At 40.3% G+C, this 115,343-nt stretch carries 109 protein-coding genes, 3 tRNA genes, 1 pseudogene and 1 other annotated feature (1 of these 114 running past the window's edge); of the genes and pseudogenes, 36 read left to right on the forward strand and 77 right to left on the reverse strand.

Annotated elements, in window-relative coordinates; genetic code table 11:
• From L641_RS22475 to L641_RS0118685, 8 genes and pseudogenes are all read right to left on the reverse strand, one after another.
• Positions 1-374 (reverse strand): annotated as a pseudogene (locus L641_RS22475) (replication endonuclease); the annotation flags it as partial.
• Positions 374-922 (reverse strand): 3'-5' exoribonuclease, encoded by a 549-nt coding sequence (locus L641_RS0118655; RefSeq protein WP_024602004.1) that lies wholly within the window; start codon positions 920-922, stop codon positions 374-376. The gene L641_RS0118655 and the pseudogene L641_RS22475, both read right to left, overlap by 1 nt.
• Positions 919-1,218 carry a hypothetical protein gene (locus L641_RS0118660; RefSeq protein WP_024602762.1) on the reverse strand — a complete coding sequence of 100 codons (300 nt, stop codon included), beginning with the start codon at positions 1,216-1,218 and terminating at the stop codon, positions 919-921. Before L641_RS0118660 ends, L641_RS0118655 begins: the two co-directional genes overlap by 4 nt.
• A 19-nt stretch (positions 1,219-1,237) precedes the next feature.
• Positions 1,238-1,546: a hypothetical protein gene (locus L641_RS0118665; RefSeq protein ID WP_024602763.1), complete on the reverse strand. Its 309-nt coding sequence runs from the start codon at positions 1,544-1,546 to the stop codon at positions 1,238-1,240.
• Positions 1,546-2,145 (reverse strand): DNA N-6-adenine-methyltransferase, encoded by a 600-nt coding sequence (locus L641_RS0118670; RefSeq protein WP_024602764.1) that lies wholly within the window; start codon positions 2,143-2,145, stop codon positions 1,546-1,548. Before L641_RS0118670 ends, L641_RS0118665 begins: the two co-directional genes overlap by 1 nt.
• A gap of 9 nt (positions 2,146-2,154) precedes the next feature.
• Positions 2,155-2,559, reverse strand: coding sequence for a hypothetical protein (locus tag L641_RS0118675; protein ID WP_024602765.1), 405 nt, complete (start codon positions 2,557-2,559; stop codon positions 2,155-2,157).
• 10 nt (positions 2,560-2,569) lie between these two features.
• On the reverse strand, positions 2,570-2,842 hold the full coding sequence (locus tag L641_RS0118680) for an AlpA family phage regulatory protein (RefSeq protein ID WP_024602766.1): 273 nt from the start codon (positions 2,840-2,842) through the stop codon (positions 2,570-2,572).
• Positions 2,839-3,057: a YdaS family helix-turn-helix protein gene (locus L641_RS0118685; protein ID WP_008111714.1), complete on the reverse strand. Its 219-nt coding sequence runs from the start codon at positions 3,055-3,057 to the stop codon at positions 2,839-2,841. The genes L641_RS0118680 and L641_RS0118685 overlap by 4 nt, the downstream gene beginning before the upstream one ends.
• Positions 3,058-3,210: 153 nt before the next feature.
• Here L641_RS0118685 and L641_RS0118690 point away from each other — a divergent pair, with 153 nt between their 5' ends.
• On the forward strand, positions 3,211-3,831 hold the full coding sequence (locus tag L641_RS0118690) for a LexA family transcriptional regulator (RefSeq protein WP_029750466.1): 621 nt from the start codon (positions 3,211-3,213) through the stop codon (positions 3,829-3,831).
• 47 nt (positions 3,832-3,878) lie between these two features.
• On the opposite strand, the gene L641_RS0118695 is transcribed toward L641_RS0118690, so the two are convergent.
• The 7 genes from L641_RS0118695 to L641_RS0118725 form a co-directional block, all read right to left on the reverse strand.
• Positions 3,879-4,379, reverse strand: coding sequence for a DUF4760 domain-containing protein (locus tag L641_RS0118695; protein ID WP_024602767.1), 501 nt, complete (start codon positions 4,377-4,379; stop codon positions 3,879-3,881).
• 251 nt (positions 4,380-4,630) lie between these two features.
• Positions 4,631-5,149, reverse strand: coding sequence for a PH domain-containing protein (locus tag L641_RS0118700; protein ID WP_024602768.1), 519 nt, complete (start codon positions 5,147-5,149; stop codon positions 4,631-4,633).
• An 89-nt stretch (positions 5,150-5,238) separates the two neighbouring features.
• On the reverse strand, positions 5,239-5,691 hold the full coding sequence (locus L641_RS0118705) for a hypothetical protein (RefSeq protein ID WP_024602769.1): 453 nt from the start codon (positions 5,689-5,691) through the stop codon (positions 5,239-5,241).
• Between the two features lie 214 nt (positions 5,692-5,905).
• Complete coding sequence (locus tag L641_RS0118710; RefSeq protein ID WP_024602770.1) at positions 5,906-6,328, reverse strand: hypothetical protein; 423 nt, start codon at positions 6,326-6,328, stop codon at positions 5,906-5,908.
• 2 nt (positions 6,329-6,330) lie between these two features.
• On the reverse strand, positions 6,331-6,804 hold the full coding sequence (locus tag L641_RS0118715; protein WP_024602771.1) for a type II toxin-antitoxin system HicB family antitoxin: 474 nt from the start codon (positions 6,802-6,804) through the stop codon (positions 6,331-6,333).
• Positions 6,797-7,054, reverse strand: a complete 258-nt coding sequence (locus L641_RS0118720; RefSeq protein ID WP_024602772.1) for a type II toxin-antitoxin system HicA family toxin — start codon at positions 7,052-7,054, stop codon at positions 6,797-6,799. The genes L641_RS0118715 and L641_RS0118720 overlap by 8 nt, the downstream gene beginning before the upstream one ends.
• Before the next feature lie 191 nt (positions 7,055-7,245).
• Positions 7,246-8,478 carry a site-specific integrase gene (locus L641_RS0118725; protein WP_024602773.1) on the reverse strand — a complete coding sequence of 411 codons (1,233 nt, stop codon included), beginning with the start codon at positions 8,476-8,478 and terminating at the stop codon, positions 7,246-7,248.
• A gap of 496 nt (positions 8,479-8,974) precedes the next feature.
• Here L641_RS0118725 and fadE point away from each other — a divergent pair, with 496 nt between their 5' ends.
• A complete protein-coding gene (gene fadE, locus L641_RS0118730) occupies positions 8,975-11,437 on the forward strand; it encodes an acyl-CoA dehydrogenase FadE (RefSeq protein ID WP_024602774.1) in 2,463 nt (820 codons plus the stop codon).
• Here fadE and L641_RS0118735 read toward each other — a convergent pair whose 3' ends face one another.
• Together L641_RS0118735 and L641_RS0118740 are read right to left on the reverse strand one after the other, a co-directional pair.
• Positions 11,438-12,550 (reverse strand): DUF6136 family protein, encoded by a 1,113-nt coding sequence (locus L641_RS0118735; RefSeq protein WP_024602775.1) that lies wholly within the window; start codon positions 12,548-12,550, stop codon positions 11,438-11,440.
• On the reverse strand, positions 12,547-13,137 hold the full coding sequence (locus L641_RS0118740) for an ATP-binding cassette domain-containing protein (RefSeq protein ID WP_013464562.1): 591 nt from the start codon (positions 13,135-13,137) through the stop codon (positions 12,547-12,549). The genes L641_RS0118735 and L641_RS0118740 overlap by 4 nt, the downstream gene beginning before the upstream one ends.
• 162 nt (positions 13,138-13,299) lie before the next feature.
• Between L641_RS0118740 and L641_RS0118745 the strand changes: the two genes are divergently transcribed.
• Positions 13,300-15,243 (forward strand): S9 family peptidase, encoded by a 1,944-nt coding sequence (locus L641_RS0118745; RefSeq protein WP_024602776.1) that lies wholly within the window; start codon positions 13,300-13,302, stop codon positions 15,241-15,243.
• A gap of 63 nt (positions 15,244-15,306) precedes the next feature.
• Here L641_RS0118745 and L641_RS0118750 read toward each other — a convergent pair whose 3' ends face one another.
• The 6 genes from L641_RS0118750 to dnaQ all read right to left on the reverse strand — a co-directional run bounded on the left by L641_RS0118750 (position 15,307) and on the right by dnaQ (position 18,630).
• Positions 15,307-15,870, reverse strand: a complete 564-nt coding sequence (locus tag L641_RS0118750) for a transcriptional regulator (protein WP_249362451.1) — start codon at positions 15,868-15,870, stop codon at positions 15,307-15,309.
• A 43-nt stretch (positions 15,871-15,913) separates the two neighbouring features.
• On the reverse strand, positions 15,914-16,012 hold the full coding sequence (locus L641_RS23425; protein ID WP_016899469.1) for a helix-turn-helix domain-containing protein: 99 nt from the start codon (positions 16,010-16,012) through the stop codon (positions 15,914-15,916).
• A 234-nt stretch (positions 16,013-16,246) separates the two neighbouring features.
• Positions 16,247-16,323: transfer RNA gene (locus L641_RS0118760), tRNA-Asp, on the reverse strand.
• A 38-nt stretch (positions 16,324-16,361) separates the two neighbouring features.
• Positions 16,362-16,438: transfer RNA gene (locus L641_RS0118765), tRNA-Asp, on the reverse strand.
• 98 nt (positions 16,439-16,536) lie between these two features.
• Complete coding sequence (locus L641_RS0118770) at positions 16,537-17,907, reverse strand: TIGR03503 family protein (protein WP_024602777.1); 1,371 nt, start codon at positions 17,905-17,907, stop codon at positions 16,537-16,539.
• A 9-nt stretch (positions 17,908-17,916) separates the two neighbouring features.
• A complete protein-coding gene (dnaQ, locus tag L641_RS0118775) occupies positions 17,917-18,630 on the reverse strand; it encodes a DNA polymerase III subunit epsilon (protein ID WP_024602778.1) in 714 nt (237 codons plus the stop codon).
• A gap of 68 nt (positions 18,631-18,698) precedes the next feature.
• Between dnaQ and rnhA the strand changes: the two genes are divergently transcribed.
• Positions 18,699-19,163 (forward strand): ribonuclease HI, encoded by a 465-nt coding sequence (gene rnhA, locus L641_RS0118780; protein WP_013464557.1) that lies wholly within the window; start codon positions 18,699-18,701, stop codon positions 19,161-19,163.
• A 14-nt stretch (positions 19,164-19,177) separates the two neighbouring features.
• Here rnhA and L641_RS0118785 read toward each other — a convergent pair whose 3' ends face one another.
• A complete protein-coding gene (locus L641_RS0118785) occupies positions 19,178-19,939 on the reverse strand; it encodes a class I SAM-dependent methyltransferase (RefSeq protein WP_008465729.1) in 762 nt (253 codons plus the stop codon).
• Between the two features lie 53 nt (positions 19,940-19,992).
• On the opposite strand from L641_RS0118785, the gene gloB reads away from it, so the two are divergent.
• Both gloB and L641_RS0118795 read left to right on the forward strand, forming a co-directional pair.
• A complete protein-coding gene (gloB, locus tag L641_RS0118790; protein ID WP_024602779.1) occupies positions 19,993-20,766 on the forward strand; it encodes a hydroxyacylglutathione hydrolase in 774 nt (257 codons plus the stop codon).
• A gap of 186 nt (positions 20,767-20,952) precedes the next feature.
• Complete coding sequence (locus L641_RS0118795; protein ID WP_024602780.1) at positions 20,953-22,530, forward strand: LysM peptidoglycan-binding domain-containing protein; 1,578 nt, start codon at positions 20,953-20,955, stop codon at positions 22,528-22,530.
• 68 nt (positions 22,531-22,598) lie between these two features.
• Here L641_RS0118795 and L641_RS0118800 read toward each other — a convergent pair whose 3' ends face one another.
• On the reverse strand, positions 22,599-23,969 hold the full coding sequence (locus L641_RS0118800; protein ID WP_024602781.1) for a Gfo/Idh/MocA family oxidoreductase: 1,371 nt from the start codon (positions 23,967-23,969) through the stop codon (positions 22,599-22,601).
• Positions 23,970-24,131: 162 nt separating this feature from the next.
• Between L641_RS0118800 and L641_RS0118805 the strand changes: the two genes are divergently transcribed.
• Positions 24,132-25,745 (forward strand): M28 family metallopeptidase, encoded by a 1,614-nt coding sequence (locus tag L641_RS0118805; RefSeq protein ID WP_024602782.1) that lies wholly within the window; start codon positions 24,132-24,134, stop codon positions 25,743-25,745.
• Positions 25,746-25,776: 31 nt separating this feature from the next.
• Here L641_RS0118805 and L641_RS0118810 read toward each other — a convergent pair whose 3' ends face one another.
• From L641_RS0118810 to L641_RS0118930, 25 genes are all read right to left on the reverse strand, one after another.
• Positions 25,777-26,724, reverse strand: a complete 948-nt coding sequence (locus tag L641_RS0118810; RefSeq protein ID WP_016899465.1) for an EAL-associated domain-containing protein — start codon at positions 26,722-26,724, stop codon at positions 25,777-25,779.
• 231 nt (positions 26,725-26,955) lie between these two features.
• Entirely contained in the window at positions 26,956-27,171 is a 216-nt protein-coding gene (locus tag L641_RS0118815; RefSeq protein WP_013464551.1) for a calmodulin, read from the reverse strand.
• A gap of 69 nt (positions 27,172-27,240) precedes the next feature.
• Positions 27,241-27,453, reverse strand: a complete 213-nt coding sequence (locus tag L641_RS0118820; protein WP_008467121.1) for a calmodulin — start codon at positions 27,451-27,453, stop codon at positions 27,241-27,243.
• A gap of 160 nt (positions 27,454-27,613) precedes the next feature.
• A complete protein-coding gene (locus L641_RS0118825; protein WP_008467122.1) occupies positions 27,614-27,826 on the reverse strand; it encodes a calmodulin in 213 nt (70 codons plus the stop codon).
• A gap of 577 nt (positions 27,827-28,403) precedes the next feature.
• Positions 28,404-28,619 carry a TIGR02450 family Trp-rich protein gene (locus tag L641_RS0118830; RefSeq protein WP_008467123.1) on the reverse strand — a complete coding sequence of 72 codons (216 nt, stop codon included), beginning with the start codon at positions 28,617-28,619 and terminating at the stop codon, positions 28,404-28,406.
• Between the two features lie 69 nt (positions 28,620-28,688).
• The gene (locus L641_RS0118835; RefSeq protein ID WP_024602783.1) at positions 28,689-29,042 is read right to left on the reverse strand and encodes a cupredoxin domain-containing protein; all 354 of its coding nucleotides are present in this window, start codon (positions 29,040-29,042) and stop codon (positions 28,689-28,691) included.
• A gap of 22 nt (positions 29,043-29,064) precedes the next feature.
• Positions 29,065-31,308, reverse strand: coding sequence for a heavy metal translocating P-type ATPase (locus tag L641_RS0118840; protein ID WP_024602784.1), 2,244 nt, complete (start codon positions 31,306-31,308; stop codon positions 29,065-29,067).
• A complete protein-coding gene (locus tag L641_RS0118845) occupies positions 31,305-31,742 on the reverse strand; it encodes a MerR family transcriptional regulator (protein WP_024602785.1) in 438 nt (145 codons plus the stop codon). Before L641_RS0118845 ends, L641_RS0118840 begins: the two co-directional genes overlap by 4 nt.
• Before the next feature lie 209 nt (positions 31,743-31,951).
• Positions 31,952-32,449 carry a DUF2059 domain-containing protein gene (locus L641_RS0118850; protein WP_013464547.1) on the reverse strand — a complete coding sequence of 166 codons (498 nt, stop codon included), beginning with the start codon at positions 32,447-32,449 and terminating at the stop codon, positions 31,952-31,954.
• A 128-nt stretch (positions 32,450-32,577) separates the two neighbouring features.
• Entirely contained in the window at positions 32,578-32,910 is a 333-nt protein-coding gene (locus L641_RS0118855) for a Na+/H+ antiporter subunit G (protein ID WP_013464546.1), read from the reverse strand.
• Between the two features lie 9 nt (positions 32,911-32,919).
• Positions 32,920-33,189 (reverse strand): K+/H+ antiporter subunit F, encoded by a 270-nt coding sequence (locus L641_RS0118860; RefSeq protein ID WP_008114565.1) that lies wholly within the window; start codon positions 33,187-33,189, stop codon positions 32,920-32,922.
• Positions 33,183-33,719, reverse strand: coding sequence for a Na+/H+ antiporter subunit E (locus tag L641_RS0118865; protein WP_016899457.1), 537 nt, complete (start codon positions 33,717-33,719; stop codon positions 33,183-33,185). The genes L641_RS0118860 and L641_RS0118865 overlap by 7 nt, the downstream gene beginning before the upstream one ends.
• On the reverse strand, positions 33,719-35,236 hold the full coding sequence (locus tag L641_RS0118870) for a monovalent cation/H+ antiporter subunit D (RefSeq protein WP_024602786.1): 1,518 nt from the start codon (positions 35,234-35,236) through the stop codon (positions 33,719-33,721). Before L641_RS0118870 ends, L641_RS0118865 begins: the two co-directional genes overlap by 1 nt.
• Entirely contained in the window at positions 35,233-35,580 is a 348-nt protein-coding gene (locus L641_RS0118875) for a Na+/H+ antiporter subunit C (RefSeq protein ID WP_013464542.1), read from the reverse strand. The genes L641_RS0118870 and L641_RS0118875 overlap by 4 nt, the downstream gene beginning before the upstream one ends.
• Positions 35,580-38,375 (reverse strand): monovalent cation/H+ antiporter subunit A, encoded by a 2,796-nt coding sequence (locus tag L641_RS0118880; RefSeq protein ID WP_024602787.1) that lies wholly within the window; start codon positions 38,373-38,375, stop codon positions 35,580-35,582. Before L641_RS0118880 ends, L641_RS0118875 begins: the two co-directional genes overlap by 1 nt.
• Positions 38,376-38,663: 288 nt before the next feature.
• Positions 38,664-39,803, reverse strand: a complete 1,140-nt coding sequence (locus tag L641_RS0118885) for a hypothetical protein (protein WP_024602788.1) — start codon at positions 39,801-39,803, stop codon at positions 38,664-38,666.
• A complete protein-coding gene (gene nlpI / locus L641_RS0118890; RefSeq protein ID WP_013464539.1) occupies positions 39,787-40,659 on the reverse strand; it encodes a lipoprotein NlpI in 873 nt (290 codons plus the stop codon). The genes L641_RS0118885 and nlpI overlap by 17 nt, the downstream gene beginning before the upstream one ends.
• Positions 40,660-40,844: 185 nt before the next feature.
• The gene (gene pnp / locus L641_RS0118895; protein ID WP_013464538.1) at positions 40,845-42,971 is read right to left on the reverse strand and encodes a polyribonucleotide nucleotidyltransferase; all 2,127 of its coding nucleotides are present in this window, start codon (positions 42,969-42,971) and stop codon (positions 40,845-40,847) included.
• 362 nt (positions 42,972-43,333) lie between these two features.
• Positions 43,334-43,603: a 30S ribosomal protein S15 gene (rpsO, locus tag L641_RS0118900; RefSeq protein WP_006793376.1), complete on the reverse strand. Its 270-nt coding sequence runs from the start codon at positions 43,601-43,603 to the stop codon at positions 43,334-43,336.
• 109 nt (positions 43,604-43,712) lie between these two features.
• The gene (gene truB, locus L641_RS0118905) at positions 43,713-44,657 is read right to left on the reverse strand and encodes a tRNA pseudouridine(55) synthase TruB (RefSeq protein ID WP_013464537.1); all 945 of its coding nucleotides are present in this window, start codon (positions 44,655-44,657) and stop codon (positions 43,713-43,715) included.
• Complete coding sequence (gene rbfA / locus L641_RS0118910) at positions 44,657-45,064, reverse strand: 30S ribosome-binding factor RbfA (protein ID WP_008467148.1); 408 nt, start codon at positions 45,062-45,064, stop codon at positions 44,657-44,659. Before rbfA ends, truB begins: the two co-directional genes overlap by 1 nt.
• 157 nt (positions 45,065-45,221) lie before the next feature.
• A complete protein-coding gene (gene infB, locus L641_RS0118915; protein ID WP_013464536.1) occupies positions 45,222-47,879 on the reverse strand; it encodes a translation initiation factor IF-2 in 2,658 nt (885 codons plus the stop codon).
• Positions 47,880-47,904: 25 nt separating this feature from the next.
• Complete coding sequence (gene nusA / locus L641_RS0118920; protein ID WP_013464535.1) at positions 47,905-49,404, reverse strand: transcription termination factor NusA; 1,500 nt, start codon at positions 49,402-49,404, stop codon at positions 47,905-47,907.
• A gap of 38 nt (positions 49,405-49,442) precedes the next feature.
• Positions 49,443-49,898: a ribosome maturation factor RimP gene (gene rimP, locus L641_RS0118925; protein WP_008114543.1), complete on the reverse strand. Its 456-nt coding sequence runs from the start codon at positions 49,896-49,898 to the stop codon at positions 49,443-49,445.
• Between the two features lie 279 nt (positions 49,899-50,177).
• A tRNA-Met gene (locus L641_RS0118930) sits at positions 50,178-50,254 on the reverse strand.
• A 224-nt stretch (positions 50,255-50,478) separates the two neighbouring features.
• Between L641_RS0118930 and L641_RS0118935 the strand changes: the two genes are divergently transcribed.
• The 4 genes from L641_RS0118935 (at position 50,479) to L641_RS0118950 (ending at position 54,904) form a co-directional block, all read left to right on the forward strand.
• Complete coding sequence (locus tag L641_RS0118935) at positions 50,479-52,032, forward strand: cryptochrome/photolyase family protein (RefSeq protein WP_024602789.1); 1,554 nt, start codon at positions 50,479-50,481, stop codon at positions 52,030-52,032.
• A gap of 159 nt (positions 52,033-52,191) precedes the next feature.
• Positions 52,192-53,205, forward strand: a complete 1,014-nt coding sequence (locus L641_RS0118940; RefSeq protein WP_024602790.1) for a phospholipase — start codon at positions 52,192-52,194, stop codon at positions 53,203-53,205.
• Positions 53,205-54,395, forward strand: coding sequence for a peptidylprolyl isomerase (locus L641_RS0118945; protein WP_024602791.1), 1,191 nt, complete (start codon positions 53,205-53,207; stop codon positions 54,393-54,395). The genes L641_RS0118940 and L641_RS0118945 overlap by 1 nt, the downstream gene beginning before the upstream one ends.
• Positions 54,392-54,904 carry a hypothetical protein gene (locus L641_RS0118950; protein WP_016899449.1) on the forward strand — a complete coding sequence of 171 codons (513 nt, stop codon included), beginning with the start codon at positions 54,392-54,394 and terminating at the stop codon, positions 54,902-54,904. The genes L641_RS0118945 and L641_RS0118950 overlap by 4 nt, the downstream gene beginning before the upstream one ends.
• 59 nt (positions 54,905-54,963) lie before the next feature.
• Here the strand turns inward: L641_RS0118950 and L641_RS0118955 are convergent, their stop codons facing one another.
• On the reverse strand, positions 54,964-55,410 hold the full coding sequence (locus tag L641_RS0118955) for an Hsp20 family protein (RefSeq protein ID WP_016899448.1): 447 nt from the start codon (positions 55,408-55,410) through the stop codon (positions 54,964-54,966).
• A 289-nt stretch (positions 55,411-55,699) separates the two neighbouring features.
• Between L641_RS0118955 and L641_RS0118960 the strand changes: the two genes are divergently transcribed.
• Both L641_RS0118960 and L641_RS0118965 read left to right on the forward strand, forming a co-directional pair.
• Complete coding sequence (locus L641_RS0118960) at positions 55,700-55,963, forward strand: GrxA family glutaredoxin (RefSeq protein ID WP_008114535.1); 264 nt, start codon at positions 55,700-55,702, stop codon at positions 55,961-55,963.
• Positions 55,964-56,123: 160 nt separating this feature from the next.
• Positions 56,124-57,956, forward strand: coding sequence for a DEAD/DEAH box helicase (locus tag L641_RS0118965; protein WP_016899447.1), 1,833 nt, complete (start codon positions 56,124-56,126; stop codon positions 57,954-57,956).
• A gap of 1,046 nt (positions 57,957-59,002) precedes the next feature.
• Here L641_RS0118965 and L641_RS0118975 read toward each other — a convergent pair.
• From L641_RS0118975 to L641_RS0118995, 5 genes are all read right to left on the reverse strand, one after another.
• Positions 59,003-60,562, reverse strand: coding sequence for an AbgT family transporter (locus L641_RS0118975; protein WP_024602793.1), 1,560 nt, complete (start codon positions 60,560-60,562; stop codon positions 59,003-59,005).
• Positions 60,563-60,705: 143 nt separating this feature from the next.
• The gene (locus L641_RS0118980) at positions 60,706-60,981 is read right to left on the reverse strand and encodes a YfcL family protein (protein WP_024602794.1); all 276 of its coding nucleotides are present in this window, start codon (positions 60,979-60,981) and stop codon (positions 60,706-60,708) included.
• A gap of 3 nt (positions 60,982-60,984) precedes the next feature.
• Positions 60,985-62,127 (reverse strand): ATP-NAD kinase family protein, encoded by a 1,143-nt coding sequence (locus tag L641_RS0118985; RefSeq protein WP_024602795.1) that lies wholly within the window; start codon positions 62,125-62,127, stop codon positions 60,985-60,987.
• Positions 62,117-62,671 carry an elongation factor P hydroxylase gene (locus L641_RS0118990; RefSeq protein ID WP_024602796.1) on the reverse strand — a complete coding sequence of 185 codons (555 nt, stop codon included), beginning with the start codon at positions 62,669-62,671 and terminating at the stop codon, positions 62,117-62,119. Before L641_RS0118990 ends, L641_RS0118985 begins: the two co-directional genes overlap by 11 nt.
• Before the next feature lie 180 nt (positions 62,672-62,851).
• Positions 62,852-66,037, reverse strand: coding sequence for an HD domain-containing phosphohydrolase (locus L641_RS0118995; protein ID WP_024602797.1), 3,186 nt, complete (start codon positions 66,035-66,037; stop codon positions 62,852-62,854).
• A gap of 220 nt (positions 66,038-66,257) precedes the next feature.
• Here L641_RS0118995 and L641_RS0119000 point away from each other — a divergent pair, with 220 nt between their 5' ends.
• A complete protein-coding gene (locus tag L641_RS0119000) occupies positions 66,258-66,956 on the forward strand; it encodes a 2'-5' RNA ligase family protein (protein WP_024602798.1) in 699 nt (232 codons plus the stop codon).
• Positions 66,957-67,001: 45 nt separating this feature from the next.
• Here L641_RS0119000 and L641_RS0119005 read toward each other — a convergent pair whose 3' ends face one another.
• Complete coding sequence (locus L641_RS0119005; RefSeq protein WP_024602799.1) at positions 67,002-67,388, reverse strand: DUF4112 domain-containing protein; 387 nt, start codon at positions 67,386-67,388, stop codon at positions 67,002-67,004.
• Positions 67,389-67,588: 200 nt separating this feature from the next.
• On the opposite strand from L641_RS0119005, the gene L641_RS0119010 reads away from it, so the two are divergent.
• The 4 genes from L641_RS0119010 to L641_RS0119025 all read left to right on the forward strand — a co-directional run bounded on the left by L641_RS0119010 (position 67,589) and on the right by L641_RS0119025 (position 70,293).
• On the forward strand, positions 67,589-68,218 hold the full coding sequence (locus L641_RS0119010) for a DUF6795 domain-containing protein (protein ID WP_024602800.1): 630 nt from the start codon (positions 67,589-67,591) through the stop codon (positions 68,216-68,218).
• A 1-nt stretch (position 68,219) separates the two neighbouring features.
• Positions 68,220-68,438 carry a hypothetical protein gene (locus L641_RS0119015; protein WP_024602801.1) on the forward strand — a complete coding sequence of 73 codons (219 nt, stop codon included), beginning with the start codon at positions 68,220-68,222 and terminating at the stop codon, positions 68,436-68,438.
• A 72-nt stretch (positions 68,439-68,510) separates the two neighbouring features.
• Positions 68,511-69,158 (forward strand): DUF6795 domain-containing protein, encoded by a 648-nt coding sequence (locus L641_RS0119020; protein WP_024602802.1) that lies wholly within the window; start codon positions 68,511-68,513, stop codon positions 69,156-69,158.
• A complete protein-coding gene (locus tag L641_RS0119025) occupies positions 69,148-70,293 on the forward strand; it encodes a lipase family protein (protein WP_024602803.1) in 1,146 nt (381 codons plus the stop codon). Before L641_RS0119020 ends, L641_RS0119025 begins: the two co-directional genes overlap by 11 nt.
• 62 nt (positions 70,294-70,355) lie before the next feature.
• Here the strand turns inward: L641_RS0119025 and aroC are convergent, their stop codons facing one another.
• The gene (gene aroC, locus L641_RS0119030; RefSeq protein ID WP_013464521.1) at positions 70,356-71,453 is read right to left on the reverse strand and encodes a chorismate synthase; all 1,098 of its coding nucleotides are present in this window, start codon (positions 71,451-71,453) and stop codon (positions 70,356-70,358) included.
• A 91-nt stretch (positions 71,454-71,544) separates the two neighbouring features.
• Positions 71,545-72,480 carry a 50S ribosomal protein L3 N(5)-glutamine methyltransferase gene (gene prmB / locus L641_RS0119035; protein ID WP_024602804.1) on the reverse strand — a complete coding sequence of 312 codons (936 nt, stop codon included), beginning with the start codon at positions 72,478-72,480 and terminating at the stop codon, positions 71,545-71,547.
• Positions 72,481-72,776: 296 nt separating this feature from the next.
• Here prmB and smrB point away from each other — a divergent pair, with 296 nt between their 5' ends.
• Both smrB and L641_RS0119045 read left to right on the forward strand, forming a co-directional pair.
• Positions 72,777-73,334 (forward strand): endonuclease SmrB, encoded by a 558-nt coding sequence (gene smrB, locus L641_RS0119040; RefSeq protein WP_016899440.1) that lies wholly within the window; start codon positions 72,777-72,779, stop codon positions 73,332-73,334.
• A 32-nt stretch (positions 73,335-73,366) separates the two neighbouring features.
• Positions 73,367-74,290 carry an AEC family transporter gene (locus tag L641_RS0119045; RefSeq protein ID WP_024602805.1) on the forward strand — a complete coding sequence of 308 codons (924 nt, stop codon included), beginning with the start codon at positions 73,367-73,369 and terminating at the stop codon, positions 74,288-74,290.
• A gap of 66 nt (positions 74,291-74,356) precedes the next feature.
• Here the strand turns inward: L641_RS0119045 and sixA are convergent, their stop codons facing one another.
• Positions 74,357-74,833, reverse strand: a complete 477-nt coding sequence (gene sixA / locus L641_RS0119050) for a phosphohistidine phosphatase SixA (protein WP_024602806.1) — start codon at positions 74,831-74,833, stop codon at positions 74,357-74,359.
• Between the two features lie 184 nt (positions 74,834-75,017).
• On the opposite strand from sixA, the gene L641_RS0119055 reads away from it, so the two are divergent.
• Complete coding sequence (locus L641_RS0119055) at positions 75,018-77,741, forward strand: insulinase family protein (protein WP_024602807.1); 2,724 nt, start codon at positions 75,018-75,020, stop codon at positions 77,739-77,741.
• A gap of 63 nt (positions 77,742-77,804) precedes the next feature.
• The gene (locus L641_RS0119060; RefSeq protein ID WP_024602808.1) at positions 77,805-80,045 is read left to right on the forward strand and encodes an EAL domain-containing protein; all 2,241 of its coding nucleotides are present in this window, start codon (positions 77,805-77,807) and stop codon (positions 80,043-80,045) included.
• Here the strand turns inward: L641_RS0119060 and L641_RS0119065 are convergent.
• On the reverse strand, positions 80,042-80,236 hold the full coding sequence (locus L641_RS0119065; RefSeq protein ID WP_024602809.1) for a hypothetical protein: 195 nt from the start codon (positions 80,234-80,236) through the stop codon (positions 80,042-80,044). The genes L641_RS0119060 and L641_RS0119065 overlap by 4 nt on opposite strands.
• Positions 80,237-80,410: 174 nt before the next feature.
• A complete protein-coding gene (gene yeiP / locus L641_RS0119070; protein WP_024602810.1) occupies positions 80,411-80,983 on the reverse strand; it encodes an elongation factor P-like protein YeiP in 573 nt (190 codons plus the stop codon).
• A 193-nt stretch (positions 80,984-81,176) separates the two neighbouring features.
• On the opposite strand from yeiP, the gene L641_RS0119075 reads away from it, so the two are divergent.
• Positions 81,177-81,563 (forward strand): MmcQ/YjbR family DNA-binding protein, encoded by a 387-nt coding sequence (locus L641_RS0119075; RefSeq protein ID WP_013464512.1) that lies wholly within the window; start codon positions 81,177-81,179, stop codon positions 81,561-81,563.
• A gap of 110 nt (positions 81,564-81,673) precedes the next feature.
• Here the strand turns inward: L641_RS0119075 and fadJ are convergent, their stop codons facing one another.
• Together fadJ and fadI are read right to left on the reverse strand one after the other, a co-directional pair.
• The gene (gene fadJ / locus L641_RS0119080) at positions 81,674-83,866 is read right to left on the reverse strand and encodes a fatty acid oxidation complex subunit alpha FadJ (RefSeq protein WP_024602811.1); all 2,193 of its coding nucleotides are present in this window, start codon (positions 83,864-83,866) and stop codon (positions 81,674-81,676) included.
• Positions 83,866-85,176, reverse strand: coding sequence for an acetyl-CoA C-acyltransferase FadI (gene fadI, locus L641_RS0119085; RefSeq protein WP_013464510.1), 1,311 nt, complete (start codon positions 85,174-85,176; stop codon positions 83,866-83,868). The genes fadJ and fadI overlap by 1 nt, the downstream gene beginning before the upstream one ends.
• Positions 85,177-85,506: 330 nt before the next feature.
• Here fadI and L641_RS0119090 point away from each other — a divergent pair, with 330 nt between their 5' ends.
• Genes L641_RS0119090 through L641_RS0119125 form a run of 8 tightly spaced genes read left to right on the forward strand, consistent with a single transcriptional unit; the run spans position 85,507 to position 93,724 of the window.
• Positions 85,507-86,463 (forward strand): MoxR family ATPase, encoded by a 957-nt coding sequence (locus tag L641_RS0119090; RefSeq protein WP_013464508.1) that lies wholly within the window; start codon positions 85,507-85,509, stop codon positions 86,461-86,463.
• 3 nt (positions 86,464-86,466) lie between these two features.
• Complete coding sequence (locus L641_RS0119095) at positions 86,467-87,411, forward strand: DUF58 domain-containing protein (RefSeq protein ID WP_024602812.1); 945 nt, start codon at positions 86,467-86,469, stop codon at positions 87,409-87,411.
• A gap of 3 nt (positions 87,412-87,414) precedes the next feature.
• Positions 87,415-87,849: a DUF4381 domain-containing protein gene (locus tag L641_RS0119100; protein ID WP_013464506.1), complete on the forward strand. Its 435-nt coding sequence runs from the start codon at positions 87,415-87,417 to the stop codon at positions 87,847-87,849.
• A complete protein-coding gene (locus tag L641_RS0119105; RefSeq protein ID WP_024602813.1) occupies positions 87,842-88,825 on the forward strand; it encodes a VWA domain-containing protein in 984 nt (327 codons plus the stop codon). The genes L641_RS0119100 and L641_RS0119105 overlap by 8 nt, the downstream gene beginning before the upstream one ends.
• Positions 88,825-90,720: a VWA domain-containing protein gene (locus L641_RS0119110; RefSeq protein ID WP_024602814.1), complete on the forward strand. Its 1,896-nt coding sequence runs from the start codon at positions 88,825-88,827 to the stop codon at positions 90,718-90,720. Before L641_RS0119105 ends, L641_RS0119110 begins: the two co-directional genes overlap by 1 nt.
• The gene (locus tag L641_RS0119115) at positions 90,714-92,360 is read left to right on the forward strand and encodes a BatD family protein (protein ID WP_024602815.1); all 1,647 of its coding nucleotides are present in this window, start codon (positions 90,714-90,716) and stop codon (positions 92,358-92,360) included. The genes L641_RS0119110 and L641_RS0119115 overlap by 7 nt, the downstream gene beginning before the upstream one ends.
• A gap of 54 nt (positions 92,361-92,414) precedes the next feature.
• Complete coding sequence (locus L641_RS0119120) at positions 92,415-92,972, forward strand: sigma-70 family RNA polymerase sigma factor (RefSeq protein ID WP_013464502.1); 558 nt, start codon at positions 92,415-92,417, stop codon at positions 92,970-92,972.
• Positions 92,972-93,724 (forward strand): DUF3379 family protein, encoded by a 753-nt coding sequence (locus L641_RS0119125; protein WP_024602817.1) that lies wholly within the window; start codon positions 92,972-92,974, stop codon positions 93,722-93,724. Before L641_RS0119120 ends, L641_RS0119125 begins: the two co-directional genes overlap by 1 nt.
• A gap of 152 nt (positions 93,725-93,876) precedes the next feature.
• Here the strand turns inward: L641_RS0119125 and L641_RS0119130 are convergent, their stop codons facing one another.
• Together L641_RS0119130 and L641_RS0119135 are read right to left on the reverse strand one after the other, a co-directional pair.
• Positions 93,877-95,067 carry an amino acid aminotransferase gene (locus L641_RS0119130; protein WP_008464755.1) on the reverse strand — a complete coding sequence of 397 codons (1,191 nt, stop codon included), beginning with the start codon at positions 95,065-95,067 and terminating at the stop codon, positions 93,877-93,879.
• A 78-nt stretch (positions 95,068-95,145) separates the two neighbouring features.
• Positions 95,146-95,805, reverse strand: a complete 660-nt coding sequence (locus L641_RS0119135) for a GAF domain-containing protein (protein WP_024602818.1) — start codon at positions 95,803-95,805, stop codon at positions 95,146-95,148.
• A 247-nt stretch (positions 95,806-96,052) separates the two neighbouring features.
• Between L641_RS0119135 and L641_RS0119140 the strand changes: the two genes are divergently transcribed.
• A complete protein-coding gene (locus L641_RS0119140) occupies positions 96,053-96,382 on the forward strand; it encodes a translation initiation factor (protein WP_008464752.1) in 330 nt (109 codons plus the stop codon).
• Between the two features lie 15 nt (positions 96,383-96,397).
• On the opposite strand, the gene L641_RS0119145 is transcribed toward L641_RS0119140, so the two are convergent.
• Positions 96,398-99,400 carry an EAL domain-containing protein gene (locus L641_RS0119145; RefSeq protein WP_024602819.1) on the reverse strand — a complete coding sequence of 1,001 codons (3,003 nt, stop codon included), beginning with the start codon at positions 99,398-99,400 and terminating at the stop codon, positions 96,398-96,400.
• Positions 99,401-99,589: 189 nt separating this feature from the next.
• Positions 99,590-99,712, forward strand: a sequence feature (Phe leader region).
• A gap of 44 nt (positions 99,713-99,756) precedes the next feature.
• Between L641_RS0119145 and L641_RS0119150 the strand changes: the two genes are divergently transcribed.
• Positions 99,757-100,914: a chorismate mutase gene (locus L641_RS0119150; protein ID WP_013464497.1), complete on the forward strand. Its 1,158-nt coding sequence runs from the start codon at positions 99,757-99,759 to the stop codon at positions 100,912-100,914.
• Between the two features lie 62 nt (positions 100,915-100,976).
• On the opposite strand, the gene tyrA is transcribed toward L641_RS0119150, so the two are convergent.
• From tyrA to ffh, 7 genes are all read right to left on the reverse strand, one after another.
• Positions 100,977-102,110 (reverse strand): bifunctional chorismate mutase/prephenate dehydrogenase, encoded by a 1,134-nt coding sequence (tyrA, locus tag L641_RS0119155; RefSeq protein WP_024602820.1) that lies wholly within the window; start codon positions 102,108-102,110, stop codon positions 100,977-100,979.
• 282 nt (positions 102,111-102,392) lie between these two features.
• Complete coding sequence (locus L641_RS0119160; protein WP_024602821.1) at positions 102,393-103,262, reverse strand: MYG1 family protein; 870 nt, start codon at positions 103,260-103,262, stop codon at positions 102,393-102,395.
• A 192-nt stretch (positions 103,263-103,454) separates the two neighbouring features.
• Positions 103,455-103,814: a 50S ribosomal protein L19 gene (gene rplS, locus L641_RS0119165; protein ID WP_011327636.1), complete on the reverse strand. Its 360-nt coding sequence runs from the start codon at positions 103,812-103,814 to the stop codon at positions 103,455-103,457.
• A 33-nt stretch (positions 103,815-103,847) separates the two neighbouring features.
• On the reverse strand, positions 103,848-104,615 hold the full coding sequence (gene trmD / locus L641_RS0119170; protein ID WP_024602822.1) for a tRNA (guanosine(37)-N1)-methyltransferase TrmD: 768 nt from the start codon (positions 104,613-104,615) through the stop codon (positions 103,848-103,850).
• A complete protein-coding gene (gene rimM, locus L641_RS0119175) occupies positions 104,615-105,151 on the reverse strand; it encodes a ribosome maturation factor RimM (protein WP_008114470.1) in 537 nt (178 codons plus the stop codon). The genes trmD and rimM overlap by 1 nt, the downstream gene beginning before the upstream one ends.
• A gap of 17 nt (positions 105,152-105,168) precedes the next feature.
• Positions 105,169-105,417 carry a 30S ribosomal protein S16 gene (rpsP, locus tag L641_RS0119180; protein WP_008114468.1) on the reverse strand — a complete coding sequence of 83 codons (249 nt, stop codon included), beginning with the start codon at positions 105,415-105,417 and terminating at the stop codon, positions 105,169-105,171.
• Positions 105,418-105,678: 261 nt separating this feature from the next.
• On the reverse strand, positions 105,679-107,058 hold the full coding sequence (gene ffh, locus L641_RS0119185; RefSeq protein WP_008464738.1) for a signal recognition particle protein: 1,380 nt from the start codon (positions 107,056-107,058) through the stop codon (positions 105,679-105,681).
• 223 nt (positions 107,059-107,281) lie between these two features.
• Here ffh and ccsA point away from each other — a divergent pair, with 223 nt between their 5' ends.
• Positions 107,282-108,088, forward strand: a complete 807-nt coding sequence (gene ccsA / locus L641_RS0119190) for a cytochrome c biogenesis protein CcsA (protein WP_013464492.1) — start codon at positions 107,282-107,284, stop codon at positions 108,086-108,088.
• 61 nt (positions 108,089-108,149) lie between these two features.
• Positions 108,150-109,418, forward strand: coding sequence for a CNNM domain-containing protein (locus L641_RS0119195; protein WP_013464491.1), 1,269 nt, complete (start codon positions 108,150-108,152; stop codon positions 109,416-109,418).
• Positions 109,419-109,459: 41 nt separating this feature from the next.
• Here L641_RS0119195 and L641_RS0119200 read toward each other — a convergent pair whose 3' ends face one another.
• Positions 109,460-110,068, reverse strand: coding sequence for a transglycosylase SLT domain-containing protein (locus tag L641_RS0119200; protein ID WP_013464490.1), 609 nt, complete (start codon positions 110,066-110,068; stop codon positions 109,460-109,462).
• 437 nt (positions 110,069-110,505) lie between these two features.
• Positions 110,506-112,083: a glutamate--cysteine ligase gene (gshA, locus tag L641_RS0119205; RefSeq protein ID WP_024602823.1), complete on the reverse strand. Its 1,578-nt coding sequence runs from the start codon at positions 112,081-112,083 to the stop codon at positions 110,506-110,508.
• A 427-nt stretch (positions 112,084-112,510) separates the two neighbouring features.
• Here gshA and L641_RS0119210 point away from each other — a divergent pair, with 427 nt between their 5' ends.
• A complete protein-coding gene (locus tag L641_RS0119210; protein ID WP_024602824.1) occupies positions 112,511-114,058 on the forward strand; it encodes a PAS domain-containing methyl-accepting chemotaxis protein in 1,548 nt (515 codons plus the stop codon).
• A 62-nt stretch (positions 114,059-114,120) separates the two neighbouring features.
• Here the strand turns inward: L641_RS0119210 and clpB are convergent, their stop codons facing one another.
• Positions 114,121-115,343, reverse strand: partial view of an ATP-dependent chaperone ClpB gene (gene clpB / locus L641_RS0119215; RefSeq protein WP_024602825.1) — the 3' end only. Its footprint extends 1,354 nt past the window's final position; only the last 1,223 of its 2,577 coding nucleotides appear in the window; its start codon lies off the right edge, out of view — the gene reads right to left on this strand; it ends in the stop codon at positions 114,121-114,123.

The following is a 115,343-nucleotide window of genomic DNA, read 5'->3' on the forward strand; positions in this document are numbered from 1 at the left end:
CTTACATCAAGTGCTTTTTCAAGGCACTCTAATGCAAGAGTGCCTGCATGCTTTTTAGTTTTTTCAACACTACTTAGAATATGCCATGGCAATGGCATATTGTGAGTAATACTGAGCAGAACACCAAAGCGAGGCTTTAAACGCGCAATAGTGCGGCGCATCCATGTATTAGCACGGAACTGGCTCCCCGCTTTTTTCTCGGTGTAACGATCAATGTATTTACGGGCCATGCGACTTTGCAGCGATACAGGCACTTTTTCCAAGTTGCTAGCAAGGTAATTAAAGTCGTCAATATCAGTAATAGACGAAATTAAGCCCTTAGCTATGCTTGATAGGTTAAGGGCGTCAAGGTCGATCGGGATTGGGTTAGCCATTACAGTTTAAGCGCCTGCTTTATATCGCTAACCGCTTTGGCTTTTAACTTCACAATGTCTGTTGCATGTATAGCGGGAAAATTAGGTTCTTGTGTATAGCCGATTAAGTTAAACAAAGTTTGTATATCATTAACCTTGTCAGCTCTCCAAAAGCGGCCTGTTCTATGCTCTGGGTTTTTACCCATGTAATCTAAAATCAGTTGGTGCAGTAGACCGCAATCTGAAAAGTCATCACCTGTTGACCACATAACACGGTCTGCCATTACTTCTATCTGACAAAGCCAATCAACGAATGAATCCAAGGCAAAAACAATATCAGTGCCCAAGTCTTCATCATCAGGGTAATTGGTGCGTAAGTAGTGTCCCCACTGAGAATTAAACGCGGCTGTTGCAGTGCCTAATCGGTCTTGTTTTTCTGGCGATATAACCTCGTGAAAATCAGCGCCAATTACACCTGTTTTAGGGTCAAAAAATACCGCCGCAATTTCAACGATCATTGCGCTTGGGCGATTATCTAAACGAGTTAAATGCACCATTACATTGTTCATGCTGCACCGCCGTCTAATTCAAGTTCAATTAGGTCAAAATCACAGCCGCGTTGTACTGCGTCTAGGGTTTCGCTTAGGCGGTCGTAAATTGGCGCGTATTCAATGTGGTCAACTGCAATTAATTGCACTACTGGCATTAGGTCTGTAAGGCAGTTTTCACACTCCATCAGCATGGAAACCGTTGGGCGCTTGGCTAAATTTTTGATAGTAAAATTAGCTTGGTCGATAGCGTGTTCAACAATGCTTTTAAGTAATTGCTGATTTTTAGATAGATCTTGGTCTTTGATAGTGTTCATTTTTAGTATTCCTTTGGGGTTAAAACGGGATGTCGTTTAATTCGTTGGGTAGGTGTATTTGATGAAAAACTTCTACATGTTTTACATCGTGATGATCTTGAATCATGTATTCTTTATATGAATAGTTAAACCAAGCATCTGCACGCTCAGCCTCTTCTATTGTTTGTGAATTAATGCAATCAAACCGCGCTGATATTTCAGGCGCATATTTTTCAAGCACTTCGATTGCCATCTGATATGCAAGAGAAAACATGTCTCTAACTTCCGGTGACTTTTCACAAGCAACTAAACATCTAAGTGCCGCTTTTGCTTTTGGGTGTAGTTTCATTACTTCACTACTCCAAGCGCTGAGAATATTTTGCGGAACTCGTCGGGTCTATCGCCAAGGTAAGTAATGAAGCAGCCTTTTGGTGCGCCTTTTTTTACATTGCCTTTTGGGTCGTTGAAGTGTGTGCGGCCATCAATAAAGCAGCTTAAGCCTGCGTTTAATAACTTTTGGCACCATGCTTCTGAGCTATTAACAAAGGTGATGTTCATTGCTTCTTTAAAGTTACCTTGTGCATATTGGTCTAAGTAGTAGTCAATCCAATCGCCGTTGCTTGCTATATCTTCGGTAATGCAGTGGCCACGATATTTATGGTAGCTCGGGTCGTTACATATTTTTTTAACGCACTTTGGTTTGCAGGCTTTTTCACCTTTATTGAATGGGTGATTTAACCAAACGGTATTAGCTATCCAATTCCGTGTTAATGCATCGTCTTCTTTCGTTAAGTAGCACGTTGCTTTTACTGACTTGTTAGCCACTGCACAACTTGCAGGATCTAAATCAATAACGGGGAACATTTGGTGCACATACTTCAAAACTTTAGCTGGCGTGTAAAACTCAACATTGCCACTGTCTTGATTGATTAGCTGATCGGGAGTCATGGCCGTCCCTTAATGTGCTTGTGAATCAGTTTTTGACTGTTCAACTAAATGCGGAACAACATCAAACTTAGGCGGGGTTCTTTCGAAGTTTTCGCGCCCAAGTACATTTGCTTCAGTAAAAGCAGCAACAATGTCTTGTAACGCTAAAATGCCTTTGCGTACTGCATCACGCTCTTGAAAATTAAACTGATAAAAGCTCATTTCTACATGACGCTGTTTAAGCCCTGCAGCAATACACACTATTTTGCGTTGCTTAGCGGTTAAAACGGCATTAAACACATAACCTGGTGTGCGGGTTCTATCGCTCATTAATGCTTTTATTTCAGCTAGCCCTTTAGGTATGTGACGCCCCTCTACTGCTTTTAATGGTGCAGGTTGTGCGTTTTCGGTTTGTTTAACTAATGCATTTGCCATGGTTATGCTCCTAGTTTGCTTGATGTTGACCGTAAAACTCGTGAAACTTTTCAGCGCCAAGGCGCATCCATTCTTCTATGTCTTCTTCAACCCATACCACACGGCCGCTTGATGCTTTGTGCGATTTAGGAAACTGGCCGCGCTCTATTAAGCGGTAAATTGTTGAACGGTGAATACCGCACTTTTCTGCCACATCGGCTGGGCGTAAGTAGCGGTCGTTAATGGTGATAACCTCGCCGCGTAAATTGCGGCGGTAGTGATCGGCTACATTTGATTGGTTCATGCTGCATCGTCCTTGTTTGTTTTTTGATGATCGGCCAGTAAATCGTTTACCGATACTTCGCCGTTTGTTAGTTCTGAAATACGCGGTATGTATTTCGCTGGGGCTTGGCCGAATTTATTCATCCAATCCCATACAGAAGCCTGTTTTACACCTAAGGCGTTGCCTAATTTGGTTTGCCCACCATAGATTTTTACAGCTTTAGTGATGTTATTCACAGTTCAACACCTTAAATTACAGTTTGTAGCTGTATTAAAGTACAGTTAAAGGGTGGTTGTCAATACCCTTTTTAACTGTAAAATAGTGAAAAGCTGTAATTTAGCTGTAAATAAATTTTTTAATCTGTTGATTTGGATGATAAAGGACTACCTATGAGCATCGGGAAAAGAATTAAAGAAAGGCGAAAAGAACTTAAACTTACTCAAGTTCAACTATCTGAAATGATTGGTATTGCACAACAGTCACTGCAAAAAATTGAAAATGGCACTACCAAAAACCCTCGGAATATTCAGGCATTAGCCAATGCGCTAGATTGCCCGCCAGAGTTTTTACAGTTTGGAATTGGTGAAGGCAGAAATAGCAACGTTTCACCAGGCCCATCAATTAAATCCACAGCCCCACTAATTAGCTGGGTTCAAGCAGGTAGCTGGTCTGAAATAACTGAAATTAAAGCCTATGATGCAGAGCGCTTTATGTGCCCTGTTAATTGCAGTGATCTTACGTTTGTATTAAAAGTGCAAGGCATTAGCATGGAGCCAAAGTTTGATGAAGGTGATTTAATTTTTGTAGACCCTGAAGCCGAATGCATCCACGGTTCCTATGTTGTAGCCCGCCTAGACGACGACAACCAAGCCACATTTAAACAGCTTATTATTGAAGGTGGCCACAAATTCTTAAAAGCCGCCAACCCCAACTGGCCAGAGCAATTAATACCGATTAATGGCAACTGCACCTTGGTTGGTAAGGTGGTGTTTGCGGGTAAGTCGTTTTAATTAACTAAACACCAGGCACAAAAAAGCCCGCGTTTGCGGGCTGTTTGTTAATTACTTTTGGGTTTTTTAATGGGGTTATTTTCCCACTTAACCGCTAGTTTTTCAAAGTTACAATAAGCTGTTTTTTGCCCTTGTGAACGAATGATATTTATAAAAGGTTTACACCTTTCATGGACATTCACAATAGTTGAGTACATGCTGTTTTTTAGTATTCTTTCAGCGTACACACCTTCATCAACACCTACTGATAAATACTCATAAAAGTTCAATACATAACGAATATGCTGTGCTTCCTCAGCGGCTGCATGTTCATCATAAGCAAACGTTTCTATGGATTTTGTAGGATCTTTATGAACTTTGTAAATTGCGCCAATTGCATTTTTAAGCTTGTCGTCACCTTTAATTACTAAAATTGTATCCAGTGAGTTCTTCTTTTTTGCGAGTTGACGATTTGAAATTATGGCTGATATGGCAATTATCGACGCTATAGTTCCAAAGCTTGCTGTGGCTATGGCTGATAATTGCCCATTTGGTATGTTTTCTAACAAAGGATCCTTCCCTTATACAGGCTCGTAATCGTCCTTAAACGTACGGGTTGGAGTTACATATTGATTGTTCATAATCACTCTCCTAAATTGCTGATTAGTCCGTGGGACGCAATAAACTTAGCACACCCACTGTTGTAATAGTAGCATGTTGCTGCTGATACTAAAAGAAACATATAAAGACAGCAAGAACTATATGCACTGATATGACACTCTATAAGACGCCATTAAGCGCTTATAGTTCCCTTTAAAATTTATATTCTACTCATTAATACTGCTTTTTTCTCTACAAATTCTTGCTCGCTTAAAATGCCCAACTCTTTTAATTCTCCTAGTTTTTTAAGCTGCTCGTATACGTCTTCTTTGGGCTCTGCGCTTTTTTCAGTGGCTATAGGTTTTACTGCTGCGCCTCCTGAGCTTTCTTGTGCTTTTTCAATTTCTGATACTAATTTTTCATTATCTTCTTTATTAAAGCTTTTAAACTCTATTTCATTACCTGAGCTGTAAATAAATATTGTGTGTTTCATCAATGCTGATTGGCGCTCTAATGAATTTATATTTTTTAATGGTATTGATTCTATAACTTCACCCATTATCCCTTTTCGGTAGAAAACCACTCGCTCTGGTGTTACGAGTAAAACACCATTGTGTTGGGTGTCACTTCCTTTGCCCATTGCATTGCCAATATAGCCTTCGCTCCATGCAATAATTCTTTCATTTTGTTTTAGGTGTAGCTCTTTAAATTTAACTATGTGCTTTGGTTCTTTAGCCATGCCTTATCCTTATATTTTCCATAATGTTGCAATTGGCTAGATTAAGTTAGCGTTCAGCTTTTAACAAGCTGGGTATTTATACAGCTTTTTTATAAAAGAACTGTAAATTTGCTACCTGTTATTTTTACCGTAGTTTCATCTATCTTTTTTAAAGCTTTACTATTTAGGTCCATTAATTGCGCTTTAATTTTAAAAGTAGCTATTTGGTTTTTTTTATCAATATCTACAACGATCAATTGTGCGTAGGTTGCATGGTTTGATGAGCGAATAAATGTTTGCTCATTCAACTCAGCAAAGACAGCAAAGTTAGTATTATTTTTTGATTCAGAAAAAAGTTTAGTCCCTGTTTTAATATCTTTTTTTCTGATCGCAAATGAGTAGTGGTTTTGTGGGTTTTCTCCAAATGAAACAACAACTGATTTGTCTATCCCTTGAATGAAATTAAATGCGGTTACTTCTGTATATTTGTGTGTTTCTACGCCTGAGCAACCGAATAAAAGTACTACTAACCCTGTTGCTACAATCCATGTTTTTGTATTCATCCTGATAACCTTGCTTTCCCTGATTAACTTAATATAGTAAAAATAAGCGTTAATTCAATGTTTTTAACTTCATAGATAATCATAAATATCTAAAAACCGCCAATCCCAATAAACGGTAATTGTACGCTAGTTTGTAAAGTGGTTTTTTTGCAGGAAAATCGATTTAGTTTTACTATATTACAGACACAAAAAAGCCCGCGTTGCGCGGGCTTTATTAGCTGCCTAGACTTCTGTGAGCTGGGATGGGAATTCCTCTTAAAGGCGTGTCTTCTAAAATAGATTCAATTATCTTTTTCGAAGATTGTGCAACAAAATTTAAGAAAAACCATTCATTATCTTGGCCGATTGTTTCTTCTAAAATATCATCGCCATAGAGACAAAATACGGCAGTAAATTTTAACTTTAAACTAAATATTTTCACATCCGTATCTTGTTCAAACCCTTCAAGTACTGAGTTTACTTCTATCTGTATATCTCTTTTAAGATTCTCTTTATCCGATTCGTCTTCTATAACAATAACATCGTTATCAATCTCGTTTGAGTAATTGTAATACCCTTTTCCTTCATGATCAGAAAACATATCAAAATCAACAGTTCTTAAATTATGACCCTTATACAATAAATTTTTTAAATCCATTACTAATGCTCTTCATAAGTGTGGTTAATAAAAGCAGAATTGGTGTTCATATTCCAAGCTTTAGTAAAATCGAACGCCGTATCGAAATCTCTTTTTATAGAGCTATTTTTCAAATTTTTATGAATAACATGAACTTGTTGAATCTCTCCAATTCCTCTCTCTAAAAGCTCACAAATATATTCGTTAAGTGATTTGCCATTTTCTCTGGCTTTTAAGAAAACTTTTTTATGAAGTTCATTTCCGATTCTAATATTGAAGGTTCCTGACATAGTTTTATCAGGTTGTTTGCCTAATAATTCACAAGTTTCCAAATAATCATCTACAGATGACTCAAACTCTTTACGAAGCTCCTCAACATTTGTTGCTTCATAAGTAACTAGATCATTTATGCATTCAATTTTGCCATAAACCACACCTTCTTCTAGGCAAACTTCAACAGAACCTAAAAAGCCTTTGTACTTTAGACATTTACTCATTATCTATTAACTCCATTTCAACTAACTTAGTAGTGACTTGTTCAATTATATACCTCTTTAAAATATTACCTGGATGAGGCTCATGTATAATTATTATTGTTTTTGTTTCATTATGAACAAACTTCCTTTTAGAGCCACTCCCCTTAAGTAATTCGAATCCTAAATTGCCAAGCAGGGAATTCATTTCACTCCATGTGAAATCTTTTGGCTTGGATAAAAGCCTATTTCTTAATTTTTCTTGTTTCCCCATTGACTATAGCCTTAAAAATTTGGACTGCAACTATAATTTAGTTGCAGTCGCTTGTACAGTTTAAAATTCACTAATTTTAGTTGTTATTATTTACTAAATATTTTTCAACGATCAGTACGCAAATGAATAATTATCGAAAATTATAGTATCTTACGTAATAACCACTTTGTCTAATTTAAACGTTCTAATCCTTATATACTCTTCAATAAGAATTTCTCCCACACCTCAATGCTTTGGCGTTTTTCTTTCATGTAGTCGTATCTATCATAATGCACACTTGATACATCAAACTTGTTGTGTTGCTGAAGTATGTCGCGGTTTATTTTATCTATACCCGCTTTGCCCATAAGAGTTTTACACGTTCTACGTAGATCGCGAGGATTAAAGTTTGGCACTTTGTTTTTTTCACACCAACGTAATATTGCCATTCTTAATGTTGATACATGTGCGGTTGCTGTTGGGTTGTCGCGATGCGGGAACATTTGCCCTGCTTTACCGCTTTGCTGCATTAACTCTTGGATTACAGGTATTGTGGTTTCGCATAATGGCACTATGTGATCGCCCCGTTGTTGTACTTTGATACGATTTGCGGGGATAGTGAAAGTTTTATTTTCTAAATCAAAGTCACTTACGTAAGAGCCATAAACCTCGTTTACCCGTTGGCCACCAAGTAACAATGCCAATTTTATGTATTGGTGGGTGTAATAAGGTAGGTCGTCTGCATTCCATACTTTTTTTAGTTCGGCTTCATTTAACCAGCGTTCACCTTTATTTTTTGGCGTTTCAAAATTAATATCTCTGATGAAGTTTGTTTTAATATCGTATAGGTTTGGCTTTTTGTATTGCTCTGGTGAGTTATCAAAATCTATAGCAAATTTTAATATGCTCATTAGTACGCTGCGAACCAGTCGCGCTTGTTCTTTAGCGCCACGGTTATAAACACGGTAAATAATGTCGCGGGCCATATCTATGGTGAACTCGTCGGGCATTAATTCGGGTTTTATAAACGGGGTAATGTTTCTTTTAATGAGCTTTTCAGTTCGGTCTATTGTTGACTCTGCCCAGCGTGTGCTTATGAATACATTAAAGTCAGCAAGCATTTGTAACATGGTACGTTTTGCTAATGATCCAAACTCCGCTTTTTGAGTTTCTAACTGGTGTTCTTGCGGGTCGATATTGTCACTTAATAAGACTGCTATTTTAGCATGTTTACTACGCGCTTTTTTAAGATCGACGGTTGGGTAATTACCAAGGCCTATTACTTTACGCTTGCCATTTATGTGATACTGAACCCGAAACGTTTTAGCACCAGATTCGCTAACTCTAATTTGTAAGCGCCCTTCCCCATAGTTACCTGACTCGGTTAATACATAGCGTTTTTCTTTGGCCTTAAGCGCCTTAATTGATTTGTCTGTAAAGTTCATATATTGCCATTTGAAACTGTGACCACCACATGGGTCACAGTTTTGGTCACAGATTAGTATGCGATAACAATAACAGAACGAGACAATATGAAAAGCTTTAGACTATTAAAAGCGAGGTTTTGCAGTAGGTTGCGACAAGCTAATACTGGATGAAATCTAAAAAACCGACATGCCAAGTAATTCACACATAAAATAAATAAACCTTTAAAAAGCTAAACATAGAATATCGTTCTATTTTTAATAAGCGTACACTGAAAATCATAAGTATATTTACTTAATTAAACTTATATTACTACTAGATTAATTGATTTTTTAACGCTTATATTTTTTATGATAAGCCAAAATAAACGATTACAGCCAAACTGTTCGTATAACATACAACGGATTGTAATAATCGTACCGATAACTACACTTTAATCTAAGTAATGTACTTGAAACTTAGCGTTACTAGCGCTACTCTAAACAAGGTGGTCTGACCTCTATTAAGGAATTAGCAATGACACTCATATTTACACTCGGTTTAATCGCACTGCTCAGCATTGCGCTTTACCACAGAGCGAGTTGGAACACAGCACTTGGTGTTTCTGCCGCAACATTATTAATTGGTACCTTTGCTGGTGCTTTTGGTTTAATTAGCTGGGTGATCTTTTTAATCATCGCAGTGCCTCTTTCTGTTACTGGCATTCGTCAGCAATATATTATCAAGCCTATTTTCAAGGTCTTCAAAAAAGTTACACCGAGCATGTCTGACACCGAAAAGTCAGCTATTGATGCCGGTACAACTTGGTGGGAAGCTGATTTATTTTGTGGTAACCCAGATTGGAAAAAGCTTCACCAGTATCCAGTTCCAAAGCTTACTATTGAAGAGCAGGCATTTATCGACGGCCCTGTTGAAGTTGTATGTAGTATGCTGGACGATTGGGAAGCTACGCATGAGCTAACGGATTTACCTCAGGATGTATGGCAATATCTGAAAGATAACAAATTCTTTGCCATGATCATTAAAAAGGAATACGGCGGCTTAGAATTCTCTGCATTTGCACAATCGTGTGTACTGCAAAAACTAACCAGTAAATCAACATTGCTTTCGTCAATTGTTGGTGTACCTAACTCGTTAGGCCCAGGTGAGCTATTACAGCACTATGGTACTGAAGATCAAAAAAATCATTACTTACCGCGTTTAGCAAGCGGTCAAGAAATTCCATGTTTTGCACTTACCTCGCCAGAGGCGGGTTCTGATGCAAGCTCAATTCCAGACTACGGTGTAGTGTGTAAAGGGCAATGGAATGGCAAAGAAGTAGTTGGTGTAAGCCTTACATGGAACAAACGTTACATAACACTTGCGCCTGTAGCTACGGTACTTGGTCTAGCATTTAAGTTACAAGATCCTGATGGATTATTAAGCGACGTTAAAGAGCCAGGTATTACCTGTGCACTTATCCCAACAGATACCCCTGGGGTAGAAATTGGTCGTCGTCACTTCCCGCTTAATGTGCCATTCCAAAACGGCCCTACTCGCGGTAAAGATATTTTCGTTCCACTTGATTACATTATTGGCGGCCCAGAAATGGCTGGTCAAGGCTGGCGTATGCTAGTTGAATGTTTATCGGTTGGTCGTGCTATTACGTTGCCGTCAAATTCAGCCGGTGGCATTAAAATGATTGCAGTAGCAACCGGTGCTTATAGCCGTATTCGTCGTCAATTCCGCTTACCAATTGGTAAAATGGAAGGGGTTGAAGAGTCAATGGCGAAGCTTGCCGGTTATGCTTACAGCTCAGACGCTGCAGTAAGCATGTCTACAGGCGCAGTTGATTTAGGCGAAAAACCATCTGTGATTTCGGCTATTATTAAATACCACCTTACCGAGCAAATGCGCGATTCAACCATTCATGCAATGGACGTGCTAGGCGGTAAAGGGATCATGCTTGGGCCAAGTAACTATTTGGGTCGTGGCTATCAAGGTGCACCTATTGCCATTACCGTTGAAGGTGCAAACATCTTGACCCGTAATATGATTATTTATGGTCAAGGTGCAATTCGTTGTCATCCATTTGTACTTACCGAGCTAGGTGCGTGTGAAATTGAAGACCGCGAAGAAGCGCTTAACGTATTTGATAAAGCGCTAATGGGCCACATTGGCTTTACCATGTCTAACCTAGTGCGCACTAAGTGGCTTGCACTTACTGGCGCTCGCTTTACTAGCGTGCCGTACAAAGACGAAACGGCAGAGTTTTATCGTATAGCTTCACGCTTTAGTGCATCGCTTGCACTTATGTCTGATATTAGTATGGCAGTATTTGGTGGTTCACTTAAACGTAAAGAACGTATTTCAGCACGCTTAGGTGACTTATTAAGCTACCTTTACTTAGTGTCTGCAACGCTTAAACGTTATAACGACGAAGGCCGTAAAAAAGAAGATTTTGCACTGGTTCAGTGGAGCTGTCAGGATCACCTTTACCACTGTCAACGTGCGCTTGCTGATTTAATCAACAATATGCCATCTGCACCACTTCGTGGCGTATTAAAAGTATTGTTATTCCCGTTTGGTCGCCCGGTTCGTAAACCTACCGACAAACTTGAGCATAAACTAGCGCAATTACTACAAGTGCCTAGCGAAACGCGTAATCGTTTAGCAAGTTATGTATACCTTACAAACGAGCCGCTTAACCTTGTAGGTCGTCAAGAGCAAACGCTTAAAGACGTGCTAGAGGTAGAGCCTTTATTTGAACGCGTATGTAAAGAGAAAGGCGTTAAATTGCCATTCTTCCAACTTGATAAAGTGGCGCAAATGGGCTTAGAAGCCGGCATTTTAAGCCAAGCTGAAGCTGATAAGTTAGCAGCTGTTGAACAAGCTCGCTTAGACGTTATTAACGTTGACGACTTTGACCCTGCAGATTTACTTGCCGGCAAAGCAGCGCGTAATAGCAAAGCTAAATCTAAAAAGGCAGATGCCGCTTAACTAATTTAGTAAAGCTAGCAGCAACCCTGTTGAAATTAGCCAAACCAGCGCATAATGCGCTGGTTTTTTTTGTGCAAGGTAAACCTGTAATACACACCACATATTTCCAATGACAAATAATACAATATGAGTGTAACCAAAAATAACGCTATAACTTATTGTGGCTAATAAAAACAGCAATATGCTAGGTAAAAAATGGCTAATATAAAAGGCGCGTTCTTGCTCGCATGTTTTAAAAAATAATCGATACTGCTCATACACCCTACCGCAATCAAATTGCAATGAACTACTAAAGAGTACAATAAAAGCCATGGCTAATATCACAAGTATAGGTACTAAATCAGCACGTTCGTTTATTAGCGCAGCTGTTGCCATGAATACACATAAAAGTAACGACACGCGCCAAACAAGTGTCCAACAATGGTTTAATAAATAACAAAACCAAAAGCCCAATAATGAACTTACTGCAATACGCCCTTTAACATTAACCACGGGGACAAAAAGGCTCAGCGCAAACAATAAAGCAAAGCCCATATGATAAGTGAGCGGCTGCATATGAATAGGAACCAGCACTAATATCGTGCTAAACAAAAAGCCATATACCAGTGCGCTGGTTTTGTATAAACACAAAACGCCCAAGATAAACTGCAGCAACATAAATACAATAAAATGCGGTACTTTAACCCATTGTGTTAGCGTTAAATCTAGCGCAATTAATACACTGGCTATAAGCCATGCATTACTGAGCGTTAATAGTTTAATATCGACTAAATTTAACCAAACTGATCGTGCAATAGTTTGCTGAAATAACCGCTGCTTACTATTTTTAATTGCTGACTTCATTGCGCTGAGCATCACACTTTGTAGTAACAAATAAAATAAAGCCATTTGTGCACCGTATTGGGGTGCTGCGCTGCTGTCTATAATTTTTCCAAGGCCTAAAAAAAGTAGCAATATCAAACCCAACACTGACGAGCCTAACACCACTAAAAATAACAACCCAAAGCTTTTTAGTTGTAACAATAATTGCGTGAGTTCAGTTTTGTAAGCCTGATAACGATAATCCATAAAAGAGCGATATTGCCCGATTGATTGTTTTAAATTTGCAATCATAACGGTATACACTCAAAGCCACGCTCAATAAATGGCGCTGGTTCATGGCAGGTGATGACTATTTGCCCATTTGGCTTATCTATTAGATATTCATCAAGCAGTACTAATAAATACTGAATACTGGCTTGATCAAGTGCTGCGCTGGGTTCGTCTAGAAGTAAATAAGGTGCATCACGCATAAGCGCTAAAATTAACTGGCATTTCTTTTGATTACCTGACGACAGCGCATCAAAACGAGTATTTAAAAATTCATTGAAATTAAACCCATCTATTATTGTCGTTGGCCAATCACAACCCAGCGTATTCACGGACAAGTTAATAATTTGCTTTGCCGTAAGAAAGTCAGGTAAAGCAATACAGTCTGATGCTATAGCAACTTGTTTATGCGGTTCGGTTAATGCTTTTTTAGAAAATAAAATCTGCCCACTTTGGCGCGTTTCGAGCTCTGCCAACATCATCAACAGCGTTGTTTTACCTTGGCCATTAGGCGCTTCAATGCATATTTTAGGTGCACAAAACTGCACACTATAACCACTGTACAATACGTTTTCAGCAAACTGTTTATGTAACCCAATGACTTCTATCATAAATACTCCCTGATTTTGAAAGTGAATTATAACTGGTTTTCTATTTTCGTGGGCTACATGGTTTGTAACACTTTATTGCAGTTCGAATAGGCTAATTACTTGCGTTTAAAAAACCTTCGGTTAACACTAAAAGTCCATAATTATAATCCAAGGAATGTATCTATGAAAAAAGCCCTCAAATTTGCCTGTATTACCTGTGCAGTATCAATTGCATTAACAGGTTGCAGTCAATCTAATAATTCAGCCTCTACCCCTGTGGCAACTGAGCAAACACGACAAGTAAAAACCTATAACGCTAAAACCTTTTTTGATACAACATCTATCATGGGCAGTAGCTTTTCCCCGACTGGCGATAAAGTTCTAGTTAGTAGCGATGAAAGCGGTATTTACAGCTTGTATGAAGTTGACGTAAAAACAGGTAGCAAAACGCGCCTAACCAATTTTGAAGACAGCACCTACCCTATTCGCTATTTCCCAAATGATGAGCGTGTACTATTTACCAAGGACTCAGGCGGTAATGAGCGCTACCATGTTTATGTGCGTGAAGTTGATGGTTCAATCAAAGATTTAACCCCAGGGGAAGAAACCCGCGCGAGTTTTGCAGGCTTTACTAAAGATGGCAGTCAGTTTTTTATTACCAGTAATCAACGCGATGCCAAGTTTATGGACTTGTATCGCGTAGATAGCAAAACCTATAAAGTCACGCCCGTTTATCAAAACACACAAGGACTAGATGTGGGCGCAATTAGCCCCGATGGACGCTACATTGCGCTGTCTAAAAATAATACCAATAAAGACAGCGATACGTTTATTCTTGATACCTATAAGAAAACCCTCAAGCCGCAATTAATTTCAAAACACGATACACCAGCACAATATACGCCTGAGACCTTCTCTATAGACAGCAAATATTTATACTACTCAACAGACGCTAAAGGAGAGTTTTCAGAGGTGTGGCAATATGAGCTCGCCACAGGCAAGCACAGTCCAGCATTAAAAGGTGATTGGGACGTTAGCTTTATTGATTTTTCTAAATCTGGGCGATACCAAGTAAGCGGTGTAAATGCTGATGCCAGCACAAAGGTCACAGTAAAAGACACGCAAACAGGGGATGAAATTGCCATGCCTAAATTACCTGCGGGAAATCTACGTGGTGTGAATTTCTCAAGCGATGAGAAAACCATGGCGTTTTATTTAAATTCAGATACCTCACCAAGCAACTTATTTGTTTGGCAAGTTGGCAGTAATGAAGCCAAGCAACTTACCAACACATTAAGTGAAGATATAGATCAAAACGACTTAGTAGAGAGCACCATTGTGCACTTTAAAAGTTTTGATGGTTTAGAAATACCGGGCGTATTATACAAACCAAAACAAGCCAGCAGCACCAATAAAGTACCTGCACTTATTTGGGTGCATGGCGGCCCAGGTGGGCAAAGCCGAACTGGTTATAGCGCAATGCAGCAACATTTAGTTAATCATGGCTATGCTATTTTTGCCGTCAATAACCGCGGTAGCTCAGGCTATGGTAAAACATTTTTCCATTTAGACGATAAAAAACATGGCACCGATGATCTACAAGATATTATCTACGGTAAAAAACACTTACAAAGCCTAGATTGGGTCGATGCAGATAAAATCGGCATCATGGGTGGTAGCTACGGCGGTTTTATGACCGCAGCCGCGCTTGCCTTTAAACCGGAAGAGTTCAAAGTAGGTATCAATATTTTTGGTGTGACTAACTGGGTACGCACACTGAACTCAATTCCACCATGGTGGGAAAGCTTTAAAAAGGCGCTTTACGATGAAATGGGCGATCCTGCCACCGATGGTGAACGTCACCGTGCTATTTCACCGCTGTTTCATGCCGATAACATCACTAAGCCTTTAATGGTAATACAAGGTGCTAATGATCCACGCGTATTACAAGTTGAAAGCGATGAGTTGGTTGCTGCGGTTAAAGCTAATGGTGTGCCAGTAGAATATGTATTATTTGATGATGAAGGACACGGTTTTAGCAAAAAAGAAAACCGTATCAGCGCCTCAAACGCCTACCTCAACTTTTTAGATACTTACTTAAAAGAGTTATTTGGCCCACAAGGATAATTGCAAGCCAATTTATATTAAAGCCTGCTGCGTTTTCATGTACGCAGGCTTTTTATTACTTTTTTATTGCTTGGTTAATCTGGGTTCCAGTAAAGCGAACGCCAAACCAAATACAGCAGCCAAAATACCTAAAAACTCAAACCAACTATTGCCTGCATGTGGTATTGTTCGCGAGAGTTCATCTACGTTATAAAGTCGTTTACCTCCCTCGACTTCTTCAACAAATGATTCACCGATGTATTCATTCATTAACTTAAAACTGGGTACCCTTCTGGCCAGCATTTCACGAGTTTTTTCCTCTCTTTTCTCTCGGTTTGAATCAATAATATAATTGCTCCAATGAGTATATATATTTAGAGGTTCATCATTTTTGATCACACCCAGTGATTTATATTCGTAAAAGCGTTCATTGAACAGATAATTTTTATGTCCTGCATAAAATAATGCACAGCCAAAAGAAATCAGAAACATAGCGAGGTATATAATTTTACGCTGTGCGACTGAGCTCTTTACTGCTTTACTTTTAAACCACAGCTCTAAATCGGGTATTTGCATGAGTCTTGTTTTGTCATGGCTGTAGGTAAGGGGCTTCATAAACTCATCAATTGAAAGGTCTAATGCTATCAATAAAGCTCTAAATATTTCATTCGAGGGAATTGATTTATCGTTTTCAAGTTTTGATATATATACCTACTTGCTGGGCAAATTCAGGTTGGCTCAATTTTTTATTATTTCTTAGCTGCTTTAATTGCTGACCTAATGTACTCATCTTAATGCTTCCTTTTTTAAAGTGAGATTAGATTCTTGGTAATTCATGCAGAGATAAGAAGCTGAATATTGAAGAATAGACAAGAATATTAGCAGGTTAGTATATAAGAGTCGAGCTGATAGCTGATAGCTGATAGCTGATAGCTGATAGCTGATAGCTGATAGCTGATAAAAATGATGTTTGGATTTATTAATAAGTAAATTATTTATTGCTTGTTATTGAGGAAATAACAAGTGGCGGAGTGGACGGGACTCGAACCCGCGACCCCCGGCGTGACAGGCCGGTATTCTAACCAACTGAACTACCACTCCAGCATACAAATTTTGTAATATAACAGTGTTTAAATAGTTGGCGGAGTGGACGGGACTCGAACCCGCGACCCCCGGCGTGACAGGCCGGTATTCTAACCAACTGAACTACCACTCCGCATTTTCGTTGCTGTCTGAGTCTCCCCTGACAGCGGCGTGAATAATACGAACCAGCCCCTACTTCGTCAAGGGCTTTTTTGTTTTTTTACAGGTTTTTTAGTCATCTGACATCGAAAGGTTTAAAATTTCACCTGTTTTGTCATTTTTTGAGCCATTTTCTGCATCAGTTGTTTTTTGCTGATCTGATTTTTTTGCCTCGGTTGCTTTCTTTTTCTTTAAAAAAGCAAAATTCAATTTAAGTTTTATCGGTTTATTCTGCACAAAAACACGAATACATAACCAACCAATAAATAATATGGCCAAATTCCCACCAATAATTAAACTAACCATTAATCCCGTGGCCATTACTTTTGGTTTTATAACAGGCTCTGGAATATTTTCTTCCTTAATGAGGCTCGCTTTTGGAATTTCAGGAATAACTTCTATCGGTCTTTCTATTTCAAATAAATAGGTTGGCAACGTAGCCATAAACTCTCTGTCATTTACTGTTGAGCCAAACACAGAAATTTCAATGTTGTAACGTCCCCATCCGTAATCTTGTAAAGCCAGTTCTCTTACTGCGGTGTTATTAGTGTCTAAGTAAAATACTTGCTCTTCATTATTGGGATAATAAATTTTCCCTTGCATGATCACGGTTTCAGGCTTTAATAACTTTTCATCAATATTTATAGTAATACGGTGATCGTCCCCCTCATCGGTTGCTTCAACTGAGGTAAAACTAAAAGGCGGCTCATGCACAACTATAGTGTCTTGAACAACTCGTCGCTCAAGGACATCGGTGGTAATATAAAGTTCTGGCCGCCACTCGCCTGGAGTGAAATTTAAGGTAAACTCACCCGTAAACACACCGTCTTTTGCACTTTCATCAAATCCGTAGCCATCGTCTTTAAATTCAGTAACTTGCTGTATGCCCGCTCCAAAATTTTCAAAATTTTCATTATTGGTACTCACAAAACTCACATTGAGCGATACCGCATCTTTGAAAAGATTAGCGCGAATGGGCTCGCCATCATTTAAAATCTCACCGGTTACCTTTACAGTTTCACCCTGAAAAAGAATCTTAGGGAGTGGATCAACCTTAAGTGATAGCTCACCAATTACAACAATACGGCTCTGTGGCATTATTTGGCCAATAACTTGCCATGGCCCAGGCATAGGGTTGCGAATAACCACTAGGTCGTAATTTAATTCGTCGTACCAATCTAGGCTGGTGTTTCTTACCGCATTGGTTGCAAAGTATTTAGTGCCATCGGGTCTAACTAAAATAACGGCAGGCGAGCCAGGACGTCTAAAAAATATTAATTTTATTTCATCAATTTTGTCATCTATACGAAAACGGTTATCCAGTAACGGTATTTCATTTTGTTTTCCGCTGCCTTTTAACTCTTCAACTTGTTTAACGCTGTGTGCATCGGGAATGAAGCACGCAGCGATTAAAAACAGTGAAACTACTAATAGCGTTTTCATAATAGTGCCTTATTCAGCGCGCCATAAACAATGGCCGCCCTCCTTTTGTACAATGTCTAAACGTGATTGATGTGCGCTTTGCTCTGCTTCGTTTGCTGCTACAACAACCAATGGGGCTCTATCGCTGTTTAAGCGCCTAATGCCGCCCTTTTGATCTTCACTTGAGTCATCTTTATTTTGATTAAGATTTAGCTTTACTTGTCCCCCGGTCATTGCCAGGTAAACATCGGCTAAAATCTCAGAATCCAGTAAGGCGCCGTGTAACGTCCGCTTAGTGTTATCAACATCGTAGCGACGGCAAAGCGCATCTAGGTTGTTCTTTTGTCCTGGATGCAAGTCACGCGCCATTTTAAGGGTATCAAGCACGCCACAAAAATCATGGGTGTTTTGATAACCTTGATTTAATAACGCAAATTCATTATCCATATGACCAATATCGAACGGCGCGTTATGAATAACGAGTTCTGCGTCTTTAATATAGTCAAAAAACTCTTGGGCAATGTCTCTAAAAAGCGGTTTGTCACGTAAAAATTCGTTGGTAATACCGTGAACGTCGATTGCTTCTTCTTCAATGCTGCGTTGTGGATTTATGTAAACGTGAAAATTATTGCCGGTTAACCGACGATTCATTAGCTCCACACAGCCTATCTCAATAATACGATGCCCTTGTTTAGGGTCGATGCCGGTGGTTTCTGTATCTAAAACTATTTGTCTGCGTGCCATATCGAATTAAGCCTGACTCTGGTATCTTTCTATAATCACTTTATTGTACATAATATCAAGGTAAAACAGTGCAAAAAACCGTAGAGATTTACACCGATGGTTCGTGTTTAGGTAATCCAGGCCCCGGTGGTTATGGTATTTTTATGATTTATGAAGCCCATGAAAAAAAATTAAGCCAAGGTTACAAACTCACAACAAACAACCGCATGGAAATGCTAGCTGCCATTGTTGCGCTAGAATCACTTAATCGTTCATGCCCTGTTACCCTGACTACCGATAGCCAATACGTAAAACAAGGCATTGAGTCGTGGATCACCAATTGGAAAAAACGCGGTTGGCAAACCTCTGCTAAAAAGCCGGTTAAAAATGTCGACTTATGGAAACGTCTCGATAAAGCCTGCGCCGAGCACGACGTTACCTGGAAATGGGTAAAAGGTCACAGTGGCCATAAATATAATGAAATTGTTGACGACCTTGCACGTGATGCGGCCAGCGGCAACAACTTAATTGATGATGAAGGTTACCAACCGTAACCCTCAATATCGCACTATTTTTTATTTTGCTGATAATGTTGCTTTGAGGTCTGCCTAAGCCCTACCCCTTTTATTGGCGCAAATTGTGGCCGTGCATGCCACTTAGGTTTTATTGGCGTAAGTGGCGCAACACGCTTTCGTGCCACCAGCAAATATACACTGCCCATAGGTTTTAAATATTGCTTGGTAAAGCTGCGCCAAAACGCAAACCGCGACAACCGGTTACCGCGTGCCAACGATGAATAAATAAAGCGCTCATCGGCCACAATTTCAAACCCAAGCAAATTAAGCCAGTCTTTTACCCGTGCAGGGGTAAAAAAGCGCCCTGTCCACGGTAATTTTTGACCACTAAATGGCAGTAATTGCGCTAACCCACAAAAGCTAAAAGGATTAAAACCGGTAATGGCAATATAACCGCCGGGAATAAGCGTACGATGAGCCTCACGTAATATATGATGCGGATCTGAGTGATACTCTAAACAATGGCTCATAATGCACGCATCTATACTGTGCTCATAAAAAGGCAGTTCGTCTATGTCAGCCACCACTCCGGTATAAGGGCCTGGCTCTGCAACGCATACTTGATGCTTAATGGAACTTTTGCTGGTATCTAACTCGCCACTTAAATTACCCAATTTAAGCATATGATAGCCAAACATACGTGGTAACCACGGCGACAATTTGCGTTCTATATCACAACGTAAATAATCACCATGCGGAAACTGTTGCCATGACAACGGTTTGGGGCCTTCTTGAAAACTAAGGGCTGGTTTCATTATATAAGCTCGTTATAATATTAATTAAATACCACTTTATAGAGCAACGATACATGGTGCAAGTCAAAGCAATTAAAGCCTTTTCTGATAACTACATTTGGTGCTTAACCACCGAGCATAATAATCAAGCGTGGGTGGTTGACCCTGGCCAATCTGCGCCGGTCACTGAGCATTTAGCACAGTATAATTTAACCCTAGGCGGTATTTTAATAACGCATCATCATTATGATCACACTGATGGCGTTGCCCAATTAGTAAAACAGTATCCAAACATTGAGGTTTACGGTCCCAGTAACAGTCCATTTAAAGGAATAACAGAGCCTTTAAATGAAGACCAAACGATTACCGTTTTAGGCACCTCATTTAATATTATCACCACGCCTGGCCACACACTCGATCATATTTGTTATGTTAATGATGCACTTGCCTTTACTGGCGACACATTATTTAGCGGTGGTTGTGGGCGCTTATTTGAAGGCACTCCAGAACAAATGTGGCATTCATTTAATAAACTTAGTGCACTACCAAGTGATTGCAAAGTGTATTGCACTCATGAATACACCCAGACGAATTTGGCGTTTGCAAAAGCGGTTGAGCCACGAAACCCCGAGTTACTAGCTTACAGCCAGCAAGTGGATGAATTGCGTAATAAAGATGAAATAACGTTGCCAAGTACCATAGGCCAAGAGCTAAAAATTAACCCTTTTATGCGTAGCAATTTGCCAAACATTATAGAATTAATACCAAAAGAATATTGTTTAGTTACAAAAAACAATGAACCTTGGGAAAACTTTGCTAGTCTGAGAAAGTTCAAAGATCATTTTTAATTTGGGCCTGTTGACCTTTCAAGGTTAAACATGCGCTAGCAACAACAATAAAAAACGATTAGTTAATAAACAACAAGTTAACATTTTCTAATCATATTTGTTTGGAACTTTTAACGGTCATAAGTGGCAATGTTGACTCATTATGGGTAGTATTCGCCGAGTTTTTTACCCTATGTATTGGTATTTATGAATAAATCTCCTCTTTTATTGGTCTTAGCGATGACGCTAAGCGGTTGTCAAACTCTGACAACGTTAAACACAGATTCACAAAATCAGGCACTAGAGCAGCTTGAAGGCGCAAGCCCAAACGATATTAGCACGGCGCTGATGATGAACGCGCAATATCAACAAGTGAACGATATCGAAGAGGAAGCCCCTGTGTTTGACGATGTTTGGGAGCGTATTCGTTACCAATTATCTATCGATATTCCCCAAAATCGCCCAGTAGTCGCTGAACGTAACTATTATGCGCGCCATCAGGCTTACCTAGATCGTATTTCTAAACGTGCTGAGCCGTATTTACACTTTATTGTTGAAGAAATTGAAAAGCGTGAAATGCCAATCGAAATTGCACTTTTACCTATAGTAGAAAGTGCTTTTGACCCTTATGGCTACTCGCATCGCACCGCATCGGGTATTTGGCAATTTATGCCAGCAACCGGCGAGCGTTTTGATTTAAAACAAAACTGGTGGTATGACGGCCGTCGCGACATTGTGCAATCAACTCGCGCAGCGCTTGATTATCTCTCATACTTACACAAAACCCTTGAGGGTGACTGGCTGAACGCAATTGCAGCTTATAACTCAGGTGAAGGCCGCTTACTGCGTGCGATTAAAAAGAATCGTAAAAAGCATTTACCTACCGATTTTTGGTCACTTGATTTACCTCGTGAAACCACTGCCTACGTGCCTAAATTATTAGCATTAGCCGATTTATTAAAGCGCGCTGATGATTTTAATGTGTCATGGAAGCCTATCATTAACGCGCAAGTGGTTGAAGTGGTCAATATTGAGTCACAGATTGATTTAGCGCTGGCAGCCGATATGGCTGACATGACCCTTACCGAGCTATACAGACTAAACCCTGGATTTAACCGCTGGGCAACAGACCCTGATGGCCCACACTTTTTATTAATACCCACGGATAAAGTAGAGCAATTTACAGAAAAATTGGCTGCAACTGACATTAAAAATCGTCTTCGCTGGCAACAATACAAAGTTAAAAAAGGTGATAGCCTGTCGGTAATTGCCAGTAAATTTACCACTAGCACCAATGCAATAAAGTCATTAAATAAGCTTAATTCAAACGTAATTCGTGTTGGCCAACAAATTTTAGTGCCGCTAACAGATGGTAAAATTAACAGTGAACATTTACCTCAGCAAGTACGCGCGGCCGCTAATAAAAGTTTGCGTACTAAGCTCTCACACACGGTAAAAAGTGGCGACACATTGTGGGACATAAGCCGCGAATACGATGTCACTATGGGTGAATTAGCTAAGTGGAATAAGTTGAAGAAAAATGCAGTACTGCGTTTAAATCAAAAATTGGTTGTTTATAAATCAGCAAATCAGCCTAAAGAGTCAGCGAATAACACCAATCGCACTATTACTTATAAAGTGCGTCGGGGTGATTCATTAGCGCGTATAGCCTCTAAGTTTAATTTAACCGTGAGCGATATAATTAAATGGAATGACTTGGCTGGGCAAAAATACTTACAGCCAGGCCAAAAGCTTAAATTAAAAGTAGATGTAAGAAGTAGCTGATCCTTATTGTAATAAACTGTTAAATAAAAAAGAGCGCATGCGCTCTTTTTTTGTGCCTGCTAAAAACCTTAGCTTACAATGCCCAAAGGCTGTGCGGTTTGCCATGCCCCGCGAGTAAAATCGGGAATATCTATTGAGCGGCTACGCTCACTCACAGACTGGGCTGATAACGGCGAAATAACCGACCATGCCGCCCCATCATAAACGTCTTGATCTAGCGGTTCACCATTTCTTAAGCAGTAAATCATCCGCCAAAACATTAAAAAGTCCATGCCACCGTGACCACCATTGCGCTGCGCCTCTTCACCCATTTTTGTCCACAAGGGATGGTCGTACTGCTCATACCATGCGCTCATATCATAATCCCACTCATGAAAACTTTTTGAGCCACCAGTTTCAAGGGCAATACGATTAGGGAAACCTGCAAACACGCCATTCGTGCCTTGTATTAAGTTATGTCGTGAGTACGGCCGAGGGGTTGTCGTATCGTGCTGCACCATAATACTGCGCCCTTTGAGAGTTTTAATCAGCGTCGTGTTCATGTCACCGGCAATATAATTGAGCTGGTTACGGGGGTGTTCGGCAGCAAACTCACGTTGCGCATAGGCGCTTCGGCCAAGTGAAGGTGAGCTCATTGAGGTTAAAAAATCGAACCGATCGCCACGATTTATATTCATGTATTGCGATACCGGCCCTAATCCATGCGTAGGATATAAATTACCGTCACGTCTTGCATGCCACTGCGTTCGCCATGAGCCTGTTTTGTGCTCAAGCTCTTTCATTTGCCAGCGCAGTTCATGAATATACGCCGCTTCGCCATGTAACAGCTCCCCAAATACACCTTGGCGTACCATGTTTAATACCATTAACTCGTCGCGGCCGTAGTTAACATTTTCCATCATCATGCAGTTTTTTTGCGTACGCTCTGCGGTATCGACAATTTGCCACATTTCATCAACAGTCAGTGCCAGAGGCACTTCAACAAAAGCATGTTTTGCGCTGTTCATGGTATCGATAGCCATTGGCGCATGCCATGCCCATGGTGTTGAAATAATCACAATATCAATATCTTGTCGTTCGAGCATTTGTTGATAAGCGCGCTCACTGCCACTATACAATGCAGGCTTTGCCACTCCCGTATCAACTAAATAATTAGCGGCACGTTCTAAAACCTCTGTATGAGTATCGCAAATAGCCACTATTTGAGTGCCTTCAATATGGCTCATACGCTTTACATGGCCAAACCCGCGCTGACCCACACCAATAAACCCTACTCTCACCACATCCATTTTAGGTGCGACCAAACCGATAACGGAGCGCCCTTGTTGCATAGGCGCGCTAGTATGAACACTGCCACTAGATGCACAGCCACTAACCACACCAGCAGCGGCAGCTACACTGGCTGCCTTTAAAAAATCCCGACGATTAAATTGCTTCATTACTTATCCCTTTTGTTATTATTTTTAACTTACCTAATGGCGGTTAATGGGTAAAGGGCCAAAGAGGTAAGCTGCATAAAAATAGGTTTAAAAGGGATAAAAATTCGCATTGTGTTATTGTTTGGGGTTATAGTCGAAAAAAATATTATTTCCTAACTTATTATGTCTTATATAAAAACCATCACATTTTTTTTAGTTATTGTACTAACGGGTTGCTCAGAGTCTGCAACCCACACTTCCTCGCTCGAAAACAGTCCGGGCGTTAGTTTAAATAATATAAAACAGCATATTAAAACCCTTGCCTCTGATGACTTTGAAGGTCGCGGTCCATTAACATTGGGTGAAGTAAAAACCGTTGGCTATTTGAGTGAACAATACAAAGCCATAGGGTTAACTGGTGCCTATAACGGTGATTTTTTACATCCGGTTAAAATGGCTATGATCACCGCAGATCAAAACATGCAATTGACCATGGGTGATTTAAGCTTTAAAGCGGGTAAAGACTTTACTGCTCGTACTAAACAATTACAGCCTGTTATTGATGTTCGCAATTCTGATGTGGTCTTTGTCGGTTATGGTATAAATGCCCCTGAATATAACTGGAACGACTACGCCAATATTGATGTAACTGGTAAAACCGTTATTGTGCTGGTAAACGATCCGGGCTTTGCCACTCAAGACGATACGTTATTTACTGGTAATGCCATGACTTATTATGGTCGTTGGACTTATAAATATGAAGAAGCCGCGCGCCAAGGCGCTAAAGCGGTATTTATTGTTCACGAAACAGCTCCTGCCGCATACCCTTGGGGGGTAGTTGAAAGCTCAAATACAGGCACTAAATACAGTCTAATGGATAACAACCTCAATGCATCTGAATTGCCCGTTATGGGCTGGCTAACACTCGATGCCACCGAGCAAATATTTGCATCAGCACACTTAAATTACCAACAATTAAAACAACAAGCACTTAGTGAGCAATTTCAAGCTAAAGCGTTGAATTTAAAAGCAACCCTTGCATTTAAAAACGAAGTGTCACATGCAAAATCACATAATGTGGTCGCAAAAATCACAGGCAGTGAAAGCCCAGATGAATACATCGTTATTAGTGCCCATTGGGATCACTTTGGCACTAAACAAACCGACAGCGGTCCTAAAATTTATAATGGCGCCGTTGATAACGCATCAGGCACCGCGGCCACCCTTGAGATTGCTCGAATAATGCAAAAAATGCATCAGCAAACACCGTTTAAACGCTCGATTATTTTTGCCAACTTCACCGCCGAAGAAACCGGTTTAATTGGTTCAGCGCAGTTTGCCTCTGGTGACGTGATCCCAACAAAGAATATGGTTGCCCTACTAAATATTGATGGGATGAACGTACTCGATAGCACCGACTATATTTTACAGTACGGTAAAGACCTCTCGACTATGGAACACTATTTAGCTAAAGCCGCAAACGCGCAAGGACGTCAAGTTAAACTGGATCCTCGTGCGCAAAATGGCTTATTTTTTAGATCGGATCATTTTTCACTCGCCAAACAAGGTGTGCCAAGCTTACTGTTTATGAGCCTAGGTGATACCGATCCTGACTACATCACTCATAAATACCATAAAGAAGCTGACGATTACTCAGCAGATTGGTCATTAGGTGGGGTAAAAAAAGATGTAGAACTGATTGTTGATATAGCCTCACAACTGGCGAATAACGGTGATTGGCCAAAATGGACAAGCGAGTCTGACTTTAAAGCCAAACGCACCGCTGACAAACAATAAATACAATTAAACATTACTACTTAAAATCCTCCTACTCGGAGGATTTTAGTTTTACCCGTGCCTGTGTAAGCAATGTTTCAGCTTTTGCCCCTAAATACACATATATCGCTAAAGCAATTAAAAGTCCCACCACTGCAAGCATCATCGCTATAGCTGGCATTAAATACTCTGATTGCCCTAATGCGGCTTTAAACATAGTGAGTAGTGCTTCAATTGATATAGCAATTAACACGGTAGAGATAAACCGGGTAATGGTTCGTCGTGTTGATGAGTGTCTAAAAATATCTTTATGCATGAGGATTTCTTCCTCAAGAATTGTTTTGCCAAGATCAAAAACAGCCAATGCTAACGTGATATAAATAATGATACTAAAGGGTTCTAGGGGATCGGACGAACTATTTACGTGAGTTATTAATTCATAGATGTCGATAAATACGATGTTGAGTAAAAAAAGCACCAAACTAAATAAGCACGCCACAATAATGCCATAACCTGCTTTAAAATAAGGTGACATAGTCGCACGAGCAGTATCACCCATCACAAACTCAATAAGCTGCGTTAAACTTACATCAACAACTAAATAATGTTGATTATTGATAGGTTTGTTTAATTCTTTAATCGCAGATATACATAAATGGTTGGTCGCAATAGAAATATAAGGCGCAGTAAAACAAATAGCATTACAGGCTTTTACATTTAAAAAATAAGGCCGCTCACTTAAATCCTGATTATTGCCTCTCTGTGCTAATTTTTTATTGTAGGCACGTTTAAAACAAACGTTATTGCCCTGTTGTGAGCCCTTCTCGTCCAAACAGTATTGTAATTCTAAAAAAGGATAATGCTTTGTTAAATAGCGCATATCACGATTATTAGCGATGCCGTCATCTATACTCATTAAAATTGATTCTAATAAGCTATGTATTATCTGCTCATATTCGTTATAGCGCTCAACACTACTTATATAACTCATTCTCGCCATAGTTAGGCTCCTTGAATACCCTAATCAACAGCTAAGCAAGTTTAAAACCAAAAATTAAAGAATATAAAAATCAATAGATTAAATTAAATACATTGATGCCATTGCACTATTTTAGTGACAACTGCACACACTATTTCTCGCCACGCACAAAAAAGCAGCTGAGTATTTACTACTTAGCTACTTTTTATGTCTCGTTTATAAATTACATAAACGCTTTCATCCGTAATGTAATTACTGAATTTTTGCGAACTCTTCTTTTGAAAGCTCACCGTTGCTATCAACATCTAAATCATCAAATAATTGAGCTAGTTGTGAGTTAGCTTGTGCTTCAGACTGGCTAATAACGCCGTCGCCATCAGTATCGAAAGAATCAAAGTCAACCGCAGCAAAAGCCGCTGAAGATGAAGCAAGTGCAATTAAAGCGAGTGTTTTAGTAAATGTTTTCATAATTAATCCTTAGGCTAAATGCCTTAATTAAAATGGTAAGAAGTCCTTTTCAAAGATCCTTAAGGGAAACTAGTACGCTGAAAATTCGTCTTTAGAAAGTTCACCATTACCATCTACATCTAGCTCTGCAAATTGCTCCATAAGCTCAGCAGCAACCGATGCCTCTGCTTGGCTGATGGTGCCACTGCCATCTACATCAAGCGTTTCAAAGTCTGTGCTTGCAAATACTGCAGATGAAGAAGCAAGCGCCATTAATACCAGTGTTGATTGTAACTTTTTCATAATATAATCCTTCAAAGTGTGCAATGTTCGTCAAATAAAAAATAATTGGCTCAAAACTATCAACCTCATATCCTTGCGATTCTTTGTCATAGGCTCCCTTGCCTATTTAGGTTGTCTTGGGCAACTCAGAATCAGTGGTAGTATTGAGCACTAAAGCTGGTTACGCCTTAGAAAACTCTGCTTTAGATAACTCACCGTTTTGGTCAGTATCAAGCTCAGTAAACTGGCTCATAAGTGAGGCGTCAACTGATGCTTCAGCTTGGCTAATAGCGCCGTTGCCATCCACATCGAGTGTGTCAAAATCGGTTGCTGCAAAAGCCGCTGATGAAGAAGCTAAAGCCATTAATACCAGTGTTGATTTAAGTGTTTTCATAATGTAATTCCTTCATTAGGTTGTGCGATAAAAGCGATATGCTTTATCACGTTTTTTGCTAAATACAGCTTAGGTATTACAACTTCGATGCCATGTTTTTAAAGTTATTTAAAAACATGAAGTTAGAATGATTTTGAAGCATTTTAATAAAAATAAACCATGATTTTGTTGCTTTTTAGCAACAACCACTGAGGCTGAAATAAATAAACATTTAGAATCAATAAGTTAAATTATAATAAAAAGAGACATGGGAATGAAAAAACCGGAAAAATCATGTTTAGAGCAGTTATGAGAATAAACCGACTCTGAACACATCCGACATACTTACTTTAACGGTATAAAATAATACGCATAACGCATTGAAATATAATAACTAAAATAATATTTCTATTATTTTTATAAAAATTTTTTAAGAGCGAATTAAAAACTATCGTTTTGTTGCCAAATGGCGAATTGGGATGAAAAAAGCTGTATAAGAGAAGAGTCGCTAGCTATGTGTTGCTCTAAAAATCAATAAACTAGTCGCTCATACTCATAAGGGCTATGAGCATGAGCAATGTGTTTTACAAAGTCTGCTTTATTTCCAACCTTGCAGCCATTTTTGTTGATCTTTTAAATCGCGCCACTGGATTGGGTATTGGTTTTTTGACATTACCGCCTCAGTGATACATTCAATGACGTTGCCGTCTTCATCAAACTCAACCTCAACAATAATAAAATGTTTTTCCTTATTAATTGCTGGGATCGCTGTCCATTTACTATTAAGCAGTTTTTTAGGATTTAATTTATTCATACTACGCCTTCTAAGTTTTCTGCTTGAACATACGCATCAGAGCCATTTTTAGTTTTATTAATCTGATATTCAAGACACTAATAACGTGCCTTTATACATTTGCATTTGGCAATGAAAAGCATATTCCCCCACTTTAAGTGCTGGTAGCTCAACAGTGTTATTCTCACCCATAGCGAGCGTTTTACTGATATCGAGTGAAGGAAACACCACCGTTTCGGCGCATGGGGCGCTGTCTTGTCGATTAAACGTCAGCGTTACTTTTTTATCAGCAGCCACTTTAATATGGGCAGGATAATAAACGCCGTTATTAACCACTATCGTTATTTTGTTATTATTACTCTGCACTTGCTTAGGTTTGTATAGCCAAAACCAGTAAATAATAACCGCAATTAACAACGCGCCGAGTATATTGATCATCAACATAATGCTACTCCTATTTATAAAATTACGATTTACTGGGTTTAAAAAAGCGCAGGCGATTGGCGTTTGTGACCACAGTTAGTGATGACAACGCCATAGCAGCACCTGCAACAACCGGGTTGAGTAATATACCAAAAAATGGATATAACAGCCCCGCAGCAATTGGAATACCTGCCACATTGTAAATAAATGCACCAAATAAATTTTGCTTAATATTGACTATAGTGGCGCTACTAATCGCAATGGCATCGCCAAGACTCTGTAATGAACCACGCATTAAGGTGATATCAGCGCTCTCTATCGCCACATCGGTGCCAGTGCCAATAGCAAACCCAACATCAGCCTGTGCCATTGCCGGCGCATCGTTTATACCATCACCAGTCATACCGACTATTTCACCTTTAGCTTGGCGTTTAGTTACTTCACTGGCTTTGTCATCAGGCATTACTTGGGCAATAAAGTCCTTAATACCGACTTTGTTAGCGACGGCTCTGGCGGTAGCTTGGTTATCACCGGTCAGCATAACAACATGGATACCTTTGTTTTGTAGACGTTTAATGGCCTCTGCTGAATCGTCTTTTATCGGATCGGCTACCGCTATAATGGCTTGTAGTTGGGTATCAATAGCAAAATACATTGGCGTTTTAGCGGCGCTGGCTAATTGCTCAGCTTGCTCTTTTGCCTCTGCAATACTGATATTGTGTTGGCTCATAAGCGCTTCATTGCCAAACAATAAAGTTTGTCCATTTAATCTGCCTGTAACACCTTGCCCCGTCACAGCGTTAAAATCGCTGACTTTTTCAATCGTGATATCTTCATTTTCAGCATAATTTACAATAGCTTGCGCTAAAGGATGTTCAGAGCCGCTTTCAAGACTAGCGGCAAGCTTTAGCACGTGTACTTTATCGCTGTCATTAAAATTAATGATATCGGTAACGGTGGGTTTTCCTTCTGTGATCGTGCCAGTCTTATCTAAAATCATGGTGGTTATTTTAGAGGTGGTTTGCAGCGCTTCTCCATTACGAATAAGTATTCCCGATTCAGCGGCTTTACCTATCCCAACCATAATTGACATAGGGGTTGCTAAACCCAGCGCACACGGACAGGCAATGATAAGCACCGTGGTCACGGCTACTACCGCATAAGCAATGCTCGGCTCGGGGCCAAAATTAAGCCATGCAAGGCCCGCGAGCACTGCAATAATCATTACCGTAGGAACAAATACGCCGGATATTACATCGGCTAAACGCCCTATGGAGGGTTTAGAATTTTGTGCTCGTTTAACCATATTAATAATACTGGCAAGTGTGGTTTCACTGCCAATATGGGTGGCTTTAAATAGCAACGTGCCACTTTTATTAATACTGCCTGCAACAACGGTATCGCCCTCACTTTTGTTCACTGGCATAGGCTCACCCGTGAGCATTGACTCATCCACTGAGCTGCTACCTTCAATGACTTCACCATCCACGGGGATTTTTTCACCGGGGCGTACACGCACAGTCTCGTTTTTTAGTACCTCACTAATAGCTATATCTTGCTCTTTGTTATCACGCACTACCCGAGCGGTTTTTGGCTGCAAACCGATTAAGCGTTTTATCGCCTCAGAAGTACGACCGCGGGCTTTTACTTCAAAGGCAAGGCCTAGGCTAATTAAACCGATGATCATCGCTGAGGCTTCAAAATAAACATGCCTAGCCACCTCGGGTAACACGCTTGGCGCAATGACTACCATCATAGAATACAACCACGCGGTACCTGTGCCCAACGCAATCAGTGTATCCATATTGGCGGTGTGGTTTTTAAATGACTGCCATGCGCCGTTGTAAAACTGTTTACCCGCAATGGCCATAACCACTAAAGTGACTATACCAACAATAAACCAGCCAATGCGCTGCGCGTTGGTGGTAACACTCATATCAAAAATAAGCCCATACAACATAAGCGGAGCGCCAACGCCTAGCGCCAATACCATATTTCGCATTAGCTTTTTATAGTGTGCGCTATCGGCTTTGGCTTTTTCATCTAGCGCGTCTTGCTCCGACTCGCTTTTCATTGGCTTAGCCTTGTAACCAATATTTTCGACTGCTTCAATCAGCTCAGCTGATGGCGCATTGCCTTCAACTTGCACACTGCGATCAGCAAAGTTCATTTCAACACGCTGCGCACCTGATACGCTTTTTAGCGCTTTTTCTATTTTTGCGACGCAGCTGCCGCAATTGGCACCTTCAATTATAAAATTTTGCACTGTGTCTTTATTGTTGCTCATTTTGCTTCCTCGGAACTCACTTGTTCGTTAAGGGGATCTACAAAGGTCTCAATTAAACTACATATATCAGCACTTGCGGCACCATCGCTTGAGTTTTCCCACTGTTTTACCGCTGCTTGCATACGCGTTCTTAGTTTGAGTGTTTCTTGAAATAGCCGCTCTGTTTCTTCGAGCCGTTTAGTTATTAATTGTCGTGTCAGTGGACACGGACAATTCCCTTGCTCCGACTGAGCAACTATTTGCTGAATATCTTTAATAGAAAAACCAAGTTGCCGTGCACTAATAATAAACTTTAAACGCTGTTGATCGGCAGCGGTATACACTTGATAGCCATTGCTTTGGCTACGAATGGGGTTAAGTAACTTTATACGCGTGTAGTGCCGCACTGTATCTTGGGTCACTCCCATGATTTCAGCTAGCTGTTTAACATACATAACTCACTCCATCGGGTTTTAGTAGTGATATAATAAACCTATGTGTAACACACAGGTCAACCGCTATTTTAAAACTCAGGGAATGCGTTATCGGCACATTAAATAAGTGATTACGTTTGCTTAAAGAAGAGGAAGAATACAGCAGTCACAAAATAGTGACTGCTAGAAAATGTAGACGTTATTTTGCTACGAGTTAGGTTAACTATAGTTTAATTTGCTTCGCTACGCGATTGTTTAAGTGCTTCACCTAGCTGCCCAGCAATTGCTTGGATCTCAGGCATGGCTTCTTGCACTAGAGATTGTGACATTTGCATAGATGCTTGCATCACCTGTGGCATTTTTTTCAAAATAGCTTGCCCTGACTCTGTTTTATAAAAATCGAGCATATCGCTAATCTCTTGCTCACTAAATTGCTTATCATAAAGGTTAACCATCATAGGCTGCATTTTTTGCCAGCTCATTTTGGTTTTTAGCACCTTAGTCATATCGGCATAATATTTGTCAAATATTGGCTTTTCATCTGGCTTTACCCCCATTTGCACCGACATATTTTGCATCATGCCCTCAACTTGAGAATACATAGAGTCAACCATAGCGTCCATATCCATCACCTCTACCAGCTCATCAATTTTTTGTTGCTTAGTAGTTTGCGCTGCATATAGGCTAGTTGAAAAAATAAGTAGTGATAAAAGTAATACCTTACCCATATTAATATCCTTTTTGTATTTGAATTTACGCCATACTCACATGTTCAATAAGTGTTGTAAATGGGAACAACCAAAAAAACAAAAAGCCGAATAACTACCATTATTCGGCTTTTTGTCGTTTGTTAGGGTTAATCTTTTTCGATATTATCGAGTCCTTTCGTTCCATCTTTGGCTTTTAACTTATGATGAATAGCGGTTTTAATTAGCATATAACCACTAATGGGCGCCGTGATTAATAAAAATATAGTGATTAATATTTCTTTTACGCTTAAGCCACTAGCTGAATTGGCAAAAAATACCATCGCAGCCGTGAGTATACTTGCCATCCCTAAAGTGGTTGCTTTAGTTGGCCCATGTAAACGCATAAAAAAGTCCGGCAGTTTAATTAAGCCAATAGAGCCAATTAAAATAAAGAGCCCACCTAACAACAGCAATATTGATACGATCCATTCACTTATCATTTTAATACCTTACTCAATTATATCGCCACGAAGTAAATACTTACATACTGCCACGGTACTTATAAAGCCTAACATTGCGATAAGCAAAGCGGCTTCAAAATATAAACCTGTTCCCATACTGATGCTATATAAAATAATCAATGCAATAACGTTAATATACATTGTATCGAGCGCCAAAATACGATCTGGTACTGATGGACCAATAATAAGTCGCCATAAATTTAGTAGTAATGACAATCCAACCATTGAAAAAACAATCAGTAATACTGTATCTAACATTGAAATATCTCCTTTAGGGGAGCTTCGTAGCGTGCTTTTATTTGTTTGATAAGTGCTTGCTCATCATCTAAATCCAACACGTGAATTAATAAATATCGCTGCGCTGGTTCATCATCTTCATTAAGTGACTTAATGAGAGGATAAACCTCAGCACTTACTGTACCCGGCGTTAAAGACACACAACTAGCCAAAATAGTAATTGGCATTTCATGCATTAAATCGATAGGCACTTTAACAAAACCTGGACGTAAATTTTTTGAAGGGCCCAGTATTAATAAGGCCACTTGTAAATTAGCCACAATAATATCGTAAAGCACAATAAGTAACTGCTTAAACGCCAAGCCAGGCTTTAATATGAGTGGTTGTGGATCTCTAAATGACATACTGAATAAAGGAATAAGCAGTGCTAACAATGCACCCAATATAATATGCCCTACAGACACACTGTTATTTAATAATAGCCATACTATAAATAAAAATAGACTACGAAACGGTGTGGGTAACCAACGAAAACGAGCTTCTAAGCGCATTACAGACCTCCCTTGAGTACCGCATTAATACCACCACTAATATCGTGAAGTTGTGTTGCTGTTTCAAGTGCATATTGCGTTGCCAAATCACCAAAAACAACCAACAGTATTGAGCTTGTGAGCAGGCCAACAAGTACGATAACTTGCAACGGATGTGCATTAGCAACATCAGCAGCCTCACCGCCTTTGTCTTTATGCTCCCAAAACAAACTCGTGCCTGCACGTGATATAGCAACAATTAACGCTAAGCTCATAATTAAGTAAACAGGCCAAAATACCAGTGCTTGCTCACTGTTTAAGGTGGTTTTTAAAATCCAAATTTTACCTACAAAACCTGAAAGTGGCGGCATACCTATGACGGTTAGTCCAGCGATAATAAAACACGCCCCCAACAAGAATGGTTGTTTAACTGCGCGTCCGCCAACTAATCTGTCGCCGGCTTTACCTCGCTGAGTTGCAATTAAATCAGCCAGTAAAAATAGTGCTGCAGTCACTAACGTTGAGTGCACCAAATAATACAATAGTGCAGCTGTGGCGTTTATATTTTGAAGTGCAACCAGTGCCACTAAAGTACCCACAGAAACCAGTACTAAGTTTGCGGTAAGCTTACGTAAATCTTGTGCTGCCAACACCCCGATTGCCCCAATCACTATAGTAGCAATGGCCAACGCCCATAGCCAAGACTGCGCCATATGCTCAAGTTCACCGGCTTGTTCACCAAATACCACTGTATATACGCGTAAAGTGGCGTAAACACCTACTTTGGTCATAATCGCGAATAATGCAGCAACCACGGGTGTCGCACTTGAATAGGCATTTGGGAGCCATAAATGCAGTGGTAATAGTGCACTTTTAAGGGCAAATACTACAAGCAATAGTAACCCGCCCGCTTTAGCTAAATAAACATCATCACCGGTTAACTGCGGTACTTTATTAGCCATATCAGCAATGTTTAGGGTACCCAATACCCCATATAAAATACCTAAGCCGATTAAAAATACACTTGAGCCAACCAAGTTTAAAATAACGTAATGCAGTGCTGCACGTGTTTTTGGTTTACCGCCGCCGTGCATTAATAGCGCATAAGAAGCAATTAGTAACACTTCAAAAAAGACAAAGACGTTAAATAAATCACCCGTTAAAAACGCACCATTTACCCCTAATATTAAAAAATGAACCAAGGGATGGAAAAAGCTGCCTTGCTCGTCATCGCCGGCACACCCATATAAAACCACACCAAGACCTAAAAAGGCGGTTAAAGTAACCAGTAAAGTTGAGAGCATATCTGCTACCAGTACAATACCAAACGGCGCTGACCAGTTACCGATTGCATAAACAATAATCCCGTTATCTTTAACCTGAACCAGCAGTAATACTGTAATTACAAAGGTTAAAATAGCCATTAGGCTTGAAGTTAATCGCCGTGCAAATAAACTTTTGCCACACGGTGGCAGTAGCAGAATGATTGCCGCTAGCATAGGCATTAAAACAGGCAAAGATGCTAAATGCTGAATCATTTTCTCTCCTTGCGTTTACTTCTGGTTAGGGTGCCATCAACATGATCATTCCCTAAATCTGCTCGCCCTCGTATCGATAAAATAACCACAAACGCAGTCATGGCAAATCCTATCACAATAGCTGTTAATACTAAGGCTTGTGGCAGCGGATCGGCGTAATCAGCGCCAGTTCCAAGTACCACCGCTTTATTGATAGTTAAGCGCCCTGATGAGAATAAAAACAAATTAACCGCGTAAGAAATCATTGTCAGCCCCAATACCACTGGGAATGTGCGCGCTCTCAATAATAAGAACACACCACAGGTGACTAGCACGCCAACGCAAGATGCGTATAACAGTTCCATTAAATATTTACCTCTTCTTTCTCTGCGTTCGCTGTCATATTACCTAAGCTCGCAAGGATCATTAGCGTCGCGCCAACGACGGTTAAGTACACGCCCAAGTCAAATACAATGGCGCTAGCTAGCTCTGTTTTACCAACAAACGGAATATCAAAGTAATCAAACCAGGTAGTTAAGAATGGTTTATCGAAGAACCAACTTCCGACACCCGTAAACATGGCGATAGCGATACCTGATGCAATAATTTTTCGATAGTTAACATCAAAACGTTCATTAATCCACGCAGTACCATGGGCCATATATTGTAAAATAAAGGCAATAGAGGTCACGAGACCGGCAATAAATCCACCGCCCGGTAAGTTATGACCACGTAAGAAAATATAAGCGGATACTAATAGCGCCAATGGTAATAAGCTTTGTGAAATACAAGCCAATAAAATAGGGTGACGGTCTTTAGACCATGGGCGCCCTTCACTGTCGCTTGCTGGCATATAAAGCGGAATTCTTGATAACAGTTTAAATATACCCAGTGCTGCAATCCCTAACACGGTGATTTCACCTAAGGTATCAAAGCCCCTAAAATCAACTAAAATAACGTTAACAACGTTAGTACCCCCACCGCCTGTTTTAGCATTAGCAACAAAGAATTCAGAAATTGAATTAAGAGGACGGGTCAGTAATGCATAACAAATACTAGCAATAATTACCCCCACCGTAGAGGAAATAACCACATCACGTAAAATACGCAACGAGCTTGACTCTCTTGGCGTACTTTGCGGTAAGAAAAACAGTGCCAACATTAATAATATGATGGTCGCAACTTCTACTGTAAGTTGCGTTAAGGCCAAGTCAGGCGCTGAAAAACGTGTAAACGCTACCGACACCATTAATCCCACAATCGACAGCATTAATAACGACACCATCCGAATTCGATGCCAAATAACGGTAGCAATAGCACCAATAATCAGTAGCCCTGCACCTATAGCATTTTGAATATCAACTGGGGTGTTAGGTACACTGCCAGCTAGCTGTTTCATTTCAAATAATGGCCAACCTGAGGCAAGTAATACAACACCTAACATAATAAATACATAGCGTTGTAATGAGCCATTTTCTGTTGATTGGATTTTGTTTTGACACCAATTAACCACAACCGCTAAAAAACGCTCGAAGATTTTTTTAGCGTTAAAAGGAGGTAACGACGCCTGAAACTGAAACAAGTACTTACGATTAACGTAAATAAATAAACCACCAATCACCGCCATACCACTCATAAGTAGAGGTAAATTGAAACCGTGCCAAATAGTTAGCTTGTACTCAGGCATAGCTTGGCCAAGTACGGCCAATGAAGCAGCCGATAAAATACCATCTACTGCAAAGTGCGGAAAAATACCCACTAAAATACATAGCACCACTAAAATTTCGATAGGCACACGCATATAACGTGGCGCCTCATGAGGGGTGCGTGGTAAGTCTATCGGTTCACCATTAAAGAACACGTCATGAATAAAGCGAGATGAGTACGCTACCGACAGCGCACCTGCAACGGTTGCCAGCACAGGAATTAACCACGACATAGAGCCAAGTACTTGCTGATGCAGTGTTTCAGCAAAAAACATTTCTTTAGATAAGAAACCATTTAATAGCGGTACACCCGCCANCATAGCGGCAGCGGCCACCATCGCCAATGTGGCCGTATAAGGTAAGTAGCGCCACATGCCATTGAGTTTGCGCATATCACGCGTGCCGGTTTCATGATCAATAATACCCGTGGCCATAAATAACGACGCTTTAAACGTAGCATGGTTAATAATATGAAAAATAGCGGCTACGGTTGCAAGTTGTGTGTCTAGGCCGAGTAATAGAGTAATTAGGCCTAAATGACTAATTGTTGAATAGGCTAATAAGCCTTTTAAATCATGTTTGAATAGCGCGATGTAAGCGCCAAATAAAAGTGTAGTTAAACCCGTCAAACCGACTAATAAAAACCAAGTGTCGGTACCCGCCAGTGCTGGATAAAAACGCGCAAGTAAAAAGATACCCGCTTTTACCATAGTGGCAGAGTGTAAATAGGCACTAACCGGTGTAGGTGCTGCCATGGCATGGGGTAACCAAAAATGAAACGGAAATTGTGCAGACTTGGTAAAGGCGCCTAGTAATACTAGCACCAGCGCTAATTCGTATAAATCATGTGATTGAATAATCGCTTTGCTAGCTAAAATAGTGTCTAGGTTGTAGCTTCCAACAATATCACCTAGCAGCATTAAGCCGCCCAGTAATGCTAAACCACCCGCACCGGTTACCGCCAGTGCCATACGCGCCCCCTTGCGCGCCTCTGATTTATGCCACCAGTAACTAATCAACAAGAACGAGCTAATACTGGTTAGCTCCCAAAATACCCATAACTGAATCACATTGTTTGACATAACAATGCCCAGCATGGCGGTCATAAATAACATTAAGTAACTAAATAGCTTTGGCAGTGAATCGTTTTGACTTAGGTAATAACGGGCATACAAAATAACCAGCAGCCCTATTCCTAAAATCATAAATAAAAACAGTAAACTCAAACCATCTAAGCGTAAGGAAATATCCAGCCCTAAAGCAGGTATCCACTGCGCGCTAAAACGAATGGTTTCTCCCGCGAGAACCGCAGGCGCATGATAAAGTGTAATTGCAAGCGCGGCTAAAGGCGCAATAGCCGTTAGGCTCGTTGCCTGATTTCGAGAAAGTTTGCCGGTGCATGCAGAAATAACACTGCCTAATAAGGATAACAGGGGTATCCAGAGCAAAGTCATAATGAAGGGCCTTTTTGAATCATAAAGTTTATCAATTCGCTACTTGTTATTATTAAATACCAAAGTGACTTGGGTATACGTTTTATATCTGTTTTTTAACAACATTAATACGTACAGTTATACTGATAAACACGGTTTTTGTCTATAGAAAGCGCTTCTAGCGGGGCAATAATCAAACAAAAAATCTATAAATTAATGAACTGGGATAAAACCGGCTCAGCTTTTAAGCAGTTTTAATAGGCTCATATAATCATTGGTTAAACAACCTAAAAGCACTCTATTTAATGATTAAAAGCGCGGGAATAAATCTGCATGTTGCTCTATATGAGTTTGCCACAAAGCCCGATATTGCTCTGAAAGTCCAACCTGTTGATATTGCATAATAGACCACTGTGCGCTTGGCTTATAAGCAACACCTCCTTGCTGACAGCTTTTGCTTTTGTGCCATCCTTTTGGCGCATCAGTGTTATGAGCAATAAACAAGTTAGGGGCAACCAACCCCTCAAGCTGACAAAGCCAAGCTTGTTTTTTTGCTGGTAAAGCATATTCATCTTCAAAACCATTAAAGTGCATTAATTCATGTAAAAAGACTGCATAATTAGCCTGCGAGTTAATATGCATTAAGCCCTGATGCACATTGGCAGTACCTTGCTTGGGCATCATAATCGCAAAATCGAATCCTTTAGGAAGCCGCTGCTTAAGTGATGACTGTTGCCAATCGCACTGCGCAAGCGTTGCTTTAGTGCTGTTACAAGCAATTGCATTACCAACATATATAGGCTTTGAAAAACAAAATGCATTACTACTAGGCTCTGGGTGTTGTGCGTATTTTTTCACAAAGTGGTTGAGCCTATATAAACCATCACGGTGATCGCTCAGCATTAGCACATTAAATGTGCATTGCTTTTGTATCTCAATTTGCTCGCTCGCTACCAAAAACCCTAATTTATTCATAAAGGAGTGATTTAATGCATCGAAGGGAGCATGCTGTTGTAACTGTAAATGATAAAAGGCATCCCCTTTAGGTAACTTATTGTGAGCTTTTAATAACGCTAAATCTTGCCAACGCTGTTGAGCAAGCAATGAAGCTGCGAGATGTTTTTGTTGTTTAATTGTTATCTCATCGAGGCTTGCTTGCCAAAAGAGCTTGGCGGTTTCAGTTTGATTATTGGCTATTAATGATAACCCATATCCGTATTGTGCATGGGCTATTTTATTGCGTGCTAAGGTGGCTAATGAGGTCGGGGGGAGTTGTAAAATATGCGATGCAAAGTAACTAGGGAATTGCCAATAACTATCAATCACATTGGCTTTGGCGTGCAATACTTGCCAAAAGCCAATGCTATTTTGTTTATTACTGGAGCCACTAATTAAGCTAGTGCACAGTAATAAAATACTTAATTTAAAAAAATTAGCCCGCGCTTTCACTTGCCATCAACTCAAGCTCTAAACGTGCATATTTATATTCTATAAATTCATGAACGTTCGTGGCCAGCGCCAACTTAAAGTAATCTGTTGCAATTGAAAGCTCACCTGCGGCTTGGTGCTGTTTAGCTAAGTAAAAATAAGCTTCACATAAACGTTGAGCATATTCTTGTTGTGAACTTACACCATCGGCTATGCCTGAAAAAAATGCTTTTTCACTCATATCACCTACATACAAGGCAATAAGCTGATATGCCCATTCGTTTTCATCAAGGGCTGCCGCATTGGCTTTTAACGAAGCGAGTGCCTGAGTTTTATCTTGTGCCGCTTGCGCTAAATAAAGCCACAGAACACGATAAGGATCGTTAGGAGAGCGCTCCAAGAACGTTTTAAAGTCATCTTTTGCAAGCGTGGCTCTATCACCATAGTACAAAGCAATACCACGATTTAAATACGCATATTCATGTTCTTGGTCTAACTCTATGGCTGAATCAAAATACTCGTATGCTTTTTCGTATTGCTGCATCAAGGTATGTTGAATCCCCAAAAAGTTATACACTTCAGCCAAATCAGGTTTCAGTTTAACTGCTCGGTTAAAATCAATTCGCGATAAAGTGGTCATGCCTAAGCTATCAAACAGCACACCACGGTCATAATACAGCTTTGCTTGTTGCTCTGTACTTAAGTCTGCCCTATTTAATAGTTCTGAAAAACGAGCAATGGCAATTTCATTTCTAAAGTCTGATGCAAGTGGCGCAGTAAATGGCACATTAATAATAGCAGCGGGTTTAGTAGTAGCCTGACAAGCGCTTAAAGACAAAATAGCAAAAGATGCCAAGGCTAAATGTTTAAGTCTCATTAAAATCCTTAATACCGAGGTAAGTAGCAAATAGATAAGACATAAGCTGTCTTGTAAGGTTCATTCTTGTTATATGTTACTTAACGTCTTGAACATAATAGGTTGCTAACATTAAAGCATAAAAAAAGGGGCTAAACAGCCCCTTTTTATACTATCCAGTAATTATCTGGATGAAAGATTAGCAATTACGCGTCTTTAGACTCGTCAGCTGCAGGTGCTGCTGATTCCATTGCTTCTTTAATACTTAGACGTACACGGCCTTGGCGGTCTACTTCTAGTACTTTAACTTTAACTTCTTGACCTTCACTAAGGTGATCAGCAACGTTGTTAACACGCTCTGTGCTGATTTGTGAGATATGCACTAGGCCATCTTTACCAGGAAGAATATTTACAAACGCACCGAAGTCAACGATACGTACAACTTTACCTTCGTAGATAGTACCAACTTCAAGCTCAGCAGTTAATTGCTCAATACGGCTAATTGCATTTGCTGCACTTTCACCGTCTGTAGCAGCAATCTTAATTGTGCCATCATCACCGATTTCAATCGTAGTACCTGTTTCTTCAGTAAGTTGACGAATAGTTGCGCCACCTTTACCGATTACTTCAGCAATTTTCTTCTGTGGGATTTGCATCGTGTAAATACGCGGAGCAAACATAGATAACTCTTCAGAAGGTGCAGAAATCGCTTCGTCCATCACACCTAGAATGTGTAAACGAGCTGCTTTAGCTTGCTTAAGCGCGATTTGCATGATTTCTTGCGTGATACCTTCAATCTTGATATCCATTTGTAGTGCAGTGATACCGTTAGTTGTACCCGCTACTTTAAAGTCCATGTCACCTAAGTGATCTTCATCACCTAAGATATCTGAAAGTACTACAAAGTTTTCTTCTTCTTTAACTAGGCCCATCGCGATACCCGCAACAGAAGCTTTAATTGGTACACCCGCGTTCATAAGCGCTAGAGACGTACCACAAACCGATGCCATTGAAGATGAACCATTTGATTCAGTGATTTCAGATACAACACGAATTGAGTAAGGGAACTCAGTTAATGTTGGCATTACAGCTTGGATACCACGCTTAGCTAGGTTACCGTGGCCGATTTCACGACGCTTAGGAGAACCTACAAAACCCGTTTCACCTACACAGAATGGAGGGAAGTTGTAGTTAAGCATAAAGTGGTTTTTGTGCGTGCCAGTTAAATCATCGATTAACTGTGAGTCACGTTCTGTACCAAGTGTTGCTGTTACTAATGCTTGCGTTTCACCACGTGTAAAAATTGCAGAACCGTGAGTACGTGGAAGTACGCCCGTCATTACATCTAGTGCACGGATCATATCTGGTTCACGACCATCGATACGTTTTTCGCCAGCAGCGATACGGCCACGAACGATTTTCTTCTCAAGTGAACCGAATACTTTACCTACTTCTTGCTTATCAAGCGTTTCGCCTTCAGCAAGTTCGCTAGTAAGCGCTTCAACTACGGCATCTTTTGCTGCAGTTAATGCTTCTTTACGCGCTACTTTATCAGTAATACGGTAAGCTTCGCCTACTTTATCAGCAGCAAGTGTTGCTACTTTCTCTTCTAATGCAACGTTTTTCTCAGGTGCAGTCCAATCCCAAGTAGGCTTGCCTGCTTCTGCTTTAAATTCGTTGATTGCCTTGATGATAGACTGTGATTGCTCATGGCCGTATACAACTGCGCCTAGCATTACGTCTTCAGCAAGTACGTCTGCTTCTGATTCAACCATAAGTACGGCGTTATCAGTACCAGCAACAACTAAATCAAGTTGGCTTTCTTCAAGCTCTTTTAGTGTTGGGTTAAGTACGTATTCACCGTTGATGTAACCAACACGTGATGCACCAATTGGACCGCTGAACGGAATACCAGAGATAGCAAGTGCTGCTGATGTACCAATCATCGCAACCATATCAGGTTGGATTTCAGGGTTTACAGAAACAACAGTCGCGATAACTTGTACTTCGTTTACGAAACCATTTGGAAAAAGTGGACGAATTGGACGGTCAATAAGACGTGCAATTAGCGTTTCGCCATCGTTAGGACGACCTTCACGCTTAAGGAAACCACCTGGGATACGACCTGCAGCGTACATACGCTCTTGGTAGTTAACTGTTAGTGGGAAAAAGTCTTGGCCTGGTTGAGCTTCACGCTTACCAACAACCGTTACGAGTACTGACGTGTCGCCAATGCTTGCTAGTACTGCGCCGTCTGCTTGACGAGCGATAGCACCTGTTTCTAGCGTCACTGTGTGTTGACCTAGTTGAAATTCTTTTATAATTGCTTGCACTTAAAATATTCCTTAAATGTATTTTTAGTATTAATTAAGTTTTCATCAAAGTACCAATTACAGTACATAATTGTATTCAGTTGGAAATCAATTAAGTACTACAATTGGCAATGATGTAAATAACCGTAGATAAACCTTTTTATCTACGCGCCATAGTATATAACAAAGTCAGGTAAAATTGCGAGCTTAGCACCGAGATAAAATAGTGCTTGCAGCAATGTCAAAAACATTCGCTTTGTGAAAGATAATAGTATGGCTTTTATTCGATATTTCAAGGGGTTTACTAAGAAGTACTGGGGAAGACGAGAAAATTTAAGCACAAAAAAAGGAGCTAAAAAGCTCCCCTTTTGATAATCAAGTTCTTAGCGACGTAGGCCAAGCTCTTTGATTAACGCAGTGTAACGCGAGATATCTTTACCTTTAAGGTAATCAAGCAGTTTACGGCGAGTGCTTACTTTACGAAGCAGACCACGACGTGAGTGGAAGTCATGCTTGTGATCAGCAAAGTGACCTTGAAGCTTGTTGATATCAAAAGTAAGTAATGCTACTTGTACTTCAGGTGAACCAGTGTCGCCTTCAGCGCGTGCGAATTTAGCAATGATATCGATTTTTTCTTGATTACTTAGTGACATAATAACTCCAAAAGTTAAATTTAATAGGTGCTTTAGCCGATCACTAATTCAGCCAAAACGATTAAGCGGGCGTATTCTACCAATTATCAGCATAACTACAAGTTAAACTTTACTCTGGTTGCTGATTAGACAAGCCACGTTTTGATTTTAGATGGCCATCAGGATTACGTTCACCAGTACCAATAAAAATTCCGTCAGCCAGTACTTTTATTGCACCTTCAGGTAATTCTTTACCTAGCACCACAGCTTGACCATGGCTAAATGCTATTCCCTGCTCTTTAGTAATTTCCACAACAGGTAAATCAACTAACGCGGTATCCATTGGCAATAATAGTTCGTCAAGGTAAGTAGAAGGCGCAACGTCTTGTTCTTTCGCTTGATTTAATAACGTTTCTAACTGCTCAAGTGTGACCATTTTATCTGCTGGGTAATGCCCTACAGCACTACGATGCAGCATAATCACATGCGCGCCGCAGCCAAGGTTTTCACCTAAGTCATCAACAATAGTACGAATATACGTGCCTTTAGATACATGGGCAGTCATTTGTATTTCGTTAGCTTGCTCATCAAACTCATCAAGCGTTAAGCTAAATACGTTAATTTTTCGACACTTACGAGGGACTTCTATGCCTTCGCGCGCGTATTTATATAAAGGCTTGCCTTCATATTTAAGCGCTGAGTACATTGATGGGTATTGATCTGACTCACCTAAAAATTTAGCAATTTCCTGTGTAAGCAGTTCAGCAGTAACATTAACATCACGCGTTTCGACCACTTCACCATCAGAGTCTGACGTGGTAGTACGCTCACCCAGCTTTGCTCGCACAACATAGGTTTTATCTGTATCGAGTAAAAACTGGGTAAACTTAGTGGCTTCACCAAAACAAATAGGCAGCATACCGGTCGCAAGCGGATCGAGCGCACCAGTGTGCCCTGCTTTTTGAGCAAAATAAATACCTTTCGCTTGCTGCAGTGCTTTGTTTGATGAAATACCTTCTGGTTTGTTTAACAACAAAATACCATCAACTGGACGGCCTTTACTGCGTCTTGCCATTAGTCTTTAGTGCCTTCTTCGCTATCTGTTTCATCATCAACATGCTTAGCATTATCTTCACGAATGATAGAGTCCACTAAGTTAGAGATTCGCATCCCTTCCATTAATGAATTATCAACCACAAATTTAAGCTCAGGCATGATTCGCGCACGAATACGTTTACCTAGCAACGAGCGGATATAACCGGTTGCTTCGTTAAGTACTTTGGCACTTTGCTTGGCTGCATTTTCATCTTCGGTGTTAAACACAGTAATGAAAACTTTGGCATAAGATAAATCGCGCGATACTTCTACCGCAGACACTGTCACCATGCCCAAGCGTGGATCTTTAATTTCGCGTTGTAAAATCACCGCAATTTCTTTTTGAATTTGCTGAGCAACACGATCAGTGCGAGAAAATTCTCTCATTTCACTTTCCTAAAATTATAACTTATTGAAAAATAATAATAAGCTAACTAAATAATGGATACACAAATGGGGGCTGAGCCCCCATTTAAAATCTTAGCATAGGTTATGTTGGGCTATCGAGGTACAACCTTGAATGTCCAACACCACCTAATAACAATTAAAGAGTACGTTGTACTTCAACTGTTTCAAATACTTCGATTTGGTCACCAACGCGAACATCATTGTAGTTCTTAACGCCGATACCACATTCCATGCCGTTACGAACATCAGCTACGTCATCTTTAAAGCGACGTAATGACTCAAGCTCGCCTTCGTAAATAACCACGTTATCACGAAGTACACGAATTGGTGCGCTACGCTTAATTGTACCTTCAGTAACCATACAACCGGCAATTGCACCAATTTTTGGAGACTTAAATACGTCACGTACTTCAGCAAGACCAATGATCTCTTGTTTAAACTCAGGCGCAAGCATACCAGACATGGCTTGCTTAACTTCTTCGATTAGCGCGTAGATTACGCTGTAGTAACGAAGATCTAGGTTTTCAGAGTCAATCACTTTACGCGCTGATGCATCAGCACGAACGTTAAAGCCAACCACAATCGCGTTAGACGCTGCCGCAAGGGTTGCATCAGTTTCTGTGATACCACCAACACCAGAACCAACAATCTTCACTTTTACTTCATCAGTAGAAAGCTTAGTTAGTGAGTCTGAAATTGCTTCGATTGAACCTTGAACGTCTGCTTTAAGTACCACGTTAACTTCAGATACGTCGCCTTCAGTCATGTTAGTAAACATGTTTTCAAGCTTCGCTTTTTGTTGACGCGCTAGTTTAACATCGCGGAATTTACCTTGACGGTAAAGTGCAACTTCACGCGCTTTACGCTCATCTTTAACTACAGTTGCTTCATCACCGGCAGCTGGAATACCAGACAGACCTAAAATCTCAACTGGAATAGAAGGACCGGCAGACTTAATGTCTTTACCGTTTTCATCGCGCATTGCACGAACACGGCCGTATTCAAGACCACATAATACAATGTCACCTTGATTAAGCGTACCTGACTGAACAAGAATAGACGCAACAGGACCACGGCCTTTATCAAGACGTGATTCAATAACAACACCTGCAGCCATACCTTCGGTCGGCGCATTTAACTCTAAAAGCTCAGATTGCATTAATACAGCTTCTAGCAGATCATCAATACCTAAACCTGTTTTTGCTGAAATGTGCACGTACTGTGTATCGCCGCCCCACTCTTCTGGGATAACGTCTAGCTGAGCTAGTTCGTTTTTAACGCGATCTGGATCTGCGCCTTCTTTATCCATTTTGTTAACAGCAATAATTAAAGGAACGCCAGCTGCGCGAGCATGCTGTACCGCTTCTTTAGTTTGTGGCATTACGCCATCATCAGCTGCAACTACTAGGATTACGATATCAGTCGCTTTTGCACCACGAGCACGCATTGATGTAAATGCGGCGTGACCCGGAGTATCTAAGAAAGTGATCATGTTGCCGTTAGTTTCAACGTGGTATGCACCAATGTGCTGTGTAATACCACCGGCTTCGCCTGATGCAACTTTAGCTGAACGAATGTAATCAAGCGTCGATGTTTTACCGTGGTCAACGTGACCCATAACAGTTACTACTGGCGCACGTGGCTCTGACTTACCATCTTCATGGCGGTCATTAAGTACTGTTTGCTCTAATTCGTTTTCTTTAACGATGATAACTTTATGGCCCATTTCTTCTGCTACAAGTTGCGCAGTTTCTTGGTCAATAACTTGGTTAATAGTAACCATGTCACCCATTTTCATCATAGTTTTTACAACTTCAGCACCTTTAACCGCCATGCGTGATGCAAGCTCAGCAACTGTAATTGTTTCACTAATACGCACTTCGTTTTTAACATCAGCCGTTGGTTTTTGGAAACCGTGCTGTAATGACGCTGGCGCTTTTAGCTTACCTTTTTTACCTTTAGACGCTGCAAATTTATCTTTTGCTGGCGCTTTTTTCTTTTTCTTCGCACGGCGAGAGCCTTGCTCTTCGCGAGCATCAGCTACATCTTCTGCTTCACGTGCGTATGTTGAAGTCGTAAGGTGGTGATCCGCGGTTTCTTCGCGTTTCTTACGTTCTTCTTCTTCTTTCTTCCAGCGTGCTGAGTTCTCTTCAGCTAGCTTTCTTGCCTCTTCTGCTTGACGTTTCGCTTCTTCTTCAGCTTTCTTCAATGCGGCCTCTTCTGCTTCTTTTTGCAGACGCTCAGCTTCGATGCGATCTTTCTCAGACTTAGCACTTTGCTCAGGGGTCATCTGCTGTTGTTTCGCTTTACGCTCAGCATCTGCTTTGCGTTTAGCTTCTTCTTTGGCTTTACGATCAGCGTCTTCTTTTGCTTTACGTTCTGCCTCTTGTTTTGCCTTTAATTCAGCAGCGGCTTGTTCAGCTTTTTGCTGCTCTTCAAGACGTGCTTTTTCTTCAGCGGCTAGACGTTGCTGTTCTTGTTCTTGCTCAACAGCACTTTTTTTCACATAAGTGCGTGTTTTACGAACTTCAACTTGCACAGCTTTTGCTTTACCCGTAGAGCCCGTCACACTTAATGTGCTTTTGCTCTTACGTTGCAATGTCATGCGAGCAGGGCCTTCAGAGCCCGTGCCACCATGTTGCTTGCTTAGGTGATCAAGTAACGTCGCTTTTTCAGCTTCAGTTACATTATCGCCTGCTTGTTTAGTAATACCGGCTTGTGAAAACTGCTGTAGTAATTTATCAACAGTTGTACCTATATCACCGGCTAGTTTTTCAACATTTACTTCTGCCATAGTCTCTAATACCTCCGTTAATAAATTACTCGTCTGCAAACCAACAAATATTACGTGCAGCCATAATTAGCTCGCCCGCTTTCTCTGAAGATAGCTCTGTAATATCTACAAGCTCATCAATGCCTTGCTCAGCTAAGTCTTCAAGTGTTACTACACCCTTACTTGCCATAACAAATGCTAAATGACGCTCTAAGCCTTCAAGCGCAAGTAAGTCTTCTGCAGGCTCAGCGCCTTCTAAGCTTTCTTCCGTTTTAAGCGCTTTCGTTGTTAATGCATCTTTTGCACGTGAACGTAATACGTCCACTGTTTCTTCATCTAAGCCGTCGATTTCTAAAAACTCTGAAGCCGGAACATAAGCAACTTCTTCAAGTGTTGAGAAACCTTCGTTGATAAGTAATGATGCAAATTCGTCATCAATATCTAAGTTTTCAGTAAATAAGTTAATTAACTTATCTGACTCAGCTTCGTTCTTAGCGCGCATTTCATCAACGGTCATTACGTTTAATTCCCAGCCAGTTAATTGGCTAGCTAAACGTACGTTTTGACCATTACGACCAATAGCTTGTGCTAAGTTATCAGCTTCAACAGCAATATCCATTGAGTGTGTATCTTCATCCATTACGATTGAAGCCACTTCTGCTGGTGCCATTGCGTTAATAACAAACTGTGCAGGGTTGTCATCGTAAAGTACGATATCAACACGCTCACCGCCAAGTTCTGACGATACCGCTTGAACACGTGCGCCACGCATACCAACACACGCACCAACAGGGTCAATACGCTTGTCGTTAGATTTAACCGCGATTTTAGCGCGTGAACCTGGATCACGTGCTGCAGCGCGTAATTCAATCATTTCTTCGCCAATTTCTGGCACCTCAATGCGGAATAATTCCATCAGCATTTCTGGTTTAGAACGGGTTACAAATAATTGTGCACCGCGTGCTTCAGGCTTCACTTCATATAAAAGACCGCGGATACGATCACCCGGGCGGAAGTTTTCACGTGGCAGCATGTCGTCACGATAAATAACCGCTTCTGCGTTGTTACCTAAATCAAGTACGATTGCATCACGGGTTGCTTTTTTAACAACACCCGTTACCAGCTCGCCTTCTTGATCTTTATATGCTTCAACGACTAAGGCGCGCTCTGCTTCACGTACTTTTTGTACGATCACTTGCTTAGCCATCTGTGTTGTTATGCGGTCAAATTTAATTGATTCAATCTGCTCTTCTACGTAGTCGCCCATTTTCAAGTCAGGTTCTTCAACTTGAGCAGCTTCTAACGTGATTTCGCTGTATGGATTCTCTAAAGAACCATCTTCTAAAACTTCAGCTATTTGCCAGCGACGGAAGGTATCGTAATCGCCGGTTTTACGGTCAATTGCAACACGTACATCAATTTCACCATCATGCTTTTTCTTTGTCGCTGTCGCTAATGCGAACTCTAGAGCTTCAAAAATCTTTTCTTTTGGAACCGCTTTCTCATTGGAAACGGCTTCAGCAACCAATAATATTTCTTTTGCCATGGGTAATGCCTCGCTTGCCCTATTCCTTCGCACTCGAATTAAAACTTTGCGATTATGTTCGCACGTTCAATGTTACTAAGCATGATTAAATGCTCCGCACCATCGCTAGATAGTGTGATCATATCGCTGCTAACTGCTATTAAGTCGCCTTTAAAATTACGGCGACCATCTTGTGGAAGCTTAGTACGCACGCGTACTTCCTCTCCTTGCGCCTGCTCGTAGTGATCTTGTTTGAATAATGGACGATCAACACCAGGAGACGACACTTCCAAATCGTATTCGTTTGTAATTGGGTCTTCGACGTCTAAAATCGCACTAATTTGACGACTTGCATCGGCGCAGTTGTCAACTGAAATCCCATCCTCATGAGCAATGTATACTCTTAAGGTAGAATGGCGACCCGCTTGTACAAACTCAAGCCCATGTAATTCAAAGCCTAACATTTCTACCGCAGGCGTTAACATGGTTACTAAATCTTGTTCAAGTTTTGTCACGAAAATCCTCCATACAAACAAAAAAAGGGCTTATAGCCCTAAAATACTGAGTTTAAATTTTGATTTAATCGATAAACATTAAATCAAACGGTGCAGATACAACAACGCCCCGAACCAAGCGGGGCGTCACACCAAAAAACGCAAAACTGTGTGGCCTATGGCCAAGCTTGGTTGCGAGTCAGTACCCTGACCAAATTAAACTTCATTAGCTTAAACGCAAAACGCGCATTACTTAGAATGCGCGATATAAAGTAGTAAGCATAAACCTACTATTAAGATTGGTTGCGGGAGCCGGATTTGAACCAACGACCTTCGGGTTATGAGCCCGACGAGCTACCAGACTGCTCCATCCCGCGCCAATAGATAAAAAGTTAATAACTTAATATCGCTGTTAGTAAATTTTATAACCTACTAAACAATGGCCGCTATTATAAAGATGTACACCTAAATTAGCAACCACAATAAGTAATAAGTTGATAAAAAAAGCAATGCTGTTTATTGCTTTGCTCTATGATTAAAACGACATGTAGAAATCGATCGCTTTTTAAAATACAGCGTATAAAGATAATTTTGGCTCATTATGAAAAAATTCAAAACCTTAAAACTAATTTTAGGTGACCAGCTAAACCCCGCTCATTCTTGGTTTAAAGATAAATCCGATGACACCGTGTTTGTTATTGCCGAGCTCATGCAAGAAGCGCTGTACGTAAAGCATCACGTGCAAAAAATATCAGCCTTTTTTAAAGCCATGGAAAACTTCGCTAACGCCTTAAAAGATGCCGGCTTTAACGTGTTGCATTTAACGTTAGATGACACCAAAGACGATGATAACTTACCCGCTCTTTTAACTCGATTAGCTAAGCAGCATGAATGCACCTCAATTGAATATCAATACCCAGATGAGTACCGTTTAAAAACACAACTGCACGACTTTGCCACTAACAGCGAATTAGCTGTGACTGCCTGTGACAGCGAGCATTTTTTATTAGCCTACAGCGACATAGATAAACGCTTTAAAAAAGATAAGCACGTCACTATGGAGCATTTTTATCGGGCAATGCGTAAGCAGTTTGATATTTTAATGGATGATGACAAACCTCAAGGTGGCCAATGGAACTTTGATGCGAATAACCGTAATAAGTTTTCAAAAAGCGATTTAGCCGATATCCCCAAACCCAAATTATTTAAAAATGATGTTAGCACCATCATTGAGCGTTTAGATAAACATAAAATAAAATACTTTGGGCAAATAGAAACCCAATTAAGCTGGCCAACAACCCGTAAACAAGCAATAAACGCACTTGATCACTTTTGTGCACATTTACTTCCCCGCTTTGGTCAATTTCAAGATGCGATGACAGATCAATGCCCTGATAAAGATACCTTTTATCACAGCCGGTTATCATTTGCGTTAAATGCCAAAATTTTACATCCTCGCTATGTTATCGACCGTGTGGTCAAAGAATACCAACAACGCCAAGATGAAATATCTATTTCTCAGGTTGAAGGCTTTATTCGTCAAGTACTGGGTTGGCGCGAATATGTGCGTGGTGTCTATTGGAAAAACATGCCCGATTACGCTAACAAAAACCAGCTTAATGCAACCCGTGCACTGCCACGTTATTTTTGGAATGGTAAAACAAAAATGAACTGCCTAAGCCACTCATTAACACAAAGCTTAGACAGCGCGTATGCCCATCATATTCAACGTTTAATGGTAATAGGTAATTTTTGTTTACTAACCGCTATTAACCCTGATGAAGTGGATGAATGGTATTTGGGTGTTTATATCGATGCTATTGAATGGGTAGAAATGCCTAACGCGCGTGGCATGAGTCAATTTGCTGACGATGGCATCATTGCTACCAAGCCTTATGCGGCTAGCGGCAACTATATAAATAAAATGAGCGACTACTGTAAAAGCTGCCAATATAAGGTGAAAGAAAAAGTAGGAAAAGACGCTTGCCCTCTAAATAGCCTCTATTGGCAATTTATGCAAACACACCGAGAGCGGCTTGAAAAAAATCCACGAATAGGCATGGTTTATCGCAATTGGGATAAACAAGATGAATCATTGCGCCAAGAAACCTTAGAGCAAGCTAACAACTATTTAAATAATATTGAAAAGCTTTAAATATAAATGCCGTCAATTGACGGCAGCATTCTTGATAGTTAATATTAAAGTACCAAAATAGGTAATATTGTTAATTAAATGTTTAATTTATTTGTCATGTCAGTGTAATGAGCTTATTTTTTAATAGCACCTCTTACTCCAGACTATGATGAGAATAAAATGAAAAAACAATTAATGGCAGCGACACTTTTATTGCTCGGTACAAGCCAAGCTCAAGCTTTTAGTCAAGAAACTCACAAACGTATTGTTCTTGATGCCGTAAATTATATGCAGCAACACCCAGCCAGCACCGAATATGCTGCCCTACGTCAGTACGCTGCACAAAACAATCTGACAATCTCTGAATTAGCGGAGCTGCTGGGACAAGCTGCTTATGATGTAGATGACTTTGAAGACACCTTTTTCTGTGGTGCTATTACAGGTTCATGTGTTCAAGCGCCAGTATGGGGAGCAGCGCAAAGTATAGTTAAATATACAAGCTATTGGCATTTTCAAAATCATACCCAAGGTGCAGACCACCATGGAAACGATTTTGGTGGTTATAATTATGAAAAGCTCACCGTTTGGGGCACTATTGATAATCTTGCATCTGCTTGGCTTAAAGGTGACTATCTTGATGATGGTAAAGGGGGAGAAACAGGTTGGTTCAATGCCGATTCTTCAAAATATAACAGTTATGGTGTGACAGAATCTCACTATAGAATCGATAGCAACTCAACCTATTCTATGTACGATGACTTTGAAGAAATGCCATTTCAACCTATCGATAATTTAGGGCAATATTGGTATCAAAGTTACTTACAAAGCGGCAATCCCCAAGTATTAGGGTTTGTGTTCCATACTACTGACTTATTACAGCCTCACCACACGTGGACCACATCAGATCTAAATCATTCTAGCTGGGAAAGTTGGGTAAACGATTACTATGACCAAGAGCAGCTCAACGATTTATCACTCGTTACTCAAGCAATGCAAACGTTCTCGCCTTTAGATAAAAATAGCCAAGATGTTCGCCCATTATTAACTCAAGGCGGTTCATTTTCTTATGCACAAGGTGGGATTGTACTCAACTCAGAAGATCATTTTGATCGCCTTAATATAGCTAAGCAGGTCGTGCCCCATGCAATAGCAATGGTGGTGCACTTATTAAACCACGCCATGGTTGCTCGCTAATGAAAAAAATGGCTATTTTAGTGATTACATTACTAGGTGTGTTTTACCACTCCCTAGTAATGGCATCATTTACACAATACAGCAGTGATGAAATTAACTTTATGCATCGTGCTTATTTAAAGCACAACCCTGATATTACAATCAATGAAGTTAGAACTCGTCTGTATGAGAATCAATTTTTATTACAACAAGCTGCGCTAAAAACACCTGCGATAATAAAACGACAATCTGCCGTTGGTTTTAGTACTCAATACCATGTTGAACGTTACTTAAAAAATCTGTTCGATTCACAATTAGCTATAAGCGCACAGTCAAGCCCGATAAAGCTTGAAACTTATGATAACCAATGGCTTAAACACACATTAGGGCCCTACCCTAAAAATGGCCAGTATGTGCAAAGCGCCATCAAAAAAATGCAGCAGTTTGATTTAACCCCTCTTTTGTATAACGCTATTAATTTATATGAATTTGTCGATGCACTATCAATGCAGGTACGCTTTAAACTCCACGAAGGAGATAGTGAACTATTCAAAAGTGAATTAATAAAAAAACGGCAATTCAATATAGCGTTTTCAAAAGCCAAACCGATTTTGGCAAAACAGAATATTGATATTGAACATCTGTATGAAATAGCTAAAGGAGATATTCTGCGCCCCTCCATTCAAAGCTGGCTAGGCATAAATACAATGATGCATATGCAAAGCCCCGTTCTTGAAAAACTAGAGAAACAAGTAAACAAAAACGAAATTAAAGCGTTTTATCAAGCCAGTAAATCGCAGTTTAAATTTTTAAGCCACGTAAAAGCACATGGAGCTCAATTTGCTCATCGAGCCAATGCTGTAGGTTTTCGCACCTTGGCCGGTAACAAAACGCTAAAACAAGCATTAGTAATATCAGGAAAACAAGATATATATGCTCAATACAACAGTGAATTAAACCGTAAAAACAAAAGTAGCTGGGTTGTACAACTTGCGTTCACAACTAAAGAAAACACTATTTCTCCTGTTATACGTACACCCAGTGGTGAATGGGTGGTGATACACAGTTATGAGCATCAGTTTGAATACTTTTCGCCAAAAGATGAAACCGTTCGATACCAAGCAACAAAGGCCATCGCAAAACAAAAAGCGGTACAACAGTATGAGGATACTTGGCTCAAGTGGCAAAATAAGACAGGAGTAATTTTATGAGCAAAAAAGTTTTCGTTTCTGTTGTTGTAGCTTGTGTTGGTATGTACGCACTTTTTACTCAATATACTAGTAAACCAACGATAAAGAATATTGATTCCCTTAACCAAGCTAAAAGTGTTAAGCAAATAACGTCACTTGAGCTGACTACTGCTGACATGACCCAAGAGCTGAAAAGCACGCAATTAAACACGGTTACAACTAACAATACGAGCCCTCAGCCTTTGCCACCAATAACCTCTCCTGCCTATTTACCCAACATAGTAAAAAATACTCAGCCAGTTGCTCAGTACAGCGGTGATTTAAATAATCACCAGGCATATCAAGATTTCCACCTTGAACAGCAAAGACAGCTAGAGCAACGTTTTGTTATTGCTGCACAAGCCAAAATATTAAAACTTGAAGAATTACTGGCTAAAGGCCGACAAAAAAAGCTTTCACAAGAACAACTGCAAGTTGCGATAGATAAAATTAACGCTTTAAAACAAATGCAAATAAACTTAAAAGACTAACAACGCAAAAAGCCGCCAAATGGCGGCTTTTCACAGGGAAAATACATGTGCTAGCTTAACTATTTGCTTTCTAGCATATTGCCTGAGCCAATCTCGATTTTACGTGGCTTAAGCGCTTCTGGGATCTCACGTTCAAGGTCGATGCTTAGTAAGCCATTGGCTAAGTCTGCACCAAGTACTTTAACGTGGTCGCCTAACTGGAACTTACGCTCAAAGTTACGCTCGGCAATCCCTTGATGAATAAATTTGCGCTCATCATTTTGCTCTTTACCTGCTTTAGTGCCTGATACAACCAAAGTGTTGTTTTCAGATTGTAAGCTTAACTCGTCTTCACTAAATCCAGCGACTGCCATAGTGATACGGTACTTGTCTTTATCAAGCGCTTCGATGTTATAAGGAGGAAAACTTGGCTGCTTATCAGTTCGTGCAGCGGCATCCATTAATGATGCTAAATGATCGAAACCAATGAATGAACGGTATAGGGGTGATAAATCTACTGTACGCATAATAATATCCTCATATTTAAGCGATATATTGCTGCTACTTTTCGTTTGAACAAGTAACGGCAAAAGTTAATTAATAATATAATTTTCAAATAGTTCTGATTTACTGAAGACCCATCAGGCGTCCTCAAATAACTATTTATGGGCGGGCAATTTTATTTCAAGATTTTTTTATAAAATATTTTTATTTTTTTACAGGCCCTAAAAAAAGCGAACGCAATAATCGTTTTTTTGCACTGTAATAAAAAATGAAATTAGTTACACTAGGGTCAACTAATTTGAGGAGAGCGTTATGTTAACAGTAATTTTTGGCCGTGAAGGCTGCCCTTTTTGTGTTCGCGCTAAAGATGTTGCAGAGCAACTTGCTAATGATCGCGATGATTTTAAATACCGCTACATCGACATCATCAAAGAAGGTATCAGTAAAGAAGATTTAGAGAAGTCTGCAGGCAAACCATGCCCAACCGTACCGCAGATTTTTGTAGACCAAACTCATATTGGTGGATTCACTGAATTTGAAGCTTATGCTAAAGAAAACCTAGGCCTTTACCAGTAATTTTGTAGACAGAGTGTTAACCAGCTCAATTAACGTACAATTGAAGCTGGTTAAATTTCGACCAACATCAAACACATATAAATTAGTTGTAATTTATACAAGCATTTGCCTCGCATTTCCTATACAATGCGCGCCTCTTTAAATTCGTTGAGGCGTATTAATGTCAGAACCAGTCACGTTTGAATCTCTAAATCTTTCTCCTGCAATTTTAAAGGCAGTTGAAGAGTTGGGTTACAAGACACCATCTGAAATCCAAGCTCAATGTATACCGTTATTGCTAGAAAGAAAGGACGTACTGGGACTAGCACAAACGGGTACAGGTAAAACAGCAGCATTTGCACTGCCATTACTAAATAATATTGACCCGTCTGTGAAACAGCCACAGATCCTTGTACTCACACCTACCCGTGAGCTTGCGATCCAAGTAGCTGAGGCATTTGAACAATATGCAAAACACACTCGTGGTGTTGAAGTATTGGCACTTTATGGTGGCCAGAGCTACAGCATCCAGCTGAGCGCACTTCGTCGTGGCGCACAGATTATCGTTGCTACACCAGGTCGTTTAATCGATCACATAAACCGTGGCACTATCAAGTTTGATGCTTTACAAGCCCTTGTACTTGATGAAGCCGATGAAATGCTACGTATGGGCTTTATCGATGATGTAGAAAGCATCATGGAAAAAACACCGCGTGAAAAGCAAACATGTCTTTTCTCTGCGACTATGCCTAAGCAAATTCAAAACATCAGCAGCAAATATATGAATAACCCTGAACAGGTTCATATTTCTGCGCGCAACTCAACTGTATCATCAGTTGAACAAGTGTTTTGGAATGCACACGTACATAAAAATAAAGCGATTGTTCGTTTCTTAGAAGCTGAACAATACGAAGGTGCTATTGTTTTCGTACGTACGCGTAACGATACAGTGCAACTTGCTGAGTTATTAGAGCGCGAAGGTTTCTCTGCAGCGCCACTTAACGGTGACATGAACCAGCAAGCGCGTGAGCGCACGGTTGATCGTTTAAAAAGCGGCATGCTAAACGTTGTTATTGCAACAGACGTAGCGGCACGTGGTCTTGATGTAGACCGTTTAAGCTTAGTTATCAACTACGACATTCCACAAGACTCTGAAGCCTACGTTCACCGTATCGGCCGTACAGGTCGTGCTGGTCGTACTGGTAAAGCGATTCTTTTCGTTAAGCATAACGAGCGTTATTTACTTAAAAATATCATTCGTCATACTAAATCTGAAATCGCACAAGTTGAATTACCTACAGCTAAAGTTGTTGAAGAAAAACGTATCAATGCCTTACAAGAAAAGCTTACGCTTGCGCTTGAAAACAAAGATATTACTTTCTTCAATGAAGTGGCTGCCAACATGGCACAAAAACTTGAGCTTGCTCCTGAAGACTTAGCGGGTGCGTTACTGTGTTTAGCACAGCAACAATCACCAATTAAAGTTGAAGAAGTTAAGATTCAACCGCGTGAGCGTAACGAACGTAATGATCGTAATCCTCGTAGCAATGACCGTGGTCGTCGTAACGAACGCCCTGAACGCGGTGGTGAGCGCGCTGAGCGTAAACCACGCGAGCGTAACAGCCGTGATGCAGGCCCTATGGATACATACCGTATCGAAGTAGGTCGTGAGCATGGTGTTCAGGTTAAGAACATTGTTGGCGCAATTGCTAACGAAGCAGACATTTCAAGCAAGTTTATTGGTGACATTCGTCTTCACGACAGTCACAGTACGGTACAATTACCGCAAAACATGCCTAAAGATGTACTTGATCACTTCCAGAAAGTGTTTATTTGTAAACGCCCAATGGGTATGACATTAACACAAGATCAAGGCCCTTCTGAGCCACGCGGCGAGCGTTCTGAACGCCCTGCTGGTGACAAGAAGCGTAGCTTTAATAAAGATGGTCAACGCCCTGATAAGCGTAGCGGCCCTCGTAAAGAACGTCGCCCAGTTAGCTTTACCGCTAAGTAAGCAACGACTCTTTAGAAAAAAAGCCTTGGCATGAAAGTGCCAAGGCTTTTTTGTGTCTAGAATTCAGCTATCTGCTTAATTTCCGTAACTTGAAGCCGCAAGTCAGTATTAGGCACTTAACTAACAGATTGAATTAAAAATATTTTTTTGTTTTCTCTAACCAGAGATTGCAGTGAAAACAAGGCGAAATTACGCGTCAATAGCTAGCCTATTGTAAGTAAATTCAACGTAATTAGCGTTGAAAAAGCTGATTGAGATAGCTTTATTATCCAAAACTCAGATTACTTAATGTGTATAAACATGTTTTCTTTGATTTTTAAAACAATAAAATTTATGTAAACTAAGCAAAGGCTATAATTCATGGACGAATTAAAAATTGAAAAGAAATTACGACAACTTACTCTTTGTAGTAATAATGTTACCTATTTTATTATGCATAATTATTCCTATTTTAATGGACTTTACAGATCCACCATTTATCACAAATGAAATATACGACGTTATTTTCTTTATAGCATTCCCTATTATTTGTGGCGCATCATTCATCTATTTAAATATACTTGTATTCAATAAATATAGACGCTGCAGTAAATACAGAGAGCACCTTAAATATAGTTTTTCAGATACAAAAACGAAATTATCATTAATATTCGCGTACCCATTAATCCCTTTGTTAATCTATGCAAGTCTCTATTTTTTATTCTCTGCCCCCATTAAATTATGGGCTTACTACACGCAAGGCGACTATTGGTATAAGGAATATATCCTAACTGATGTACAAAAGTGTGGTTCTGATTATGAAGATAGTTGTACTCGTTTATATTTTAAAGATCCTAAAACAAACGAAACTCATGATTTTAGATGGTACGAAGATAAGTCTACAATAATCAATAACAAAAACGATTATGTTTATATTCTTGGTGAGGCCAGTTTGTTTGGCTATATAGTGAGAGATTTAGAAAGGTAACTTAGACTTACTTTGAATATTACAGCACTTTTATATAAACCTCACTCGAGTGAGTGAGGTTTATGAATCAAGATTTAAGTTAAGGCGCTACTGCTGGGTACACGTAGCTGGCATCAAGCCCTAATGGGATACCTAGTGCCCAGTAGCCTAGCAAGAAGATACTCCAGCCAATCATAAAGGCGATTGAATACGGTAGCATCATCGCGATAAGCGTACCTATGCCTGTGCCTTTAACGTATTTTTGACAGTACACCACAACTAGTGGGAAGTATGGCATGAGCGGGGTGATAATATTAGAGCTAGAATCTCCCACACGGTACGCCGCTTGCGTTAAGTCTGGCGAAATACCGAGTTGCATTAGCATAGGCACAAATACCGGACCTAATAGTGCCCACTTAGCCGAACTTGAACCAACAAATAAGTTTACAAAACCAGTTAAGAAAATAATCCCTACGACCGTTACAGAGCTCGGTAACTCCATTGCTTTTAATACTTGAGCCCCTTCAATTGCCAGCAATGCACCTAGGTTTGATTTACTAAATGCAGCAATGAATAATGAACAAAAGAATGCCATAACAATGTAATACGCCATACCATTCATGGCTTTGCTCATTGCATCTATCATGTCTTTAGAGGTTTTAAAGGTGCCTACGGTAAAACCATATACTGCTCCAGGGATCCAAAATAACAAAAATATCAGCGGTACTATTGATTGCATTAGTGGTGAGCTAAAGTTTGTTAAAGAGCCATCGCTGCTGCGCATCGCTGAATCAGCTGGTGCAGATACATATGCTAATAACGCAATACCTGCAATCATTACGGAACTAGCAATAAAAAAGGCGCGCTTTTCGTCACTGCGCGCATCTTCAAATGCTGGTAGGTCTTGAGTTTCGCCATCAACGGGGGAATTTTTTAAACGTGGTTCAATAATTTTATCAGTGATATACCAACCTAGCATCACAATAAATAAACTTGATGCTGAAGCAAAGCCCCAGTTATTAAGCGGGTTAATGCTCATTGTTGGATTAATAATTTGTGCTGCACTTTGCGTAAAGCTTTGCAGTAATGGGTCAATTCCAGATGGAATAAAGTTAGCCCCAAAGCCACCACTTACCCCGGCAAATGCCGCTGCAATACCGGCAAGCGGATGACGACCTGCTGCAAAAAATATTACCCCAGCAAGTGGAATAACCAGCACATACCCTGCATCGGTAGCCGTATGGCTCACAATAGCCACTAAAATAATTGAGGGTGTTAGTAATTTTCTAGGCGTTACTTTGAGCATTAATTTAAGGCCGGTATTAATAAAGCCCGAATGCTCTGCAACGCCCACACCTAGCATTGCAACCAGCACTACACCCAGTGGTGCAAAACCGGTGAATGTTTTTACCATAGAAGATAAAAAAGTGGCCAACGAATCGCTGGCAAGCATGTTATTAATGATAATGGCTTCGCCAGTACGAGGGTCTATTGCATCAAATGTGACGCTTGAAAACCACCAAGACAAAAACCAGATTAATAACATGGCAAACAAAAAGATAATTGCTGGATCAGGCAGCTTATTACCTACCCGCTCAACAAAATTTAAAAATCGCGCAACTATGCCCGTTGGCATTGTCGCATCATTATTGTTATTCATTTCACTTGTTCCCTAGAATTTAGACTGTGCTACTTTAGCGTATCTAAGGAATGAGGTAAATTTTAACTGAATAAACAAGTTCTTTTTTAGGCACAAAAAAAACGCGGCTCAGTGGCCGCGCAGTTATAAATGAATAAAAAAGCTTATGCGAGTGCTTTTACTTCATCCCATATTCTTACTACGAGTGCTTTATCGTCTTCATTAAGTTCGCCATTGCGATAGGCTTTTACTAGGCTTTTTTCAACGGTGTCGTTTAGCTCAGTAATTTCTAAATTTAGCTCCTCAACTTGGGCATACCCTACCGCTAAATCAAAGTGACCACGTAAATAACCGCCGGCAAATAGCTCATCATCAGTGGCTTTAATCACTAAGTCATCAAAATATTGCTGCGCAGCATCTATGTAATTTACTAAACTCATGTGTTACTTCTCCTCAAGGTGCAGCCCATCTTGATGACCTACTGCATACATAATATGGTCGTTAAACCCACTGGTTACACGGATATAACCGCTTAATTCATCATCTAACTCGCTATCGCCGGTATCACAAATTAGCGGTCGGCCATTTAAAGCCTGTAATTTTGTTTTAGTAGCCACAACAATAATATTATCGCGGCCTATCGCTTTAATTAACGCAGGACTGAGTTGTTGATTACCTCGACCAAAAATATGCCCTTGACCGCCAATTAGAGTGATCACTAATTTTGTCTCACGCCCTGTCGTAAGTTCAAGTAATTGTTGAGCTGTTAAGTCTTGGCCTACTAAAGCTTGATCTTCAACTAAATCAACACCGAGCAGCGTATTCTCAAGCCCCATTTCTTCCATCACCGCGCCAACGGTAGAGCCACTGCCCATTACATAGAGGGTATCGGCATCCATTTCACTGACCACATAAGCGGCAATATCAGCAAGTACCAATTCATCGGTTTCTTTACCGCCATTTTTAACCGCTTGTACATAGCGCACTTCACTGGGTACTTGCATTTCGCCATAACGTTTTGCTTTTACTGTTCCTTGGCGAAAAGCCACTTCATCAATGTCCATGACATCGGCATCGCTTAATGTTACCAGCTCACCTTTTACCAGCATTTCAACTACACGGCCTGCGGCTTTTGGCGTTATGGCATATACTCCAGAGTGAATTTTACACCCTGCAGGAATGCCCAACACAGGTACAGAGTCTTCTACCGCATGGCAAATATTACGTGCAGTGCCATCACCACCAGCAAATAAGATTAAATCTACACCTTGTTGCTGTAATAAACGAGCTGCCGCTTCGGTATCGTCACTGGTTGTGGGTGAGTTACTTTGATAAACCACTTGCGTATTAAAGCCCAACGCTTTTGCTGTTTGCTCCCCCATTTCATTATTAACAGTATAAATAGTAATATTTGACTGATGAGGTACAAGCACTTCAAGTGCAGCTTTAGTGCGGCTATTTGATTTAGGCTCAGCGCCTAATGCAATGGCTTTAGCGGCGGTGTCTTCGCCGTCACTGCCTTTTAACGCCACGCTACCGCCCAATCCTGCAACCGGGTTTACAATCAGTCCTAACTTAAACTGCATCTTTTAGCTCCTCGGGAGAATGCCATGAAAACTGCGCAGCATTTAAAGGCCACGTTGTGTTATAAAATTTACACAGTGCTTTTAGTAACCTTGTAGTACGTGGGTTAAATTCGTCTTGCAGCAGCTGTAATAACTTTGCATGTACACGCGATTGAAACGCAAATCGACAGGTTTGTTCACCATTTAAATTATCTACCGATACGTTAAAATCAAATCCCGCGGCCACACTGAGCGCCCACTCTATTGCTTGGGGTTTTACCTCTACAGATTCAAACTCTGCTTGCTGTGAAGCATCGCGCCCGTCGGGGCAATACCAATAACCATAATCTTCAACTAAGCGGCGCTGAGAACCTGCCACTAACCAATGGGCTATTTCGTGCAGCGCACTGGCGTAAAAACCATGGGCAAATACAATTTGATGATAAGGCGTTGTATCATTTGCGGGAATGTAGATAGGCTCGTGCTCACCTTTTACCAAACGCGTATTATAGCTTTGGAAAAAAGTGTGTTCGAAAATAGAAATTAAATCCGCTATTTGATGCATAAATATTTCGTATACTCGTTTGAACCCGATGCTTTACAGCCATATAAAACTAATATAAAGCGCACTAAAAACGAGGCGAATTGTACGTACTTTTCTGCACAAAGTAAAAAGCTAGCAATTTAAAGCGATGTTCACATAAATCTCTTTAAGTTTACACACGCTGAGTCATGCTCATTGTTGTTATGACAAGTATTGAGAGATATCTACCTCATCTATTTGTTCAGCACTGAGGTAGCGTTTAGCGTAATCAAGATAAATACCTGAACTTAAAAACAGTTCAAACACGGCTTTATCAACATGATGATCGGCCACCATTTTGGCTAATATACTCATCGACTCGCTGAGTGTTTTTGCCTTTTTATAGGGCCTGTCGGCCGCCGTTAGGGCTTCAAAAATATCAGCTAGCACCAATACTCGTTCTGGTATCGATAAGTCATCCGCATTGAGTTTACGCGGATAGCCTGTGCCGATTAATGTTTCGTGATGGGTAGAGGCATAACGCGGGACACGCTCCAACTCTTTAGGGAACGGCAGTGTATCGAGCATACGTATCGTACTTATCATGTGCTCATTAATTTTAAACCTATCCTCTTTAGTAAGAGTGCCTCTTGAAACTGTTAAATTATAAAGCTCCCCTAGGTTATATTTATATTTACATGGGGCAATTTTAATCCCTAAACGCTCATCATATTCAATCGGCTTATCATGAGGAATTAAGTGCCAAGGTTTATCACTGAGTAATTTTTCTGTGATGGGAAGCGTGTCACCCGTCCCTTCATAGCGATACATTTCTACTGGTGAAAGCCCCAACTTATCGTCAAAATGACGCTGCCAAGTAATATTACTCAACGCAGTTAAACGCTCAAGGGCAGCTTCTGTGATTTTTTCGCCGCCAATATTACATTGTGCAATAAAAGCAAAGTCGTCCAGCAACTGTTGCTGTTTAGCTGCCAACTGCTTGGTTAAGTCGAGCTGATTTTGAGGACTGTGTTGCAATGATTTATAGTAATCAAGTTCGGCATCTCGCCAAAGTACCTCAAAACGCGTTCTAATTTCATGAATACGATTATAAATAGTCTCCAGCTTAGTGCCTTTATCAACTATGTGCTCTGGAGTGGTTATTTTACCGCAATCATGTAGCCAAGCGGCTAAACTAAATTCTTCAACCTCATCATCATTTTTAAACTTAAACCCTTTAAAAGCGGGTAACTCTGACTCTGAAGCGGCCTTAGCAAGCTCAATACCGAGTTCAGGTACGCGCTCGCAATGCCCCGCTGTATAGGGAGATTTATCATCAATGGCTTGTGCTATTAACTCGATAAACGACGCCATGAGTGCTTTTTGACTGTCTTCATGTTGCTGTATCGACTTACTCATATCAACCATAGAGTAAGCTAACGTATTAATTTCTTTAATATGACTTTTTAAAGTCGAGACTTGTTTAAACTGCCGATTTTTAATTTTATTGTTTTCACCCACCAGCGTTTTAATAGGACCGACAATGGGGGATGCAAAAAACCACGACACTGGTAACATCATAATTAAGCAGGCAACCGTAATTATTATTGAAAGCTTTATTTTTTCTCTTGTGGAGCTCAATACATCTTCTTTAGAAACCATAATGGCTAAATAGCCCGTACTAGCTAGCGCTAAATAATCAGATAGTGGCTTAATAAAAACATACTGTTCTTTACCATTAATGTTCACTAACTGTAGCTTAGAGAAGTTACTATCATCATCCAATAAAGTGATTAATTGCTCATCAGGAACAGTGCCTACAATTTTTGATTTTTTCCCTGAGTTAGTATTGAGCCATTTATCACTAAGCTGTTGTTTAAATTGCAGAGGAAGTTGCGTGGCGGCGTAATCAAACAAAGCTTTTAATTGTGCGTCTTGGTTTTGAAACAATAAATGGTAGTCATTTGAAAAAAGCGCGGCACTGTCTTCATCAAGCGGATTGTACTGGATCCCCTCAATAAAAAATTGCTGCTGTATATATTGCAATACGGCTTTGCTGTCTATTCCCGCATAAGTATCACCATTGGCAACATGCATTAACAACGCCTTTGTGTTGGGAACTTCCACGAGGTTAATTTCTGGAAATTGCGCTCGTAATATTTTTACAATTGACCAGCCCTCTCCCACCGCAACTGACTTACCAGCAAGTTGCTGCATATGGGTAATTGGTGGATTGTTTTGTTGATTAACAATACTCAAAGGCAAACTTACCATGGGTGTGCTGAGCATACCCAATGCATTATTCGATGCTGTATTAAGTACCGGATGAATCACATCTATCTGCTTATTTTCAAATAAATTAAGTAATTCTTGCCAACTGAGTCCATTAATATAATTAACCTTAATACCCAACAGTTCAGCAATCGCATTTATATATTCAACACTGTAGCCTTTAGGCTTACCACTGACACTAAAATCCATAGGTGCCCAATTGGTTTCATTTGAAACTGTGATAGTAGGATATTTGGCAACTATTTTTTGCTGTTGCTCATCCAGTACCAACCGATTTAGCCTTGCCTCAACCGTTGAGCTAAAGGGCTGATTTGATGCAATAATTTCTCCTTCTCGGTTATAAATAAGTAACTGTGTTGAGCTGTGCATCTCCAAACGCTGTTGCTGTTCGATTAAATAATTAGACATGTTATCAACGATAATCCCTAAGCCAAGCACATGGTTTTTACCTGCTATCTTAATCGAATACGTTTGCCCAGAGGTTTGTAAATGGGTAAATAGATAAGGCTTGGTTTTGTTTACTTGCTGTGAGTTTGCTTGCTTAAACCATGCTTGCTCGCGGGGATCAAAATACGTCGGTTTTTTGGTTTTTTCTCTTAAGCTAAATGACGCATCAAAATAAAGCGTTTGCTGTATTCTTTGCCCTTCTTCAGATTTTATTTGAATAACGACCCAGCGGTCATTATCAGTTGCACCAAGGCGCTGACGAACCATCGCACTACTTTCAAGATTAATAACCTCAAAAAAGTCACCATTGTTATAGCCCATATAAAAAGCATAAAACAAAGGGTTCAAATCCATCATTTCACTTAATACATTTCGTAGCTCTGTTTTATCTGAAAGGTTTTCACCGACTAACGAGGTGTTTTTTACCATCATATATAAAGTATTTTCAGATTTTTCATTAATGCGTGTTAGGTAATCAGCAACCGATTGAGTGGTCATATTAAAGTGTTGCACATTCGACTCGAGCGCCATTTTTTCACTGAAATAATACTGTAAGCTCGTGGCTATAATAGCGGTAATAGACGTTGCCAACACAAATACTGCCACAACCGTCAAACGAATAGAAAAGCGTACTGTTTTTGTTAACTTTTTAAGCGCTTTAAATATCATTGAACGTTCCTTGCGACACTTTTAAAAGCAGTAAATATACGTCGTTGAAAATTGCAATTTAGCAATATTCAAAGCCTATGAAGTAAGTTAATCATTAATTGTTTGAGCTAAAATAATATTAGTCACAAAATCAGAAATTTAAAAACTTTATGCCTTTATTTACTGAACATCTAATTGCGCTTACCATATGCAAACTAAAAACCTAAATGAATACACTCTTATGGTTAAACAACACACCACTAAAGCATGGCCAATTAGCATTCTTACTTTTTTAGCGCTACTGAGTGCCTCTGCCAATAGTTATGCAAAAAGCGTGAGTATTAACGTGTTTGCTATTCCCTCTTTGCCAATTGTTGAGCTCATGGCTACAACCAGCAATGAACTAGCCAAACAGCAAATAACCACGTTTTATCAGCAAGGCTTACCCGTGCATGCCACATTATATTTGACTGATTATCCGCAAGAGGCACAAAATGAAATTAAGCAGGTGGTGGAGCGTATTGTAAAGAAACATCAACCTTTTGAAATTAAAGCCAATGGGTTTAGTATATCTGCCAGTAATTGGGCCTTTATAGACTTAGAAAAATCTTATCAGTTACAACGCTTAGCCGATGAAGTGACACTTAAACTTGAGCCACTTCGCGATCATCAAGCGCCAGTACCAAGTTGGGTAAAGCATTACCCTAATAAACTCGTGGCCTTTGAGCGTTATGGTAGCCCAAATGTGTTTCAAAACTTTCAGCCACATTTAACCCTACTTGCAAATGAGCAAAACCCTGCATTGGCTGCGTTTAATAAAGTCATGCAAGCTGAGCCACCGCAAGCACAAGGTGAAATAATTGGGATTGGAATTGGAATTTCTGATCAGTTTGGGCAACAAAAACAAGTCATCGCTAAGTACTTCTTTGATACCAAATAAATAGTTAATAACGGGGCTAATTACACATTTAATAACTTAAATGGTTTATGGATTTGTGGTTAGCTTATCGGTTAAATGCTTTTTAAGTATGCGGGTATTGCGCGTATTTGCTTTGAACATGGCATCAAAAATATCTCCAAAAAATGGAATAAGCCCACCTACAAAATCAACTAACATGTTTAAAATAATCCGGCTTTTTACTCGCTTACTAACACCTAATCGCTGCGCTTCAATTAGTACATACCCAGATAAAATAAGCCCGGCTAAATCGCCTACCACTGGCAATAGCCCAATCAATGATTCGACACCGAAACTAAATTTTGTAAACGGAATACCAATGCTGCTGTCGGTAAAGCGGCTAAACTCTTCAAGCCGTTTTATGGTGGCTTTATATTCAGCTTGTGTAACGTGAGATTGATTATTTTTTTGCATAATGACTGCTCTTTATTTTTAGGTGCGCTAAGCACATGGAAATTATTGAGCGGCAATATAGATGTATAGCCTGTACATAATAAACGCGCTAATTCTCACTAAAAGTATCAAAGTTCGAGGTTATATAAAAGCTTACTGTTGATTCATTATAAATACGTGTACTCTCACTTTTAAAGTCCAATAATATGCAAGGATTGCCTATGAATAAATCTAGCTATAGCCCTCGATTCATTACGTTATTCATTTTTGTTTGTATGATTATTTTCCCAGCCATTAGTCAAAGAGAAGATATGTTTAGCTGGTTCAAAAAGAAAAAAGAAGTATTTTTAAGCCCTGAAGTCAATGGTATTGTTACAAAAAATGGCACACCAGTTGCCAACTTAGAAATAATTCGCTCATTAATCTACATAGATGAAAAAGTCCACCGAGATACTGTAAGCACAGATCAAAATGGACGTTTTCACTTTCCTAAAAAAACGATTCTTTCCTCAATACCCAATAAGCTAATAGTTGAAAACCGTGTTTCGCAAGAAATTTTTATTGAAAGCGAAAGCACTTTAATTCCATTATGGGTTGCAAACCAATCAGGAATTAAAGAAATCCCCGAGTATAGTGAAAAATTAGCATTCCTAGAGTGTGAATTAACTAATAAACGCGTTGCTTTTGAATTTAAAAAAAATAATAACGAACACTTAAATTATGTAGCATCGAGTATTTGTCGTTGGGAAACAGACTATATGCCATATTGGTTATATGACGGAGATAGAGAGTATAGAATTAATAATGGTGATTTTAATAACTTAACTGAACGTAACATCAAGGAGGATTAACATGGAAAAAGTCCAAGTATTATTACCCCCAAATATAGCTGCCACTATAGCGACCAGAGTTTACGATATAAGAACCTCTTCGTCATTTAAAGAGGAATTAGGACAAAGTTTTGACAGAGATTTTAAAATCACCAACAACCAAATTAAAGGTGTTAGTAGTGGCTTAATCAATCAACTTCTAAATCTGGCTGCTCAAATTACAGGCTCTCTGAAAGGTTAAAAAAGTGGGCATTTCACTTTACATGTGTTTTATTCTCAATTAGAGTTCCATAAAAATACGCAAGGATTGCCTATGAATAAATCTAGCTATAGCCCTCGATTCATTATCTTATTAATTCTTGTTTGTGTGATTATTTTCCCAGCCATTAGTCAAGGAGGAGATATGTTTAGCTGGTTCAAAAAGAAAAAAGAAGTATTTTTAAGCCCTGAAGTCAATGGTGTTGTTACAAAAAATGGCGCACCAATTGCCAACTTAGAGATAATACGATCATTAATGTATTTAGATGAGATTGACCGTCGTGACACTGCAATTACCGATGAAGATGGCCGCTTTCATTTTCCAAAAAAAACAATTTTTTCCTCAATTCCGAATAAACTTATCGTTGAAAACCGTATTTCCCAAGAAATATTTATTGAAAGCGAAAGCACTTTAATTCCATTATGGGTTGCAAACCAATCAGGAATTAAAGAAATTCCCGAGTATAGTAAAAAATTAGCATTCCTAGAGTGTGAATTAACTAATAAATGGGTCCGATTTGAATTTAAAAAAAATAATAACGAACATTTGAATTATATGGCTTCTAGTATTTGTAGGTGGTCAGAAGACTATATCCCAACTTGGATCATGGAAGATGGCGAGGAAAAGTACCGCATACATGATGGTGACTTTAATAAATTAACAGAACGCTTTACAGGAAAGGAAGTCCAATATGAACCCTAAAATTTCACCGAACACAGCTGCGAGTATCGCAGCTCGTGTATATGACATAAGAAAATCAGCGAAGTTCAAAAGTGCATTTCATGACGACTTCACATTAAACTTTAAAGTCACCAACAACCAAATCAAAGGTGTTAGTGGTGGCTTAATCAATCAACTCCTAAACCGAACTACAGGTTTCGCTTTGACTGCAGAAGGTGCATCACAACAATTTAAAGGCCACCATATTATTGGTATACGTGGCACCGTATTTACCTCCTGCGCCGATTGGCTAACAAACCTAAACGTAGCCATTACCCATGGCCCTAAAAACTTAGAGGTGCACTCTGGTTTTGAGAAAGCCTTTACCAGCATGAAGCCGATGTTTGCAAGTTATGTCAAGCAACATAAACCTAAATGTTTGCACCTTGTTGGTCATAGCTTAGGTGGTGCGATTGCCCAACTATCAGCAATATGGGCAAGTGAGCAAGGTATTCCCACTAATTTATATACCTTTGGTGCGCCGAGGGTTGTGCTAAATCATTCGGTGCATTCAGCTGCACATAATATTGGTCAGTACCGTGTAACTCACGGTGCAGATCCTGTACCTTGCGTACCAGCTTGGCCGTTTAGTCATACCTCAAGCGAATACCAAACGGCGATGAATGAAGGGTCTTTTTTTAATATTGGTGCACACTCAATGGAAGAAGATACACCAGGTTATGTTAATACAGTGACAGCATACAAAGACTATGGAAGTATGGAAAGTTCACTAAAAACACTTCACTATAATCATACAGTTTTAAACTATGCTCTGCGCTATAACGTGACATTCTCACTTAGATGGCAGCGAATTATTACTGATGGCTTAATTACTTTTTTAAAGAAAACTGGCCAATACGCCTTTATTTCTGCACAAGCAGGTCTTAGCGTTGGGTTAACTTTTTATGATATTTTAGCGCGATGCTTACATGAATCTGTGGTTAAGTTTGTAGAGCTCACAGAAGAGTTAAAGGGTTTAATTGGCCATATGCTTGCTTTTGTAGGTAAAGCGTCATACGAGGTAGTAGAGCTCACAACTCAATTTATCCGTTGGGTGTTAGGTTTAATGATTAAAAAGCTCTATATGGTTGCGAAACAAGCCATTGACCGTATTTAAGTATAGTCAGTTATGTAAGTGCGGCATCAAATATCAGCCGCATTTATTTTAATTAAAGGCGCTTAAATAGCGCCTTTAATTGGCCCATGTTCGTGGTTAACATGTGGGTTTTGACCGCGTTGACGTAGTAAATGATCCATTAAAGTAATGGCCATCATTGCCTCAGCAATCGGAATAGCACGAATGCCTACACAAGGATCGTGACGACCTTTGGTGATCATCTCAACCGCTTCATTTTCGGTATTAATACTATTACCGGGAATGGTAATGCTTGATGTTGGCTTAAGCGCAATGGATGCGATTATATCTTGCCCTGTAGAAATACCTGCCAATACGCCGCCGGCATGATTTGAGGTAAAACCATCAGGGGTTAACTCATCACGGTGCTCTGAGCCTTTTTGCTCAACCACATCAAAGCCATCGCCAATTTCAACGCCTTTTACAGCGTTGATACTCATTAATGAATGGGCAAGTTCGGCATCTAGCCTATCAAATACCGGCTCACCTAAACCAACTGGCACATTTTTAGCCACTACTTTTACTTTGGCACCCACTGAATCACCTTGCTTTTTAAGCTCGCGCATATATTCATCGAGTGCTTCAAGCTTGCTAACGTCTGGGAAAAAGAATAAGTTATTTTCCACCTCATCCCAATCGTAATTTTCGGCTTTAATTGGCCCTAATTGGCTCAAACACGCACGTACTTCAATACCATGAAATTGCTTTAAATACTTTTTAGCAATAGCGCCTGCGGCAACCCGAATAGCGGTTTCGCGCGCAGATGAACGGCCACCACCACGGTAATCGCGAAGGCCGTATTTGTGCCAGTAGGTATAGTCACCGTGGCCTGGGCGAAATACGTCTTTAATTTTGCCATAATCTTGTGAACGTTGATCGGTATTTTCAATTAATAAACCAATGCTAGTACCAGTGGTTTTACCTTCAAAAACGCCCGCTAAAATTTTGATTTGGTCGCTCTCACGGCGCTGCGTGGTATAGCGACTTTGCCCAGGTTTGCGTCTGTCTAAATCGTGTTGTATGTCGGCCTCAGTGATTTCAAGGCCTGCGGGCGTGCCATCCACTACGCCGCCTAATGCAACGCCGTGGCTTTCGCCAAAGGTGGACACTTTAAATAACTGCCCTATGCTATTACCTGCCATTAACTTTCCTCATTCCTAATGACTTATAGCCGAGGATTAACTCGGCTATTGTTTTGCCCAGCCATTTCGGATGAATGGCTAGTATTAATTGTTACTGTACAAAGTAGGTATCTAGTTGTTGTTTGCTAATAACAAACACCCCTAATCCGCCTTGTTCAAACTCAATCCATTCAAATGGTGCGCCTGGATACAGTGCATCCATATGTACCATAGAGTTACCTACTTCGACAAATAACAAACCGTTATCTGTTAGATGCTCACTAGCTTGATCTAAAATAGTACGTGTTACATCAAGGCCATCGTGTCCCGATGCTAATCCTAGTTCTGGTTCATGGTGGAATTCACGTGGTAAATCAGCCATATCTTCAGCATCAACGTACGGCGGGTTTGCTACGATTAAGTCGTATTTTTGCCCAGGTACACCACTGAATACGTCAGACTGAATCGGTAGTACGCGATCACTTAGTTGATAGTCAGTGATATTAATATCAGCCACTTCAAGCGCTTCATAGGATATATCAACCGCATCAACTTGCGCATTTTCGAACGCTTGTGCCAAGGCAATAGCAATACAACCTGAGCCTGTACATAAATCTAAAATACGCCCTACTGACTCTGGTTTTTCTAACCAAGGGGTGAAGCGATTATTAATAAGCTCAGCAAAAGGCGAGCGAGGAATTAATACGCGTTCATCCACATAAAATGGCATGTTAGCAAACCATGCAATGTTGGTAAGGTAAGGTACTGGGGTAAAATCGTTAATGCGCTCGGCAATCAAGCCCGCTAAACGATTTTTTTCAGTACTGGTTAAACGCGCATGCATCAGCTCTTTGGGTGCATCGATAGGCAAACTAAGCGCTGGTAATAACAAACTTACCGCTTCATCCCATGCGTTATCGGTGCCATGACCAAAGAAAATACCGCTACTTGCAAATTGACTAGTTGTCCAACGAAGCCAATCGTGTAAGGTTGAAAGTTCTGCAACAGCTTCATCTAGGGTTGCTTCTTCTATTAGTAATTCACTCATCAGTATTATCTGCCTGCTACTTTCAAAAAAAATAAACTCAATCGGGGCGCATCATTGGCCCCATGATTGCCCTATTGTATACCCAAGCCACCTCTAGGTGCGAGCGCAGTTAGTATTAAAAGCGATTTAGGTAAGGCTTTGATTGCAAATAATAGTCACTCTATTGTTCAAATCAATAACGCAGTATAAATCGCTTTTTAACTAACCCTAATGGCGCTGTACTATGCACCTCAAAGCTGCTTGGGTATCACACCTTTTTACTCGATTTTTACCGCTTTTTTGTTTAGACTGCCGCTATGAAAAAAGATCCCCACTCAAACAGCCTAATTAGTCCTGACGACATTGACTTGTTTCGTCAAAGTATCAGTGGTGCGCGTGTATTTAAACAAGACACTCACCGTTTTAGCAATAAACCTAAAGTGTCACAAGCGAAGCAATTTGCCCAGCAAAAAAAGCAACAACAGTCAGAATTTTTCTTTTCTGATGAATATGTACCCGATATAGACACGCATGGTACCGTTAATTATGTACAACAGGGTCAGGATCGTTTTTTAGCCAAACAACTTCGTCGAGGGGATTTTATTCCTGATTTAACCCTCGACCTGCATGGCTTAAATAAAGAGATAGCCAAAGATGAACTCGCAGGGCTTATTCATGAGTGTAAAAAAAAGCATTACTATTGTGCCTGTGTTGTACACGGAATTGGCGGCCATATCCTCAGGCATAAAGTACCGCAATATTTAGTGCAACACCCCGATGTAATTGCTATGCACCAAGCTCCGCTTGAGTATGGCGGTAAAGGGGCGGTACTCATATTAATTAACTTACCGCAAAGTGATGAGTTTAGACGCTGAGCACTAGAGCCAATCAATAAGAGTCTTTTTTAGTGCATATATTTTCGATTATATTTCCGCTTATTTTTATTGTGTTATGCGGCTACATAGCAAGCCGAAGTCAGTTTTTAGAACGCATTCATATAACAGGGCTCAGTAAATTTACTTTTTACATTAGTGTACCCAGTTTTTTATTTTTAAATATGGCCCAGGCAGACTTAAAAACCAGCGTGAGCTTGAATGGCTTTTTAAGCTTTTATATTCCCGTTATTTTAATTTATTTTTTTGCGCTCATTATTGACCGCTACACTCTCTCTAAACATCCTCAATATGAACGTCACAGTGTATTTGCCCTTGGCAGTAGTTATTCAAATACCGTATTGGTGGGCTTGCCCATTATCATAGCCGCCATGGGTGAGCAAATGATGGGCATTATTTTTATGATCATCACCTTTCATAGCGCGCTATTGTTCACCCTTACCTTTTTAATTAGTGCAAACAGTGCCAGTCATGCGTTTTCTTGGTCAACATTTGCCAAAAATATGCTACTCAACCCTGTCGTATTGAGTATTAGCACGGGTTTGTTGGTAAATTTAGCAGGGATTACTTTATTTGCTGATTTAACTAATGGCATAGCGCTTTTAGCTAAACCTGCCATTGCCTGTGCGTTATTTGTTTTAGGCGCAAACTTAGCTTTTTATAAAATTAGCGATAACTGGCAAGCGGCAGCTATTGCCAGCCTGTTAAAGCTAGTTATATTGCCCGCCTTAGTATTAGTGTTAGGCACACACGTATTTGCTATTAATGAGTCACTCTTAAAAGTACTCGTATTATTGAGCGCATCGCCCTTGGGAGTTAATGCGTACTTAATTGCATGCCAAATAAAACAACATCAAGATACGTTAGCCAGTGCGGTTGTTTTATCGACAGTTTTGAGTGTGGTGAGTTTTAGTATGTGGTTAACAATTCTACTGTAGACAAATACCTAAAAGTATTGGCATTTATCTAACAGAAAGTGGCTTAGCTAAATGCTAGTTTACACGCTATGCATCTACATTCGCTGGTGCATTGATGGTGATATAATCACTTTTATGGCGAGTTTCATCATAACTAATTTGTGCAACAGCGCCGGTATTAAAAATAGGCATGTGCCCAGCACACAACTGATCAACCAAATAGCTCACCATAGGCATATGGGCAACCACAAGCCAAGTATCGCATTCCGGATGAAGCGCGATTAACGTTTCTAAATAATCTGCAGCAACCTGCGGGTTACCTTCAGGAATAATATCTTGGCAGGTCTCTTCAAATAAAAAGGTATTATTTTTTTTAACACCCTCAGCTGTTTGCTGCGCTCTTACATAAGGACTCACTAATAACCCCGTTGGAGCATGCTTTTTTTGTAACCACAGCCCCATTTTTTCTACCTGCTGATGGCCCAAAGGAGTCAAATTTCTACTGACATCATCAGAGTGCATCGGTATTGCTTCACCATGACGCATTATCAAGATTGTTTTCATAAAAAATCAACCAATTAAAGAATATAAAACAGTAGCCAGTTTGCTCGAATTTCCGCTATATTAATAACTCAAACCTATTTATTTTCTTAAAATAGTTCTTTCATGATGTTCAGGTAAATAGCATTGCATTCCTGAAGTTATCATCTGTTGTTAACAATTATACGTTTAGTTTCAGGAGCATCATTTGAAAATCAGCACCAATGATAACAGAGCTTACCGCACACTAACACTGGACAATGGTCTAAAAGTACTTTTAGTGCACGATCAAGACTCAGCAAAAGCTGCCGCATCCATGGCTGTTAACGCTGGTCACTTTGATGATCCGCTTGATAGACAAGGCCTAGCGCACTTTTTAGAGCATATGTTGTTTCTAGGCACTGACCTTTATCCTGAATCAGGAAGTTTTAATAATTTTGTCTCGCAGTCTGGTGGCAATACCAACGCGTGGACTGGCACAGAGCATACCTGCTATTTCTTTGATATTAATAACCATCATATTGAAACAGCATTAGCACAATTTAGTCGATTTTTTATAGCGCCCACACTAAACCCCGCTGAAACAGAAAAAGAACGTAATGCTATTGAGGCTGAGTTTAAATTAAAAATTAAAGACGATGGCCGTCGAATTTATCAAGTGCATAAAGAAACGGTTAACCCAGAACATCCTTTTGCCAAGTTCTCAGTGGGAAACTTGCAAACATTAGCAGATAGAAAGCGCTGTATTAGTGATGAATTACGTGACTTTTTTAATAGGCATTACCAAGCTCAGTGGATGACGTTAGTGATTTGTGCCAATGAGTCATTAGATACACTTGAGGCATGGGCAACCCAGTATTTCTCCCAGATAAAGGGAGATAAACACCAATTAAAGCCACCTATAGAAGCGCCGCTTTATCGCAGCCAAGACTTGAGTAAGTTGCTTCATATTGAACCACACAAACATGTACAAAAGCTGATTATTAGCTTTGCCATGCCAAACATTGACGATTTTTATCGTCATAAAACGGTCAGCTTTATTGCGCACTTACTAGGTTATGAGGGGCAAGGCTCGTTGTATTCTGTGCTTAAAGAGCAAGGTTGGATCAATGCCCTCTCTGCAGGTGGCGGAATTAATGGCAGTAATTTTAAAGACTTTAATATTAGTATGGCGCTGACCGATGAAGGCATTGAATACTACGAAGATATTATTGAAATGGTGTTTGAATACATTTGTTTAATTAATAACAACACCAGTAAACTACCTCGCCTATATCAAGATAAGCAAAAGCTATTACAAATCGCATTTGATAACCAAGAAAAGTCTCGCCTAATTGATTGGGTCAGTAATTTAAGTATTAACATGCAACATTACGATGAAGTTAATTACTTACAGGGTGACTATTTAATGGAGGGCTTTAAAGCCAGCACGCATGAAATGGCGATGCAGTGGTTAACTCCGCACAACATGCGTTTAGTGCTTATTCATCCTGATGTAGAGCCTGAACACACAGCTGCTTGGTATAATACCCCCTATAAAATTGAAAAATTGTCGCTTCATTGGCTCGAAGCACTTGCACAGATTAGCCAGCCACAAAGTGAAATGCTATTGCCCACGGCTAATCCTTATTTAGCTAAAGATGTCATTTTATATCCGGTTGAATCACAGCAACGATATCCAACATTACTGGTAAAAGAAGCAGGCTTTGACTTTTGGTTTAAACAAGACGCCACCTTTAGAGTCGCCAAAGGGCATTTTTATTTAGCCATGGACTCTGACTTTGCAGTAAAAGATGTGAAACATATGGCACTGACGCGGTTATTTTCAGATTTATTCATGGACAGTGTTGGCGAACAGTTTTACCCAGCGGAACTTGCGGGCTTAAGTTATCACTTAACCTCTCATCAAGGTGGCTTAACGCTTCACACTGCGGGGCTTTCTTCAAGCCAACTCGAATTAGTCGATCAGCTGATTGATGCACTATTTAACGTAAAAATTTGTGCCAAACGCTTTGCAGAATATAAAAAGCAATTAGTTAGACACTGGCGTAATAGCAATCAAAACAAACCCGTTAGTGAGCTATTTAGTATTTTAGGCGCTAAAATAATGCCGTGGAATCCTCAGCCTGACGAGTTAGCAAATGCACTCAAAGACACCTGTTTCCATCAGTTTAATGAATTTAGACAAGCGTTTTTTAATGCCCTTCATGTTGAGTCTTTTTTACATGGTAATTGGCAGCAGAATGATGCGCTTGAGTTTCAAAAGAAGGTCGCCCAGCACCTTAAAAAATCAGCCGTTATCGACGATTTAAAGCGCCCACTTTATGAAATTACTAAAGTGACCCGCTACGAGCTTGAACTTGCCTGCAGCGATAATGCCATGGTGATTTACTACCAAGCACAAAGCGATGACGTTAATGAAAAAGTGAAAATGATGGCGCTAAATCATTTAATTAATCAAGATTACTTTAATGAACTCAGAACCACGCAACAACTCGGTTATTTAGTAGGGGCGGGATACGCTCCTTTTAATACCCGTGCTGGTATTGCCTTTTATATACAATCACCAAAATTTGAGCCCACCACGTTACTGCACAGGCATAATTTATTTATTAGCCAGTATTTAGCAACAATTAATGAACTAACAGAACAAGACTGGCTGCAACAAAAACATGGATTAACAACCCATATTGCTGAAAAAGACAAAAATTTGCGTTTACGTTCACAACGTTTATGGCTTGCTATAGGTAATGGCGATCATCGGTTTAATATGCAGCAACGCCTGCTGGATTCTTTAAACGCATTAACGCTTGAACATTTAAAAGCCTACGCCGCTGAAATTTTTAATGCAGATCGCCCAAGATATGAGCTTTTAAGTGCCAAATCTGTGAATTTGTCTGAGAAACTACCACTTTATTCGCATTCTCTTTGACTCTTGCTCGCGCTTGATTTAGATTGTCTTTTGTTAATAAGAAGTAAGACAATGAAAAAATAAATGAAAAAAATAAAAATAATAAAATACATTCTATTTTTGGCCTCTTTGGCCACAGCCTACTCAGCGAGTGCATTCGAGTCATCGTTTAACTTGAATTTAAATGCGCTGGTCGTGAGCGTGTGCGCAATAATGTCGTTAGTTGTGGTTTATTTGTTAACGATTGTTCACTCACTCAAGCGTTCACACTCTCAATTACAGCTTTCTGAAAAACGATTAAAAAGTACCGTAGAAGGCAGTGGTGATACTCTATGGGATTGGAATATCAAAACCGGTAAAGTTATTCGTATCAATGACAAATACGTGATGAATAGTAATAACCTAGTAGAATTTCCACCGAATAAAAGCTTGATCCACCCCCGCGATTTAACCCATGTTGATTACCTACTAAAAAAACACTTTGCCGAAGAAAGTACTTTTTTTGAAGCAACTTATCGTATTAAAGACAGCTTTGGTAAATGGCACTGGGTGCTCGACCGCGGAAAAATCATTGAAAAAGACGCTAACCTAAGCCCACTGCGAATGACTGGCACAGTCAGAGATATCTCGCAGTTAAAATCAACGGAAGATCGACTTAATTTATTTGCAAAATGTGTTGAGTCACTCACTGATGCGCTGGCCATTTATGATAAAGACTTTAGGCTTGTGGATATTAATCCCAGCTTTTTAACTTTGTTTGGCGGCGTACGCGAGCAATACCTAAAGAAAGAGTTTCATTTAGCCGGTTACGACAAAAGCTATATAGAATCCATAAAAAATACCGTTAGAAAGCACGAACATATTCAAGAAGAAGTAAAGCTTCGCAATAGCGATCATGCTCTGCTGCCATTTGAAATCTCAATAGACGAAATTAAAAACGCGCAAAATCAAATAACCAATTATGTGGTGGTGTATTCAGATTTAACCGAACGTAAAAAGACCGAATCTGAACTGAATAATTTATCAAACCGAGATCGCACCACCAGCTTACCCAACCGTAATTTGTTTTTTTCTGACTTACAAAAACTTGCAAAGCAGCATTCTCATCATGCATTACTCGTATTTGATTTAGATAACTTTAAAAAGATAAACGACTCATTAGGCCATCAATTAGGTGATAGTTTACTGGCAAAGCTTGCTATGCGTTTAAATAAGCTCACCCGTGAAAATGACGTATTTTATCGCCTTGGCGGCGATGAATTTGCACTAGTTATGTCAAACACCAACGATATTCTCACTATCACTCGCATGGCTAAACAGTTTTTGGCGGCCATAGCTACACCATTTAAAATGGCAGGTCATGAACTTGCTATCACCTCGAGCGTTGGTATAGTGTTGTTCCCCGAAGATGGTAACACCCCCGAAATACTATTAAAGAACGCCGATACTGCGATGTATCATGCTAAAAAGAAAGGCAATAGCTACCTGTTCTTTAATGACACCATGAACCGCCAAGCAGTAAAACGACTGCAAATAGAAAACCTAATGCGCTTTGGCTTAAAAGAAGATCATTTTGAGGTGTATTACCAGCCTAAAATGAATATTCGTACTGGTAAGCTTGCTGGAATGGAAGCGTTGGTGCGTTTTATTACCCCGAAAAAGGGGGTTATTAGCCCAGGGGTATTTATTCCAATTGCCGAAGAAACAGGGCAAATTATTGAAATTGGTGAGGTAGTTTTAAACAAAGCTTGTCGCGATGTAAAACAGTGGTTAGATGCAGGCTTATTTAATGCCCGTGTTGCTGTTAACTTATCAGCAAAACAATTTAGCCTACCCGATCTAACCTCGCGCATAGATGTGATTTTACAAAAAAATGAACTGCCTTCGTACTTTTTAGAGCTTGAGATAACTGAAGGCACCGTAATGGACGATCCACAAGAAGCCATTGCGATTATGCGCTCTTTAAGTGCCCGTGGAATTCACTTAGCAATGGATGACTTTGGTACCGGCTATTCATCACTTGCGTATTTAAAGCAGTTTCCACTCAATACGCTTAAGGTAGATAAAGCCTTTATCGATGATATGAAGACTGAACGTGGCCGCAATATGGTGGACTCTATCGTCACTATTGCGCATAACCTTGATTTGCATGTAGTTGCCGAAGGGGTGGAGCAAGCGTCGCAAATAAGCATACTTGAAGAGCTAAACTGTGAAACACTGCAGGGTTATTACTACTCTAAACCACTCTCAAAAGATGAATTTACTGCGTTTTTAAAACAACAACAAAGCCAATCAAAACTCAGTTTAATTAGAGCGACCAGTTAAGCACGCCATAGACACGCATTTACACCTATATTGCGTATCAATGCACGTCGATAATGCATATTAAACAAGCACCAAGCAACAGGACCAAACACGCCACCTAAAAATAACCAGCGTTTAACAGGCATGCCCTTTTTAATGGTTTCTAAATACATAAGCGCTATAAATACACCGCTAAGCAAAATAAATAACACCACCACCTCAACCAGCTCAAAAATAAGGCGCGTATAATAGCGTTAAATTGGCTAAATTTAAAGCAACGCATGCTGCTAATCAGCAATAATGCTGAATCAATTTGAGGGGCAAATCAGACACAAAAAAGCCGAGCAACTTAAATACTCGGCTAATCATCATAGATTTATAGCGGCTTACTTGTCAGCACGGCCCATAAACTTATGCTCTGCAGTATTAATACGGATGCGATCGCCCGTAGAGATATGCTCTGGCACTTGAATAGTTAAGCCGGTTGATAAACGAGCAGGCTTTGAACGCGCGCTAGCTGAAGCCCCCTTAATTGAAGGGTCGGTTTCCTCAACTACAAGCTCAACACTTGAAGGAAGATCAAGCCCAACTGGCGCACCATCAATCACAATAACATGCACGCCTTGGGTCTCTTCGTTAACAAACTGAATCTCTTCAGCTATGGCGTCTTTAGCCAAGTTGTAAGGCGTGTAGTCTTCATTATCCATAAAGACATACTCATCGCCATCAATGTACGACAGCATGGCTTCACGACGGGTTAAATCTGCAAGGTTAAGCATATCGCTGTCTTTAAATGTTTCGTCAACTTTGCTACCCGTGACCACATCGTATAAACGCATACGGTATAAACTACCACCGGCACGACCTTGTGGTACAGAACGTACGATATCTTTTACTACTAATACACGGCCATTAAAGTCAATAGCCGTCCCTTTTTTAACATCACTTGCCTTTGGCATGGGTGAATTCCTATTGTTTTTTTGATTGCGAGAAACATACCACGAAACTGATTTTGTTCAACAATAAAGTGATATGATTAGCTTCTTACTTCGTACTGACTCATAAATCTGTAATTTAGACTTAAACTCGTGTTATCTAGTGGCAAAAAGCTGCTATGGTTAAGTTATCGATTATGACCTCAAGGAATGGCTCATGAACCAACAAACTGTACATACCTATTTAATGAACAAGCCGTTAGTTAAACTAACCCAGCCTTTTGCTAAAGATGTTGATGTGTATAAAGTAAATCATAAAATGTTTGCCACTCTTGCACTTAGCAATGAGGGTGAAACCGACGAAAATGGCGAACCTATTTGGTGGCTAAACTTAAAGTGCGATCCTGATGAGGCGCAATCATTACGAGATATTTTCCCTGCCGTTATTCCTGGTTATCATATGAATAAACGCCTTTGGAATACCGTGATTTTAGATGGCTCAGTACCACAGGGTGAAATTGAGCGTATGATTGATAACTCGTTTAATTTGGTAGTCGACAACATGCCTGATAAAGATAAAAAGGCCATTGAAGCGTTACTGTAAATAAGCGTCCAGACGCAACTTTTACCAATTCGATTGATTAAGTATTATTGTTGATTATCGAACACAAAAAAGCCGCATAATTTGCGGCTTTTTTACGTTAACTTAAAACATTAATCTTTCTGTTCAGTCGTCTCATTTGGAGTGTCAGTTGATTTATCATCACCTTGCGCTAACTGCACTTCAGCTTTATTAGCGGCTGTTGTGTAAAACTTATCGCCCTTGTCAGCCATTGTAAGTAAAGTATCACAAGGTGTAAAAATAGCGTTGCTGTTAGCCAGAGTAGACATATCGGAGCTTATTTTACCTGCGCCTAATTTATCCATATAGCTAAACGGGCCACCTAAGAACGGTGGGAAACCAATACCAAAAATAGCACCAATATCACCATCACGCGGGCAGGCAATAATACCGTCATCTAAACAGCGAACGGCCTCATTAAGCATTTGTGAGATACAACGCTTAGCAATTTCGTTTTTATTTAAACGTGGAGCTGGGGTTACACCTAGTAGCTCATAGACTGACTCATCAACCTTTTTGCCTTTCTTGTCGTATTCATAAAAACCACGACCCGTTTTACGGCCTAAGCGTTTTGAATCAATCATGCGCGAGAAAGCATCTGGGCCTTTAAAACGCTCACCGAGTTCTTTTTCAAGAATTGGCGCGATTTTAGAACCAATATCAATACCGACTTCATCAAGCAGTGCCAACGGCCCTACTGGAAAACCAAACTCAACTAAGGCTGCGTCAATTTTTTCAATTGGCTCACCGGCAAGCATTAAGTTTGCCGCCTCATTCAGGTATGGCGCTAAAATACGGTTAACATAAAAACCAGCCATATCTTTTACCACAATTGGCGTTTTACCTTGCTTACGCGCAAAGTTAACTACACGAGCAATCGTTTCTTTTGAGGTGCCTTCGTGAGGAATAATTTCTACCAGTGGCATTTTCTCTACTGGTGAGAAATAATGTAAACCAATTACATTTTCAGGACGCGCTGCTTTAGCTGCAATTTGCGAAATAGGTAATGACGAAGTATTACTTGCGAAAATAGTATTCGCTTGGCAATGCTGCTCTACATCAGCAACCATACCTTGCTTAAGCTCTAAATCTTCAAATACGGCTTCTATCACTAAATCTATGTGTTTAAAACCGCTGTAATCGGTAGTGCCGGTAATGCGGTTCATCGTTAACTGCATATCGGCTTTAGACATAATACGGCGTTTAAGACGCTTATCTAAAATTTTGTATGTGTAGTTCATGGCATTACTTATACCCTGCTCTGCCACATCTTTAATACGGACCGGCAATTTAGCTTTGACCGCACTCACATGGGCAATACCTGCGCCCATTAAGCCACCACCTAACACGGCAGTTTTACTAATCGCGGGAGCATCATCATTGCGCCATTCTTTTTTCATTTCAGTGGTTGCAAAGAAAATACCGCGCAGCGCTTTAGACTCATCACTCATTACCAATGTGGCAAAACCTTCTGCTTCGGTTTTATACGCTTTCATTTCATCAAGCTCTACGCTTGCACGTACCGCTTTAATAATTGCAAGCGGCGCAGGGTAATGACCACCGGTTTTTTTAAGAACATTTTCTTTAGCTTTTTTAAAGATAAAGTTACGACCAAACGGGTTTGATTCTAATAACTTACTGATCTTATCAAGTTTAGGCTCTTTAGCTTGTGGCTTTTTCTTCGCCGCAAACTCTTTAGCCACTTTTAACAGTACGCTTTGTGGTACACAATCATCCAATACACCGGCTTTTTTAGCTTGTTTAGGACGAATTTGTTTACCGGTTAGCATCCACTCGAGGGCTTTTTGAATGCCCACGATTTTAGTTAAGCGTTGTGTACCACCACCGCCAGGTAATAAACCTAGTTGTACTTCTGGTAAACCAATTTTAGTTAAATCGCTATCTGTACCTACGCGGTAATCACAGGCTAAAGCAAATTCTAAACCGCCACCAAGCGCTGCGCCATGTATAGCACTAACTGTGGTGTACGGAAGCTTTTTCATATCAAAAAATGCTTGATGGCATAATTCGCTAATAGCTAATGCATCTTCACGCTTTTGCACGCTGTCTAGCATTTTAACATCGGCACCAGCAATAAAGTTATCGCTTTTACCACTAATAAATACCATACCTTTAACTGCGTGCTCTTTAGCTTGTGCTAATAATGCTTTTAAATCATCAGCAAAGCTGTCACGCAGGGTGTTCATTTTTTCACCCGGCACATCAATGGTCACTACGGCTATTTTGTTATCATCAACCGTTAAATTAAATACTGAATCTGTCATTACGCACTCTCCAATACAAAGGCTGCACCTAAACCACCCGCAGCACAGGCAGTCGTTAACGCTAAACCACCGCCACGACGCTTAAGCTCGTATAAACTTTGTGTAATTAAACGCGCGCCGGTTGCCGCAAATGGATGACCATATGCAAGCGAGCCGCCGTTCACGTTAAACTTATCCATGTTAATTTCACCTATGGCTTTATTACGCCCTAAGTGCTCTTGTGCAAATTTATCTGAAGCAAACATTTTCATATTCGCTAAGGTTTGCGATGCAAACGCTTCGTGCATTTCAATTAGATCTAAATCGGCTAATGTAATACCTGCTCTATCAAGTGCGATAGGCGTTGAGTGAGCCGGCCCCATTAGCATGTCTTTTTCTACGCCAATCGCTGAAAACGCAAAACTGCGTACGTAGCCTAAAATTTCGTAACCCAATGCTTTTGCTTTGCTTTCGCTCATCATTAACACTGCGGCTGCGCCATCGGTTAATGGGGTTGCATTGGCAGCAGTGACTGAGCCGTGTTGACGGTCAAATACCGGCTTAAGCTTGGCATAACCTTCAACCGTTGAGTTTTTACGAATATTGTTATCTTCTTCAATAAAGCTTTTATAAGGCGGTAAATGAGCCGTCATTACTTCATCTTTAAGCTTGCCATCAGCCCAGGCTTGAGTTGCCAGTGAGTGAGAACGATGCGCTAAGGCATCTTGATCTTCACGGCTAATGTTATGGGTTTTAGCCATTTGCTCGGCTGTTTGTCCCATTGATAAACCCGTTGAATACTCAGCAACCGCTGGCGGCACTGGCAATAAATCTTTTAAACGTAGTTTTGAGAATATTTTTAAACGCTGACCAAGCGTACGTGCTTTGTTTAAATCAACTAAGCTACCCGCTAATTTTTTACTTACACCAATTGGCAATACAGATGATGAATCGGCACCACCGGCAATACCTACGCTTACAGAGCCTGCCATAATTGATTCGGCAACGTTTGCTATCGCTTGAAAACTCGTCGCACAAGCACGCGATACAGAGTACGCATCAACCGATACTGGCATCCCAGTACCCAATACAATTTCACGCGCAATATTTGGCGCTTCTGGCATTTGTACTACTTGCCCAAAAACCAATTGATCGATTTCTGACTTGTCGAAATTTAATCGCTCAAGCATTTCATTAACTACTAACTTACCCATATCCAACGCTGGTACATGGTGGAACGCAGTCGCTTGCTTAGCAAAAGGAGTACGTAAGCCGCTTACGATGGCAATACGGTCGCCTTTTGGTGTTTTAAGTATGTTTTGCTCAGACATTTATTATTCTCTCCCGCTGACAGGTCAGACCTGTATGTTTTCTCCGATTCTAAACAACCCGTGTGATAAAGCCAATAGATAAAGGTAAATTAATACAAAAGCGCCATTGTAAATCACTACATACATTGTATGAGGGTAATACAATAGGCTTTTTTAGCTGGTTTTACAAAGTTTTATGTTAGGCTAAAAAATCGTTAAAAAATAACGAACTATTTTTAAAAAATCAGTCTAACTCTTGAGTTATCCACTTATAAACCTTATAACTAGCTCAGTATTTGTTACCTAACCAATTTAGGTATTATTTAAGCTGACGAGGACAGTCCACTTATTATGGCAGCTAACGCATTTTCACAATTAAAAACGTATTTAGACACCCAAATTATTGGCCAGCCTGCGCTCACTCAAGCACTATTAATTGCTATTTTAGCCGATGGTCATTTATTAGTTGAAGGCCCACCGGGGCTTGCAAAAACACGCGCTGTTAATGCCTTAGCAAAAGGTATTGAAGGCTCGTTTCAGCGTGTTCAGTTTACCCCAGATTTATTACCAGCCGATGTGACCGGCACCGATATTTATCGCCAACAAACCAGTGAGTTTGTGTTTGAAAAAGGCCCTTTATTTCATAACCTTATTTTAGCGGACGAAATAAACCGAGCACCAGCAAAAGTACAATCGGCATTATTAGAAGCAATGGCCGAGCGCCAAGTCACGGTGGGCAAAAACACCTATCCACTCAGTGACCTGTTTTTAGTGATGGCAACACAAAATCCGCTTGAGCAAGAAGGTACTTACCCGCTACCAGAAGCGCAATTAGACCGTTTTTTAATGCACCTAAGTATTAATTACCCAGGTGCTGAGCATGAGCTTGATATTTTACGTTTGACCCGTGGTGAAGCACTTAATGATGAAGCCCCAGTGCTTGAGCAAATTTCACAACCCGATTTGTTTGCTGCGCGAAAAGCAATTTTAGGTCTGTATTTGGCCGAGCCATTAGAGCAGTACTTAGTTCAATTGATTATTGCTACTCGAGAAGGCGCAAACTTAGATGAGCAACTTGGCCGCTGGATTGAATACGGCGCAAGCCCTCGCGCTACTATCGCTCTTGATAAGTGTGCCCGCGCTCATGCGTGGCTAAGTGGCCGTGATTTTGTATCACCTGATGATATACAAGCTGTTGTACATAATGTATTGCGCCATCGTATTATTTTAAGTTACGAAGCACAGGCCGATGGTATTACAAAAGATCAGGTTATTAGCCGTATTGTTGAACTAGTCGCAGTACCTTAAGTTATGCAAACACACGTTGATTCTCAGGCATGGCTTAAATTAAGCCATAGCCATGGTGTTAATTTATCGCTTAAAGAGCTGATGTATTATAAAGCAAAAGCGCAACTGCTTGAGCTGGCACCTAAAGTTAGAATAAAAAACACCTTGGCGGGGCAATACCTTGCGCCCCACAAAGGCCGGGGTATGGAATTTGCCGAAGTGCGTCATTATCAAAACGGTGACGATATACGCTCTATTGATTGGCGCGTTACCGCACGCACAGGCGAAACCCACACTAAACTTTTTCAAGAGGAAAAAGAGCGCCCGGTATTTGTGTTTACTGACTTTTCAAACTCAATGCTATTTGGCTCGCAATTACTGTTAAAATCGGTGCAAGCGGCACATATTAGCGCCTTAGTTGCGTGGTCAGCGTGTCAGCGTGGCGACAGAATTGGCGGTATTGTGTTTAATCAGCACTCGCATTTAGAGCTAAAACCCAGCGCTCGTGAAAAAGCGGTATTAAAACTATGCCATAATTTATGCGATGCGCATCAGCTGGCTCTTGAAAACATTGATAAGCCGGCCGCGAATAATTTTAGCGATAACCTCAAACGTTTAAATCACTTAGCTAAGCCCGGTAGTTTGGTTTATATCGTGTCTGATTTTAACGCCTTGGATGACGCCAGCTTTAAGCAACTTGAACTTTTAGCGCGTCATTGTGAACTGATTGGGTGTCATATTAGCGACCCCTTTGAACATCAATTACCTGCTTTTAAACAAACGGTAACCGTCAGTGCTAATAATCAGCAATTTGCCCTGCCCTTAATGGACAAGAGCTTTAGACAACGATTTGCCAAAAATGCCGAGCACGCATTTAGCGCACGCATTAATCGCTTAACAAAGTCTGGACTCACCCTATTATCATTTGATGCAGCCACTGCGCTGGAACTGCAATTAGTGAGAAAATAAATCATGCAAACCTCTCCACTTGATGGTCTACACGATATTATTGCTCCCACCCAAGTCGACTGGTGGCCACTCGCTCCTGCTTGGTGGGTTGTTATTGCAATTGCTGTGTGTTTATTGTGTAGCTTAATTGTCATAATTTATAAAAATTATCGCTTTAAAAAGCCAAAACGTGATGCCATTGCATTAGCTAATCAACAACAGTCAGCGCAGCAATTGCATGTCATTTTAAAGCGTTTAGTGATCACCTATTACGATCCGCGTTTGGCCGCGCAATCAACAACGCATTGGTGCAACACATTAAACCAACTTTCAGCTATTGGCTTTACAGAAGAAGAAATTTTAAGCCTATATAACGCTAATCAAACACAGGCAGCACTTAGTGATAAATTTCGCCAAGCCATTAAACAATTTAAACTAAAGGAGCCGCTGCATGTTTGAATTTAGCTGGCCATGGCTGTTTTTATTACTGCCGCTACCTTTAATATTGTTACTATTAAAACCCGCCGCCAATGATGCCAACACGCGTCTGCGCATTCCAAGTTTTGCATCACATAATTTAAGCAATCAAAGCATAGAGCCAAGTGCGCGTAAATTGAATATTATCGAGTGGTTGCTGTGGTTATTATTAGTGACCGCATCAGCAAATCCAACGTGGTTAGATGAGCCCATATCGCTACCCAACGAAGGCCGCGATATAATGCTCGCTGTGGATTTGTCAGGGTCAATGACCGAACAAGACATGGCTTACAATGGCCAATATGTTGACCGTTTAACCATGGTTAAAGCAGTGCTAAGTGACTTTATAGAGCAGCGCCAAGGCGACAGGCTCGGCCTTATATTGTTTGGTGATACCGCTTTTTTACAAACCCCATTGACGCGTGATGTGAAAACCGTCAGTAAAATGCTCTCTGAGGCGCAAATTGGTTTAGTAGGACGCGCCACGGCGATTGGTGACGCTTTAGGTTTATCGGTAAAACGCTTTGCCAGTAAAAAAGAAAGTAACCGTATTGTGGTGTTGCTTACAGATGGACAAAACACCGCGGGAAATTTAAACCCAGAAGATGCACTGTTACTTGCCCGTGAAGAAGGTATAAAAGTGTACACCATCGGAGTCGGTTCAGATAACCCGCGCGGCTTTAGTTTATTTAATATGGGCTCTGGGGGCAGTAACCTAGATGAGGGTTTATTGAAAAAAATTGCTGAGCAAACAGGCGGTCTGTATTTTAGAGCAAAAGATGTCGCTGGCCTGCAACAGATTTACGCTGAGCTTGATAAGCTTGAACCAATTAGTGCCGATGAGCAAACCTTTCGCCCAAAAACAGCCTTGTTCTATTATCCGTTATTACTGGCCATTTTACTCATAAGTGCAATGGCATTGATAAAAACGGTGCGCGCAATGAAGGAGCCAAACTAATGGATTTTGAATTTATTCGTCCTGCTATTTTATGGCTGTTACTCCCTGCCTCAGGGTTATTTTTTATCGCCTTACTAAAACATAAAAAAACCCAGTCAGCGCCACTTATTGCGCCGCATTTGGCACTATTTGTAATGAGTGAATCAAACAATAAAGCTCGCCAGCCGCTGTGGCTGGTTGCGTTATTTTGCAATTTAGCGATTATATTTAGTGCAGGGCCAAGCTTTGAAGAGAAACAAGTACCCGTATTTCAAAGTAAAAGTGCCCGCGTTATTGTCATGGATATGTCCTACTCTATGTATAGCACCGACATTGCTCCCAATCGATTAATGCAATCACGTTTTAAAGCCCTCGATATGGTTGAGCTATTTAAAGAAGGCGATACCGCGTTAGTGGCTTACGCAGGCACTGCCTATACCATTTCACCACTGACCAACGACGCTAAGACTCTTGCCAACCTTATTCCTAGTTTAAGCCCTGAAATTATGCCAGATAAAGGCTCAAACGTACTCGCTGGCTTAGATATGGCACAAGAGCTACTAAGCCAAGCCGGCTACCTCGATGGCGATATTATTTTGATCACCGATGGTATTGAACAACAACAGCAAAGCGATGTAAGCCGTTTTACCAACAGTAGCCAATATCGACTTAATATTTACGGCGTAGGCACAGCGCAAGGAGCTCCTATAAAGTTACCTGAAGGCGGGTTTTTAAAAGATAATTATGGTCAAATTGTGGTGCCAACCCTCAATGCATCATTACTTGAAGGACTTGCAAAAAATAGTGGTGGGCAGTTTGCCGATTATCAGCCAAGCAATAGCGATATTGCCGTTTTTTCACCGCAAGCAAACAGTGAAGTATTAAAAAGTGAAAAACCAAATTTAGCCTTATGGCGAATTGACGCCGGTATTTATGGTTTGCTTATTTTACTGCCTTTAGCTTTGTATTTATTTAGACGTTCTGCATTAGTTAGCGCAGTACTATTACTTAGCTTTTTACCTCAACAAAATGCGCATGCCGCAGAGCTGCCAACCCTGTTTAAAAATACGGATCAACGGGCATTAGAGGCATACAACAACAAAGAGTATCAACAAGCAGCCCAGGCTCGCTCAAGCGCTCTCAAAGGGGCTGCACTTTATCAGCAAGGGCAATTTGATGCTGCCTTAAATGAGTTTAGCCAAGATAAGTCAGCAACCGGTTATTATAACTATGGCAACGCCTTGGCTAAAGCAGGACAATTAGAGGCTGCCATTGACGCGTATAAACAAGCGCAAGTAAAGCAAGATAACTTTAGTGAAGCCGCTGAGAATCAAGCGCTTGTTGAGCAGTTACTGAATCAACAGCAAGACCAAGAAAATCAGCAAGGCAATGATTCGCAAAATCAAGATAAGCAAAGTCAAGATGATGCAGATAAATCAAAACAAGATCAGCAAAAAAATGGCGAGAAAAACAACGCAGATAAAAGCGAAGAGGACAGCCAAAATAGTGAGCAACAGCAATCGGATCAGTCCTCGGAACAATCAAAAGATCAACAAGGCCAATCTGGTGAGCAATCAGACAAACAAAATGAGCCTGACATGCAAGCTCAGTCACAAAACCAACAAAATGAGAATAAAGACGAGAATACACCGCAGCAAGATGAGCCGCAAAATCAACCGAATGAAATGAGTGAGCAACCGCCCTCTGATGAGCAAAAACAGCAGGCACAGCAACAAGCCATGCAGGCACAAGCCGCTGAACTCACTAATGAAGAAAAAGAAAAAGCACAGCAACTAAATCAGTTATTAAGAAAAGTGCCCGACGATCCCGCTATTTTATTAAGAAACAAAATGCAATTAGAAGCCCAAAAAAGACAATATCAACGTCGTCCAACAGGAGTAGAAAAATCATGGTAATGCGATTATTTTGCTGTTTATTGCTATTAACTGCCATGCCATTAATGGCCGCCACCACTTTAGAGGCAAGCGTTGATAAAAACCCAGTATTAGCGGGTGAATTTTTTATGCTTAATATTAGCATTGATGATTCAATAAAAGGGCAACAACCCGACACCTCAGCATTATTAAAAGATTTTGTAGTCGGCCCTATGAGCTTAAGTAGCCGCACTAACATTATTAATGGCAGTATAAAAAAACAAACCTCTTGGTCTGTTAAACTAATGACCCGCAAGGCGGGTGAATACACCATTCCCAGTTTTAGTGTTGCAGGGCTAAACTCGCAACCAATTAGTTTATCGGTTAAAGAGCGCAGCAGCGACGCAGATAAAAATAACGATATATTTTTAAAAACCTCACTCTCAAACAACAGCTTATTTGTACAAGAGGCTGGCGTTTACACCATTAAGCTTTACTTAGCTAAAGAGCTTCTTGATGGCAGCTTAAGTGCGCCAAGTATGGAAGATGCCCAACTTACCCAACTAGGTAAACAAAGCGAAGAGTATGAACTGGTTAACGGTAAACGTTATTTAGTGATCACCCGTAATTATTTAATTCAGCCTCAAAAAAGTGGCGCCTACACTATTGCAGCTCCCGTTTTTCAAGGGCGTATTCAGCAAAACTATCGTCAATTGGAAGTGTCAGCGCTTGGCGATGAGCAGCAAATTGAGATTAAACCTATCCCTGAAAACTATCAAGGAGACTGGTTACCCAGTGAACTGGTGAGCTTAACCGAGCAATGGCAGCCAGAGGATAATACCGTTGAAGCCGGCACGCCAATAACACGCACAATTATGCTCACCGCGCTAGGGGTGACTAAAGAGCAGTTACCCGAAATTGATATGCCTACTATTAATGGTATTCGCAGCTACCCTGATGAAAAAGAAACCAATAATGCGGTACGTGATGGTCGAGTGGTATCACAGCAAAGCGCCTCATTTGCGCTATTGCCACAAACACCTGGCACTTACACATTGCCTGAAATTAGCTTGCCTTGGTATAACACCAAAATGAATCGAATTAGTTACGCGACCTTACCTGAGCGCACTATTACAGTAACACCCAGTACAACAGCGCCAGTGCAAACGCTTAATCCGCCAGCTGAAAACAATCTAAGTAATACTATGGCAGAGTCAACGGAGCAAGCAGTTACAGTGCAACAGCAAACTGCCACACCACTGTGGCTAATTATTGTGGCCGCACTTGGTTATGTTTTATGGATTGCGACGGTGATTTTTTACTTTATTAAACGCCCAACTAAAGAAGTGCAACAAGCGGCTCAAACAACTAATAAAACAAATCAACAACCATCTTTAAAAGCCCTGCTGGTATTAGCTAAAAGCCATGACGAAAAAGCATTTTACGATGCGCTTAATCAGTATGCGCTAACCCTTACAGGTAAAAAGGTAGGGGCGCTATCCCATTTATGCGCTATGATAAACAACTCAGAGTTCACCGCGCAGGTAAACAATTTACAAGCACAGTTGTACAGTAAGCAAACGGCTAGCGCCAACTTAGACGCTATAGTTAGCATGTTAAAGGCACATCAATCGCAAACAGCTAAGCCTTCATCACCTGCGTTAAAAGAGCTGTATTCTTGATCTCAATTGTATTTTGCTTTTTTGACCTATAATAATTTTAACTAAAAAGTGCTTATGTTTGGAAATAAAAAATCGAATGATCGGGTCTTACTAAATATGGCTGAAAAACAACAACGCTACGAAGCCCTGGTTCACGTTTATCATAAGGAACTCTATCGCTTCGCTTACTGGTTATGTAACGATCCGAATATTGCAGATGACTTAGTGCAAGAAACCTTTTTACGTGCTTGGCGATCGCTTGACTCGTTACTCGATCAAAAAGCAGCTAAGCCATGGTTGCTAACAATTTTAAGACGCGAAAATGCGAGGCGCTTTGAGCGCAAGCAATTTGATTACAGTGATGTAGATAACGACACGCTAGTGGATCAAACCAGTCATTCTTTAGATGATGAAATGGAGCAAACCGTTATTCAACGGCAAATTTCGTTGTTGGCCGATGAATACAAAGAGCCGCTACTATTACAAGTGGTTATGGGCTGCTCTGGGGATGAAATTGCAGACATACTCGATTTAAACAAAAATACGGTTATGACACGTTTATTTCGAGCAAAAAATCAACTTAAAGAGGCACTAAGCCGTGATGATGAACAACTTAAAGGGGCATCAAAATAATGGATGAACTTGAGTTTCGTCGCCGCACGATTGCACAGCCAAACGAGCTAGACAAAGAACTACTGGAATTTGCAAACAGCAGTCCCGATAGACAACAATTTTTAAATGAAAACAAAACATTTGATAAGCAACTCAATGATGCGCTTGATATTCCTGTGCCTGACAACCTTGCTGAACGGATTATTTTAAACACCTCGTTAAAAGAAAAAGCCAGAAAAGATGAGCTTGAACAAAAAAACAACGTTATTGATTCACGCTCACGCTTTAAGTTTGACCGCGTATATTTGGCGTTCGCTGCTTCATTTGTGATTGCGGTAAGTGCGTTTATGTTTAGCACAGAGCAAAACTTGAATCATGCGGCTGGCGAGCATGCATTGGCGCATGTTTATCATGAACTTAACGCGTTAAATAAAACTCAACCGATCAGCTTACAAACAGTCAATGAAAAGCTGGCTTTACTTGGCGGTCAACTTAATGATTTACCTGGGAAAGTTACTTATGTTAACTTTTGCGATTTTCAAGGCGAGAAAGGCATCCATTTAGTGTTTGAATCGGACTTTGGCCCTATGACCGTGTTTATTGTCCCCAGTGATAACAAAGTCTTTGAAATTGGCTCGGGTGACTTTAGTGACTCTCGCTACGTAGGCCATATAAGCCGAGGAAAACAAGCTGATACTGTACTAATAGCAAGCCTAGGCTCACCGGTTGATATGTATAATGAACGTATTGCAGGCGCTATTCGCTGGCTGTAATACCAATTTGTATAAATATTTGAACAATTTAACATATTAAACTCCCCTATATCTAAGCAGATTGATATAAGGGAATGGGTATTACAAACAATAAAAAACCGCAACGAGTGTGCGGTTTTTTTTATTGCTAATAAGCTAAAGCTTATTATTGGTTACTTACATACATCAGCAACAGCGTTAGCAAAGTAATCGATGTTTGCTTGACTAATACCCGCTACATTTACACGGCTAGAGCCCACAATATAAATACCATAGTCTTTTTGTAGACGCTCGATTTGCTCTTTATTAATACCTAAGAAAGAGAACATACCGTGTTGGCGGTCTATAAATGAGAAGTCTTGAGCAATATCTTTGGCTGCAAGGCTGTCTTTAATTAAACTACGTAAACCATTAATACGGTTACGCATTTCATCAAGTTCACTGTGCCATAGCTGCGTTAATTCTGTGCTGCTTAAAATGGTGTTTACAATGTCTGCACCGTGCGCTGGCGGCATAGAATAAATGCTACGTACCACACTTAATAACACCGAGTTTGAAATATCAGCGGTTGCACTGTCTTTTGCAATAATTGAACACGCACCAATACGCTCACGGTATAAGCCAAAGTTTTTAGAACATGATGAACAAATGATCAACTCTTCAACCGCATTAGCTAAAATACGTAAACCATTCGCATCTTCTTCTAAAGAAGAACCAAAACCTTGGTATGCAATATCAATCAATGGCGTAAAGCCCACATCTTTTGCAAGTTCAGCAATAGTATTCCATTGTGTTTCGTTTAAATCCATACCACTTGGGTTGTGACAACATGCATGTAATAACACAACATCGCCCTTAGGCACCTGTGTTAATGTTTCAACCATTTCATCAAACAATAAATCTTTGTTTTCGTAGTCGTAGTATGGGTATTCTTTAACAGTTAAGCCTGCAGCTTCAAATAAGCTAATGTGGTTAGCCCACGTTGGGTTAGTAACCCATACAGTAGCGCCTGGGTTACAACGTACAATAAATTCTGCTGCAACACGAAGTGCGCCTGTACCACCAGGTGCTTGTGCTGTGCGTACGCGATTAGCTAATAATGCCGGGTGCTCACCAAGAAGAAGATTTTCCATTTGTTGACAGTAATCTAAGTTACCAGCAAGACCAATGTAAGATTTGCTCATTTCATTTTCTAAACGAAACGCTTCTGCTTTTTTTACTGACTTTAATACCGGGGTATTCCCCTGCTCGTCTTTATATACACCAACCCCTAAGTCAATCTTATTAGGGTTAGTATCTTGCTTATAGGCCGCCATAAGGCCAAGAATAGGGTCTGTTGGTAATGGTTTTAATACTGAGAACATTGACTATCTCTTCGTTATTTAGGGGTTAGCTGTTGCGCTAAGCTTAACATAAAAACTCACTCGATTGACCAGTGTTATTTACACTAAAAAGTGAGGAATTTTAATACAGCATGCAATTAATAACGCGAGTGTCGCATTATCAAAAAAATCCGTGCTAAAGGCTTCGCCATCGACAATGCCAATGCACTGCTTTTGCGCATTAAATAGTGGTAAACAGGCCTCTGCTTTTACTTTCGGATCGCAGGTGTAATACTCACCACCCGCGGCTAAATATTGCTCAACATTATTAATGACACGTCCTTTACCACTGAGTGCCACTTGCACATTATTACTGCCGGTTGCAAATTCAGCGGTGAGCGGAAATAAAGGGCGACTCGGTGCACCAAAATAAGCGAGCTTTAATAACTGCTCGCCTTCAGGGGTGGCCGTATTTTGATAGATGCCATACCAATCTAACTGGGTGTTTTCGATTACATAGTCAACAATCAACTGAAGTTGCGCTAACTTTGCCGTTATTTGCGTATTTTGGCTAACGTAATCGTTTAAATTAAACGGCTCATCTTGCAAGTAGCCGAATAAACTACATGCGCCACCTTCACCGAGTTCTGGAATTTGATACTGCCAACGCACGGCCGGTGCAGCATTGCTATTTAAGTACTGCTCAAGCTTTTCTAGCTCAGCATTAATTAACTGTTGCTCTACATTAAGCTGAGCTTGCTCTAAATAAGAATTTATCATTTGGCCATCTATACATCTACAATGCCGAAATAGTAGCATGGATATTTTTATAGCGCTAGCCAATTTAAAGCGCTTTTTAAAATCCTTAAGCACTTTTATTCATAAGCACTATTGCGGTACTTAAACAGAGGATGTTTATCTTTGCGGGATTAAAAGGTGTTCAGCTTAGGCGCAAAAATTACGCCTTTGCATCACAAATTTGTTATTATTTAGCCCAATATTAGATTCAATCTTAGATAGGTTAATTATGAGTGATAATCACTTAGTGTATTCAACAGCAACAGGGCGAATTGACCAGCCAAAGCCAGAAAAAGAACTGGATGTAAAACTATTTAAAGACGGGTCTATTCGCATAGAGCGTCAAACCAAAGGTCGAAAAGGTAAAGGCGTAATGCTAGTTGTAGGATTAGATCCCCAACAGCACGATTTAAAAAAGTTAGCAAAAACAATAAAAAGTAAGATGGGCCAAGGTGGCGCAGTAAAAGAAGGAGTTATTGAAGTACAAGGTGATGATCGCGATAAGTTAAAGGCGATTTTAGAAGGATTAAAGTTTAAGGTAAAAATTGCGGGTGGTTAACCCGCAATTTTTGTTCTATTCAGGGACTTTTAACGCAGCTAATTGATCAAACAACACAGGGATATCGGCTTCGGCAACGGGCTTACTAAAGTAATAGCCTTGCACAATAAAACAATTATTATTTTGTAAAAATTCAACTTGCTCTATTGTTTCAACCCCTTCAGCAACCACATCAAGCTTGAGCTTTTGTGCCATCGCAATAATCGCAGCGGTGATCTCCATATCATTATCATCTTCAGGGATATCTTTAACAAACGAGCGGTCAATTTTAAGAATATCGACAGGAAAACGTTTAAGGTAACTCAACGAAGAATAGCCCGTACCAAAATCGTCAATAGAAATTGAAATACCCAGCTTTTTCAATTGATGTAGCTGATCAATAGCCGCCTCAACATTACCCATTAGCATGCTCTCAGTCAGTTCAAGGTGCAGGCTTTTAGCATTAATTTGCGTCTCTATGATTATTTTTTTCAGCATAGGTACTAAGCTTGCGTCTTTAAACTGCCTTGCTGACAGGTTTATCGACATGTTGCTCGCTCTACCTTGTTGCTCTAGTCGTTTAGTAAACTCACACGCTTGTTGTAATACCCACTTACCAAGTTCCACAATTAAACCCGTTGCCTCAGCAATAGGAATAAATTTAGTAGGTGGAATGAATCCCTGCGTAGGATGGAACCAGCGAAGCAATGCTTCATATCCCACTACACTATTATCGCGACAATCAACTTGTGGCTGATAATGCAGTGTGAGTTGTTTTTCTTTAATTGCATGGCGCAACTCATTTTCAAGGAATAATCGCTCATTGGCGGCTGCATTTAGATCTTGGCTATAAAAGTGGAACGTATTACGCCCTTTCGCTTTTGCTTCATACATGGCTAAATCAGCATGTTTTAATAACTGATCTTCTTCTAAGCTATCAAATGGCGCCAAGGTAATACCAATACTGGCACTAACAATCACTTCGTTACTACCTAATTTTATTGGCTGATTTAACGTTTTTTGAATGGTGTCAGCGACTTCCGATGCTTCTTTTTGATGCTCAATACCACTGAGTAATACCGCAAACTCATCACCGCCTAAACGGGCTATAGTATCTTCTGCTCGTAAGCGCTGCTTTAAGCGCGTTGCCACTTCAACCAATAGTTGATCGCCTGCATCGTGACCTAAAGTATCGTTAATACGCTTAAATTCATCCAAATCAAAATAAAATAAAGCAAACGAGTAACGCCCTCTTTCAGCAAGCGCCATCGACTTTCTAAGCTGCATTCTAAAGAATGTACGATTAGCAAGCCCAGTTAATGTGTCGAAGTAAGCGAGCTGTTCCATTTTGCGTTGGCTTTCTTTTACAAATGAAATATCTTGCGCTGAAGCAACGTAACTGGTGATTTTTCCACCATCTTCACGAATAGGTGACACACTCAGCGATACCCATATGGGTGGCTTGTTTTGCGCTTCAATAAGGGTATCCCCTCGCCAGTAATTACGGTTGCGCAAATCAATGTCAATGTCCTCTACCAGCATGGTCATTTCATTAGCAATAATAGTCAGAAGTGGCTGGCGCAGGAAATCACTTTCTGCAAAGTCGGTCATTTCCAGCATTTTTGGATTAACATATTCAATCACAAAGTTTTCATCAGTGATCACCACACCCGTGCCCGAGAAGGCAACCGCTTTAGACAAGCGATTTGCAGCCTTTTCTGCAATTTCTTTTTCTATTATGCGCTGGTTTAAGCCATCGATGAGTTTGCGGATTTCAATGGTCATATCTTTGAATGAACCATTAAGCGTGCCAATTTCATCTTTATTTTCTTTTGGAAAATCAATTTCTAACTGGCCTTTACCAAAGTTAGTAACCGCATAAACCAATGAATGCAGGCGTCTTAAAACTAGTTGATAAAGTGCTTGATGTAATAACAAAGCAACTAAAATGGCATACAGAATAAACAAGCCAAAAAACTTCAGTTTTAAGTCTTTCAGTGCCGATAGTGTAGAAGAGCGCTTTTTATATACGCCCACGTACCAATTTACACCTTCAACTTTATGGATATTTATAATGTAGTCTTCACCATTTAATGAAAACGAGTCGGCATATTCCGGCAATTGTATTTGCCCTGCATTATCAATAACTCGCTTTAGCTCAGGAGAAATAAAATCGCCAGGTAGCAACTTTTTTCCCGCCTCTCCGTATTGTGTATAACTATCGGCTCCTAAATTAGGGTGCGCCAATAGCTGCCCTTGCTTATCGAACACCACTAAATGTTTTTCTTTTCCGCCGACGGGCAATTGCGATATGAGAGAGTCGAGAGAAATATTACTACCCGTAACTCCTAAAAACTCATCATTTTTATAAATAGGTACAATTAAACTAACGACCCACTTATTCCAAACGCCATCGTAATACACTCGTGACCACAGCGGCTCGCGTTGTGGGTTTGTTAACGATTTTGCGTAATTAAAACTTTTGCTTTGATTAAATGTGTAATCTCCGGGGACATTAAGTGCCCAATTTGGTGGCGCAACACGGATAAAATTATCTTTGGTGATCAGGTAAAAATTATAAAAATCTTGAATTAACGTGGGGGAAATCACTTTCCAAAGCGATTCAGAATCTGCAATTAACTGTTTATAAAAAGGAGAATAAGCATTTTCGGGAATGAACGCCGCAGATAAGCCATCGGCAGATGCGCTGCGCACTGAACCATCATTGGTGACTTGCATAGTCGGGGCATTGTTATTCTTAAATGATAATTGCCCCTCAAATAACTGCTCGCTAACAACAATATTAGCTTGCTCAGCTATTTTAACTTTGGTCGCTATCAAATTATTAAACTGGTTTATTAATAATTCATTTGATTGCTTTAATACCTCATGCTCTTCAAATACAAGCTGTTTCTCTTCTGATTTGAGCATTAAAGCAGCCGCACAAATACCTGCAACTAAACAAATGCCAGAGATCAACAGTGATAACTTGACACTGAGTGAGTTTATTCCAAATCGAGATGGAGGGCGTCGATACACAAAAGGCCAACCTTATTTATAATTATTATTTTTACGAGTAGTAGAAATATACCAGATCTCAAATCAGAATTATAAATTATTTGTAAAGTTTTTAAAAAACAATATGTTTTGTATATATATCAGGTAAAAAACCTATTTAATATAAGTGCTTGTTGACATTAGAGGTTACTCTTCATACATTAAGGGCATGAATATAAAATACTCACTTACTTTCTTATCTTTTTTTAGCTTCTTTATATAGAAGAGGCTTCCCTGTTTGTGAGATAAAATCAATCGAATAGTAAAGCCTCCCAACTGGGAGGCTTTTTTGTTTACGCTGTTAAATACAGTGACATTTTTGGAATGAGGAAAACCAAATGAGCAATGATGTTTTAGACACGCTTAGGCACGATATAAATGAAATCGATTCTGACCTACTTGTGTTATTAGCGAAGCGACGCCGTATTAGCCATGGTGTTGTTGAATATAAGATAGCGAATAATAAACCAATTCGTGATGAAGCACGTGAATTAGCATTACTCGAAAAATTAATCGGCTATGGTAAATCTCTTGGTTTAGATGCCTACTATGTAAATAATGTTTTTCAAACCATATTAGAAGACTCAGTATTACATCAACAAGCTATGCTGCAAAAAAACCTCAACCCTGATGCGCTAAGTGAAACCCATCGGGTAACCTATTTAGGCGGACAAGGATCTTACAGTCAACTTGCGTGTCATAAGTACTTTAGTCGCCGACCAGGCAAATTAATTGAAATTGGCTGTAGTTCTTTTGATGAGATCACCGGTAAAGTAGAAAATGGCCAAGCCGACTTTGGCTTGTTACCGATTGAAAATACTAGCTCAGGCAGTATTAATGAAGTGTTTGATTTACTCCAGCACGCGCAAGTCTCTATTGTCGGCGAAGTCACTCACAGCGTAGAGCATTGTTTATTAGCCGCCCCAGACACAGAACTTAACCAATTAACCAAAGTGTTTGCTCACCCGCAACCGTTTGCTCAATGTAGCCGTTTTTTACAAGGGCTTGGCGATTTGCAACATGAAACCTGCGATTCAACATCGAGTGCATTAAAATCAGCACTTGAAACACCTAACAGTGCGGCTATTGGCTCTGCACAAGCAGGTAAAAATGTAGGGCTTGAAGTCATTAAGGCCAATCTTGCTAATCAAAAAGAAAACCATAGTCGCTTCATTGTGGTTGCACGTAAACCGCTACATGTATCTAAACAAATCCCCACTAAAACCAGTTTAATTATGGCAACTAAGCAGCAAGCAGGCTCACTCGCCGATGCACTGATGATTTTTAAACAGCATAATATAAATCTAGTAAAATTAGAGTCTCGTCCTGTACCAGGAAATCCATGGGAAGAAGTATTCTATGTGGATTTAGAAGCGAACCTTGCTGATAGCCAAGTGAAACATGCGTTAGAAGAGCTTAAAGAGCATACCCAGTACGTACGCGTATTAGGCTGTTATCAAAGCGAATCACTGCAAGCAGTGAGCGTACAAAGCTAGTCTAAAGCAACATTAAAAAAGGGCCTGCGGGCCCTTTTTTAGTTTTAATTAATCTGTCACGTTTAATCGAGTACTTTGGCGTCGTTCGCTTTATTTAATAAACTGCGACTTTGTGTCAAAAAGTGCGCTGTGGAGTCAGAAAAGTAGGCTTTTGCATCAGCAAAGGCATCGATTAAGGCTGGCTTATCCCCTGCTTTTAACTTTTTAAGCGTCTCTGAGAACAAACACTGATACTGCGCTAATAAGCTTTCTACATTATCAAATTGCGCCAGCATAATATCAGTATACAACTCTGGCGATTGCGCAAAGAGACGACCGACCATCATCAGCTCTAACTGATAAATAGGTGATGAGCAACTACGCAGCTCTGCCAGTGTATGTCCTTGTTTTGCTAAAAACTGACCGTACACAAAGGTGGTTAAATGGCGCATAACCTGAATGATTTGCATCGCTTCATCGTGTTTTTTAGCATCAAGTTCTACTAACTGACAGCCCCAAATTTGTAGCTGCTTTAATAAACCTTGTGCCATTTCAGGATTACGCCCTTCACATACCACCACGGTTTGTTTCACCCAATGAGAAATATCAGGACCAAACATGGGGTGTAAGCCAACAACAGCGCCATTGTGAACTTTTTTGAGCACATTTAACGGCGCTTGTTTAACCGATGTAATATCAACCAGCAAACAATCATCATCGAGTTTAGGTAACGCGTTAACAACCGTTTCGAGGGCATTAATTGGCACACTGATCATCACCAGTTTTGCGCCTTTTAAAATCTCTGCTGCCTGTGATTGCTGGGCTTTATCTAAAACTTTAACTTCGTAACCCGAGCGCTGAAATTGTTTTGCAAATAGCTGCCCCATTGCCCCTTCACCACCAACAATGACAATCGGAGATAGTTGTGAGTCGGCACAAGCTAATTTGGCCTGTTGATTTTGATAAGCTTCACGCATCATGCGCCTGAGAATGTCTTCGACTAAATCAGGGTTTACACCTTGATTAATTGCCTCTTGGCGTCGTGCAGCTAATAAATCAGCTTCTCTATCGGGTGCATGTAGTGGCGCGCCAGTTTGTTGTTTTATTGCGCCAATTTGTTGAGTAATACCATTGCGCTTTGCAAGTAAGGCAACCAGTTGCGCATCGCATTCATCTATACCTTTTCTTAGCTGCGCTAAATCACTTATCTCTGCCACGTTCTCATTCCATCCAAAAAAAGCAAAATCGTAAATAAATACTTACAAAAAAGTAAACTAATCAATACGATAAATACTAACAGGATACGTTAGGGGTTAAAAGGCTAATTAGTGAAAAGATCAGTATGAGTCACTCAACTGCGACCAAGGTAGGATAATTAAATGAATAGAACACAGCTTGCGTAAAGTGAATTAAAAAGCATATAAAAATGTAAGCCTATGCCGAGTTTAAACAATGAAAATTAAAGTGGCTTAATAGCCACTTTAATTAGCATTTTTTATCTAATATTCCAATGCCATAGTCGCAAGCGACATAACACTTTCAAATGATTCTGCACCGGCGATAAATAGGCCATTATGGCAAAACATAGCATCATCTATACCGGTCACTGCTTGAAATTCACTATCAGATAATCCAGCCCACGGTGCAGGTAATGGCTTTCGGTCTTCAAACGAGCCTAGCTCTGCAGGTACCGTTTGCACTATCCACTTACCAGAATGCGATGGATACACTACATATAGCGCCTCTTCTGATAAGCTATGTACGGTTTTTTTCCACGGCGTATAACGCTCTAGTACGATTAATCGTGGATCGTCTGCCTGTTTAATTGCTTGAGCAACAATCTTTTTAGCATTTAAACCACCCTGCGCTGAGGCAACAAAACGAAGCAGCAAAGTGTATGCAAATTCCACCGCTTGATCAAAAGCAGCATCAAAATTACTTTCCTCTTCCCATGTTGGGTTAAACATAGAAATTGTTTGGCTTAAACTAATGCCTGTAGCAACACCTTCAACATGACCACAATCAATGGCATCAATAGTTGATACAAGCCCTGCATCAACTGCATTCGCCACATCTTGATTATCATCACATATTGCTAAGCCATATTTTTTCCACACCAAGCCAAATGACGAAAAAGGAATCCCATTTTCGCGAGCACCGGCACCGCCGCGCTGATGATGATCAAACCGGTCAGTTTCTGGGTCATATTGGCCGCCAACATCAATAACCACATCAGCGTCATTAATAATCGCATTATCGCGTGTGCGGATAAGGGTAAAAGAAGGGAAAATAATTTTAAGCGCAGCGATACTAAAAACATCATCTGCATGAAAATTGCCGTTGTGCGTAACTATCGTTTTATCATTCATTTTTGTACATCATTTTTTGCAAGAAGTGAGAAGATATTGTGCTTTGAAGTGAACCACACTTTAACGCATGCTAGTTAAGGTGTGTATTGGTTTTTAAATGTAGCGATATAAAAATTGCAATAGCATTAAAACCAAAACGGGTTGCAACCCAAAGGTTGCAACCCGTTTTTTTGCGTTGATAAACAGCGCGTATTAGTTAAGTTTTTCTCTAATACGTGCAGATTTACCAGAACGCTCACGTAGATAGTAAAGCTTAGCACGACGAACCGCACCGCGACGCTTAACTGTTACGCTATCAATAAGAGGGCTGTGCGTTTGGAATACACGCTCAACACCTTCACCGTTCGAGATTTTACGAACTGTGAATGCTGAGTGAAGACCACGATTACGCTTAGCGATTACAACACCTTCAAAGGCCTGTAGACGCTCTTTAGCACCTTCTTTTACTTTTACCTGTACAACTACTGTATCACCAGCGCCGAATGCAGGTACGTCTGTTTTAAGCTGCTCATCTTCAAGCGCTTTAATAATATTTTGGTTTACTTTTGCCATTATGTTTCTCACTTTCCTAGGTGTAACTGTCTTCTAGCCACAAGCTTTTTGGTACTCTTGCTGAAATTTCGCGAGTAATACCGCTTGCTCCTCAGTCAGAGCTAGGTTATGCAACAAGTCAGGACGGCGAAGCCAAGTTCTACCTAATGACTGCATAAGCCGCCATTTTGCTATCTCTTGGTGGTTTCCGCTGAGTAATACAGCAGGCACCTGTTTGTCGTCCAATGTTTCTGGCCGTGTATAGTGAGGACAATCTAGCAAGCCATCCGAAAATGAATCTTGCTCTGCTGACTGGTTGTGTCCTAACACCCCTGGCACTAATCGCGCAACTGCGTCAATTAATGCCATGGCAGGTAGTTCACCCCCACTCAAAATAAAATCACCAATTGACCATTCTTCGTCAACGTACGACTCTATTATTCTCTCGTCTATACCTTCATAGCGACCGGCAATTAAAATCAGTTTTTCAGAGTTTGCGAGTTCGCTAGCCCCTTGCTGATCTAATTTGCGCCCTTGTGGCGACATATAAATTACTTTTGCACCATCACCTGCAGCCTGTTTGGCTTCAAGAATGGCTTGTTTTAATGGTTCAACCATCATTAACATGCCTGGCCCGCCCCCGTAAGGACGATCATCTACGGTTCTATGCTTATCAGTTGCATAGTCACGTGGATTCCAGCAGTTAAAATCGATTAAGCCATTTTTAACAGCACGACCGGTTACACCTTGCGTTGTAATTGCATCAAACATATCCGGGAAAAGGCTGATAACCCCTACCCACAACGAACTTGTTTGACTCATTAAAAGCTTGGATCCCAATCTACAGTAATTTCTTTCGCATCATATTTAACTTCTTGAATAACTGAATCAGTTAAAAAAGGAATTAAACGTTCTGCTTGGCCAAATGCATCTTTACTGTTTGCTTTCACAACCAGTACATCATTTGAGCCTGTCTCCATAAGGTCATCAACAATGCCTAAGTTATAACCTTTATCAGTTACAACCGACATGCCGATGAGATCTCGCCAATAGAATTCACCTTGCGGTAATTCTGGTAGCTGCGCTGAATCAACAGAAATTTCTACATTGGTATAAGCCATTGCTTGGTCTCTGTCATTTACTTGCGCAAACTTAGCGATAAAGCCTTTGTTGTGGCGACGCCAGTCGACCACTTCTAAGGATTGCCATTTACCTTGCTGCCCTATCAACCACGGGCTGAAATCGAAGATCCCTTGGGGATCATCAGTAAATGAATGCACCTTAAGCCAGCCCTTTATACCATATGGGGCGCCGAGCTTTCCTACGACAATTATTGATGAGGTGTTCTCTTGACTCATGGTTACACTTACGCCTATTAAGCCGCTTTACGAGCGTCTTTAACTAATTTAGCTACACGATCTGAAAGACCTGCGCCTTGACCTAACCAGTGTTCAACACGTGGTAAATCTAAACGAAGTTTTTCTTCTTGACCTGAAGCAATTGGGTTAAAGAAACCTACTTTCTCGATGAAGCGACCGTCACGCGAGAAACGGCTATCCGCAACCACAATTTGATAGAAAGGGCGTTTTTTAGCGCCACCACGTTGCAAACGAATAGTTACCATACCGTCCTCTAAATAGATTGACTGTTTTCATTAATAAGATTTACTCCCCAGTATGGGGAGCCGGTGAATTGTACGAGTTTTTAGCAACAATGCAAGTAAGAAGTGATGCAAAAAGCCAGTTTAGTAGATTAAACCGTGATCCAAGATGAAAAAGTATATGAATAAGCTATTCTGTGCATAGTTTATTCAACAATAAAGAGGCATTTTGCCTCTTTATTGATTACTTTTTATCTCGTATTGGAGGTATTAAAGGTTAAATTATTAAAATTTTGGACCACCGCCACCCATCATGCCAGGTGGTAACATCCCTTTCATGCCACGCATCATTTTTTGCATGCCACCTTTACCTTTCATCTTCTTCATCATTTTTTGCATTTGCGTAAATTGCTTAAGCAGTTTATTGATCTCTTGTACTTGAGTACCAGAGCCCGCAGCAATACGCTTTTTACGCGAACCTTTGATGATTTCTGGGCGTGCACGCTCTTTTTTGGTCATAGAGCTAATAATCGCTTCCATTTGAATAAAGGTTTTATCACCCATTTGCCCTTTAACCGCATCTGGGATGTTTTGCATGCCAGGCAGTTTATCGAGCATCGACATCATGCCACCCATGTTTTTCATTTGCTTTAGTTGATCAGCAAAGTCATCCAGCGTAAAGCCATCACCTTTAAATACTTTTTGTGCTACTTTTGCCGCTTGTTCTTTGTCTACTTTCATCTCGACTTCTTCGATTAATGAAAGTACATCACCCATGCCTAAAATACGTGAAGCAATTCGGTCTGGGTGGAAAGGCTCAAGGGCATCAGTGCGCTCACCCACACCCATAAACTTAATTGGCTTACCAGTAATATGACGAATAGATAAAGCAGCACCACCTCGGGCATCACCATCTGTTTTAGTCAGTATCACACCGGTCAGCGGTAAAGCTTCGTCAAATGCTTTTGCTGTATTTGCCGCATCTTGACCTGTCATTGCATCAACAACGAATAGCGTTTCGATTGGATTAATTGCATGATGCAAGGCTTTAATTTCATCCATCATGTCGCTATCAACATGCAAACGACCCGCAGTATCGACTAATACAACATCAATAAATTTCTTTTTCGCATGAGAAATGGCGGCAGTTGCAATATCAACTGGTTTTTGCGAAATATCACTTGGGAAAAATTCTACATCAACTTCTGTTGCTAAGGTTTCTAATTGCTTAATTGCTGCTGGACGATACACATCGGCACTTACCACTAGCACAGACTTCTTCTTGCGCTCTTTTAAAAACTTAGCCAGCTTACCCACACTGGTGGTTTTACCCGCACCTTGAAGACCAGCCATCATCACTACCGCCGGTGGCTGTGCGTTAAGGCTTAGCTCTTCGTTGGCTTCACCCATGGCTTTTTCAAGTTCTTCACGAACAATTTTTATAAATACTTGGCCAGGGCTCAAGCTTTTGGTGACTTCAACACCAACCGCACGCTCTTTAACTTGCTTTACAAACTCGCGAACAACAGGCAACGCCACATCGGCTTCTAAAAATGCCATTCGCACTTCACGAAGTGTATCTTTAATGTTGTCTTCAGTTAAGCGACCACGGCCACTAATATTTTTTAGGGTTTTACCTAATCGTTCTTGGAGGTTCTCAAACATGTAACGGTTCCGAAAAGACGTTTATATCAACTCTATTAATAAGGTCGATGCTATTAAAATTCAATTGAAAATAGTATACCGTAAATGGTGGCATACAATACAGTGCTGAAGTGCTGCTTATTGAGTTTCTTTTTACAGGGTCTATGCATTTGCGTTGCTATAAAATACAATGACCAGATAACGAACACGAATTATTTGACTTCAATTAAGTGGCCAAAGCAAAATGCTGATTATTAGTTTAACTATTATTGCCAGTTTATTTTATGTGTTAGCAACGTCTCACGTGCTTTCGCGATTGTTTCATCGTCAGGGACCAAGCCAAAAAATTACTATAATACTGAGCACTGTCGCTATTTTGGCGCATATGCTGCTTTTAGTAAACTCGGTGTTTAGAGCCGATGGCCAAGATTTAAGTATTGTTAATGTTGCATTACTGACTTGTTGGGTAATAGTGCTTTGTGTCACCACCGTCTCTTTGAAGTTCCCTGCGACACTGCTATTACCTGTTGTATACGGCTTTGCTGCCCTGTTAACTATTGCTAGCCTGTTTATTCCTCATCACGTTTTACTTCATAGCATTAATGTAGAGCTTGCGTTAGTTGCGCATATTTCACTGTCGTTATTAGCCTACTGTATCTTAATTATTGCCACCCTTTACGGCGTACAATTTTACTTTATTGATAAACGTCTGAAACGTAAAGATTTAGCAATAGTACATAGCCATTTACCGCCACTAATGGTGGTAGAGCGTCAACTTTATCAACTATTAAATTTAGGCACAGTATTATTAAGCGTGGCGCTGATTACAGGGTTTGTATTTCTTGATGGCATGTTTGCCAAAGAGTTTATTCATAAAACAATCTTATCTTTAGTTGCTTGGGCTATTTTTGCTACGATTGCCGTTGGCCATGTAAAACGAGGTTGGCGAGGGAAAATGGTGGTAGTGAGTATTATGATTGCCGCATTTACACTCACACTCGCTTATTTTGGCAGCCGTTTTATACAAGAAGTGGTTCTAAATAAGTTTTAACTTGACTCTGAAAGCTCACTCTAGCTTAATACGCATTGGTTTATAAAAAAAGGATCCATCGTTGGACGACATATCGACAAGTACGCTGTTTATCATTTTAGGTTTATTGGTACTTTTTTCTGCTTACTTCTCCGGGTCAGAAACCGGAATCATGTCAATCAACCGTATTCGTTTACGACACCTCGCTAAAGAGAATCATCGTGCTGCGAAACGCGTTAGTAAATTACTCAGTCGACCTGACAGGTTGATAGGTCTTATCCTTATTGGTAATAACCTTGTCAATATTGCGGCTGCCCAAGTTGCCACCATTATTGGTATTCGTTTGTATGGTGATTTAGGTATTGCTATAGCAACAGGTGCATTAACACTTGTGGTGCTGATTTTCGCTGAAGTAACGCCAAAAACACTGGCCGCCCTCTATCCTGAGCGAGTCGCTTTTCCAAGTTCGGTGATACTCAAAGGGTTACTAAAAATTCTCTTCCCATTTGTTGTCGTTGTTAACTGGATGACCAATGGTATATTGCGCTTATTTGGTATTAGCGCTGCACAAATAGATGAGCACAGCATGAGTAAAGAAGAATTAAAAACCGTGCTAAATGAATCGGGGGCGCTGATCCCCGCTCGTCACCAAAGTATGTTGACCTCTATTTTAGATTTAGAGCAAGTTACCGTTGAAGATATTATGATCCCTCGCAATGAAATTGTGGCGATTGATATTAATGACGATTGGAAAATAATCAGTAAACAACTTACTCACGCTCAACATACTCGGGTGCTTTTATACCGCGACAATATTGATGATGCTGTTGGCTTTATTCACTCTCGTGATGCGCTTCGCCTTTTAACTAAAGAGCAGTTTGATAAGCCTTCGCTATTGCGTGCGGTACGTGAAATTTACTTTATCCCTGAGGGCACCTCGCTGAACACTCAGCTACTAAAATTTCAGTTATCAAAAGAACGTATTGGTATTGTTGTTGATGAATATGGCGACATTCAGGGCTTAGTCACTCTTGAAGATATTCTTGAAGAAGTTGTGGGTGATTTTACTACCACTCAAACTCGGACACCGAGTGAAGAAGTAACCACACAAAACGATGGCTCTTACATTGTCGACGGCGGTGCTAACGTTCGCGACTTAAATAAAGAAATGGGCTGGGAATTCCCATTAGACGGCCCTAAAACATTGAGTGGCTTGATTGTTGAGTACTTAGAAGATATCCCCGATGCTAATTTAAGTATTCGTATTGCAGGCTATCCGGTTGAAGTACTTGAGGTAAAAGAAAACATGATTAAACAAGTTAAAATTCAACCAAACAAACGTAAAAAATAAACCAATAAAAAAGGAGCCTGCTGGCTCCTTTTTAATCTAATCTAAAAGAACAATCGCTCTAACCAACCTTTATCTAAATCATCTTCGCAGCGTCTTAGCTGTGCGCCATAACGGCTTGCCCGATGTTTTACTTTATTGGCAACGCTCATTAGCCATTTTTTCTTACGATAGGTGCCTCGTTTATAACCGCCCCATCCCTCATGATAATTTAAATACTGTGCGTAGGCGTCCCACTTAGACACACCATTAACTTTATGGGTTTTATAAACAAACCACGCCATAAAATCAATCGCATCTTCAAATTCGTCTCTGTCGGCGCCACTGTTACCTGTTTCACGAATATAATCAGACCAAGTAGGCGTTTTAGCTTGAGAATAGCCATAGGCATCGCTTGCACGACCAGTAGGGATTATCCATAAGAAGTATTCCATAGGCGGTGCTGCATCGTGGCGAAAAGAACTTTCTTGATACATCATGCTCATTAACACATGTTTTGGGGAGCCCCACTTTTCCTGCGCGTCTTTGGCATCAAAATACCAGTCAGATTTCTCTTCGAAAATTTTACAAATATCTTCTGGTTGCTTTGGGGGAGCTGTTGCACACCCAGCTATAGTGAGCAGCAAAGATAAGGTAATAATATTTTTTTTCATTTTTTAAGATCTCACTGAACTTTTTAAAAAAGTGTGGGTCTGAATCTATGAATGCAGCAGTACAGCATTGTTTCATCCCTAAAGAATATTTACGCAGCTACTATGAGCTGCGTTTTTTTTTGCCTGCTACTTACTTGGGTCTGTTGACCTTTCAAGGTTGCATTTGCAGCAGTTTGTTTGGTATTTAGGCAAGGCAAAGCCTATGTGGTGTGGTTATTCCCCATAAATAGGCGATAACGCAGCATCAATGCCAAACAGGTGCTGCCCTTCGGGTTTTGCCTAGGAGCGATTTACTCTTTGTTGCTCGGTTTTTACTTATTCTTACATGGATGTAAGCCAGTAGAATAACGCAGGAGCAGTTATCGAGCCCACTAGGTTACAAACCTCGCGCCGCGATTAAACCGCTCCTAGTTTGAACAAATTGTAATCCGCAAAGGTCAACAGACCCTGAAATACGTATCTAAAAATGCGGTAAATGATTGTTTATCAGCTTGTTCAATCGCCTTTTGAGCTTGGTACGACTCTGCAGCTTGTTGCTCTAGCCACGATTTTGAAAATTCAGTATAACTTGCTGTTTCATGGCTTTGTTTGTACTTCTGAGCAAGTGACAGTGCAAAGTGGCCATTATCTAGCCCTGACGCTTTTAACTGCTCAACATAACGACCAGAATACGTTAATGCCGGATCATGAATCCAGGTCGCCATGCGCTTGATGGTGTTTGAGTAGTAGTCAACATCGTAAGCAGTATCCATCCACTGAGCAACGTCACTGAGCTGGCTAAATATTTCATCACCCCAAGATTCTAGGCTGCGCTGCTCATTATTAAAATTAAGCATCAAGCCTTGTTCTCGACCTTGGTTAACCACCGTATCAAGATTTTCAGTGCTACGAGTTTGCTCTTGCCAATCCATAGGCGCTGAATCTTTTAATAAACAATAAGTTAAAAACACATCTAAAAAGTGTATTTGCTCTAAATCAATGCCAACTTCACTAAACGGGTTAACATCCAATGCACGAATTTCAATATATTCTATACCCGCTCTTAGCAATGCATCGGTGGGCGTTTCACCATTTTTTGCATTACGTTTAGGACGAATTGGCGAGTAAAACTCGTTCTCTATTTGCAAAATGTTTTTATTTAATTGCTTTGGCGTAGCACTGGTGTAATCGTCAATACTGCCGTAAATATCTGAAGGCGTATTTATGGCTTTTTTTAGTCCTGCAACATATTCATCTAATGAGTTATACATTACCCGTAACGACGATTGTGCGCTATTGGTATAGCCTAAGTTGCCTAAACGCAATGCGGTACCCACTTCCAAATATAAAGTGCCTTTACCGAGTTTTTTAAACGGTAAGTCGCTTTTACGCCCTTGTAAAAAAGAGCTACATAATGCCGGTGATGCGCCAAACATGTAGCTAATTAACCACAGTTCGCGTTTAAAGTTACGAATTAACGCCAAATAACTATCCGATATAAAATCTTCAAGTTTCGCATTACTTTGCTTTAATGAGTGCAGTGACTGCCATAGCGTTTGTGGAAAAGAAATATTGAAATGCACGCCAGCAATCGCTTGCATCATACTGCCGTAACGATTCTTCAAGCCTTCGCGATATAGGGTTTTCATTTTACCGACATTAGAGTCGCCAAATTGTGCCAATACAATATCGTCTTGATGATTTATAAAGCACGGCATACTAATTGGCCACAATAATTCATCGCCCATATGTTCTAGGGTGAACTTTTGTAAATCTTTTAGCTGCTGTAAGGTTTGCGTTGATGACTCACTAACCGGTGTAATGAACTCAAGTAAAGACTCAGAAAAATCAGTGGTAATATGCCCATTGGTGAGCGCACAGCCCACACCTTGAGGATGAGCCTGTTTTGAAATGGAACCATCGTGATTAATTCTTAATGATTCTCTCTCAATACCGCGCATAATGCCTTTAATAGCCTGTTGATTATCTGCATTAGATAGCGCGTTGAGCGTGTTCTTTAAATTATAAGTTGTCAAAAAAAAGTTTCCTCGAGCCAAGTGGCTTAATCATGAGGTTATGGGGTCTTTTTACCTTTACTCAAGATTAAACAATGAAAAAACTATATGAATTTATTAGATATAGTTTTTGCTGGATTTTAAACACGCTTTGTTTCACGCTAGAAAAGACAATCTTGCCATTGCCACCACGAATATACAATTTCTTTTACATATTATTTGCCATACCCCCCCGCTGACAACATGGCGTTTTAAAACACTTTGATAAGATAGAGTTAAACCCTAAAAATTTGTCATAACTGAAAAATTCAATTACGCTTAATATTGATAAAGATCATATAAATATCAAAAAAAATGTCTTATTCCTGCTATTTTACACATATCACTAACGTATATTAGTTTTAGTAATTACAATAGCCGCCATAATAAAGAATGATAAAGAGTCACTATGCGTCGTAATCAAAGCTTAATAGATGAAGAAGTTAACTTCGAAGAACACCAAGAGTTGGTTTCAACCACTGACTTACGCGGTGTTATTACTTATGCCAATCATGAGTTTTGTAGTATCGCAGGCTACGAGATGGATGAACTGATAAATAAAAATCACAATATCGTTCGCCACCCTGATATGCCAAAAGCTGCATTTAAAGAAATGTGGGACACTTTAAAACAAGGCCATTCGTGGCGTGGCGCGGTAAAAAACTTATGTAAGGACGGCCGCTATTATTGGGTTGATGCATTTGTAACGCCTATTTTTGAGCATGGCCAACTTATTGGTTATCAGTCTGTACGAATAAAACTAGAGCAACGCGCAAAACGCAGAGCGCAAAAGCTCTATGCCAAAATTAACGCTAATAAATCATTATTTAGCTGGCGCGAACGCACATCATTAAGACAAGGTTTGAGCATTGCGGGTATTTTAATTTGGTTAGCCAGTGTCGCAATGTGGGGCTCTCTTTTGCTTGCCGCGATTAACTTATTAGTATGTATTGCTATTTTAGTTTTAAATTATGATGAGCTGGTAATCACACCTGCAACCCTCAAACAACAAAAAAGCCAAGCAGACTCTGTATCTCGTTATGTGTTTAGTGGCTCGCACCCACATAGTATTAGTGAGTATAGAGAGCAGATGCTCAGTGCTAAATTAAGAACGGTACTAGGGCGGGTAAAAGATTCAACCTTGAGTTTTAATTCGATTGCCCAAGGGTTAGATCAGCAATCGACGTTGACCGAGCAAGGTATTTCTTCTCAAGGCACTCAGCTAGAACAAATTGCTTCAGCCATGTCACAAATGAGTACCACGATTGGTGAAATCTCTACCAATACCAATAACACGGCTGATAAAGTGGGCATTACTTATCAAAGCTGCTCTGATATCAAGAATCATATTGCAGATAACAGTAAAATGGTGTCTGACTTAGCTGTACAAGTTGAGCAAGCGGCCGCCACAGCAACGGGGCTTGCCTCTGAAGCGGATAAAATTGGCCAAGTCATGAGTGAAATAGAAGGGATTGCTGAACAAACTAACTTATTGGCACTCAATGCGGCTATTGAAGCGGCACGCGCCGGTGAGCATGGGCGTGGTTTTGCCGTTGTTGCCGATGAAGTAAGAGCGCTGTCGTCACGAACTCAAAACGCCACAGCACAAATTCATAGCTCAATTAAAGAAATTCAAGATACCTTGTTTAGCTGGTCTAAAATCATGCAGAGCACAAAACAACAAGCCGATGACTGTGTTAATACAACAGGACAAACACAACAAGAGCTTGATAGTATTTTTATTCAAATTAGTGAAATTTCACAGCTCGCCACGGATATTTCAGCCGCAGCAGAACAGCAGCAGGTTGTAAGTAAAGACATTGGTAGTAATGTTGAAAAGATTAAAGGCTTAGGGGATGACAATTTACAATTGAGTTTTAGCGTAGCACGCGGTGCGGCTGAACTAGTTGAAGGCTCAAGAAAAGTGAATGACTTATTACTGACTTTTAAAGTTTAACCAACTCCTTTAAATAAAAACAAAAAAGCCGCTGAAAACAGCGGCTTTTTGCTGTGCTCAAATTATCGACTCGTAAACACTAAGCCGTCTTCGTTAGCATCAATGACAATGATACAACCTGGTTGAAAGTCATTATTAAGCAGTTTTTGTGCTAATGGATTTTCAATGGTTTGCTGTATTGCCCGTTTAAGCGGACGAGCGCCATAGACAGGATCAAAGCCACTGGCAGCAATTCGCTCAAGAGCAGCATCTGTCAACTCAAGTAAATACCCCATCTCTGTTAATCGTTGACGTAATTTACTTAATTGAATATCTGCAATTTCTTTAATATGACTATGTGAAAGTGAGTGAAATACCACAGTTTCATCAATTCGGTTAATAAACTCGGGTCTAAATTCATTATGTAAAACACCCATGACTTTTGCTTTAAGCTCGTCATAGTCATTACTTCCCGCTTGCTCTTGAATGATATCTGAGCCCAAGTTGGAGGTCATAATGATAACCGTATTTTTAAAATCAACCGTACGCCCTTGGCCATCCGTTAAACGCCCGTCATCAAGGACTTGTAATAAAATATTAAACACATCTGGATGCGCTTTTTCTATTTCATCAAGCAAAATAACCGAATAGGGTTTACGACGAACAGCTTCGGTTAAATAACCACCTTCTTCGTAACCTACGTACCCTGGAGGCGCACCGACTAAACGTGCGACTGAGTGTTTTTCCATAAACTCAGACATATCTATACGCACCATGGCACTTTCGGTATCAAACATATAGCCTGCTAGTGCCTTGGTAAGTTCTGTTTTACCAACCCCTGTAGGCCCTAAAAATAAGAACGAGCCAATTGGACGATTGGGATCAGCAAGCCCTGCACGCGAACGACGAATGGCATTAGCCACCGCAACGACGGCCTCATCTTGACCAATGACTTTGTTATGTAACTGCTCTTCCATTTGTAATAGTTTTTCACGTTCACCTTGGAGCATACGCGCCACTGGGATCCCGGTCCAACGTGATAAAATTTCTGCAATTTCATCTTCGCCTACCTGATTTTTAAGCAAGCTCATTTCTTGCATTTCTGCTTGTGATGCTAAATCGAGTTTGCGCTCAAGCTCAGGTATACGTCCATATTGCAGTTCAGACATACGCTGCAAGTCACTTGCTCTGCGAGCCACTTCTAAATCAAGTCGTGCCTGCTCTAGTTCAGCTTTAATAACCTGCGTGCCTTGTAAAGACGCTTTTTCTGCATTCCATACTTCATCTAGTTCACGGTATTGCCCTT

This window comes from Pseudoalteromonas sp. TB41 (assembly GCF_000497975.1).
GTDB classification, from domain to species: domain Bacteria; phylum Pseudomonadota; class Gammaproteobacteria; order Enterobacterales; family Alteromonadaceae; genus Pseudoalteromonas; species Pseudoalteromonas tetraodonis.

Bases quoted from the DNA above. Each gene is read 5' to 3' on its own strand.
- L641_RS0118655 (WP_024602004.1), bottom strand. From the start codon at position 922: ATGAACAATGTAATGGTGCATTTAACTCGTTTAGATAATCGCCCAAGC.
- L641_RS0118660 (WP_024602762.1), bottom strand. From the start codon at position 1,218: ATGAACACTATCAAAGACCAAGATCTATCTAAAAATCAGCAATTACTT.
- L641_RS0118665 (WP_024602763.1), bottom strand. From the start codon at position 1,546: ATGAAACTACACCCAAAAGCAAAAGCGGCACTTAGATGTTTAGTTGCT.
- L641_RS0118670 (WP_024602764.1), bottom strand. From the start codon at position 2,145: ATGACTCCCGATCAGCTAATCAATCAAGACAGTGGCAATGTTGAGTTT.
- L641_RS0118675 (WP_024602765.1), bottom strand. From the start codon at position 2,559: ATGGCAAATGCATTAGTTAAACAAACCGAAAACGCACAACCTGCACCA.
- L641_RS0118680 (WP_024602766.1), bottom strand. From the start codon at position 2,842: ATGAACCAATCAAATGTAGCCGATCACTACCGCCGCAATTTACGCGGC.
- L641_RS0118690 (WP_029750466.1), top strand. From the start codon at position 3,211: ATGAGCATCGGGAAAAGAATTAAAGAAAGGCGAAAAGAACTTAAACTT.
- L641_RS0118700 (WP_024602768.1), bottom strand. From the start codon at position 5,149: ATGGCTAAAGAACCAAAGCACATAGTTAAATTTAAAGAGCTACACCTA.
- L641_RS0118705 (WP_024602769.1), bottom strand. From the start codon at position 5,691: ATGAATACAAAAACATGGATTGTAGCAACAGGGTTAGTAGTACTTTTA.
- L641_RS0118710 (WP_024602770.1), bottom strand. From the start codon at position 6,328: ATGGATTTAAAAAATTTATTGTATAAGGGTCATAATTTAAGAACTGTT.
- L641_RS0118715 (WP_024602771.1), bottom strand. From the start codon at position 6,804: ATGAGTAAATGTCTAAAGTACAAAGGCTTTTTAGGTTCTGTTGAAGTT.
- L641_RS0118720 (WP_024602772.1), bottom strand. From the start codon at position 7,054: ATGGGGAAACAAGAAAAATTAAGAAATAGGCTTTTATCCAAGCCAAAA.
- L641_RS0118725 (WP_024602773.1), bottom strand. From the start codon at position 8,478: ATGAACTTTACAGACAAATCAATTAAGGCGCTTAAGGCCAAAGAAAAA.
- fadE (WP_024602774.1), top strand. From the start codon at position 8,975: ATGACACTCATATTTACACTCGGTTTAATCGCACTGCTCAGCATTGCG.
- L641_RS0118735 (WP_024602775.1), bottom strand. From the start codon at position 12,550: ATGATTGCAAATTTAAAACAATCAATCGGGCAATATCGCTCTTTTATG.
- L641_RS0118740 (WP_013464562.1), bottom strand. From the start codon at position 13,137: ATGATAGAAGTCATTGGGTTACATAAACAGTTTGCTGAAAACGTATTG.
- L641_RS0118745 (WP_024602776.1), top strand. From the start codon at position 13,300: ATGAAAAAAGCCCTCAAATTTGCCTGTATTACCTGTGCAGTATCAATT.
- L641_RS23425 (WP_016899469.1), bottom strand. From the start codon at position 16,012: ATGAGTACATTAGGTCAGCAATTAAAGCAGCTAAGAAATAATAAAAAA.
- L641_RS0118770 (WP_024602777.1), bottom strand. From the start codon at position 17,907: ATGAAAACGCTATTAGTAGTTTCACTGTTTTTAATCGCTGCGTGCTTC.
- dnaQ (WP_024602778.1), bottom strand. From the start codon at position 18,630: ATGGCACGCAGACAAATAGTTTTAGATACAGAAACCACCGGCATCGAC.
- L641_RS0118785 (WP_008465729.1), bottom strand. From the start codon at position 19,939: ATGAAACCAGCCCTTAGTTTTCAAGAAGGCCCCAAACCGTTGTCATGG.
- gloB (WP_024602779.1), top strand. From the start codon at position 19,993: ATGGTGCAAGTCAAAGCAATTAAAGCCTTTTCTGATAACTACATTTGG.
- L641_RS0118795 (WP_024602780.1), top strand. From the start codon at position 20,953: ATGAATAAATCTCCTCTTTTATTGGTCTTAGCGATGACGCTAAGCGGT.
- L641_RS0118800 (WP_024602781.1), bottom strand. From the start codon at position 23,969: ATGAAGCAATTTAATCGTCGGGATTTTTTAAAGGCAGCCAGTGTAGCT.
- L641_RS0118805 (WP_024602782.1), top strand. From the start codon at position 24,132: ATGTCTTATATAAAAACCATCACATTTTTTTTAGTTATTGTACTAACG.
- L641_RS0118810 (WP_016899465.1), bottom strand. From the start codon at position 26,724: ATGGCGAGAATGAGTTATATAAGTAGTGTTGAGCGCTATAACGAATAT.
- L641_RS0118815 (WP_013464551.1), bottom strand. From the start codon at position 27,171: ATGAAAACATTTACTAAAACACTCGCTTTAATTGCACTTGCTTCATCT.
- L641_RS0118820 (WP_008467121.1), bottom strand. From the start codon at position 27,453: ATGAAAAAGTTACAATCAACACTGGTATTAATGGCGCTTGCTTCTTCA.
- L641_RS0118825 (WP_008467122.1), bottom strand. From the start codon at position 27,826: ATGAAAACACTTAAATCAACACTGGTATTAATGGCTTTAGCTTCTTCA.
- L641_RS0118830 (WP_008467123.1), bottom strand. From the start codon at position 28,619: ATGAATAAATTAAATCCTAAAAAACTGCTTAATAGTAAATGGACAGCG.
- L641_RS0118835 (WP_024602783.1), bottom strand. From the start codon at position 29,042: ATGTTGATGATCAATATACTCGGCGCGTTGTTAATTGCGGTTATTATT.
- L641_RS0118840 (WP_024602784.1), bottom strand. From the start codon at position 31,308: ATGAGCAACAATAAAGACACAGTGCAAAATTTTATAATTGAAGGTGCC.
- L641_RS0118845 (WP_024602785.1), bottom strand. From the start codon at position 31,742: ATGTATGTTAAACAGCTAGCTGAAATCATGGGAGTGACCCAAGATACA.
- L641_RS0118850 (WP_013464547.1), bottom strand. From the start codon at position 32,449: ATGGGTAAGGTATTACTTTTATCACTACTTATTTTTTCAACTAGCCTA.
- L641_RS0118855 (WP_013464546.1), bottom strand. From the start codon at position 32,910: ATGATAAGTGAATGGATCGTATCAATATTGCTGTTGTTAGGTGGGCTC.
- L641_RS0118860 (WP_008114565.1), bottom strand. From the start codon at position 33,189: ATGTTAGATACAGTATTACTGATTGTTTTTTCAATGGTTGGATTGTCA.
- L641_RS0118865 (WP_016899457.1), bottom strand. From the start codon at position 33,719: ATGCGCTTAGAAGCTCGTTTTCGTTGGTTACCCACACCGTTTCGTAGT.
- L641_RS0118870 (WP_024602786.1), bottom strand. From the start codon at position 35,236: ATGATTCAGCATTTAGCATCTTTGCCTGTTTTAATGCCTATGCTAGCG.
- L641_RS0118875 (WP_013464542.1), bottom strand. From the start codon at position 35,580: ATGGAACTGTTATACGCATCTTGCGTTGGCGTGCTAGTCACCTGTGGT.
- nlpI (WP_013464539.1), bottom strand. From the start codon at position 40,659: ATGAGACTTAAACATTTAGCCTTGGCATCTTTTGCTATTTTGTCTTTA.
- rpsO (WP_006793376.1), bottom strand. From the start codon at position 43,603: ATGTCACTAAGTAATCAAGAAAAAATCGATATCATTGCTAAATTCGCA.
- truB (WP_013464537.1), bottom strand. From the start codon at position 44,657: ATGGCAAGACGCAGTAAAGGCCGTCCAGTTGATGGTATTTTGTTGTTA.
- rbfA (WP_008467148.1), bottom strand. From the start codon at position 45,064: ATGAGAGAATTTTCTCGCACTGATCGTGTTGCTCAGCAAATTCAAAAA.
- infB (WP_013464536.1), bottom strand. From the start codon at position 47,879: ATGGCAGAAGTAAATGTTGAAAAACTAGCCGGTGATATAGGTACAACT.
- nusA (WP_013464535.1), bottom strand. From the start codon at position 49,404: ATGGCAAAAGAAATATTATTGGTTGCTGAAGCCGTTTCCAATGAGAAA.
- L641_RS0118935 (WP_024602789.1), top strand. From the start codon at position 50,479: ATGAAAAAATTCAAAACCTTAAAACTAATTTTAGGTGACCAGCTAAAC.
- L641_RS0118940 (WP_024602790.1), top strand. From the start codon at position 52,192: ATGAAAAAACAATTAATGGCAGCGACACTTTTATTGCTCGGTACAAGC.
- L641_RS0118945 (WP_024602791.1), top strand. From the start codon at position 53,205: ATGAAAAAAATGGCTATTTTAGTGATTACATTACTAGGTGTGTTTTAC.
- L641_RS0118950 (WP_016899449.1), top strand. From the start codon at position 54,392: ATGAGCAAAAAAGTTTTCGTTTCTGTTGTTGTAGCTTGTGTTGGTATG.
- L641_RS0118955 (WP_016899448.1), bottom strand. From the start codon at position 55,410: ATGCGTACAGTAGATTTATCACCCCTATACCGTTCATTCATTGGTTTC.
- L641_RS0118960 (WP_008114535.1), top strand. From the start codon at position 55,700: ATGTTAACAGTAATTTTTGGCCGTGAAGGCTGCCCTTTTTGTGTTCGC.
- L641_RS0118965 (WP_016899447.1), top strand. From the start codon at position 56,124: ATGTCAGAACCAGTCACGTTTGAATCTCTAAATCTTTCTCCTGCAATT.
- L641_RS0118975 (WP_024602793.1), bottom strand. From the start codon at position 60,562: ATGAATAACAATAATGATGCGACAATGCCAACGGGCATAGTTGCGCGA.
- L641_RS0118980 (WP_024602794.1), bottom strand. From the start codon at position 60,981: ATGAGTTTAGTAAATTACATAGATGCTGCGCAGCAATATTTTGATGAC.
- L641_RS0118985 (WP_024602795.1), bottom strand. From the start codon at position 62,127: ATGCAGTTTAAGTTAGGACTGATTGTAAACCCGGTTGCAGGATTGGGC.
- L641_RS0118990 (WP_024602796.1), bottom strand. From the start codon at position 62,671: ATGCATCAAATAGCGGATTTAATTTCTATTTTCGAACACACTTTTTTC.
- L641_RS0118995 (WP_024602797.1), bottom strand. From the start codon at position 66,037: ATGATATTTAAAGCGCTTAAAAAGTTAACAAAAACAGTACGCTTTTCT.
- L641_RS0119000 (WP_024602798.1), top strand. From the start codon at position 66,258: ATGGTTAAACAACACACCACTAAAGCATGGCCAATTAGCATTCTTACT.
- L641_RS0119005 (WP_024602799.1), bottom strand. From the start codon at position 67,388: ATGCAAAAAAATAATCAATCTCACGTTACACAAGCTGAATATAAAGCC.
- L641_RS0119010 (WP_024602800.1), top strand. From the start codon at position 67,589: ATGAATAAATCTAGCTATAGCCCTCGATTCATTACGTTATTCATTTTT.
- L641_RS0119015 (WP_024602801.1), top strand. From the start codon at position 68,220: ATGGAAAAAGTCCAAGTATTATTACCCCCAAATATAGCTGCCACTATA.
- L641_RS0119020 (WP_024602802.1), top strand. From the start codon at position 68,511: ATGAATAAATCTAGCTATAGCCCTCGATTCATTATCTTATTAATTCTT.
- L641_RS0119025 (WP_024602803.1), top strand. From the start codon at position 69,148: ATGAACCCTAAAATTTCACCGAACACAGCTGCGAGTATCGCAGCTCGT.
- aroC (WP_013464521.1), bottom strand. From the start codon at position 71,453: ATGGCAGGTAATAGCATAGGGCAGTTATTTAAAGTGTCCACCTTTGGC.
- prmB (WP_024602804.1), bottom strand. From the start codon at position 72,480: ATGAGTGAATTACTAATAGAAGAAGCAACCCTAGATGAAGCTGTTGCA.
- smrB (WP_016899440.1), top strand. From the start codon at position 72,777: ATGAAAAAAGATCCCCACTCAAACAGCCTAATTAGTCCTGACGACATT.
- sixA (WP_024602806.1), bottom strand. From the start codon at position 74,833: ATGAAAACAATCTTGATAATGCGTCATGGTGAAGCAATACCGATGCAC.
- L641_RS0119060 (WP_024602808.1), top strand. From the start codon at position 77,805: ATGAAAAAAATAAAAATAATAAAATACATTCTATTTTTGGCCTCTTTG.
- yeiP (WP_024602810.1), bottom strand. From the start codon at position 80,983: ATGCCAAAGGCAAGTGATGTTAAAAAAGGGACGGCTATTGACTTTAAT.
- L641_RS0119075 (WP_013464512.1), top strand. From the start codon at position 81,177: ATGAACCAACAAACTGTACATACCTATTTAATGAACAAGCCGTTAGTT.
- fadJ (WP_024602811.1), bottom strand. From the start codon at position 83,866: ATGACAGATTCAGTATTTAATTTAACGGTTGATGATAACAAAATAGCC.
- fadI (WP_013464510.1), bottom strand. From the start codon at position 85,176: ATGTCTGAGCAAAACATACTTAAAACACCAAAAGGCGACCGTATTGCC.
- L641_RS0119090 (WP_013464508.1), top strand. From the start codon at position 85,507: ATGGCAGCTAACGCATTTTCACAATTAAAAACGTATTTAGACACCCAA.
- L641_RS0119095 (WP_024602812.1), top strand. From the start codon at position 86,467: ATGCAAACACACGTTGATTCTCAGGCATGGCTTAAATTAAGCCATAGC.
- L641_RS0119100 (WP_013464506.1), top strand. From the start codon at position 87,415: ATGCAAACCTCTCCACTTGATGGTCTACACGATATTATTGCTCCCACC.
- L641_RS0119105 (WP_024602813.1), top strand. From the start codon at position 87,842: ATGTTTGAATTTAGCTGGCCATGGCTGTTTTTATTACTGCCGCTACCT.
- L641_RS0119110 (WP_024602814.1), top strand. From the start codon at position 88,825: ATGGATTTTGAATTTATTCGTCCTGCTATTTTATGGCTGTTACTCCCT.
- L641_RS0119115 (WP_024602815.1), top strand. From the start codon at position 90,714: ATGGTAATGCGATTATTTTGCTGTTTATTGCTATTAACTGCCATGCCA.
- L641_RS0119120 (WP_013464502.1), top strand. From the start codon at position 92,415: ATGTTTGGAAATAAAAAATCGAATGATCGGGTCTTACTAAATATGGCT.
- L641_RS0119125 (WP_024602817.1), top strand. From the start codon at position 92,972: ATGGATGAACTTGAGTTTCGTCGCCGCACGATTGCACAGCCAAACGAG.
- L641_RS0119130 (WP_008464755.1), bottom strand. From the start codon at position 95,067: ATGTTCTCAGTATTAAAACCATTACCAACAGACCCTATTCTTGGCCTT.
- L641_RS0119135 (WP_024602818.1), bottom strand. From the start codon at position 95,805: ATGATAAATTCTTATTTAGAGCAAGCTCAGCTTAATGTAGAGCAACAG.
- L641_RS0119140 (WP_008464752.1), top strand. From the start codon at position 96,053: ATGAGTGATAATCACTTAGTGTATTCAACAGCAACAGGGCGAATTGAC.
- L641_RS0119150 (WP_013464497.1), top strand. From the start codon at position 99,757: ATGAGCAATGATGTTTTAGACACGCTTAGGCACGATATAAATGAAATC.
- L641_RS0119160 (WP_024602821.1), bottom strand. From the start codon at position 103,262: ATGAATGATAAAACGATAGTTACGCACAACGGCAATTTTCATGCAGAT.
- rplS (WP_011327636.1), bottom strand. From the start codon at position 103,814: ATGGCAAAAGTAAACCAAAATATTATTAAAGCGCTTGAAGATGAGCAG.
- trmD (WP_024602822.1), bottom strand. From the start codon at position 104,615: ATGAGTCAAACAAGTTCGTTGTGGGTAGGGGTTATCAGCCTTTTCCCG.
- rimM (WP_008114470.1), bottom strand. From the start codon at position 105,151: ATGAGTCAAGAGAACACCTCATCAATAATTGTCGTAGGAAAGCTCGGC.
- rpsP (WP_008114468.1), bottom strand. From the start codon at position 105,417: ATGGTAACTATTCGTTTGCAACGTGGTGGCGCTAAAAAACGCCCTTTC.
- ffh (WP_008464738.1), bottom strand. From the start codon at position 107,058: ATGTTTGAGAACCTCCAAGAACGATTAGGTAAAACCCTAAAAAATATT.
- ccsA (WP_013464492.1), top strand. From the start codon at position 107,282: ATGCTGATTATTAGTTTAACTATTATTGCCAGTTTATTTTATGTGTTA.
- L641_RS0119200 (WP_013464490.1), bottom strand. From the start codon at position 110,068: ATGAAAAAAAATATTATTACCTTATCTTTGCTGCTCACTATAGCTGGG.
- L641_RS0119210 (WP_024602824.1), top strand. From the start codon at position 112,511: ATGCGTCGTAATCAAAGCTTAATAGATGAAGAAGTTAACTTCGAAGAA.